Source organism: Pseudomonas sp. P106(2024) (assembly GCF_057480815.1).
The window spans coordinates 1-113,888 of record NZ_JBLIYU010000008.1; the positions used below are offsets into that span (position 1 = coordinate 1).

Here is a 113,888-nt window from a genome sequence, read left to right on the forward strand (position 1 = left end):
GGCGTTCAGCGCGGTCCTCCCGGGAGCAAGAACGTAGCGAGGGAACCCCGGAGCGAAGCGCAGGGGCCGGATGAACGGAGCGGAACGGTTTTGCCTACTTTTCCCACGAGAAAAGTAGGCCGCCGTAAAGGCGGAAAGGTGACTAAATGTCGCTATCTCCTACAAATGCGCATGCAAAAACCAAAACAATCACCAAGGAGCCAGAGCCAGAGCCAGAGCCAGAGCCAGAACCAGAACCAGAACCAGAACCCTACCCCAAAGCCCCCTCCACAGCCCCCACCACCAAACTCTCCATCAACCCAACCCCCTCAACCTCACCCAGCCCCTTCCCCCGCAACATCCCAGGCAACTGATTCAACAGCGTAGCCAGCACATGCCCGCTAGCCGCCAGTGCCTGCGCCCCCAACCGCGCCTGCGGCGCGATCAACCGTAAAAGCCCGGTTTCATAGCGCTCCCGCAAGTCCGCCAGGCGCACCTGCTGCTCCCCGGTGAGGCAGCAGAAATCCCGCTCGGCCAGGCGAAACTGCAACGGCCGCTCCCCATGCAAATGCCAGTGCGCGGCAATCAGGCAGGCCAGCACCGGCCGCCCTTGGGCCCGCGCCCGACGGCCCAGGTCCAGGGTGGCCTGCAACTCCTCGTACAGTTCTTCGATCAGGTCGTACAAGAGGTCCTGCTTGCTGGGAAAATGGTGATAAAGCGAGCCCGCGGTCAAGCCCACGTGCGCCGCCAGCTCACGCATGCTGACCTGGCCGAAGCCTTTCTCGGCGAACAGGGCCATGGCCCGGTCACGCCGCTCCTCGAAATTGGCGCAGCGCAGCGCCGCGTTGGCCGGGGGCATGGCGCGACTCCGTCAGTAGGTGAAGAAGCCACGACCGCTCTTGCGCCCCAGGTAGCCGGCGGCAACCATCTCCTTGAGCAGCGGGGCGGGGCGGTACTTGCTGTCGTTGAAGCCCTCGTGGAAGGCCTCCATGATCGCCAGCAAGGTGTCCAGGCCCACCAGGTCGGCCAGGGCCAGCGGACCGATCGGCTGGTTGCAGCCCAGGCGCATGCCGGTGTCGATGTCCTCGGCGCTGGCCAGGCCTTCCTGGAATACGAAGATCGCCTCGTTGATCATCGGCACCAGGATCCGGTTGACCACGAAGCCTGGGCGGTTGCCGGCGGTGATCGGCGTCTTGCCGAGCTTCTCGGTGACCAGCAGCGCCTGGGCGTAGGTCGCATCGCTGGTCTGCAGGCCGCGGATGATCTCGACCAGCGCCATCATCGGCACCGGGTTGAAGAAGTGCACGCCGATGAAACGCTGCGGCTGTTCGATACTGGCCGCCAGCTGGGTGACCGACAGCGACGAGGTGTTGGTGGCGATCAGGCACTCGGCGCCGACGTTGGCGGCCACCTGCTGCAGGATGCGCTGCTTGAGGGCGAGGTTCTCGGTGGCCGCCTCGATCACCAGCTGTGCGTCTGCCAGCTGGGCATAATCGGTGCTGGTGCGGATCCGGGCCTTGGCGGCGCTGGCCTTGTCGGCGTCGATGGTGCCCTTGCCGACCTGGCGCTCGAGGTTCTTGCCCAGGGTCGCCACGCCACGCTCCAGCGCGGCGTCGGAGACGTCCACCAGCAGGACCTGGTAGCCGGCCAGCGCGCACACCTGGGCGATGCCGTTGCCCATGGTGCCGGCGCCGATCACGGCGATGTGTTCGATGTTCATGTTGCTGACTCCTTTCAGACGCGTTCGAAGACGACGGCGATGCCTTGGCCGCCGCCGATGCACATGGTGGCCAGGGCGTAGCGGCCCTGGACGCGATGCAGTTCATGGATGGCCTTGGTGGCGATGATCGCGCCGGTGGCGCCGACCGGGTGGCCGAGGGAGATGCCCGAGCCGTTGGGGTTGACCTTCTCCGGGTCGAAGCCCAGGGCGCGGGCCACGGCGCAGGCCTGGGAGGCGAAGGCTTCGTTGGACTCGATCACGTCCAGGTCGGCGACCTTCAGGCCGGCTTTTTCCAGCACCTTCTGCGTGGCCGGGATCGGGCCCAGGCCCATCAGTGCCGGTTCCACACCGGCGTGGGCGTAGGCGACGATGCGCGCCAGCGGCTTGAGGCCCTGGCGGCGCACGGCGTCACCGGTGGCCAGGACCAGGCCGGCGGCGCCATCGTTGATACTGCTGGCGTTGCCGGCGGTGACGGTGCCGTCCTTCTTGAACACCGCCTTCATGGCCGCCAGCTGTTCGGCGCTGGCGTCGCCGCGCACGTTCTCGTCCACGGCGAATTGCACGGGGCCTTTGCGGGTCTTGATCTCGATCGGCACGATCTGGCCGTCGAAGCGGCCTTCGGCGATGGCCCGGGCGGCGCGGCGCTGGCTGGTCAGGGCGACCTCGTCCTGCATCTGGCGGCTGATGCCGTGGGCCGCCGCGACGTTCTCGGCGGTGATGCCCATGTGGAAGTGCTCGAACGGGTCCTGGAGGATGCCGACCATGTAGTCGATACCCTGCAGGTCACCCATGCGCGCGCCCCAGCGGGCCTGCGGCAGCAGGTAGGGGCCGCGGCTCATGGACTCGGCGCCGGCGGCCAGGGCGATGTCGCTGTCGCCCAGCAGCAGGCCTTGGGCGGCCGAGACGATGGCCTGCAGGCCCGAGCCGCACAGGCGGTTGACGCTGAAGGCCGGGGTTTCCTTGGGAATGCCGGCGTTCATCGCCGCGACCCGGCCCAGGTAGGCGTCGCGTGGTTCGGTGGGGATCACGTTGCCCATCACCACATGGCCGATCTGCTCGGCGGCGACGCCCGAGCGCTCGATGGCGGCGCGGGTCACCTGGGTGGCGAGGTCGGCCAGGGGCAGGTCCTTGAGCGAACCGCCGAAGCTGCCGATGGCCGAACGTACCGCGCTGACGACGAAGATTTCTGTGCTGCTCATGGGGGGCTCCGTTTGCGAAGGCGTGGCGGGGTGGGAGTGGCTCTGCGAGAATGGCGGCCGCACCCTCCCGGGGTGGATCGAGTCTAGGCAAAGGCACTCAGGCGGCCTATGCCGGATCTGTTCAGTCAACCTGGCATTTTTTGCCACTCAGCATAGACAGCGGACTTCTGCCATGCGCGATAGCGATACGGTCGCGGTGTACTTCCTCAATGCCATGCTTCACGCCTTGCGTGAGCGGCCACAGGCGCGCGATGCCCACCTGCGGGCGGTGGGCATCGACCCGCAGGTGCTGTCCCAGCCGCTGGCGCGGGTACCGGCCAAGGCGTTCGCCCAACTGTGGCTGGCGCTGATCGACGAACTGCACGATGAGTTCTTCCGCCTCGACAGCCATGGCATGCCCCTGGGCAGCTTCGCCCTGATCTGCCGCGGGCTGATCCAGGAGCCGACCCTGGGCAAGGCGCTGCGCCAGTGCCTGGGCAGTTTCGCCCTGTTTTTGCGCGACCTGAACGGCAGTGTCACGGTGCGCGGTGCGCGCACCGTGATCAGCGTGCAATCGAACATCGCCGACCCGCTGACCCGGGTCTATGCCGAGGAAACCTACCTGGTCCTGGTGATCGGCCTGCTGTGCTGGCTGGCCGGTCGGCGCATCGCCATCGACCGCACCGAGCTGGCCCTGGGGCGCCCGGCGCAGGAGGATGACGCGCTGCTCTGGGGGCCGGACCTGCGCCTGGGCAGCGGACGCACCGAGGTGGAGTTCGACAGCGCCTGGCTGCGCTTGCCGGTGGTGCAGGACCTGACGGCGCTGAAGGGTTTTCTGCGCAGCGCGCCGCAAGGGCTGGTGATCCGCTTTCGCAACCAGAACGGCCTGGTGGCCGAGGTCTATCGCCACCTGCGCGCCCGCCACTACGGGCAGTGGCCGACGCTCAACGCCATGGCTGAACGGCAGCGGCTCAGCGCCAGCAGCTTTCGCCGCCAGCTGGAGCGAGAGGGGCGCTCGTACCAGCAGATCAAGGACGAAGTGCGCCGGGCGATGGCCTTCGAACTCTTGCGCGAAGGCCACCTGAGCATCGCCGAGATCGCCGAGCACACCGGGTTCCAGGAACCCAGCGCGTTTCACCGGGCGTTCAAGAAGTGGACCGGGCAGAGTCCGGGCAGCTATCGGGCCAAGCGCGCCTCTTCGGCATGACGGGGCGTGCTTGGTCCGCTATCGCTAAAGCGGTTCGGGCCTGAACAACGGCTTCTTCATCACGCCCTTGATCCAGACCAGCGCGATCAGCGATACCACCGCCAGCACGATCCCTGCCGTACCGAAGACCTTCAGGTTCATCTCCGGGCTGGGCGAGGCATGCCAGATCGCATACAGCATCCCGCCGATGCCGAACAGCTGCGGCAGCGGATAGAGCGGGGTGCGGAATGGCCTCGGCAGATGCGGGTAGCGCAACCGCAGGGCGATCACGTCAAGGTGCACGATGACGTACGCCAGCAGCCAGGCCAGGGCGGCGGCCAGCAGCAGCAGGTTGATCGCGGCGGCGTCCTGGCCCATCAGCAGGATCGGCAGGCCGGTGATAGCCGCCACGAACAGCACGGCCACCCAGGGCGTGCGCGCCCGCGGACTGAGCTGCTTGAACTGGGGAAACGCCTGGCCATTGCAGGCCATGCCATAGAGCATGCGCGGAATGGCCGCGAGCGAGGTGTTGAGGGTGCTGCAGGTGGCGGTCACCGCGGCGATCACCAGGAACACCTCGCCGGTCTTGCCGAACACCGTGGTGGCGAACAGGTAATGGGGCAGGGCATCGCTGCTCAGGGCTTCGCGGGGCACCAGGAACAATGCACCCAGGCCGTACAGGCCAATGGTGGCGAAGATCACGGTCAGGCCGATGATCATCGAACGCGGAATGTTGCGTTCGGGCTTGCGGGTTTCCTCCACCAGCGAGCAGACGAACTCGGCGCCGACGAAGCCCCACACGGCCATGGCGGTCAGGGCCAGCACCCCGGCGCCCATCGGGTTCCACTCGCCCTGCAGCAGCGTGGTGGTGACCCCTTCGGCATGACCTTCGCTGATCGCGGCGACGCCGAGGATCAGCAGCACGATCACCATGACCACGGCCATGGCGCTCTGCAGCTTGGCGAAGATGTCGATGCCCATCAGGTTCAGGCCGGTGAACAGCGCGAGCACGCCGAAGGCCACCGAGTATTGCGGGAACACCCCGGGGTAGACCTTGGCGACGATCAGGTCGAGCAACAGCAGTTCGGCCGACAGGGCGAACATGGCCACCACCACGTAGCCGGAGAAGGTCGCCAGGATCGCCGGGAAGTGCCCCAGCGCCACCTCGGTGTAACTCGACAGGCTGCCGGCACGGGGCACCAGCAGGGCCAGTTCGGAGAAGGAAAAGGCGTAGCTCAGGGCCAGCAGGTAGGCCAGCCCCAACGGCACGATGAAGCCCAGGCCGGCGGCACCGACCCCCTGCAGCATCATCACCATCACCCCTTGCGACACCACCAGGCCCACGGCCACCGCCAGCAGCGACCCCAGCCCCAGGACCCGGCGAAAACCGGCTTGATCGTGCTGCACGCTGGCAGGCACGGACGCACTTGCACTCATGACAGTTCCCCGCTCTTTGTTGTTGTAGTTGCGCCAGATACTGGGACAGGGTGCGGGGCGGGGAAATTAGTAAATATGTGGTTGCTAGGCAGGAAAAAGCTAGGCGCTCCTCCAGAGCCCGCCAGGCCTTATTTCAGAACGTCGCCTTGACCTGCAAGCCGAATATCAGCGCATTGTCGATGTCCTTCCCGGAAAACGCTCCCGGCTCGACGATGTACTGCACATCCGGGCGCAGGTTCAGCCAAGCGGTGGCCTGGTAGCCATAGCTCAGCTCGACCAGTTGCTCGGCGCTGTCGAGGTTCGGGAAGGGTTGCCCGGCATCGACGGCCGCCTCTTCCAGCACATCGCGGCTACGTGGGTTCGGTACCGCGCGGCCATACCCCAGGGCAACGGTATCCCGTGGCCGGCTTGCGAACGGCTGGTACAGCACCACGCCAGCGCCGTACCACCGGGTGAATGGCGAGGCGGCCTTGCTCGAGGCCGAGTACTGGCCGAAGGCATGCAGGCTGCGCCCGGGCGATGCCGGGTCGTTCCACACGGCCTGGTCGACCAGCAGATAATGTCCGCCACGACCGGCGACTTCCTCGCTGCTGCCGATGCGCTTCACGTTCGAGCTGTCGTAGTAGTAACCGAGCTTGTATTCGCCCGGCAGTTCACCGCGCAGCTTGTACACCAGTTCCACCGGGACCACGGTGCCGGTGGTGTGCTTGGGTCCCAGGTGCCAGGCGCGGCTGGCATTGCCGTTGCTCTCGGGGTCGACATTGAACGCCGCCAGCCGCAGTTGCCAGTCGGGCGCGAGGTCATATTTCACCCGTATGCCGAGGTGGGCGTTGGGGTAGTTGGTCCAGCCGCTGCCGCCGGACATGTTCAGCGGGTGGCCACAGAATCCGGCGTTCATGAAGTTGCACAGGATGCCGCTGTCCAGCCCGCCGAGGTCGTTGCCCATGGCCATGTAGCCGAGCTTGAGGTTGAGCGCGGGCGACAGGTTGCGCTCGTAGCTCAGTTCGGTCAGGCGGGTGTAGAGACCGCCGTAGTTTTCCTGGATCGGCAGGCGGTTGCCTACCAGGTCGTCTGAAGCGCTGTTGCCACGGCGGTCGTTGATAGTCAGCTGGACCTTGCCGCCGTTGTCCAGGCCGTACAGCTTCGACAGGTCGAACTGCACGCCCAGCTTGAGGTTCTGCGAGTAGCGGGCCGAACGGTGCAGGCCACCATGGGCGTTGTAGGCGGTCTCGCCGCTGTAGTCGCCGGTGAAGGTGATGCCGTCTGCCGCGAGCTGGTGGCGCAGGCCGCCCCAGTCGCCGGTCAGGGTATTGTCGGCGGCGAATGCAGCAGTGCTGGCGAGGGCAAGAAGCAGGGTGGGCGTGAGGCGTGAAACGGATGACATTGCGGAGTCTCGGGTTGTCTGAAAGGGCCTCATCGCCGGCAAGCCGGCTTCCACACTGAGTGCATGGACCCTGTGGGAGCCGGCTTGCCGGCGATGCAGGCGACGCGATTACGGCAGGGCGTACGCCATCACGTAGTCGCCACGGTCGGTCGACTGGCGCGCGCCGCCGGCGGTGACCACCACATACTGCTTGCCGGTTTTCGGCGACACATAGGTCATCGGGCCGCCCTGGCTGCCGACCGGCAGGCGGGCCTTCCAGATCTCGTTGCCGTTGCCGCTGTCGTAGGCGCGCAGGTAGAAGTCCTGGGTGCCGGCGATGAACACCAGGCCGCCCTGGGTGGACAGGGTGCCGCCCAGGGTCGGCAGGCCGATCTTGATCGGCAGGTGCATGCGGATGCCCAGAGGGCCGGTGTCCTCGACGGTGCCGACCGGCACCTGCCAGGCGATCTGCCGGGTCTTCATGTCGATGGCGGTGAGGGTGCCGAACGGCGGCGCCTGGCACGGAATACCGGCCACCGACAGGAAGCGGTTCTTGTTCACCGCGTACGGCGTGCCCTTGAGCGGCACCGCGCCCATGCCGGTGTTCAGCGCCTCGCCGCCGCCTGCCGCCGCGCCCTGGTTCTGCGACGGGATCATCTGGATCCACAGGCCCAGGCGCATGTCGTTGACGAAGATGAAGCCATGCACCGGGTCGGTAGAAATGCTGCCCCAGTTCATGCCGCCCAGCGAGCCGGGGAAGCTCAGCGACAGGTCGGTGCCCGGCGCGGTGTACAGGCCGTCGTAGCGCATCTTCTTGAAGTCGATGCGGCACAGCAGTTGGTCGTACGGGGTGGCGCCCCACATGTCCGATTCGGTCAGGGTCTGCGCGCCGATCTGCGGCATGCCCACCGACTTTGGCTGGGTCGGCGAGTACGGCTCGTTAGGGATGTTGCCCGGCTTGACCGGGACTTCGTCGACCTGGGTCAGCGGCTTGCCTGTGGCGCGGTCGAGCACGTAGATCTGCCCGGCCTTGGTGCCGATCACCACGGCGGGCACGGTGCTGCCGTCGTCTTTGGTGAAGTCGATCAGGCTCGGCTGCATTGGCAGGTCGAAGTCCCAGAGATCGTTATGCACGGTCTGGTACACCCACTTTTGGTTGCCCGTGGTGGCGTCCAGGGCCAGCACCGAGGCGCCGTAGGTGTGGTCAAGCTTGTTGCGCTCGACACCGTAGATATCGGTGGACGAGGAACCCATCGGCAGGAACAGGGTGTTCATCGCCGGGTCGTACGACATCGGCGCCCAGCTGTTGGGGGTGCTGCGCACGTAGGTCCGGTCGCCTTGCGGGGCTTCGCGGTCCTGCGGGTTGCCCGGGTCGAAGGCCCAGCGCTGGGCACCGGTGATCACATCGAAGCCACGGATCACGCCGCCGGGCATGTCGGTCTGTACGTTGTCGGCGACGCGGCCGCCGACCACCACGGTAGTGCCGGCCATCAGCGGTGCCGAGGACAGCTGGTAGTACGAGTCCGGTACGTTGCCCAGGCCGGCCTTGAGGTCGACCTGGCCGTTGTCGCCGAAGCCTTCGCAGAATGCGCCGGTGTCGGCATCGACCGCGATCAGGCGGGCATCGATGGTGTTGGTCAGCAGGCGGCGCTGGCAGTTGGCGCCGGCCGGCACGCTGCTCACGCTGACCGGCGTGCTGTCAGGCTGGGTCGGCTGGGCGATCGGCGCGCTGGCGTCGAAGTAGGCCAGGCCGCGGCAGCGCTGCCAGACCTTGGACTGGGCGTTGATGGCGTTCTTCCACAGTTCCTTGCCGGTGTCGGCGTCGAGGGCGATCAGGTTGTTGTGCGGGGTGCAGATGAACACCTTGTCGCCTACCTGCAGTGGGGTGAGCTGGTCTTCGGCGCCGTTGCCGTCGCTGAGGGCGACGTCACCGGTGTGGTAGGTCCAGGCCACCTTGAGCTGGTCGACGTTGCCTCGGTTGATCTGGTCCAGCGCGGCGAAGCGGCTGCCGCCCTCGGTGTTGCCGTAGTGGGCCCAGTCCTTCTGCTGCTGGCCAGGTTCCACCGGCGTCTGGCCTGGGCCCTTGCCGGTGGGGGCGACGCTGGGATGGGCGACGAACATGTTGCCGGCGGCGATCACCAGCGCCACGCCCAGCAGGCCGGCGACGCCATAGGCGCCACGCGCCGGGCGTCGGACCAGTTGCGGATACACCAGCGCCACCACCAGGCCGATGGCGGCAAACATGAACAGCCGCGAGAACAACGGCCAGAACGCCAGCTCGGTGTCGGCCACGGCCCAGATCGCGGTGCCGGCGAGGAACAGCGCGTACAGCCAGGCGCCAGCGGGCTTGCGACGGGCGATGAGGATCCCGGCAATGGCCATGGCCAGGCCGCCGACCAGGAAGTACCAGGAACCGCCCAGGCCGGCCAGCTTGACGCCGCCGGCGGCCAGGAGCAGGCCGAGCAGGGCGATGACGACGCCCAGTCCGACCAGGATGAAGGTTGAGGCGCCGGAGGCGCGGGGTGAGTCTTTCATGCCAGGGATCTCGCAGGTGGAATGCGAGAAGTTTAAGCCCTTAGCAAGCTAATTAACAAGTTAGTACATTTTGATTTGTGGCCGATTGTCGCAATTAGAGCAGGCGATTAACCGTCCACGTGGGAGCGGGCTTGCCCCGCGATGAGGCCAGTCGCTACAACCAGGTTGGCTGGGGGACGCCATCGCGGGCCAAGCCCGCTCCCACGCAGCGCGCGCCAAAACCAGAATGAACTCAGGCCTGCAACCCTTCCATCAAACAGCGCAGCGCCCCCTTCACCCGCTCCGCCGCCGCTTGCGGATCGTCTTGGGCAATCACCCACATGCCGCTGTCGCCCATCGCGCCATTGATCAGGTGGGCCATGGCCACGGCGTCGAAGACGCGCAGCCTGCCGGCCTGCTGCAACTCCACCAGCCCTTGGGCCATGGGCCCGATGTAGCTGGCTTCCTCCAGTTCGCGCAGCCGAGGGCCGAGCACCCCGGGGGCGTCTTGCAGCAGGATGCGGCGCAGGGCCGGCTCGTGCAGCAGGTCGTAGTAGTACAGGCAGGTGTCGATATAGCCCTCCCACGGGTCGTCATGCGTGGCGTAGCGGGCATCGATCGCCTGGTTGATCTCCTCGAGCAGGTGCTGCACCACAGCGGTGAACAGCCCAGCCTTGCCGCCAAAATGGTGGTGCAGGGCCCCGCGGGTGAGGTCGGCCTCGGCGCACAGTTCATCCATCACCACGGCGGCAAAGCCCTTTTCGGCGAACTGGTGGCGGGCGACGGCGATCAGCCGTTCGGTGGTGTCCGCGCTCATGGCGGCGCGGCTGCGGCGAGGGGTGGGCATGGAGGGCTCCGGGTAAAAAACGATGGCTGCAAATTAGCATACGTTGCGTATGTCAATAAATAGCATTAGCATACGCGGCGTATGTCAATTGGAGATGGCTACCGTGACTGCCCTCGCTTCACCCAAGAATGTTGCCTGGCTGGGCGAGCTGCCTGGCCTGTTGCGCCTGGCGCTGCCGCTGGTGCTGGGCCTGTCGGCGGCCGAACTGATCAGCCTGACCGATACCGTGCTGCTGGCCTCGCTGGGCACCGTGGTACTGGCCTGTGTCGCGCTGACCAGCAGCGCCGGGCTGATCTTCCATGCCGGGCTGTACGGCATGCTCGCCACCCTCAGCGTGCGCGTCGGCCATGCCCATGGCGCCGACGACCCCGGCGCCGTGGCACGCACGCTGCGTGCCGGGCTGGGTTATGGCCTGCTGGTGGGTATCCTCGGCTGCCTGGCGATGCTGGCCTGCCTGCCCTTGGTGCAATGGTTGGGCGTACCGCTGCCCGACGTGGCGCTGCTGACGCCGTACTGGCAGGCCATGGCGGTATTCCTGATCCCGTACTGCCTGGCGGTGGTGTTCAAGGACGTGCTGGAAGCCATCGGCCGGCCCTGGGTGGGCGTGCTGCTGGTGATGAGCGCGGTGTTGTTCAACATTCCGCTGAGCTATGGGCTGATCCACGGCCATTTCGGCTTGCCGGCGCTGGGCCTGCTGGGGGCGGGTATCGCCAGTGTGATCGCCGAATCGCTGGCGGTGCTGGTGGCCCTGGCTTACTGGCGCCTGGCGCCCTCGCTGGCGAGTTACCGTCAGGCTGCCCAAGGGGCACGATTGACCTGGCGCACGCTGTTGGGCGAGGGTTGGCCGCTGGGCCTGGGGTATCTTGCCGAGGCCGGCGCGGTGGTGATCGCTGCCTGGATGCTCGGCTGGCTGGGCAATGCGGCCCTGGCGGCCAACCAGGTGGTGCAGTCGATCGGCGCGCTGCTGTACATGCTGCCGCTGGGCATGGCGGCGGCGGTCAGCATCCGCATCAGCCAGGCCCAGGGCCGCGGCGAGACGGCACGCATCCGCGCCATCGGCAGCGCCACCTTTGCCAGCGTCACTGCCTGGATGCTGGTGGCCACCGTGCTGCTGGCGCTGTTCGGGCGCTCCATCGCCGAGGCCATGAGCGACGACCCGCAGGTAATCGCCATCGCCGTGCCGATGTTCGTGGTGGTCGCGGCCATGCAGGTGGCCGATGGTCTGCAGTCCACCGCGCTGGGCGCCTTGCGCGGCCTGCAGGACTATCGCTGGCCGGTGGGCGTGACCCTGGTCAGCTACTGGCTGCTGGCGCTGCCACTGAGCTACTGGCTGGCCTTGCACTCCTCGCTGGGCGCGGTGGGCGTCTGGGTCGGCTTCGCCTGCGGCCTGACCGTGGCGGCGGTGCTGCTGCCGTGGCGGTTCTATCGCCTGCAGGCAACGCCCGCCACGGCGGTACTGGCTCAGCCCTGATAGAACACCGCCAGCCATACCGTCGCCACGCCGGGCTCGGTCCATTCCACCCGGTGGCGGCAACCGGGCGGGATGTCCAGATGGTCGCCGGGGCGCAGCACGCGGGTATGTGGCTCGTGCTCCAGGCGCAGCCCGGCGCTGCCGCTGAGCACGACCACCCATTCGCCCTCGGCCTGGTCGTACCAGAACCCCGGCGGGCTGGACTGGCCGCTGGAGACGATACGCTCGATGCGCAGGCCCGGGCGCCGGAGCAGGTCGGTGAACTGCTCGTCGGCGTCGGGCGCGAGCGGCGGCAGGGCGCTGAACAGGTTGTCGGGCATGGGCGTCTCGCGTGGTTGATTCCAGTCGGTGATTGTAGGAAGGTTTTGGCCTTTGCCCCCTGGAAGATTGACGATGGACAAGCTGCTGGCTCTGAAGGTGTTCATGGCCACCGCCGAGGCCGGCGGCTTTTCCGCCGCCGCGCGCAGGCTCGGGGTGGCGACCTCCTCGGTGACCCGCCAGGTCGACGCCCTGGAACTCGAGCTGGGGGCCAGCCTGCTCAACCGCTCGACCCGCCAGGTCAGCCTGACCGAAGCCGGCGCCAGCTACTACCAGCGGGCCCGCGAGATTCTCGAGGCCCTGGCCGAGGCCGACGCCAGTGTCGCCGACCGCGGCGAAGAGCCGGTCGGCGTGTTGCGCCTGTGCCTGCCGGTGGAGTTCGGTCGCCGGGTCATCGCTCCGCACCTGGGCGCGTTCCTCGCCCGTTACCCGGCACTGGAGCTGGACATCGACCTGAGTGACCGCTTTGACGACCTGCTCGATGGCCGCTACGACCTGAGCATCCGCCTTGGCGAGCCGGCGCCCAGTGATGAACTGGTGTGTCGCCCGCTGGGGCGCTTCGAGCGCTGGTTGGTGGCCAGCCCGGCATACCTGCGCCAGCAGCCGGTGCTCAGCGAGCCGCAGCAACTGGCCGTGTGCGCCTGCCTGCGTTTTCGCTACGGCCAATCGGCGCGGCCGTGGCGGCTAAGCCTGGGCGAGCAGCGCCTGGAACTGGACGTCAGCGGCCCGTTGCGCAGCGCCAACGCCGACCTCTTGCGTGAGGCGGCCATTGCCGGCAGCGGCGTGGCGCTGCTGGCCGACTGGCTGGTGCGCGAGGATGTCGAGGCCGGGCGCCTGCAGCGGCTGTTCGCCGACTGGACGGTGAGCCCGGGGGCGGCCAGCGCCAGCATCAACGCCCTGTACCTGCCCAACCACCGTGGCTCGCGCCGGGTGATGGCGTTCGTCGCCTTCTGCGAGGGGCTTCTGGCCGGCTGAGGCGTTGCGCGCCGCGCAAAGGCCCGTTGCGCGGGCGATGGATTCTCGCCGGGGCGGATGTCCGTCACCCTTCGCGCACATCCTTTCGCAAGCCGAGGTACCCTCGAATGAATCCCTCCCTCGCCGTCGCCCAGGCAACGGCCCCGGGCCTGAGCCGGGCCCTGGTGACGCTGCTGGCGTTCTGCTGCGGCGCCATCGTCGCCAACATCTACTACGCCCAGCCCATCGTCGGCCTGATCGCGCCGGACCTGGGGCTGTCCACCGAGCGGGCCAGCCTGATCGTGTCCCTGACCCAGATCGGCTATGCCCTGGGCTTGTTGTTCCTGGTGCCGCTGGCCGACCTGCTGGAGAACCGCCGGCTGATGATCGCCACGGCGGTGCTGGCCACCGGCAGCCTGTTGCTGGCCGGCACCAGTGGTCACGGGCAGGGCGAGGTGTTCCTGCTGTACGCGCTGCTGATCGGCTTCAGCTCGGTGGCGGTGCAGATGCTGATACCACTGGCGGCGCACCTGGCGCCGGAGCGCGAGCGTGGCCGGGTGGTCGGCAACATCATGGGTGGGTTGCTGCTGGGCATCCTGCTGGCGCGGCCGCTGGCGAGCCTGGTGGCCGATCACTTCGGCTGGCGCGCGGTGTTTGTCGGCGCCGCCGGGGTGATGGTGGCGATCATCCTGCTGCTGGCGTTGACCTTGCCGCGCCGGCTGCCGGAGCACAAGGCCAGTTATGCTGGGCTGATGGCTTCGTTGCTGGTGCTGTTGCGCCGCCATCCGGTGTTGCGCCAGCGGGCGCTGTACCAGGCGCTGATGTTCGCCGCCTTCAGCCTGTACTGGACGGCGGTGCCGCTGGCGCTGGCTGGCGAGCACGGCCTGTCGCAGAGCCAGATCGCGCTGTTCGCCCTGGTGGGCGCGGTGGGCGCGGTGGCGGCGCCGCTGGCCGGGCGCCTGGCCGATGCCGGGCATGCGCGACGCGCTTCGCTGCTGGCGATGGCCCTGGCGCCACTGGCGTTACTGCTGGGCCTGAGCGCACCGGGCGCCAGCGTGATAGGCCTGGGGTTGACCGGGGTGCTGCTGGATTTCGCCGTGCAGATGAACATGGTCATCGGCCAGCGTGAGGTGTACGCGCTGAATCCGGCCAGCCGTGGCCGGCTCAATGCCCTCTACATGACCAGCATCTTCCTCGGTGGGGCGCTGGGCTCGGCGCTGGCCAGCGGGGTGTACGCGCAGTACGGCTGGAGCGGCGTGGCGTTGCTGGGGGCGGGATTGCCGGCGGTTGCGCTGGGGGTGTTCCTGGTTGTTTCCCGGCGATGATCCCCGGGGCTTCTATCGTCCCAGCGGCAGGGCCACGCCGATCAGTGCGAACAGGCTCCCGCAACAGCGATTGAACCACCGGCCACCCTTGGCCAGCCACGGGCGGATGCGAAACGCCAGACGTGCCAGCAGGTACTCCACCAGGCATTCGACACTGGCGAAGGTCGCCGCCATCACCACGAACTGCACCAGCAGGCCACGCTGCGGGTCGATGAACTGGGGCAGGAACGCGCCATAGAACAGCAGCACCTTGGGGTTGGCCACAGCCGAAAGGCAGCCCTGGCGGAACAACCCGGCATTGCTCAGCGCCACACCGCCGCGCGGTTGTTCCAAGTGCAGCGCCGGTGTGCGCCACAGCTGGATCCCAAGCCAGACCAGGTAGGCCCCGCCGATCCACTTGAGCACCGTCAGCACCGAGGCCGAGGCCTGCAGCAGGGCGCTCAGGCCGAACATGGTCAGGGCGATCAGGAGACTGAAGCCCAGCACGCCGCCAAGGATGGTGAACAGCGTGCGGCGGGCGCCGTACAGCGCGCCATGGGTCAGGGCCAGCAGGCTGTTCGGACCTGGGGTCAGCGACAGTCCGATGCTGGCGAGCAGGTAGATGAGCCAGGTGTCGAGTGCCATGGGGGAGCCTTGTGGAAGTGCAGGGCGCCAGTGTAGGGCAGGGCAGTGGAAATACAGGGTAGTATCTGGTCATAGAATGGTTATATCTGGACATTCCTGAATGACACCCGACCTGCGCCTGCTGATCCTGCCTTTACCGGAGTTCGCCTTGCTGCCGTTCGGCGCGTTCCTCGACAAGCTGCGCTTCTCCGCCGACGACGAGGACTACAGCCGTCAGCGCTATTGCCGTTGGACCGTGCTCGGGCTGGACCGGGAGCCGGTGGTTTCCAGCAGCGCAGCGATTGTCCAGGTCGAGGCAACCCCTGCGCAGATCCGCTGGGGCGACTACGACCACCTGGTGCTGTTCGGCGGGCGCAATGCCAGTGCCACGGCGGCCTTGGCACCGCGCTACAAGGCCCTTTTGAAGCAGGCGAGCAAGGCCGGGGTGAAGCTGGTGTGTGTCGACAACGCGGCCTTCCTGTTGGCGGCCTGCGGCCTGCTGGACGGTCATCAGGTGGTGGTGCACTGGCGCCATGAAGCGGAGTTTCGCCTGGCCTTTCCCCGCGTGCGCCTGTTGACCGGGCAGCTGTTCTGCTTCGACGGTGAGCGCATCACCTGTGCCGGCGGCACGGCGGCCATCGACCTGGCGGTGGAGCTGATCGCCCGCGCCAGTGGCCGTGCCCGGGCGCTGAAGGGCCTGGCCGACATGCTGGTGGACGAAAGCCGGGACAGCCAGCACGCCTTGCGTTCGCTGGAGGCCGGCGCCGGGCAGGCACGCCAGGTGCAGCGGGCCACGGCGCTGATGCGCCATCACCTGGCGACGCAGCTGCCGGTGGAGGTATTGGCGGCAGAACTGGGCATCAGCCGGCGCCAGCTCGACCGCCAGTTCCAGGCTTGTCATGGCATGAGCGCCAAGGCCTGGTGGCAGGAGCTACGCCTGCAGCAGGCGCGCTGGCGCTTGCTCAACTCCAGCCACAGCCTGGCGCAGATCGCCGATGAAGTGGGGATGGGGGATGCCAGCTACCTGGGCAAGTGGGTGCGACGGCGGTTTGGTTGCACGGCGCTGGCGTTACGCAGGTCCGAGCTGGACTCATCGCGGGGCAAGCCCGCTCCCACGCCTTGACCCGCAGCGTGGGAGCGGGCTAGCCCCGCGATGCAGGTTTACTGCGGCGTACCGAACAACCCCGTCCAGTAGATCCCGGCATCGCTCTTCGGATCCACCGCATACGCCGCTCCCAGTTCACGGAAGTCCGGGTTCATCAGCGTGGCGCAGTGCCCTGGGCTGGCCAGCCAGCCATCGACCACCTTGCGCGCGGTGTCGCGCCCGGCGGCGATGTTTTCGCCGATCTGCCGGTACAGGTAGCCGGCCAGCTCAGCCCGGTCGCCCGGAGTACGACCATCGCGGTCGAGATGATCGAAGAAATTCTGGTTGGCCATGGCCCGGGTGTGGTTGGCGGCCACACCCGCCAGGGTGGCGTTCCAGGCCAGCGCGGGGGCGGCGGCGAACGGCTGGCCGCCGCACTGGCGGGGCAGCTGGCGTGCGGCGTTGATCTCCTGCAGCAGCTTCTGGCCTTCGGCCTGCCAGTCGCCCAGGCGGGCACTGAGCAGCGGCCGGGCCAGGACGATGCGCCAGTCTCGGCCCTCCTGGCTGACGCCGATGTCGACGAACTGCGGGTCGAGCACCACTTGGCAGAAGCTCTCCTCGATGGCCTTCATCGCCGCCTGGGCGTCCCGCGGGCCGGACAGGCTGATGGCCTGGACATTGACCATCGGGTAGGCGGCGCGGGTCATGGCCTGCTGCAGGTCGCGGGTGCCTTCGGGCGACAGCGCCAGGCGGGTGTCGCTGTTGAGCGGCGGCAGCTCCAGCGAGGCTTCGCCACCACAGCGCTGGGCTTGGCTGCGGTAGACGTTGATCGTATCGATCAGTTGCGCCTCTTCACCGGTGAAGGCCTGGGCGCTGGTCGCGGCGAGCAGGCCCAGCGTCAGGCCGATGAGGCAGGCAACGGATGGGACGCGCATGTGGATCTCCCTGTAACTGGCAGCGTCTGGATCTGCGCTGCCCATCCTACACAACGGCAAGGCTTTTGGCCTGGCCATGTGCAGCGTGAAAAAGCGGGCCTTGGCAATTGAATGCGGTTGGCAAAAGAGGGAGTAGACCGCCGGTCGGCAAAAAAGTGCGATCGTTGTTGGCGCGCTATTGCTTGAAGGTACGGAAGAAGGTTGTGACCCTGCGGTCAACAGGGAGAACCGGCCGTATCACCGGCACCCTGTTGACCAGCAGGGGGGGCGGCGTGCCTACCAGAGTGCCACCGCGGCAGCTCCAACAACCCGGCCGAACACCGCCAGCGCCGTGTCCACGTCCGCCTCGCTGGTGTAGCGCCCGAGGCTCAGGCGCACGCTGTTGCGCGCCTGGCGCTCGTCGAGGCCGAGGGCCAGCAGCACGTGGGACGCCGCGTTGCTTGCCGAGTTGCAGGCCGAGGTGGTGGACAGCGCCAACTCGCCGGCCAGGGCCAGGCTGTTGAAGCCCTTGGCGTCGATGCACAGGTTGAGGGTGTGGGGAATGCGCTGCACCGCGCAGCCGTTGAGCGTGACCCCAGGCAGGGCCAGCAGACCGTCGCGCAGGCGTCGGGCGAGCTGCTCCAGGCGCTGGTATTCGGCCTCGCCGGGTTGGCCGGCCAACTCGAACGCGCTGCCCATGCCGACGATCTGGTGGGTGGCCAGGGTGCCGGAGCGCAGGCCGCGCTCATGGCCGCCACCGTGCATCTGCGCACGCATGGCCGTGCGGGCGCGGGCGCCGACGTAGAGGGCGCCGATGCCCTTGGGGCCATAGACCTTGTGCGCCGAGAACGACATCAGGTCGACGGCCTGGTGCGCCAGGTCGATGCGGACCTTGCCCACCGCCTGCGCCGCGTCCACATGCAACAGGGCGCCATGGTCGCGGACCAGCTCGCCGATGCGGGCGAAGTCGGTCACGGTGCCCAGTTCGTTGTTCACCGCCATCAGCGACACCAAGCGCGTATCCGGGTGCAGCGCGGCCTGCACGGCTTCGGCCTGGATCAGGCCATGGGCGTCCGGCGCCAGGCGGGTCACCGTCCAGCCCTGGCGCTCCAGTTCGGCGGCGGTGTCGAGGATGGCCTTGTGTTCGAGCTGGCTGGTCAGCAGGTGGCCCGGCTGCGCGAAGGCCTGGGCGATACCCTTGAGTGCCAGGTTGTTGGATTCGGTGGCGCCGGAGGTCCAGACCAGATCATCGGGCTGGGCGCCTACGCGCTCGGCCACCTGGCGGCGGGCCTGCTCGACGGCCTCGCGGGCGGCCTGGCCATGGAAGTGACTGCTGGAGGCGGGGTTGCCGAAGTTGGCTTCGCGGCCCAGGCAGGTGAGCATGGCAGCGATGACCTGGTCATCGACCGGAGTGGTGGCGGCGTAATCGAAGTAGAGCGGGGTGCTGGGCATGATCGCGGGCGGGTCCGTGCGTGGACGCCGCCTGTCGGCATCCATGGACATCATCCTAGGCAATTGCCGATATGAATGTTTTTCCTTTTTCCCGTGCCAGGGCGATACTCGAAAAAAATTCTATGCTTTTTCGCTATGTACTTAGAATATTTTTCTTGCGAGGGTCAGAGCCATTGCCACGGTGCCTGCTTGGTGATCATCACCAGCACGATCAGGAACATGCCGGCAAACCCCGCCACCCCCATCCACAGCCAGGGGCGGTACAGCCGCTGATAGTCTTCACCCAGCGCGGTGTCATGCTTGACGGCCTGGGCAGCAAGGCGCTGCATGCGCGTCTGCAACAGCAGCACCGGCAGCCACAGGGCGCCCACCGTGAAGAAGATCAGCAGCGCGCCCTGCAGCCAGTCGGCGGACCATGGCATGCCGGTCATGCTGACCATGGCGTAGCCGGTCAGCAACTGCAGGACCCCGGCGGGCGTGGTGATCCAAGCATCGAAGCGCACCACCATCCTCGCCACGGCGGCGATCACCCGTGGATCGCGGCTGCGGTTCGCGGCGATCAGGTACAGGTACGAGCCCATGCCAAAACCGAACAGAAACACCGCGGCGATCACATGCAGGTACTTGAGCAGCAGGTAGCTCATCTCAGCCTCGTCCGTGCTGGAAGCTGACGCAGTAGCGCACCTTGTCCGGTTCGCCGATGGCCGCCAGGTACTGCTCGACACTGATCTCGCCGACACAGGGGCGGGCGCCTGGGGCCGGGGCGTAGCCCTCGATCACCCTGGCCATCAGCGCCACCGCCGCGCAGCTGGGGATTTCCGGGCCCTTGTCGTCACTGGCGCTGACCTGTGCCTGCAGGCGCAGTGGTTGGCCCTGCATGTCCAGGCCGCGGACATCCAGGTACATCGCACTCATGCCATCGCCAAAACGCTCGAAATGGCCGCCCAGGCGATGCAGGCGCCGCGCCCAGGGCAGCGGGTCGCGCACCAGGCCGTGCTTGACCAGCAACGCCAGCGCGGCATTGGCCAGGCCGCCGGCCATGAGCCCGGCGCCGGCCTTGAATGCCAGGTCACGGGCGCCGTAGCGCTCGGCGAAGATGTCCATGTCCGGCACATCGACGTTGTTCAACAGGCGCCAGCCCAGGCCGGGCAGGTGACGCAGCTGCAGGCCGAGCCAGCCGTCCACGGCGTGCGGGCGCCCGTCGCGCCACTGGCGGATCGGCCGGCCAGCGTAGGCCAGCACGCCTTCGATGGTGGACAGGCCGGGCATCTTCGCCGAGGAGGAAATACCGTGCTCGATGCGCTCGATGCGGCTGAAGTGATGGCGCTGCTCGTCGAGGATCGCCGACGACAGGCTGGGCACCGAGCTGCAGCCGCTGAGCAGCGCGACATTGGCCGCTCGGGCGCGGGCGTCCAGGCGCTCGATGCCGTTGACGAACACCCGGCAGTCGGAGAGGTCGCAATAGTTGGCGCCCGCCTCGATGCAGGCTTCGGCCACGCTGTAGGACTGGCCCTGGAAGGGGCCGCCGGTGTGGATCACCCAGTCGATGCGCAGCGCGCGCAGGGCGTCGGCAAAGCCGGGAGCCATGGCGTCGCCGCACCAGCGTTCGCTGCCACTAAGCTGTGTGGCCAGTTGGGCAAGGCTGTTGGCGTTACGGCCGGCGATCACCAGTTGCACGGCGGGCATCTGCTGCAGGTGGCGGCAGATGATCCGGCCGAAGTTGCCGTAGGCGCCGATCACCAGGATTCTGCGGGACATGCGGGGGTCCTTGTGCATGTGTCGGGAGGTTCACGCGTTCCCTGTGTAGGAGCGGCCTCGTGTCGCGAAAGGGCCGCGCAGCGGCCCCAGCGATATTTGCATCAACACTGAGATCCTGGGGCTGCCATGCAGCCCTTTCGCGACACGAGGCCGCTCCTACAGGGGTAGTGCAGAGCTGGCGTCAGCCCTCGTAGCCCAGGTTCGGCGCCAGCCAGCGCTCGCTGACGCTGATGTCCTGGCCCTTGCGGGCGCTGTACTGCTCGATCTGGTCCTTGTCCACCTTGCCCACGGCGAAGTACTGCGCCTGCGGGTGGGCGAAGTACCAGCCGCTGACCGCCGCCGCCGGGAACATGGCGAAGTGCTCGGTGAGGAACACGCCGCTCGGACCAGTCTCGCCGATGGCGGTGCCGTCGAGCAGGCGGAACAGGGTTTCCTTCTCGGTGTGGTCCGGGCAGGCCGGGTAGCCAGGTGCCGGGCGGATGCCGCTGTACTGCTCCTTGATCAGCGCCTCGTTGTCCAGGTGCTCGTCCTTGGCATAACCCCAGTGCTCCTTGCGCACCTGCTCGTGCAGCCACTCGGCGCAGGCCTCGGCCAGGCGGTCGGCCAGGGCCTTGACCATGATCGAGCTGTAGTCGTCGCCCTTGTCCTGGTAGGCCTTGGCCACTTCCTCGGCGCCGATGCCGGCGGTGGTGATGAAACCGCCGACATAGTCGGTCACGCCGCTGTCCTTCGGCGCGACGAAGTCGGCCAGGGACCAGTTCGGCTTGCCGTCGGGCTTGATGGTCTGCTGGCGCAGGTGGTGCAGGGTGGCCAGAGTGTCACCGTTGTCGCCGTACACTTCGATGTCGTCGTGTTCGACCTGGTTGGCCGGCCAGAAGCCGAACACCGCGCGGGCGCTGATCAGCTTTTCGTCGATCAGCTTGTCGAGCATCTCGCGGGCGTCCTTGTACAGCGCCGTGGCGGCCTCGCCGACCACTTCGTCGGTGAGGATGCGTGGGAACTTGCCGGCCAGGTCCCAGGAGATGAAGAACGGCGTCCAGTCGATGTACTCGGCCAGGGTGCGCAGGTCGATGTCCTCCAGCACCTTGACGCCGGTGAAGGAGGGCACCGCGGCCTGGTAGGCGGCCCAGTCGTACTGTGGCTTGGCGGCGATGGCCTGGGCGTAGCTCAGGCGCTCTGTGCGGGCACTGCGGTTGGCGGTGCGCTCGCGCACCTCGACGTATTCCTGGCGGGTCTTCTCGACGAAGCCGCTCTTGAGTTCCTTGGACAGCAACTGGGTGGCCACGCCCACCGCGCGCGAGGCGTCGGTGACATAGACCACAGCGTCGTTGGCGTACTTGGGCTCGATCTTCACCGCCGTGTGCGCCTTGGAGGTGGTGGCACCACCGATCATCAGCGGCAGGTGGAAGTCCTGGCGCTGCATCTCGCGGGCGACGTGGACCATCTCGTCCAGCGACGGGGTGATCAGGCCGGACAGACCGATGATGTCGCATTTCTGCTCGCGGGCGGTTTGCAGGATCTTCTCGGCCGGGACCATCACGCCCATGTCGACGATGTCATAGCCGTTGCAACCGAGCACCACGCCGACGATGTTCTTGCCGATGTCATGCACGTCGCCCTTGACCGTGGCCATGAGGATCTTGCCCTTGGCCTCGGGCTTGTCGCCTTTCTCGGCCTCGATGAACGGGATCAGGTGGGCCACGGCCTGCTTCATCACCCGGGCGGATTTCACCACCTGGGGCAGGAACATCTTGCCGGCGCCGAACAGGTCGCCGACCACGTTCATGCCGCTCATCAGCGGGCCTTCGATGACTTCGATCGGGCGCGCCGACTGTTGGCGGCACTCTTCGGTGTCTTCGACGATGTAGGCGGTGATGCCCTTGACCAGCGCATGCTCGAGGCGCTTGTCCACCGGCATCGAGCGCCATTCTTCGTTCTCGACTTCCTTGGTGGCGCCGCCGCCCTTGTAGTCGTCGGCAATCGCCAGCAGGGCGTCGGTGCCGTGCGGGGTGCGGTTGAGCACCACGTCCTCGACCTTCTCGCGCAGGGCGGCGGGGATTTCGTCGTAGATCTCCAGCTGGCCGGCGTTGACGATACCCATGGTCAGGCCGTTCTGGATCGCGTGGTAGAGGAACACCGAGTGGATCGCCTCGCGCACCGGGTTGTTGCCGCGGAACGAGAACGACACGTTGGACACGCCGCCCGAACTCAGGGCATACGGCAGGTGGTCGCGGATGTAGGCGCAGGCCTCGATGAAGTCGACGGCGTAGTTGTTGTGCTCGTCGATGCCGGTGGCGACGGCGAAGATGTTCGGGTCGAAGATGATGTCTTCCGGAGGGAAGCCCACCTCGTTGACCAGGATGTCGTAGCTGCGCTGGCAGATCTCTTTCTTGCGCGCGGCGGTGTCGGCCTGGCCGACCTCATCGAAGGCCATCACCACCACGGCGGCGCCGTAGCGCTTGCACAGGCGGGCGTGGTGCTTGAACTGCTCGACGCCTTCCTTCATCGAGATCGAGTTGACGATGCCCTTGCCCTGAATGCACTTCAGGCCCGCCTCGATCACCTCCCACTTGGAGGAGTCGATCATGATCGGCACCCGGGAGATGTCCGGCTCGCCGGCGATCAGGTTGAGGAAGCGGACCATGGCGGCCTGGGAGTCGAGCATCCCTTCGTCCATGTTGATGTCGATCACCTGGGCCCCGGCCTCGACCTGCTGCAGGGCGACTTCCAGGGCCTCGGTGTAGTTCTCCTCGCGAATCAGCCGGGCGAACTTGGCGGAGCCGGTGATGTTGGTGCGCTCGCCGACGTTGACGAACAGCGACTGGCGATCGATGGTGAACGGCTCCAGGCCCGACAGGCGGCATGCCTTGGGGATGTCCGGAATCGCGCGCGGCTTGTACTTGGCGACCGCCTCGGCGATGGCCTGGATGTGCGGCGGGGTGGTGCCGCAGCAGCCGCCGATGATATTGAGGAAGCCGCTGGCGGCGAACTCCTCGACCACCGCGGCCATTTCCGCCGGGGTCTCGTCGTATTCGCCGAAGGCGTTGGGCAGGCCGGCGTTGGGGTGGGCGGACACATGGGTGTCGGCCTTGGTCGCCAGCTCTTCCAGGTAAGGGCGCAGGTCCTTGGCGCCGAGGGCGCAGTTCAGGCCGACGGAGATCGGCTTGGCGTGGCGTACCGAGTTCCAGAAGGCTTCGGTGGTCTGGCCCGACAGGGTGCGGCCGGAGGCGTCGGTGATGGTGCCGGAAATCATGATCGGCAGTTCGACGTCGTCCTCTTCGAACACCTGCTGCACGGCGAAGATCGCCGCCTTGGCGTTGAGGGTGTCGAAGATGGTCTCGATCAGGATCAGGTCGGCGCCGCCCTCGATCAGGCCACGGGTGGCCTCGATGTAGTTCGCTACCAGTTCGTCGAAGGTGACGTTGCGATAGCCCGGGTCGTTGACGTCGGGGGAGATCGAGCAGGTGCGGCTGGTCGGGCCGAGCACGCCGGCGACGAAGCGTGGCTTGTCCGGGGTCTCGAGGGTCTTGGCGTCGGCCACCTGGCGGGCGACGCGCGCGCCCTCGACGTTGAGCTCATAGACCAGCGCCTCCATGCCGTAGTCGGCCTGGGATATCTGCGTGGCGTTGAAGGTGTTGGTCTCGAGGATATCGGCGCCGGCGTCCAGGTAGGCCTTCTCGATTGCGGCGATGACATCCGGGCGGCTGAGCAGCAGCAAGTCGTTGTTGCCCTTAACATCGCTTGGCCAATCGGCGAAGCGCGTGCCACGATAGTCGTGTTCCTCGAGGCGGTAACTCTGGATCATAGTACCCATGCCGCCGTCGAGGATCAGGATGCGCTCTTTGAGTGCTTTCTGGAGTGCTTGGTAACGAGCGCTGCGGTCGGACATAGGAACTACCTGGTCGGGCGAATATCAGAAGGTGCCGAATAATAACAAAGCTGCACGGATTTTAGGCGTATCGCCCATTTGCATGAATTTCCCTCATGTTGGCGCGGCGCCCCCAACACCTCAGGACCCGCCAGGCACATCGTGATGGCTTTCAAGAACCAGGACATTCGGCACATGTTGCATCGCATACTTGCCAGCGCCTTCGCCCTGCTCCTCAGTGGCGCGGCGTTCGGGCAGGCCCCCCAATCGAGCCCGACGATTTCATACACCCGGGATATCCAACCGATCTTCACCGAGAAGTGCGTGGCCTGCCACGCCTGCAACGATGCAGCCTGCCAACTCAACCTGGGCAGCGCCGAGGGCGCCGAACGCGGCGCTTCCAAGGTGCCGGTCTACCAAGGCGAACGCAGCCAGGCGGTGCCCACCACGCGGCTGTTCTACGATGCCCGCGACGAAGCCGGCTGGCGCAAGCAGGGTTTCTACTCGGTGCTGGACAAGCAGGGCAGCCAGGCGGCGTTGATGGCGCGCATGCTCGAACTGGGCCACAAGACCCCGCTCACGCCCAATGCCAAGCTGCCCGAAGAGATCGTCCTGGGGCTCAACCGCAACAACATGTGCCCGCTGCCCCACGAGTTCGACGCCTACGCCGGCGCCCACCCGAAAGAGGGCATGCCGCTGGCGGTCACCGGCCTGACCGACCAGGAGTATCAGACCCTGCAGCGTTGGTTGGCAGCCGGGGCTCCGGTCGAAAAGACGCCAATCCAGCCCAGCGCGGTCGAGGCGAAGCAGATCGCCGACTGGGAAGAGCTGCTCAACCGCCCGGGCTCTACCGAGGCGCTGGTCGGCCGCTGGCTGTACGAGCACCTGTTCCTCGCGCACATCCACTTCGTCGGCGGTGAGCCCGGACACTTCTTCCAATGGGTGCGCTCGCGCACGCCGAGCGGCCAGCCGGTGGACCTGATCGCCACCCGCCGGCCCAACGACCCGCCGGGCACCGATTTCTACTACCGGCTGATTCCGGTGCAGGGCGTGATCGTCCACAAGACCCACATCACTTACCCGATGGGGCCGCAGAAGCTCAAGCGGGTCAAGCAGCTGTTCTACAGCGGCGACTGGCATGCCTCGTCGCTGCCCGGCTATGGCCCGCGCCACCGCGCCAACCCGTTCGAGACCTTCGAGGCGATCCCGGCGGTGGCCCGCTACCAGTTCATGCTGGACAACGCCGAGTACTTCGTCCGCACCTTCATTCGCGGCCCGGTGTGCCGCGGGCAGATCGCCACCGACGTGATCCGCGACAACTTCTGGGCGCTGTTCCAGGAGCCGGCCCACGACCTGTACATCACCGACGCCAAGTACCGGGGCGAGGCCACGCCGTTGCTTGCGATGCCCGGGCAGATCGATGACGTTGGCAGCGTGCTGAGCCTGTGGCACGCCTACCGCGACAAGCGCAACGAGTACGAGGCGCTGCGTCGTGAAGCCTATGCCGAGCAGCCGGCGCCAAGCTGGTCGACCCTGTGGGCCGGCAACGACAACGCACTGCTGAGCATTTTCCGCCACTTCGACAGCGCCTCGGTGACCAAGGGCCTGATCGGTGACGTGCCGCTGACCATGTGGCTGTTCGACTACCCGCTGTTCGAGCGCACCTACTATCAGCTGGCGGTGAACTTCGATGTGTTCGGCAATGTCTCGCACCAGTTGCAGACACGGCTGTACTTCGACCTGATCCGCAACGGCGCCGAGATCAACTTCCTGCGCCTGATGCCTGCGGGCAAGCGTGGCGAGATCCTCGGCGACTGGTACCAGAACAGCGGCAAGGTGAAGATGTGGATGGACTACGAGGACATCGACACCAGCACTCCGAGCGCGCTGAAATTGGACAAGCACGATCCCAAACGCGACTTCGGCCTCAAGCTGCTGCAACGCACCGGCAGCCTGAACGCCGCGCCGGATCCGATCAACCGCTGCCAGGGCGCCTATTGCTCGCGGTCCGGCCTGCCCACGGAGTTCCGTGACGCCGAGCAGTCGCTGAGCCGCCTGGTGTCGCGCCCGGCGGCAGGGCTCAAGGTGATCGGGCAACTGCCCGAGGCGACCATGCTGCGCATCGAAGGGCAGGGCGGCCAGCGCCAGGTCTACAGCCTGCTGCGCAATCGCGCGCACAGCAACGTGGCGTTCCTGCTTGGCGAGGCCTACCGTTACCAGCCGGGGCTGGACACGTTGACCCTGTACCCGGGCGTGCTCAGCAGCTATCCCAACTTCATCTTCAACATCCCGGTGGCCGATGTGCCGGAGTTCGTCGAGGACATGGAGGCGGCGCGGGACGACACGGCGAAGTTCGAGCGCATCGTCATGCGCTGGGGCGTTCGCCGCAGCCACCCCGAGTTCTGGCGCTACTTCCATGACCTGAACAGCTACATCAAGGAAACCGAGCCGGTAGAGGCCGGCGTGCTGGACATGAACCGCTACGAGAACCTCTGATCGGTTGGCCTGATCTTTTCGGCACCCATGCGGTCGGAATCGATGGGTAGGCCCTGGCGCTGCTTTGCAGCCCATCGCCGGCAAGCCGGCTCCCACAGACGTGCGCTATCCCAGTGGGAGCCGACTTGCCGGCGAAACGAGCGCGAAGCGCTCGCCGGGCCTCAATGCATCGACGATCGCAGGGTTTTTCATGCTGTACTCGCTTCAGGCTCTCCGGGCATTCGCCGCCTGGGTGGTGGTCTGCCACCACTTCATGCAGATCTTCTTCGACTTCAACGCTACCGGCCCTGTCGGCCAACTGCTCGCCGATCGCGGCGCGGTAGGGGTGGACATTTTCTTCGTCATCAGCGGCCTGGTGATCTACCTTTCGACCCGCGACAAGGACATCGCGCCCGCGCAGTTCCTGCTCAATCGCGTCCTGCGCATCGTGCCTGCCTACTGGTTCTACACCCTGCTGATGGCCGCGCTGATGCTGGTCGCCAGCCGCTGGATGCCGCACCAGGTGTTCGAATGGCAGCACCTGCTGCTGTCGCTGCTGTTCATCCCGGCGGAGAATCCGGGCGGCTACGGCCTGTACCCGACCCTCAACGTCGGCTGGACGCTGAACTTCGAGATGTTCTTCTACCTGCTGTTCGGCCTGGCGTTCCTGGTGCGCCAGCGCCATCACCTGCTGCTGGTGACGGGGGCGCTGCTGCTGGTCAGCGAGGTGCTGGCCCGCCTCGGCGTGCTCAGCCGCTTCTACAGCAACGACATCGTCTACGAGTTCCTGCTGGGCATCGGCCTGGGCGTGCTGTACCGCCGCGGGCTGATTCGCCAGGGCCTGTGGCTGCCATTGGGGCTGCTGGGTGTGGCGGGGTATGCGCTGTATCACCTGGACGCCTCGCAACGCCTGTTGCACTGGGGCCTGCCCAGCGCCCTGGTGGTACTGGCGTTCATCGCCCTGGAGCGCTACTTCAAGGGCAACCGAGTGCTCAAGGCGCTGGGCGATTGCTCCTATTCGGTGTACCTGGTGCATGTGCTGGTGCTGTACGGCGGGCTATTCGCCAGCGAACACCTGTACTTGAACCCGTACCTGGTATTCGCCTTGTGCGTACCGTCAATCGGACTAATGTCGTGGCTTAGTTACCACTGGCTGGAGCGTGGCCTGTACGGGCGGCTCAAGGCCGGATTCGCGGGGCGTGGCGCCGTGGAGCCTGCGCTGGTGCTATCCCGAGTCAAATACTAGGACTTTGTTCGAGGGCCGGGTTGGCGTACACTGCCGGCAAGTCTGTGAGGAACTTCCATGAGCGCTATAACCATTACCGACGCCGCCCATGATTACCTGGCCGATCTGCTCTCCAAGCAGAACACGCCTGGCATCGGCATCCGTATCTTCATCACCCAGCCGGGCACCACCTACGCCGAGACCTGCATCGCCTACTGCAAGCCAGGCGAGGAGAAGCCCGACGACCAGCCGGTGGGCCTGAAGAGCTTCACCGCCTACCTCGACGCGGTCAGCGTGCCGTTCCTCGAGGACGCGCTGGTCGATTACGCCACCGACCGCATGGGCGGCCAGCTGACCATCAAGGCGCCGAACGCCAAGGTGCCGATGGTCAACGAAGACAGCCCGATCAACGAGCGTATCAACTACTACCTGCAGACCGAGATCAACCCCGGCCTGGCCAGCCACGGCGGCGCCGTGAGCCTGGTGGACGTGGTCGACGACGGCATCGCCGTGCTGCAGTTCGGCGGTGGCTGCCAGGGCTGCGGCCAGGCCGACGTGACGTTGAAGGAAGGCATCGAGCGCACCCTGCTCGAGCGCATTCCGGAGCTCAAGGGCGTACGTGACGTGACCGACCACAGCCAGAAGGAAAACGCCTACTACTAAGGCGTCTTTCCAATCGCGGGGCAAGCCCGCTCCCACGCCTAGGGCATACCTGGGGCACAGCGTGGGAGCGGGCTTGCCCCGCGATGCTTTTCAGGTGTGTGCATTGACCCCTAGCAACAAAGTGTTACGGATTCAACCCCTGCGACAACCGGTCGCGCCCCGTAAACAAAGGGCTGCAGCCCGATTGGTCGGATGTCGGGTGGATGGTGCGGGGGGAGCGTGACAGAATGCCCCGGTTTTCTGGCCGGCCCATCCCAGGGGTCGGCACCTTCCCTGTAAAGGATGGTTCCATGAATGATCTGTTGACCCGGCGCGCGGTTGTCGCCGGGATGGGCGTACTGGGGCTTGGCCTGCTGGCGGGTTGCAACCCGGCCCGGGGTCTGGATTTCAAGTACGGCAAGAACATGAGCAACGAGATCCTAGGGCGCAAATTCAAGCTCAAGGACACTCAAGGCAACGAGCGCACCCTGTCGAGCTTCTACGGCTCGATGCCGATGATCTTCTTCGGCTTCACCCAGTGCCCGGCGGTCTGCCCGACCGCGCTGGCGCGGATCGTCCAGATCAGGAAGATCCTCAGGGGCCGTGACCGCGAGCTGTTCCAGCCGGTATTCATCACCCTGGACCCGGAGCGCGACACCCCCGAGGTGCTCGACGCCTACGCCAAGGCCTTCGACCCGTCGATCGTCGCCCTGACCGGCACCCCCGAGGAAATCGCCGAGGTGGCCCGCGAGTTCAAGGTGTTCTACGAAAAGGTCCCGGCCGGCGACACCTATACCATCTCTCACTCATCCACCAGCTACGTCTACGATACGCGTGGCACCCTGCGCCTGAGCCTGGGCCATTCCCTGAATGCCAAGGAATGCGCCGAAGATCTGGTCACCCTGATGGAGATCTGCTGAATGTCGATGCAACCGATCAAACGCGGCCTGGCCGCCCTGGCCCTGCTGGGCATGGCCCTGCCGGCTTTCGCCCAGACCACCGTGAGCGACGCCTGGGTCCGCGCCAGCGTGCCGCACCAGCAGTCGACCGGCGCCTTCATGACCCTGACCGCCAGCAGCGACAGCAAGCTGGTGAGCGTCGCCTCGCCCGTGGCCAAGACCGTGCAGGTGCACGAGATGACCATGAACGGCGATGTGATGGGCATGCGTGAAGTGAAGGCGGTCGATCTGCCGGCGGGCAAGGCGGTGAAGTTGGACCCGAACGGCTACCACGTGATGCTGATGGGCCTGAACCAGCAGGTGAAGGAAGGCGAGCAGGTGCCGCTGACCCTGACCATCGAGGATGCCAAGGGCGCCAAGGAAACCCTGCAGGTGCAGGCGCCGGTGCGTGCGCTCAACGCCGAGGCTGGCGGCGGGCATGACCATATGCACATGAACCACTGATACAGCCACCATCTCGGGTCAAGCCCGCTTCCACGCGATCGGTGGGAGCGGGCTTGACCCGCGATGGTTTTCGGCGGTCAGCTACGAAAACGTGGCAGCGGCCGCTCGATGTTCAGCGAAGTCAGGGTCTTGCGCACTTGCGCATCCTCGGCCTCCAGCGCCTTCAGGCTGGCGCGGATCTTCCCGGCGGCAGGCACATCGCCCTGGCGGTCGATCCAGTCGGCGATCTCCTTGCAGGCACTGCTCAGGCAGGCCTGGCGCTGGCTCATCAGCGACAGGAGCGTGGTGATTTCTCGTTCGGACATGACGCGATCCTCCATTCAGCCCCTTGAGTGTAGCAGCGCCCGGCCAGGCTGCTCGTAGCCGATGGCCAGTGCCCAGGCCGCCATCGCACAGACAAACAGCGTCCCCCCCATAGCCTGGCAAGCACCCGCCAGCAGCAGTCCCGCTCCGATCTGCAGGTAGTAGAACAAGCCGAACAACGCACCCGCCGTGCCACGGCAGTCGGCGTAGTCGACCAGCGCCGAGCCCAGCACCAGCGGAATCGCCATGGCGAAGGCGAACATCACCAAGGCCATGGCCAGCACCGTCCACAGGCTGTCGCCCAGCCCCAACAGTGCCAGCGCCGCCAGCAGGTCGAGCAGGCACGCCAGGCGCATCAGGCACGCCATGGCCACCCCGCGTTGCAGCAACCATGCATTGAGGCGCGCGCCCAGCAGCGAGCCGAGCGCCAGCGCCGCGCCGGAGTAGCCCATCCACGGGCTGGCACCGAGGCGCTCGAAAACAAACGGCGCCAAGCTGTACCAACTGAACACACTGATGTTGAACACCGCCACCAGGGCGCTGGCCAACAGCACACGACGGTCACGCAGCAGGCGCCGCAGCACCTGACCGAACGCGGGCGTTGCCTGCGTGGCGGGGCGTGTCTCGGGCAGGCCACGCCAGCTCCAGGCGAGCAGCAGCGCGGCCATCAGCAACTGGCTGGCGAGTACGCCGTGATAGCCGAACAGCCGGTCCAGCCAGGCACCGCTGACCAGCCCCAGCGCCGGGCTGAGCGCCAGGCATACGCCGATCAGCGAGAACACCCGGGCCAGATCAGGGCCGGCATGGCGATCGCGCAGGACGGTCTGGGTCACCACGGAGCCCACCGCTGCGGCGAACGCCGCCACGATCCGCGCCAGCAGCAGTTGGCTGAAGTCGGTCGCCAGCAGCGCTGCCAGTGCTGCACCAGCGTAGAGCAGTAGCCCGGCAAGCATGGTCGGGCGCCGCCCCCACAGGTCGCAGGCACGCCCCCAGGCCAGCACCCCGGCGGCAAAGGCGACAAAATACAGCGACAGGGTCAGCGAAGCTTGGGCAGGGCTGACGGCGAATGCTTCGGCCAAGGAGACCAGGGCAGGGCTGTAGAGGGTTTCGGCAACCTGAGGAAACATCAGCAGGGCGGTGGCCAGGGCCAACCAGGAACGGGAAAGCATGGGAGTGAACGCCTTGCAGCACAAACGAATGGTCATGGTAGGGACGTTGTGCCGTGGGCTATTATCGCGACTCTGCTGATCTATCGTTGAAATCGGACAATTACTGCCATGGCCTGGTTAGCCCCCGACGCCCACTTCGATCCCGATGCATTCGATGCGTCGGTAGTGGGCATCTGCTCGGCCCTGGGCGACCACGACTCCGGGCGCCACCGGCATGGCCGCGGACAGCTGCTGTTCACCCGTCAGGGCTGCGTGCGTATCCAGACGCCCGGGCGCCTGTGCCTGTTGCCGCCGACCCAGGCAGCGTGGATTCCGGCAGGGCTGGAGCACCGCGCGCGCATGCGCGAAACGGTGGACTATCGCTCGCTCTACTTCAGCACCGCGCTCAGCGTGGGGCTGCCCGACGAGGTGACGATCATCAGCGTCAACCCGATGCTGCGCGAACTGCTCGAACGCATCGCCCAGGCGCCGTTCGACACGGCCTGGGACCAAGGCGACCAAACGCATTTGCTGGCGCTGTGTCTGGGTGAGTTGCGCCTTGCACCTCACCAACCGATGTTCCTGCCATTGCCTGGCGATAGGCGCCTGGCCGGGTTGGTCGAGCGACTCGAGCGCCTGCCGCCGGCGTTGGGTGAACTGGCGCAACAAGTCGGTGCCAGCGAGAAGACCATCAGCCGCCTGCTGCGCCGGGACACTGGCATGTCCTATCAGCAATGGCGCCAGCAGTGGCGGCTGTTGCGTGCGCTGGAGCAGCTGGCATTGCAGCGGCCACTGGGCGCTATCGCCGACGACCTGGGGTTCGCCAGCGACAGTGCGTTCATTGCCTTCTTCCGCGGCATGACCGGCACCACGCCAGGGGCCTGGAACCGTGGCGCGGCTACAGGCCCAGACAGGCCTGGCGATAGGCCCCCGGCGTAACGCCATAGGCCTGCTTGAACTGGCGGCTGAGGTGGCTCTGGTCGGCGAAGCCCAGGGTCACGGCGACCTCCAGTGCCGGCAGGCCGCTGCGCAGCAGCTCGCGGGCGCGGGCCAGGCGGCGCTGCTTGAGCCAGGCGTGGGGCGGCAGGCCGGTGGCCTGGCGGAACACCCGGGCGAAGTGGAACGGCGACAGGTTCACCGCCGCCGCCAGGGCTTCCAGCGAGGGCGGCTCGGCCAGTTGGCTCTCCAGCAGCTCGCGGGCACGAGCCACGGCCAGTGGCTCGTTGCCGGGGGCGGCGGGTTCGGCGCAGTGGCCATGGCGTTGCACCAGCGCCAGTACCGCCTGGCGCCAGGCGGTCTGCTGCTCCAGGGCGCTGGCGCAGGACTCGGACAGCTTGTGCAGCTGGCTGAAGGCGGCGGCCAGGGCCGGGTCCTGGATCACGCTGTCCTTGAACCGGGGCAGGCCGTGGCGGCCAAGCTCCAGTTCGTCGAGCACGCCGCTGACCCGCTCGTGCTCAGGGTAGAAGCCACGGTAGCGCCAGCCGGCCTCGTGGGCGGTGGCGCCGGTGTGCAGTTCGTCGGGATTGATCAGCACCATGCTGCCCACCGGCGCCAAATGCTCGCTGCCGCGGTGCCAGAAACGCTGAGCGCCGGACTCGATCACGGTGAACACGTAGCCTTCGTGCACATGTGGGGCGAAGCGCTGCTGGATGTAGCGGGCGTGCAGCATCTCGACGTCGCCGAGGGCGGGCGCCTGCCACAGGTGGGCCTGTTCGCGCAGGGGCGTGCTCATGCCAGCCAGCTGCGCAGAAGGAAGAAGATCAGCATGCTCGCCAGCATGCTCAGCAATACGCTGCGGGTCAACAGCACCAGGGCGATCGCCACCACCGAGCCGAGCAGGTAAGGGTTGAGCGGGCTCAACTCAAGCTGGTGGCCGGGCAGGAAGATGATCGGCCCGCAGATTGCGGTGAGCATGCCGGGCACGGCGAAGCCGAGGAACTGCCGCGCGTTGGAGCTCAGGCGCAGCGGCAGGCGTGGTTCGAGGAAGGCGTAGCGGTTGAGAAACACCACCGCGCCCATGGCGACGATCAGCAGCCAGATCATGAGCGGCCTCCGGAGAATTTCTGGCAGACGAACCCGGCGGCCATGCCCAGCAGGCCGGCTGCCACCAGGGCAGTTTCCCAGTGCCAGTAGCTGAACAGCACCGAGCAGAACAGCGACACCGCCACGCACACCACGGTCGGCAGGTTGCGCACCAGCGGCGCGATCAGCGCAACGAAGGTGGCGACGATGGAGAAGTCCAGGCCCAGCTGGTCCAGATGTGGAATGTTCTGGCCGAGGATGATGCCGGCGAGGGTGAACAGGTTCCAGGCCACGTAGAAGGTCAGGCCGACCCCAAGGGCGTACCAGCGGTTGAACTGCTGCTGGTCGTGGTGGCTGGTCAGGGCGAAGAACTCGTCGGTGAGCAGAAAGCCCAGGCCCAGGCGCCAGCGGGTCGGCAAGCCGGACATCACCGGGCGCATGGACAGCCCGTAGAGCAGGTGCTGCGAGGTCAGCAGCAGGGTGGTGAGCAGGATCGACAGCAGGTTGGCGCCGCCCTTGAGCATGCCGATGGCCACCAGTTGCGCGGCACCGGCGAAGACAATGGCCGACAGGCCCTGGCCTTGCCAGGCGCTGAGGTTGGCTTCGATGGCCATGGAGCCGGCCAGCAGGCCCCAGGGCGCGACGGCCAGGGACAGCGGCAGGATGGCGATGGCGCCATGGAGAAAGGCGTGGCGGGCGAGCGGAGGGCTGGACATGGGAACGACAACGAATCGACAGGGCAGGCCAGCATGACAGACAGCTCCGAGGGTGGCTTGAACGATCTTGCTTTGTTGTCGCCGCTCCCCAAGCTTTGCGCAATCCCTGTATGAGACCGCGGTTGTGGCTTCAGCGCAGCTCGACCTGCGCGCACAGCCCGCCTTCGGCGCGGTTGCGCAAGGTCAGGCTGCCGCCCATGGCCTGGGTCAGTTGCTGGGCGATCGCCAGCCCCAGTCCGGTGCCGCCAGTGCTGCGGTTGCGCGAGCCTTCGACCCGGTAGAACGGTTTTAGCACGTCGTCGAGCTCCGCCTCGGGAATCCCCGGGCCATCATCGAGCACACGGATCAATGTCACGCCGTTCTCGCAGCCCACCTCGAGCTGCGCGGCGCCGGCGAACTTGAGGGCATTGTCCACCAGGTTAACCAGTACCCGGCGCAGGGCATGGGGGCGGGTTTGCAGGGTAGCCTGGGCGCTGCCGTGGCGGTCCACCCGGGCGCCGCTGTCCTGGTAGTCGAACACCAGGCTGTCGAGGAAGGCGTCGAGGTTGACCCGGCATGGCGCCTCGGTGCCGCTGTCCATGCTGCGGGCATAGGCCACGCCTTCGCGCACCAGGTGCTCCATGGCGTCCAGGTCGTGCGCCAGCTTGTCCTTCTCGTGGCCGTCGTCCATCTGCTCGACGCGCAGCTTCATGCGCGTGATCGGCGTCTGCAGGTCATGGGAGATGGCAGCGAGCAGCTGCATGCGTTCCTTGAGGTAGGCGCCGATGCGCGCCTGCAGCGCGTTGAAGGCCACGGCGGCGTAGCGCACCTCGCGCGGGCCGCTTTCGTCCAACTGCGGGCCGGGGCTGTTCGGATCGAGGTTGTCCACCGCCTGGACCAGGCGGGTCAGCGGGCCGATGGCCAGGCGCACCGCCAGCCAGGTACAGGCCAGCAGCACCGCCAGCTGGATCAGCAGCACCACCGGCAGCCAGGTGGCCACCGGTACCGGGGCGGGGGTGACGTCGATGGTCAGCGGCGCGCCGTCGGCCAGGCGCAGGTGGGCCTGGAAGTGCGCGTTGGGGCCGGGAATCTCCTGGAAGGTCAGGGCGTAGCGGTCGCCGATGGCCTTGACGATGGATTCGGCGGCCATGGGTGGGTCGGCGCTGGGCATGGCTTCGCCGGGCAGGCCGCCGTCCAGGCGGTAGCGGTAGGTGCGCCGCTCCAGGCGCGACAGCCAGGCCGGCCGTTCGGCGGCGGGCAGGCGGTCGAGGATGGCCACCGAGGTCGAGACGTCCAGCTCCAGGTTGCTGAGCATCATCGAGCGGCTGCTGATAAAACGTTCGTAGGCTTGCAGGCTGAACGACAGGCCGTAGGCCAGCACCAGCCCGGTGAAGAAGATCAGGGCCAGGCGCGAGGCCAGGGTGCGCGGCCATTTCATGCCGGCGACTCCAGCAGCTGTACCTGCAGCGAGAACACGTAGCCCTCGCTGCGCACGGTCTTGATGCAGGTGGGTTCGCGGGCGTCGTCACCCAGGCGCTGGCGCAGGCGGCTGACCAGCAGGTCGATGGAGCGGTCGAAAATGTCCGCCTCGCGGCCCTGGGTGAGGTTGAGCAGCTGTTCGCGGCTGAGCACCCGCTGCGGATGGTCGAGGAATACCCGCAGCAGGCGGTACTCGGCGCCCGACAGCGCCACCAGGGTGCCTTCGTTGTCGAGCAGGTGGCGGGCGGTGGTGTCCAGGCGCCATTGGCCGAAGGCGATCAGCCGGCTGCTTTCGCTGATGGTGAGGTTCGGCGGCAGCATGCGCGTGCGGCGCAGCACGGCGTTGATCCGCGCCAGCAGCTCGCGGGCGGAGAACGGCTTGGTCAGGTAGTCGTCGGCGCCCATCTCCAGGCCGATGATGCGGTCGGTCTCGTCGTTGCGCGCGGTGAGCATCAGCACCGGCGTGTTGCGGTGCTTGCCGGCGCGCAGTTCGCGGCACAGCAGCAGGCCGTCGTCGCCGGGCATCATGATGTCGAGGACGATCAGGTCGACGGCGTTGTTTTCCAGGAAGGCGCGCATCTGCCGGCCATCGGCAACGATGCTGGTGCGCAGGCCGTTCTTCTTCAGGTAGTTGCCGACCAGTTCGCGGATCTCGCGGTCGTCGTCGACGACCAGGATGTGATCGGCGTGTTCCATCGGGATGTCCTTGTACGTGGGGAATGGGCGCAGTGTACCGAGCGGATCCGGACTTGCCTGCCCAGGTTTGTATTGCAGTGTATCTGTTGGCGGCACAGATACAGGAAGAAGCACGAAGGGCACTGGGCGGACACAAGCGGGATACCTGGCAGGCGTGAAATGGCTCTCGACCGGGGAGTGAAGCCTCCCCACACAAGACCTCGTATCAGGAGACACGCCATGACTATCAAGACCCTCGCCAGCGCCGCCCTGTTCGCCGTGCTCGGCCTTGGCTCCCTGGCTGCCCAGGCCAGCAGCAGCTCGCTCAATGACGCCAGCGTGATGCAATACCGCTACGGCGACCGGCTGGACGTCAAGAAGGTGCTGTCGGTCAAGGACGAGCGCAGCAATGCCTGCGGACCGGTGCAGACCCGCATGGACTACCTCGATTCCCAAGGCAAGCCGCAGAGTGTCGAGTATCGCTCCTACGCCACCAGTGGTTGCCATGACAACTAAGGCGCGCGACAAGCGCCGCCTGCTCAAGGCCGGCGGCGTGGCCCTGGCCCTGCTCGGACTGGGCCTAGCTGGCCACCTGCTGGCCCGCGTCAGCTACGGTCCCATGCCGTCGCTGGCGGGGGCCGAGCAATGGCTCAACTCGCCGCCGCTGGATGGCCCGGCGCTCAAGGGCAAAGTGGTGCTGGTGGACTTCTGGACCTACGACTGCATCAACTGCCGGCGCAGCCTGCCCCATGTCAACGACTGGGCGCGGCGCTACGGCGAGCAGGGCCTGGTGGTGGTCGGGGTGCACACGCCGGAGTACGACTATGAGCGCGATGTGGGCAATGTACGGGCACAGGTGCAGCAGTTGGGGATCGGGTACCCGGTGGCGGTGGACAATGGCTATCGGATCTGGAACGCCTGGGGCAACCAGTTCTGGCCGGCGCATTACTTTGTCGATCGCAAGGGGCAGGTGCGTCATGTGCACTTTGGCGAGGGGGATTACGCGGGGCAGGAGCGGGTGATTCAGGCGTTGCTGGATGAGCAGGGGTGATCCGTTGCCTGCTCCGGCCCTGTCGCGGGGCCGGATCACTCGCCCAGCCGCTGCTCCCGCGACGGCGGATAACCAAAATACGCCGCATAGCACTTGCTGAAGTGCGACACCGAGACGAACCCGCAGGCCACCGCCACCTCCATCACCGACAGGTCCGAATACTGCAGCAGCCGCCGGCTCTTGGTGATGCGCAGTTCCATGTAGTAACGCCGGGGCGAGGTGCCCAGCTGGGCCTGGAACAGCCGGTCGATCTGCCGCCGCGAGCGCCCGGAGTAGACGGCCAGCTGATCGAGGCTCAGGGTTTCCTCGAGGTTGTTCTCCATCAGCTCGACGATGGTGCGCAGGTGCAGGCTCATGGACTTCTTCGCCCCGGGCCCGACCTGGCGATAGCGCGCTCCGGAGAACGACAGGATCTCCTCGACGCCTTCGGCCAGGGCATCGCCGTACAGCCGCCGCACCAGGCCGAGCATCAGCTCCATGGCGCCGTTGGGGCTGGCGGCGCTCAGGCGGTCGCGGTCGAGGGTGAAGCTGGCCGGGGTGATGCGCGTCTGCGGGCTGATCTCGGCCAGGCTGGCGCGCTGCTCGGGGTGCACGCTGCAGCCGTAGTCGTCGAGCACCCCGGCACGCCCGAGGAACCAGGCGCCGTTCCATAGCCCGGCGAGGGTCATGCCGTGGCTGGCGCAGTCGGCCAGCAGGCGGTCGAGGTCGGGGTATTTCAGCGGTGTGCGCAGGCCGCCGCAGATCACCAGCAGGTCGAGGTCCTGCAGGCTGCGCGGTTCGAGCGGGCTGGCCACCAGCTCCAGGCCCAGGTCGCTGAGCACGCGATCGCCCGCCAGCGACAGCGGGGTGGAGGTGAAACTGTCGGCGCGCAGCAGGTTGGCGGTGACCAGCACGTCCATCGCCACGGTGAAGCTGGCCATGGAGAAGTGCTCGAGCAGGACGAAGTCCACGCGATAGGGACGCTGGCTGCCGGCGTCACCGGACTTGAGCCGCAGCATGTTGCTGGTGCTGGTCTTCTTGCTGAACTGGCGTGGCGTGGGCACTGCGGACTCCGCTTCCTGGCTGGCGGGGACGAGTGTGCGGTGAGGCGCGGGGAAAGACAACAGGGGCGCTGGCTGGCGCTGAAAGTACAGCGCCCCCTCGAGAGGGGGCGCCGGTTGTTGCCAGGCGGGGCTTAGAAGTCGCCGCGCAGGGTCACTACATAGCTACGAGGCTCACCGTAGGCGTAGCCCCGCGATGGGTTACCGGTGGCTTCGAAGTACTTGCGGTCCAGCAGGTTCTCGACGTCAAGCGCCAAGGTCCAGTTCTGGTCGAGCTTGTACGACGCACGTGCATCGAAGATGGCCCGGCCACTGTTGGAGGCGAGGTTGGCCTTGTCGTTGTAGCCAGTCTGAGCCGATACGCCACCGCCGACGGTCAGGCGGTTCCAGTCGCCTTGCAGGTTGTAGCTGCTGGACAGGCGCAGCATATGCTTGGGTGTCTGCGAGGAGACAGATGAGCCGTCATCGCTGCGAGTCGTGTTGTAGGTATAGCCAGCGGCAACCTGCATGCCGGTGAACAGTTCGCCACTGGCTTCGGCCTCGAAGCCTTTGCTGCGCAGCAGCGAGCTGTTGGTGTAGCAACGGTTGCGGAAACCGACGCACTTGCCATCGTTGTCGTAGTCTTCCACCGCCACATCTTCCTGCTTGATGTAGAACACGGCGAAGGACACGTTCAGCTGCTTGTCGAACAGTTCGCCCTTGATCCCGGTTTCGTAGTTGCTGCCGATGGCCGGATCGAGCACCGAACCGCTGACATTGCGGTAGTTACTCTGTGGCAGGAAGATATCGGCATAGCTGGCATACCACGACCAGTAATCGTTCAGGTCGTAGATAACACCGGCAAAGGGGGTGAATTCGCGGGTCTGCTTCGTGCTGGTTGTGGTGCCCTCAAGCTTGTCATCGACACGCAGGTCATACCAGCTCAGTCGTCCTCCGAGCACCAGGCTCAGGTCTTCGGTCATATGCAGGCGGGTGTTGAGGTAGGTGCCTACACGCTTGTCGGTGGTGTCCAGCACATAGTCCCAGGCCGTACGGGCCGGTTTGGGCACCTGATGACGATTGGGATTGAACACGTCGAAGGGTTCGCCCAGGGCAATATCGTCTTCCTTGTCGGTGTACTTCTGCTCGGACCAGTTGGCACCGACGGTCACCTGGTGAGTCAGGCCGAAGGCTTCGAATTTGCCATCCACATGGCCATCGATGCCACTGGCAGTGAAGTCGAGCTTGCGAAAAATCGCGGTGTCGAGTTGAGGGCCGGTATTGGTGGCCGGGTCGATGCTACCTGAAACGTAGGCCAGTTGCTGGTCGTAATTGCTCTTGGAGTGCGATACCGAAACCTTGGCACTCCAATCGTCGTTGAAGCGGTGCTCCAGGTCGGCGAACACCTCGGTTGTGTTGGTCTTGTGGTTGTTCCAGTCCTGCGCCAACGAGGTGGTGCGCTTGAGGTGCGGGTTGGTGCCGTCGGAATAGCTGGGCAGACCGTATACGGTGTAGCCGCTAATATCGCCTTTCTGTTGACGCAGACCGAGGCTCACGGTCGTGTCATCGGTGATGTCAGCGTCGACAACGCCGTACAGCAGCGGCGTTCTGGAGCTGGTGCCGTCGGTGAAGTAGCCACGGTCTTCGTAACCGGCCACCAGGCGACCGCGAATCGTGCCTGATTCATTCAGCTTGCTGCTGCCGTCCAGGTCCATGCGGTAGTTATCCCAGGAACCGGCGCGAGTGATGATGGAGAAGCGCGGATCGCTGGTCGGACGCTTGCGCACCAGGTTAACCGCACCACCAGGGTTGCCCGCTCCTACCAGCAGGCCTGCGGCGCCGCGTAGCACTTCGACACGATCGAAGATTGCCATGTCTGGCTTGAATTCACCGATCAGGCTGTACGCTTGACCTGGAACACCATCGATCATGTAGCTCTCGTCATGCAGGTCGAAACCTCGGGAGCTGAAGCGATGGTTGCCGAAGTTGCGGTTGGCGCGGGTCATGCCCGTGGTCTGCGCGAGTACCTTGTCAAGAGTGGTGAGGTTCTTGTCGTCCATCAGCTTGCGGGTGACCACGGTCACCGACTGTGGGGTTTCACGCAGTGATTGTGGGGTCTTGCCAATGGTCACCGCGCCCGTTGTGTAGGAATTGGTGCCTTCGGTGGTGGTGCCCAGTACCTGGCCATTGATGGTGGTGGCATCCAGAGTCATGGCTGCCCCGGATTTTGCCGCACCGCTGATGATCAGGGTGTTGTCCTGCACGCTGTAGCGAATCCCGCTGTTCCGGAGCAGCTCCCCAGCTGCCTGGGTTGGCGAGAAGCGGCCCTTGACCGGGCTGCTGCGCAGACCCTGGACGGTCTCGGGGCTGAACAGCACCTGCAGGTTGCCCTGGCGACCCAGCTCTTGCAGGGCACTGGCCAGCGACTGGGCCGGGATGTCGAAGTCCTGCTCCTGGGCCTGCACCTGGGCGGCCAGCGGCAGGGACAGGGCGAGGCCGAGGGTGGCCATGGCCGGGGAAGAGCGCAGCATCCGGCGCAGCATCAACGCTTTGCTCAAAGGGGTCAGGGTGTTGGCTGGTATTGGCATTTTTATGCTCTGGCTCAAGGTACGCAAAGTAAATGAAAATTATTCCGTTGCGAGTAGGACGCATGCGAATGCCAAAACCGGAAAAATAATTATTACGGTTGGTAGAGGCGTGACCTGCGACTTCCCTGTGGGCAGGGTTGATTCGGCGTGCGGCAATAGGGGAACGAGCGGTGCGACGGAGAATTTAAGCGGCGGGCGGCGCCAGGGCGCCGCCCGTGAGAGGGCGTCAGGCGGGCAGGGCGGGTTCCTGGTTGCGCTCGACCAGGATCTTGCCGCTGTGCATGCGCACCAGCTGGTCGGCCACCGGGAAGTAGCGGTCGTCATGGGAGATGACGATGATGGTCTTGCCCTGCTGCTTCAGCTCCGGCAGCAGCTCGGTGTAGAACACCCGGCGGAAGGCCGGGTCCTGGTCGGCGGCCCATTCGTCGAACACCAGCACCGGGCGCTGGTCGAGCCAGGCGTTGATCAGCGCCAGGCGCTTGCGCTGGCCGGTGGACAGGTCGGTGGTGGTGAAGCTGCCGTCGCGGATCCCGACCTTGTGCGCGATGTCCAGGCGCTCGAGGTACTTGGCGGCCTCCGGCGGCAGCTCGGCGAGCCCCGGCAAGGGTTCGTCAAACAGGTAGTAGTCGGCGAAGATGGTGGTGAACAGCTGGCGGTAGTCGTCCAGGTGCTGCGGCGTGACCGCCTCGCCGTTGAGGCGGACCTCGCCCTGCTGTGGGGTGTACAGGCCCAGCAGCAGCTTGATCAGGGTGGTCTTGCCGCAACCGTTCTCGCCGACGATGAAGACGATGTCGCCCTGGCGGATGGTCAGGTCCACCGGGCCGAGATGGAACGGCTGGCTGCCCTCGACCTGGGGATAGTCGTAGCGCAGCTGGCGCAGTTCGATGGAGGCGACCTCGGTCACTTGCGGGACGCGGTCGCTGACCAGCAGGTGCGGCTCGGGCGATGAGAAACGCTGGGACAACTCGGCGATGCGGCGCAGGGCGATCTGTGCGCGGCTGATGCTCGGCAGGTTGTTGATCAGCTGTTCCAGCGGCCCCTTCATGTACAGCATCACCAGCACAAAGCCGCCCAGCACGGTGCGGTCGGTGCTCGGCCACAGGGCCTGGAAGGCGATGGCGATGCCGATCACGGCGAAGAACAGCATCGAGCCGAAGGTCTCGGCGCTGACAAAGATGTTCGCCGCGCGGATGTTGGCCTTGCTGATGCGCTCGGTGGCACCGTGGATCAGCTGGTCGTGCATGTGCTGGCGGCGTTTGCGCTGGATGCGCAGTTCCTTGGCGCCGCCAGAGAGGGCCTGGTAGTGCTTCTGCAGCTCGTCCTCGTTGTTGCGCGCGGTAAGGATGTTCTTCATGCCGTAACGGTGGGCGAGGAACTGCGCGCCGGAGCCGATCACCACGGTCAGCACGGTGACCAGCAGGATTTGCCAGGACAACAGCGCCAGGTAGGACAGGCAACCGAGGGTGACGGTGAAGGCGATGACCATCGGCGCCACCGACAGGGCGAAGGCACTGATGGTGCTGACGTCGTTGAGCAGCACCGGGATCAGGCGGTGGGCGCGGTAGCGCTCCAGTTGCGCGATAGGCGCCACCAGCACCTTGGCGGCCAGCTCGCGGCGCAGGCGCGCCACCACCTTCTGACCGACGTAGTTGGTCAGAAGGTTCGAGCCGGTGGAGCAGGCCAGGGTCAGCAGGCACAGGCCGCCGAACAGCAGGGCGGTGCGGGTGTCCGGCCCGCCTGCGGCGTTCATCGCGCTGTTGATGGTGGCCAGCAGAGCGGTGACGCTCAGGCCGCTGACCACGCCGAGGGCCGCCGAAAGCGCGACCAGCATCCAGAACGGCTTGAGTATCCGCAGGGTTTCCTGGGCGAGGCTGGGGGTCGTGGACGTCATGGAGTCATCTCGTGAGTATTCGTTGGCGCAGGGCGGCGGACCAGACCCTGATCTTGGTAGACGAGAGGGTTTTGCGCGGATTTAGTGGCGAGGCGGATCCGGCGCCGGGGCGCCGGAGGCAGGGCGGGCGTTACAGCTCGCGGGCGACCCGGAAACCGATCCAGTCGCCGCGCAGGGTGGAGCTGCGCTCGTTGCGATTGCCCGAACGGGAGAAGATCGGCGCCTCGGTGTAGTCGTTGCCGCGGATCACCCGGCGGTCCTCGCATTCGCTGCTGTTGGTCTGCGGGCTGCCGTCGGTGGGGGCGGTGGCGTAGCTGTCGACGTAGCAGTCGCGGGTCCACTCGTAGACATTGCCGTGGCCGTCGTAGACGCCGTAGGCGTTGGGCGGGAAGCTGCCGACAGGCGAGGTGAAGGAGAAGCCGTCCGTGGGACCGTAGGTGTTGGCGTGCTTGGAGATCTGGTACTTCTGCTCGTCGTTGTCATCAAGCGGGAAGGGGAATGGCCCGGTGCTGCCGCCGCGCACGGCGTATTCGCGCTGGGATTCGCTGAGCACCTTGTAGACCTTGCCGGTCTTCTTCGACAGCCAGGTGGCGTAGGCCTCGGCCTCGTGGAAGTTCAGGCACACGGCGGGCTGGCGGTCACCCTGCTGGTAGCGAGGCACGCCCGCGATGCATTCGCGGCCCGGGCGGGTGTCGCCGTTGGGGACCTTGTAGCCGCTGGCCTTGAGGTAGGCCTTCCATTCCCCGTTGGTGATCTGGTAGCGGCTGACGGCAAAGGCGTTCTTGAACGTCACTTCGTGCAGTGGGCCCTCGTCGTCCTGGCGACCTTTTTCGTCATCCGGGGTGCCCATCATGAAACTGCCGGCGGGCAGCACCACCATTTCCGGGCAGGTCTTGGCGCAGTCACGGAACACCGTGCCGGGTTTGTGCGCGGGCGCCGCGGCCAGGGCCGGCAGGCTGCAGGCGACCAGCAGGGCGGCCAGGGTGAGGCGGTTCAGGGGTGCGGTCATGGGGAAGCCTTGTTCAGGGTTGCTGGGCAGACAGCGGGAGTTCGTGCTGATGGACGAAATGAACGAGGCGATGTTTAAGGGGGATTTGTGTAAGTGTTTGACGAGAGAGGTGTGGCGCCTATGAGATCGAGCGCCGCGCGGGCGGCGCTCGATCTCGAGAGCGCTGCAAGGCTATCGTCCAGCGCCTGTTGTCGGCTCAACCCAACTCAAGCCAGATCGGCGCATGGTCCGAAGGCTTCTCCATCCCCCGCAGTTCATAGTCGACCCCGGCGGCCTTGAGCCGTGGCAGCAAGCCCTGGGAGGCCATGATCAGGTCGATGCGCAGGCCGCGCTTGGGCTCGTCCTCGAAGCCGCGGCTGCGGTAGTCGAACCAACTGAAGCGGTCGGCCACTTCCGGGTGCAGGTGGCGGAAGCTGTCGACCAGACCCCAGCCCTTGAGCCGCTCCATCCACTCGCGCTCCTCGGGCAGGAAGCTGCACTTGCCGGTCTTCAGCCAGCGCTTGGCATTGTCCGCGCCGATGCCGATGTCGCAGTCCTGGGGCGAGATATTCAGATCGCCCATCACCACGACGGGCTGGTCATTCTTGAACTGCCCTTCGAGCAGGGCCTGCAGGTCGCTGTAGAAGCGCTGCTTGGCCGGGAACTTGGTGGGGTGGTCGCGGCTTTCGCCTTGGGGGAAGTAGCCGTTCATGATGGTGATCGGCGTGCCGTCGGCATCGGCGAAGGTGCCCCAGATGAAGCGGCGCTGGGCGTCCTCTTCATCGCCGGCGAAGCCCTTGGACAACGACAGCGGCGCCTGTCGCGAGAGCAGGGCGACGCCATAGTGGCCTTTCTGGCCGTGGTAATGCACGTGGTAGCCGAGCGCCTCGACGTCGGCCAACGGGAACTGATCGTCGCTGACCTTGGTTTCCTGCAGGCCGATCACGTCCGGCTGGTGTTTGTCGATCAGCGCCGCCAGCTGGTGCGGACGGGCGCGCAGGCCATTGATGTTGAACGAGACGATCTTCATGGAAAGATGATCCTGGTAAAAAGCCACGGATGCTAGCCGACATCGCCGGCCACGGCCAGCATGGCGCCGCGCGGCGGGCGCTGCTAACGTGCTGGAGGAGGTGAACCCAGCGCCGGAATCTGGCTCCAAGGCACTGTACGCCCATTCCAGGAGGACTGCCCGCAATGCCCGACGTCATCGCCGCCCCGGCCCGGACCTGCCTGCTCGACGCCGGCTACGCCCGTGAGGCGCGTTCGCTGCTCTACCATGCCTATCGTCACGAGCCGACCTTTGCCTGGCTGTTCGAGGGCCAGCGTCCCGGCTACGAGCGCCGCCTGCGGGTGATGGTGCGCGAGTGGGTGCGCCAGCACTTCTATCTGCAACTGCCGGCGATCGGCCTGCTGCTGGAGGACCGCCTGATCGGCCTGGCGCTGATCGTGCCGCCGCAGCGGCGCTTGGGCGTGGCCGACAGCTGGGCTTGGCGCCTGCGCATGATCCTCGGTACCGGCCTGCGCTGTACTCGGCGCTACCTGGACTACCAGGCCGCGCTGGCCGGCTGCCTGCCGGGCGACAATGTCCACGTCCTGCCGTTGCTGGGCGTGCACCCGCAGTTCCAGGGCCAGCATTATGGGGAGCAACTGCTGCAGGCCGTGCACGACTGGTGCGCGGAGGACGCCAGCACCGAGGGTGTGGTGCTGGACACCGGCAATGCGCACTACCTGGCGTTCTACCAGCGCCAGGGCTATGAGGAGATCGGCGAGATCGCCGTAGGGCCGATCCGTGAACGGGTGTTCTTCCATCCCAATCCGCGCTCGTCGAGGGTGACGAACCTGTGACAGGCGTTTGCCGACAGCCCTCTTGACCCCTTTGCTCTGGTAGCATGCCGCGCATGACGTATTCAGGAAGACTTGGCTGGGGCCTGCTGTTGCTGGTCGCCAGCTCCATGGCATGGGCGCAGAGCGAATTGCTGGTGCGGGTCAAACCCGCCAACAAGGCGCTCAAGTCCAATATCGAAGGGTATATCGGCAGCCTGGGCGACCGCGACGAAGAAGCGCTGCTGCGTTTCAGCCGGGGCGCCGAGGAGCAGACGCGCAAGGCGGCCCAGGCCCTTGGCTACTACCAGGCGCGGGTCGAGACCGAGGTCAAGCCCGCAGGCGACAAGGACAAACCCGCGCAATTGATCATCCGGGTCGAGCCCGGCGAGCCTGTGCGCCTGCGCAACGTGACCGTGCGCATCGACGGGCCGGCCAGCGAGCTCAAGGTCTTTCGCATCCCCGACAGCAAGGCGCTGCGCCCGGGCGAGCAGCTCAACCACGGCACTTACGAGGATGCCAAGCGGCTGATCCAGAACCAGGCGTCGCGCTACGGCTTCTTCGCCGGGCGCTTCGAGCGCCAGCGCCTGGCGGTGGACCCGCAGGCCGGCGTGGCCGACATCGAGCTGGTCTACCAGAGCGGCCCGCGCTACCGTCTCGGCGCGGTGACCTTCGGCGGCGACGCGCCGCTGGACAACGACCTGCTGCAGCGCATGGTGTCGTTCAAGCCCGGTACCCCCTATGACTCAGAGCTGATCGCCGAACTCAACAACGACCTGCAATCGAGCGGCTACTTCGACAGCGTGCGGGTGGATGCCGCGCCCACCGCCGCGGTGGGCGAGGACATTCCGGTGGACGTGCGCCTCGATACCCGCAAGCCGCGTACCCTGGGCCTGGGCCTGGGCTTTTCCACCGACGTCGGGCCGCGTGGCAAGGCCAACTGGACCCGTCACTGGGTGAACCCGCAGGGCCACAGCTACGGCTGGGAAACCGAACTGTCGGCGCCCCGGCAGAACGTCGGGCTGTGGTACGACATCCCACTGGATCCGCCGCTCACCGACAAGCTGCGCTTCGCTGGCGGCTACCAGAACGAGGAGATTTCCGGTACCGACACCTTGAGCAAGCTGCTCACCGTTGGCCCCGAGTGGCACAGCAAGCTGCCCAGTGGCTGGCAGCGCGTGATCTCGCTCAAGTACCAGCGTGAGGAGTACCGCCTGGGCGACGACTCGGGGCTGAGCAACCTGTTGATGCCAGGTGTCAGCTTTTCGTACCTGCGCAGCGACAACCGCATCGATCCGCACAACGGCTACCGCCTGCAGTTCGACCTGCAGGCGGCCAAGGAAGGCCTGGGTTCGGATACCAACCTGATCCATGGCAACGTGCTGCTCAAGGGCCTGACCACCCTGGGCAAGCGCCATCGTTTACTGGGTCGCGTGCAGTTCGGCGGCAGCGCCACCAACGGCTACCAGCAGAACATCCCGCCGTCGCTGCGCTTCTTCGCCGGTGGCGACCAGAGCGTGCGCGGCTACGACTACCAGTCGCTGTCGCCGAAGAACAACCAGGGCGACCGCATCGGCGGCCGCTACCTGGTGGCCGGCAGTGCCGAGTATCAGTACTCGATCGCGGAAAAGTGGCGCCTGGCGACCTTCGTCGACCAAGGCAACTCGTTCAACTCGCTGGAGTTTCCCAGCCTCAAGACCGGCGTCGGCATCGGCGTGCGCTGGGTGTCGCCGGTGGGGCCACTGCGCCTGGACCTGGCCCGCGCACTGGATGACGACGGTGGTTTTCGCTTGCACTTCTCCATGGGGCCCGAGCTTTGATGCGTGTGTTCAAACCGATCCTGCTGGTACTGGCGGGCCTGCTGGTGCTGATCGTCCTGGCGCTGGGGCTGGTGCTCGGCACCCAGGCGGGCAGCCGCTGGGCGCTGGCGCGGGTGCCGGGGCTCGAGGTCAGCGATTTTACCGGGCGCCTTGGCGGCAGCTGGCAGGCCAGCCTGTTGCGCTGGTCTGCTGGCGACGATCGGGTCGAGCTGCTGGCGCCGCAGTTGGCCTGGTCGCCGGCCTGCCTGCTGCGTGCGACCCTGTGCGTCGAACGCTTGCAGGCCGAGCGCATCGACATGGCCTTTGCGCCGGGCGAAGACCAGCCCGACAGCGGTCCGCTGCAATTGCCAGCATTGAACCTGCCGCTGGCCATCGAGCTGGGCGAGGTCAAGGTGGGCCAGTTGCGCCTGGATGGCAGCGACCTGCTGGGCGACCTGAGCCTGGCGGCCCACTGGACCGCCAGCGGGCTGCGGGTGGACAGCCTGCAACTGCGCCGAGACGATCTGCACCTGGACGTTCAAGGTGACCTGACGCCACGGGGTGACTGGCCACTGCAGCTGCAGGGCACGCTGCAACTGCCGACGGTGGATGGCAAGCCGTGGCAACTGGCCTTGAACGCCAAGGGCGAGCTGCAGAAGACCCTCGTCATCGAGGCCACCAGCAGCGGCTACCTGGACGCCCGGCTGAACGGCGAATTGCAGGCCCTGGCCGAGCATTTGCCGGCCCGCCTGAGCATCCTTTCGCAGGCCTTCAAGCCGGCCGGCGAGTTGCCCGACACCCTGCAACTGAACCAGCTCAAGCTTGACGCCCAGGGCGACCTGCTCAAGGGTTATCAACTCTCAGGCTCCGCCACCTTGCCCGCCGAGCAAGGCCCGGTGGGCCTGGTGCTGGCCGGCAAGGTGGACGCCAAGGGCGCCCGAATCGATGCCCTTGACCTCAATGCCAGCGACACGCAGCGCCTCAAGCTGCAGGCCAGCGCCGACTGGCAGCAGGACCTGAGCGCCGACGCCAGCCTCGACTGGCTGGACTTCCCCTGGTTGCGCCTGTATCCGCTGGAGCAGGCGCCCCAGGTCACCCTCAAGCGTTTCAACGCCCAGGTGCAGTACCGCGGCGGTAACTACAAGGGCGCGTTCAACGGCGATCTGGACGGCCCGGCGGGGGCCTTCACCCTGGCCAGCCCGTTCGAGGGCGACCTGGGCCAGGTACGCCTGCCGCAGCTGCTGCTCAGCGCGGGGCAGGGCAAGGCCGCGGGCAGTGTCGCCTTGCGCTTTGCCGACACCCTGGCCTGGGATGTCGACCTGCAATTGTCGGCGCTGGATCCGGCCTATTGGCTGGCGGAGCTGCCGGGCACCCTGGCCGGTCCGCTGCGCAGCCAGGGCGAGCTCAAGCACGAGCAGTTGGCGCTCAAGGCGCAACTGGACCTCAAGGGCCGCTTGCGTGGCCAGCCGGCGCTGGTCAAGGTAGACGCCGAGGGCGCCGGCGAGCGCTGGACCCTGGGTAGCCTGGCGGTACAGCTGGGAGACAACCGCATCACCGGCAGCGCCAGTCTGCAGCAACGCCTGTCCGGGCGCATCGACCTCGACCTGCCGCGCCTGGGTCAGCTCTGGCCGCAGCTGCAAGGGCAGGCCAAGGGCCGCCTGGACTTGGCCGGAACCCTGGCTGCGCCCCAGGGCACCCTGGCCCTGCAGGGGCAGCAACTGGGCCAGGCCGACAACCGTGTGCAGCGCCTGGACCTGGACGCACGGCTGGACAACGCCCAGCGCGGCCAACTGGTGCTCAAGGCCGGCGGGATCCGTTTGGGGGACACCGCCCTGGGCAGCCTCGACGTGCAAGGCAAGGGCGATATCCGCCAGCAGGCTGCGACGCTGGCGCTCGACGGCCCGCAACTCAAGCTCGACCTGGCGCTGGACGGCGCCTTGAGCAAGGGCGACTGGCGGGGTCGCCTGGCCAGCGGTCGCATCCAGGCCGGCGGCCAGGATTGGCAGCTGCAGGCGCCGGCGCGTCTGCAGCGCCTGGCCAGCGGCCAGCTCGACTTTGGCGCCCACTGCTGGCGCTCCGGCCAGGCCAGCCTGTGCGGCGAGGACCAGCGCCTGGCGCCGGAGCCGCGCCTGCGTTACCACCTCAAGCAGTTCCCGCTGGATAGCCTGGCGCAGTGGCTGCCCAAGGACTTCGCCTGGCAGGGCCTGCTCAACGCCGACATCAACCTCGATATCCCGGCCAGTGGGCCCAAGGGCAGCATCCGCATCGATGCCGGCGGCGGTACCCTGCGGGTGCGCGACAAGGACCGCTGGATCGATTTCCCCTACCAGGTGTTGCGCCTGGACAGCACCTTGGCGCCGCGCCGGGTCGACACCCGCGTGGATTTCCGTGGCGAGCGCCTGGGCGAGGTGAACCTGAGTGCCCGCATCGACCCGCTGGGCCGCAACAAGCCGTTGTCCGGCGACTTCCGCCTGGCCGGGCTCGATCTGTCGGTCATCCGCCCGTTCCTGCCCATGGTCGAGCGTCTGGCCGGCCAGCTCAACGGCAGCGGGCGCCTGTCGGGCAGCCTGCTCGCACCCCAGGTCAATGGCAACCTGGCCTTGAGCGGCGGCGAAGTCAGCGGCGCGGAACTGCCGATCAGTCTCGAGGACCTGTCGCTGCAGGCACTGATCGCCGGCGAGCAGGTGCAGTTGAACGGCAACTGGCGCAGCGGCGCCGCCGGCCGTGGGCAATTGGCCGGTCACCTCACCTGGGGACAGGCGCTGGGCATGGACCTGCGCCTGCAGGGCCAGCAGCTGCCGGTCAGCGTCGAGCCGTACGCAGCGCTGGAAGTGGCGCCCGACCTGACCATCCGTCTGCTGGACGAGCGCCTGGCGGTGACCGGCAAGGTGCTGGTGCCCAAAGGCAAGATCACCGTGCGCGAACTGCCGCCGTCGACGGTCAAGGTCTCGGATGACACGGTGATCGTCGGTCACCAGACCGAACAGGGCACGCCGCCGATGGCGGTGGCCATGGACATCGATGTCGAGGTCGGCAGCGAAAAACTGTCGTTCAAGGGCTTCGGCCTCACCGCCAACCTGCTGGGGCATGTGCATATCGGCGATAACCTCGACACGCGCGGTGAACTGAGCCTGGCTGACGGGCGCTACCGGCAATACGGGCAGAACCTGACCATCCGCCGCGCTCGCTTATTGTTCGCCGGGCCCATCGACCAGCCGTACCTGGACATCGAGGCCATCCGCCAGGTCGATGACGTGATTGCCGGCATCCGCCTGAGCGGCAGTGCCGAGCAGCCGACCACCAAGGTGTTCTCGGAGCCGGCGATGAGCCAGGAGCAGGCATTGTCCTACCTGGTGCTGGGCCGTCCGTTGAACAGCTCCGGCGAGGACAACAACATGCTCGCCGAGGCGGCGCTGGGCCTGGGCCTGATGGGCAGTGCCGGCCTCACCGGCGGCCTGGCTTCCAATCTGGGCATCGACGACTTCCAACTCGACACCCAGGGCACGGGCAACAAGACCAGCGTGGTGGCCAGCGGCAACCTCACCGAGCGGCTCAGCCTGCGCTATGGCGTCGGCGTGTTCGAGCCCGCCAACACCATCGCCTTGCGCTACAAACTCAGCAAGAAGGTCTACCTCGAGGCCGCCAGCGGCCTGGCCAGCTCGCTGGATATCTTCTACAAGCGCGACTTCTAAACCAGGTGGAGTGCCTGCTCAGCGGGCATGGCACTCCTGGCGACGAATATTGCCGATCTGCCGCAGGCTCAGACCATATTTGTTGGCCAGCAGGCTGCGCGACAGCCCGCTGGCGCTTTCCTTCTGGATCTGCTGGTTGCGCAACTGGCGTTGGAAGTGATCCGGCTTGGGGATTTCCAGTGCCAGGCCGGCGTAGCGCTCGATCAGCGCATCGAGTGCTTCGGCTGGCAGCACGTCGGCCAGCTTGCTGCGGTCACGATGCTTGGGAATGTACTTGGGGCGGCCGCCGAATACGCAGGTCAGGCGGTAGGCGCTGTCCAGGCCTACGCACTCGATCAGCGCCTGCAGCGATTGAGGCAGTTGGGTGATGTCGATATTGCTCAGGTCTGGCTGTTCCACGAAATGGTTCCTTCCGTCATGTAGGTTTGGCAGGCGCCGAGGCCCGAATGGCTGCGGCGTGGTGGGCCACGGGTGGCGGTACGAGTGGCGTGGTCCGATTTTCGAACAGCAGCGGAAAGGGTCGCTAGGTGCGAAGCGGACCGGAGCTTGTAGTCGCAGCTGCCTGTTGTTTGCAGGTAACCTGATAGCGTGAAGTAGGAAACGCCTCCGCCCTTTGGCTGCAGGCCCCAAACCGTCTAGTGAAGGGGTTCCATGATGGCGGTTTGGGTGGATGACCCAAGCGTAGGCGCAAAGGCATATCCCGGGGCGATGCGGTTGGGCCTGGAGGAGGGGCGTGCCGGGAATGGCGGCGGGCAGGAACTTCAGCGGGGGTAAAGCGGGCGAGGTATCATGGCGTCGGCTCCGCTGGAGCCTCATGTCCCCGATGTCGCAAGGAATTACCGATGACCCACGTGCAGCGCCTCAAATACTCGATCCTGATCATCCTGGTGGTCCTGGGGATCATGCTCGGCCTAAGCTACCTGCAGAAGCAGGGCACTATCAGCGAGCAGACATTCCAGTACATCGCTATCGCCATCGCGGTGGTCGTGGTGGTGATCAACGGTATCCTGCGGCGCAAGGTCAAGCCCTGAAACGGGCGGGCCGGCATATCCTTGCCGGCCAGGCGCTCAACGCGAAGCGGGTTGCTCGAGCACGGCCCAGGCCTGGGGGTTCAGGCTGTAGCACTTGTCGCTGCCCAGGCTGATGACGCCTTCGCTGCACAGGCGCTTGAGCACCTCGCGCACACTCAGGAACGACAGTGGAATATCCAGTTGCTCAAGTTGCGCATGCACCCCGCGCACGCCGATGCTGCGGCCATTGCGCCCGGCGGTGTGCAGCGCGTCGATGACCTTCAGGCGGATCAGGCTGGTGCGCAGGCCGTAGGCGCGCAGCAGCTCGCGGATCTGTTCGTTGCCCACGCGTTCCTCCTGGTGGGCGGCGGCCTGGTCAGGGGCGGGCGGCGCCGATAGCGACTGTTGCGGGTTGTACATGTGAATGCTCCTTTTCGTGGACTGTCCCGAAATCATGGTTGCCTCACATCTAAAGACGAATGAGATCGACAAAACTGCAACCCTCGGTGAAAAAATCTGACACGTTCTGTTGAGAACGTTGCAACCTTGCTTCGACCGTAAAATTTTCTTCTGGCCATTCGTCTGTTCGGGATGACCCCGATAGCACGAGGAGTGCCTGTGATCCCTCTTCCCCTGTTTCGCCTGGGCCTTGCCGCCGCCCTGGTTGCCTCCAGCCTGGCCGTCCAGGCACGGGAGGTCGCCAATGAGGCCTCTGCGCAGATCCGCCGCACCAGCTTTGGCGTGCCGCATATCCTGGCCAAGGACGAACGCGGCTTGGGCTACGGCATCGGCTACGCGTACGCCCAGGACAACCTGTGCCTGCTGGCCAGCGAGGTGCTGACGGTCAATGGCGAGCGCTCGCGTTATTTCGGTGGCGACGGTAAAACCGTCGAGCAGCGCGACAACCTGTCCAGCGATCTGTTCTTCACCTGGCTCAACGAGCCAGCGGCAGTGGACGACTTCCTGCAGGCGCAGCCGGTGGCGGTACGCGACCTGCTCGACGGCTATGCCAGCGGCTACAACCGTGCCCTGGGCGAGCGGCGCGCCGAAGGCCTGCCGGCCGAGTGCGGGGCAGGAGACTGGGTGCGGCCTATCAGCAGCCGTGACTTGATCAAGCTGACCCGGCGCCTGCTGGCCGAAGGCGGTGTCGGTCAGTTTGTCGAGGCGGTGGTGGCCGCGACCCCGCCGAAGCTGGCGGCGCAACGCCCGGTGGTCGACTACAGCGTGGCCCTGGCGCGCCAGGCTAAGTTCGCCGCCGAGCGTGGCAGCAACGCCGTGGCGGTGGGCAGCGAGCGTTCGGCCAATGGTCGCGGACTGCTGCTGGCCAACCCGCATTTCCCCTGGGTCGGCGGGATGCGCTTCTACCAGATGCAACTGACCATCCCCGGGCAGCTGGATGTGATGGGCGCGGCCCTGCCGGGGCTGCCGGTGGTCAATATCGGTTTCAACCGACACCTGGCCTGGACCCACACTGTCGACACCTCGAAGCATTTCACTCTCTACCGCCTGCAGCTGGACCCCAAGGACGCGACCCGTTACCTGGTTGACGGTCAGTCGCTGCCGCTCGAACGTAAACAGCTCAAGGTCATGGTAAAGGGCAAGGACGGCACGCTGAGCGAGGTGGAGCGCACGATCCACCTGTCGAAGTTCGGCCCGGTGGTGCAGTGGCCAGGGCGGCTGGACTGGGACAACCAGGCGGCCTACAGCCTGCGTGACGCCAACCTGGACAATACCCGGGTCCTGCAGCAGTGGTACCGGATCAACCGCGCCGATAGCCTGGAAACGCTCAAGGCCTCGGTGGGGCGGTTGCAGGGTATCCCCTGGGTCAACACCCTGGCGGTGGATGCCGCTGGCCAGGCCCTGTACCTGAATCAGTCGGTGGTGCCCTATGTCGACCAGGCGCTGCTGGCGCAGTGCAGCAATCCGGCTGCTTCCGGCCCGCTGGTGGTGCTCGATGGCTCACGCAGCGCCTGCCAGTGGAAGGTCGATGCGCAGGCCGCCCAACCGGGGATCTTCCCGGCGAGCCTGCTGCCGAGCCTGGAGCGGCGTGACTATGTGCAGCACGCCAACGATTCGGCATGGATGGCCAACCCAGCCCAACCGTTGACCGGCTTCTCGCCGCTGGTGAGTCGTGCTGACCAGCCCCTGGGCATGCGCAGCCGTTTTGCCCTGCAGCGCCTGCAGGGCCGGGGCAAGCTGGGTGTCGCCGAGCTGCGGCGCATGGTGTTCGATGACGAGGTGTACCAGGCCAGCCTGCTGCTGCCGGACCTGCTGCAGTGGTGCAAGGGCGTGGAGGCGGATCTGGAATCAGTGTGCGCCAGCCTGCGCGACTGGAACGGCAAGGCCGATCTGGACAGCGGAGTCGGTTTGCTCCATTTCATGAACATTGCCGACGCGTTGGCCGAGCACCCGCAAAGCTGGCGCGTGCCGTTCGACCCGGCCGACCCGCAGCACACGCCGCGTGGCCTGGCGGTGGAGCAGGCCGCGGTAGGCAAGCTGCTGCGCGAGGCGGCGTTGGCGTCCCTGGCGCAGGTGGGCGAGGCGGGCATCACCGCTGATCAGCGTTGGGGGCAGATCCAGCAGGCTGCCGATGGCACGCCGGTGCCTGGTGGTCCGCAGGGCCTGGGCGTCTACAACGCGATGGTCAGTGTGCCGGTGGGGCCGGGCAAGCGCCTGGTGGTCAGTGGTTCGAGCTATCTGCAGGTGGTCAGCTTCACCGAGCAGGGGCCAAAGGCTCAGGGATTGCTGGCGTTCTCCCAGTCGAGCGAGCAGGCGTCGGCGCATGCCGCCGATCAGACGCGGGCCTTCGCGGCCAAGCAACTGGCGCCGATCCCGTTCACCGAGGCACAGATCAAGGCTGATCCGCAGTATCGACGGTATGTGATCAGTGAGCGGGATAAGGGGCGGGTGGTCAGCGCCCAGTAACTGCGGGCTCTTTGTAGGAGCGGCCTTGCCGAGGCGTCGGACCGGTCGGAAAGGGCCGCAAAGCGGCCCCAGATTTCAGCATTTACGCAAAAACCGCTGGGGCTGCTTCGCAGCCCTTTCCGACCGGTCCGACGCCTCGGCAAGGCCGCTCCTACAGGGAGCGCGCATGGGCGGTCGCTCAGGAAAACTCGAACGGCGCCAGCTGGAAGCCCTGTTCGTCCACCTGCAACGCCCAGCCCCGGCGGTCCCAGTCCCCCAGCACGATACGCCGCGCCGGCTGGCCATCGACCACCAGCTTGTGCAGCGCAGGCCGGTGGGTGTGGCCGTGGACCAGGGTGCGCACGCCGTGGGCGGCCATCACCTTGGGCACTTCCTCGGGAGTGACGTCGACGATCTCGGTGCTCTTCATGCGCACCTGGGTACTGCTTTCGCTGCGCAGCTTGCGCGCCAGCTTGTGCCGCGTGCCCAGCGGCAGGTGCCGAAGGATCCACAGGGTCAGCGGGTTGCGCAGGTAACGGCGCAGCTTCATGTAGGCCACGTCGCGGGTGCACAGGGTATCGCCGTGCATCAGCAGCACCGCCTCGCCACCCAGCTCGACCACGCTGGGGTCGGCCAGCAGGGTGCAGCCGGCTGCGTCGCAGAACGCCTGGCCGATGAGGAAGTCGCGGTTGCCGTGCATCAGGTAGATCGCCGTGCCGCTGTCGCTCAGCCGGCGCAGGGCCTGGCAGATCGACTGCTGGAACGGTGTCATCGCATCGTCGCCGATCCAGGCCTCGAAGAAGTCGCCGAGGATGTACAGCGCCTTGGCGTGACGGGCGCGGCCGTCGAGCAGATCAAGAAACGCCCGGGTGATGTCCGGGCGTTCTTCTTGCAGGTGCAGATCGGAGATCAGCAGGATCACTCAATGATCTCGGCTTTCTCGATGATCACGTCGTCTTTCGGCACGTCCTGGTGGCCGGCCTTGGAACCGGTGGCGACTTTCTCGATGGCGTCGACGATTTCCTTGCCTTCGATCACTTCACCGAACACGGCGTAGCCCCAGCCCTGAACGTTCTTGCCGCTGTGGTTGAGGAAGTCGTTGTCGGAGGCGTTGATGAAGAACTGCGCGGAGGCCGAGTGCGGCTCCATGGTACGGGCCATGGCGATGCTGTACTTGGCGTTCTTCAGGCCATTGTCGGCTTCGTTCTGGATGCTGGCGCGGGTCTTCTTCTGGCTCATGCCTGGCTCGAAGCCGCCACCCTGGATCATGAAGCCCTTGATCACGCGGTGGAACACGGTGCCATTGTAGTGGCCATCCTTGACGTATTGAACGAAGTTCTCAGTGGTCAGCGGGGCTTTTTCGGCATTCAATTGCAGGATGATATCGCCGTGGTTGGTGCTCAGTTTGACTTTGGACATGCTGAAACTCGCTCTTTCAAGGCATTCGGGAAATAGGGTGCGCGGTGCGCTCGGATAACCTGACGCAGGATCAGGCAGCCGCGGCACACGCCACTGGGTCGACATTCTGCCGGATTGTAGACCGCTGCGGCGACAAAACGCGCCACTTTGTCGGTGCTCCGGCTGTCAGCAGCTTGACTGCTTCGGCTATGATAGGCCCTTTGATTCAATCGGCCTACCCGGGCCGGCTACCTGCATTCAAGGACACTATGAGCAAGCCCACTGCCGACAACGCGCCAAACGCCGCTGCCAAAGGCGCACCCGCCGTCCCTGTGAACTTCCTGCGGCCGATCGTCCAGGCCGACCTGGACTCGGGCAAGCACCAGAGCATCGTCACCCGTTTCCCGCCGGAGCCCAACGGTTACCTGCACATCGGCCACGCCAAGTCGATCTGCGTCAACTTCGGCCTGGCCAAGGAGTTCGACGGCGTCTGCCACCTGCGTTTCGACGACACCAACCCGGCCAAGGAAGACCAGGAGTACATCGACTCCATCCAGCGTGACGTCAAGTGGCTGGGCTTCGAGTGGGCGGGCCCGGTGCGCTATGCCTCGGACTACTTCGATCAGCTGCATGCCTGGGCGGTGGAGCTGATCAAGTCCGGCAACGCCTATGTCTGCGACCTGACCCCCGAGCAGGCCAAGGAATACCGTGGCAGCCTGACCGAGGCAGGCAAGAACAGCCCGTTCCGCGAGCGCAGCGTCGAGGAGAACCTGGACCTGTTCGCGCGCATGAAGGCCGGCGAGTTCAAGGACGGCGAGCGCGTGTTGCGCGCCAAGATCGACATGGCTTCGCCGAACATGAACCTGCGCGACCCGATCCTGTACCGCATTCGCCATGCCCACCATCACCAGACCGGTGACAAGTGGTGCATCTACCCCAACTACGACTTCACCCACGGTCAGTCGGACGCCATCGAAGGCATCACCCACTCGATCTGCACCCTGGAGTTCGAAAGCCACCGTCCGCTGTACGACTGGTTCCTGGACAAGCTGCCGGTGCCGGCGCACCCGCGCCAGTACGAGTTCAGCCGCCTGAACCTGAACTACACTATCACCTCCAAGCGCAAGCTCAAGCAGCTGGTGGACGAAGGTCATGTCGAGGCCTGGGACGATCCGCGCATGTCGACCCTGTCGGGCTACCGCCGCCGTGGCTACACCCCGGCCTCGATCCGCAACTTCTGCGAGATGATCGGCACCAACCGTTCCGACGGCGTGGTCGACATGGCGATGCTCGAATTCAGCATCCGCGACGACCTCGACCGTACCGCGCCACGCGCCATGTGCGTGCTGCGCCCGCTGAAGGTGGTGATCACCAACTATCCCGAGGACCAGGTCGAGCAACTCGAACTGCCGCGCCATCCGAAGGAAGACATGGGTGTGCGCGTGCTGCCGTTCGCCCGCGAGCTGTACATCGACCGCGACGACTTCATGGAAGCGCCGCCCAAGGGCTACAAGCGCCTGGAGCCGGCCGGTGAAGTGCGCCTGCGTGGCAGCTACGTGATCCGCGCCGACGAGGCGATCAAGGATGCCGACGGCAACATCGTCGAGCTGCGCTGCTCGTACGATCCGGACACCCTGGGCAAGAACCCCGAGGGCCGCAAGGTCAAGGGCGTGATCCACTGGGTGCCGGCGCAAGGCAGCGTCGAGTGCGAAGTGCGTCTGTACGACCGCCTGTTCCGCTCCGCCAACCCGGAGAAGACCGAAGACGGCGGCAGCTTCCTCGACAACATCAACCCCGATTCGCTGCAGGTACTCAGCGGTTGTCGCGCGGAACCTTCCCTGGGCCAGGCCCAGCCAGAAGACCGCTTCCAGTTCGAGCGCGAAGGCTACTTCTGCGCCGACCTGAAAGACTCCCAGCCGGGTCGCCCGGTATTCAACCGGACCGTGACCCTGCGCGATTCGTGGGGCAGCTGAGGAACCTTCGTGCTTACCATCTACAACACGCTGAGCAAGACCAAGGAAGTTTTCAAGCCGCTGGACGGCAACAAGGTGCGCATGTACGTGTGCGGCATGACCGTGTACGACTACTGCCACCTGGGCCACGGCCGCAGCATGGTGGCCTTCGACCTGGTCACCCGCTGGCTGCGCAAGAGCGGCTATGAGCTGACCTATGTGCGCAACATCACCGACATCGACGACAAGATCATCAACCGGGCCAACGAAAACGGCGAGTCGTTCGACGCGCTGACTGCCCGCATGATCGACGCGATGCACGAGGACGAGCGCCGCCTGAGCATCCTGCCGCCGGACCTGGAACCCCGTGCCACCGACCATATCCCCGGCATGCACGCGATGATCCAGACCCTGATCGACAAGGGCTATGCCTACGCGCCGGGCAACGGCGACGTGTACTACCGCGTCGGTAAGTTCGTCGGCTACGGCAAGCTGTCGCGCAAGAAGATCGAAGACCTGCGCATCGGTGCCCGCATCGAGGTCGACGAGGCCAAGCAGGATCCGCTGGACTTCGTCCTGTGGAAGGGCGTCAAGCCCGGCGAGCCGAGCTGGGAGTCGCCGTGGGGCCCGGGCCGTCCGGGCTGGCACATTGAGTGCTCGGTGATGTCTACTTGCTGCCTGGGCGAGAGCTTCGACATCCACGGCGGCGGCAGCGACCTGGAGTTCCCGCACCACGAGAACGAGATCGCCCAGAGCGAGGCGGCTACCGGCAAGCAGTATGCCAACGCCTGGATGCACTGCGGCATGATCCGCATCAATGGCGAGAAGATGTCCAAGTCGTTGAACAACTTCTTCACCATCCGCGACGTGCTCGACAAGTACCACCCGGAAGTGGTGCGCTACCTGCTGGTGGCCAGCCACTACCGCAGCGCGATCAACTACTCCGAGGACAGCCTGCGCGATGCCAAGGGCGCGCTCGAGCGCTTCTACCACGCGCTGCGCGGCCTGCCGCGGGTCGAGGCCAAGGGCGGCGAGGCGTTCGTCGAGCGCTTCACCGTGGCGATGAACGACGACTTCGGCACGCCGGAAGCCTGCGCCGTGCTGTTCGACCTGGTGCGCGAGATCAACCGACTGCGCGACAGCGACCCTGAGGCCGCCGCTGGCCTGGCGGGTCGTCTGCGCGAGCTGGGGGATGTGCTGGGCGTGCTGCAGCTGGAGGCCGATGACTTCCTGCGTGCCGGTGCCGAGGGCAAGGTCGATGCTGCCGAAGTGGAGGCGCTGATCCAGGCGCGTCTGCAGGCGCGCACCGACAAGAACTGGGCCGAGTCCGACCGCATCCGCGACCAGCTGACCGCCATGGGCGTGGTACTGGAAGACAGCAAGGGCACCACCACCTGGCGCCTGGCTGACTGATCGGCTCAAGCCCTGTCGCGGGGCAAGTCGCATCGGCGCAGCGCCGATACGACTTGCCCCGCGATGCTTTTCAGGCCGCGCTGGTGCAGTGCAGAACCAATCTCGCCCCACCCAGCTCACTGGCCCCCACCTCCAGGCCGAACCCATGCAGGTCGACGATCGCCGCGACGATCGACAGCCCAAGCCCGAACCCCGGGTGGCGATGGCCTTCCTCGCTGCGGTAGAAACGCTTCAACACCGCCTCACGCTCATCCGCCGGAATCCCCGGCCCGCTGTCCTCGACTGCAATGTGCACGCCTTGATCGTCCTCGCTGGCGACCATGCGCACCTGGCCGCCTTGCGGGGTGAACTTGATCGCATTGCCCACCAGGTTGGCCAGGGCCTCGAACAGCAATTCTCGATCGCCATGCAGGGCCGCCAGTTGCGCGGGCTGGCTCAGTTGCAGATGGATGCCGCCATCCTCGGCCAGTGGCAGGTAGAAATCGTGCAGTTCAACCAGCAAGCCTTGTGGGTCGAGTTGCACGAAGCCGGCTCGGCGTTGGCGGTCTTCCAGTTCGCTGATACGCAGCAGGCCTCGGAAGCGAGCCATCAGCGTGTCGGTCTCGCCGATCGCCTGGTCCAGCGCCGCGCCTTCGGCAGAATCGGCGCCGCTCTGCTGGCGAATGCGATAGAGCTGCGCGCGCAGGCGGGTCAGGGGCGTGCGCAGGTCGTGGGCGATGTTGTCACAGACCCCCTTGACCTCATGCATCAGCCTTTCGATGCGGTCGAGCATCGCGTTGACGATGGCGGCCAGCATGTCCAGTTCATCGCGGCGCACCGACACCGGCAGGCGGTGGGTCAGGTCGCCGGCGACGATAAGTTCGGCTTGGGCCTGGATCGCCCGGATGCGTTTGAGCGGTCGGCGGCGCAGCAGGTACCAGCCGGCAAAGCCTGGAATCAGGGTCAGGGAAATGCCCCAAAGCAGCGCGTCGAGAATGATCCGGGTGACCACGAACAGCGAGCCGTTGTCGCGCACCAGCACCAGCCAGCGGCCGTCCTGGACCTTGATCGCCACGGCATCGCAGCTATCGCGGGGCAGGTGCGGATCGTCGGCGTCCAGGCAGCGCTTGAGCTCATGCACCGTGCCGTCCAGGCCCAGCTCCGGCGGGATGGTGCGGATGCGTCCGCCAATCGGGTTCAGCTGGGGGTCGAAGAGGCCGTAGGCGTCGAAGCTGCGCTCCTCGAAGGCCTGGCTTGCGATCAGCGCGTCGTCCAGCTGCTTGCCGCTCATGTGGGCGAACAGGTGCTGGCGCTGCAGCATGGAGTGGCGGGTGAGCTTGTTCAGGTAGCTGGTGACCTCGAAGTACAGCACCCCCATGAGGATGCTGCTCCAGGCCACGAACAGGAAGCTGTACAGCGCCAGCAGGCGGCTGGTGGAGGAGCTCCAGCCCTTAGACGGGTTCGGCAATGGCATAGCCGGAGCCCCGCACGGTACGGATCAGCGGGCTCTGGCCGGGCGAGTCGATCTTCTTGCGCAAGCGGCCGATGTGCACGTCGATCAGGTTGGTGCCGGGGTCGAAGTGGTAACCCCAGACCTCCTCGAAGATCATCATCCGGGTGATCACCTGGCCGGAGTGGCGCATCAGGTACTCGAGCAGCTTGTATTCGGTGGGCAGCAGGTTCAGCGCCTGTTCGCCGCGGCGCGCCTCGTGGCTGATCAGGTCCAGCTCGAGGTCGGCGACCTGCAGGCGGGTCTGGGTCATCGGCACGCTGTTACGGCGCAGCAGCACCTCGACCCGGGCGGCCATCTCGTCGGAGGCGAACGGCTTGGTCAGGTAGTCGTCGCCGCCGGCGCGCAGACCGCGCACGCGTTCGTCGACGTCCGACAGGGCGCTGATCATCAGGATCGGCGTGGCGATCTTCAGGTTGCGCAGGGTGGTGACGATGGTCAGGCCATCGACCTCGGGCAGCATGCGGTCGAGGGTGATCAGGTCGTAGCCGCCGGCGATGGCCTTGGCCAGACCTTCGCGGCCATTGTCGGCCCAGTCGACTTCCAGGCCGTGGCTGGACAGTTCGGCGACGATTTCCTGGGCGGTGACGGCGTCGTCTTCGATGGTCAGTACGCGAGGCATGCTGGTTCCTGGGCGGCGAGTGGAGACCTGATTGTGCCAAAGAATAGACAACCGGCGATTTAAGAAAAATTCATCTGGCTGCCCAGGGCCGTGAAAGCCAAGAAAAACGGGGCATGCCATTGCTGGCATGCCCCGTTTTCACTGCAGGCTGAAGCCTCAGGCGACCTTGACGATCCAGCCCGCCGGGGCTTCGACGTCACCGCTCTGGATGCCGGTCAGCTCGGCGTAGAGCTTCTGGGTGACCGGGCCGACTTCGGTTTCACTGTGGAACACGTGCAGCTTGCCGTTGTACTGGATGCCGCCGATCGGCGTGATCACCGCGGCAGTGCCACAGGCGCCGGCTTCGACGAAGCGGTCGAGCTTGTCGATTTCCACGTCGCCTTCGATCACTTTCAGGCCCAGGCGCGATTCGGCCAGTTCCATCAGCGACAGGCGGGTGATGCCCGGCAATACCGAGATCGATTTCGGCGTGACGAATTCGTTGTTGGCGGTGATACCGAAGAAGTTGGCCGAGCCAACTTCCTCGATCTTCTTGTGGGTCAACGGATCGAGGTAGATGCAGTCGGCGAAGCCGGCTTTCTTGGCCTCGTAGCCTGGTTGCAGGCTGGCCGCGTAGTTGCCGCCGACCTTGGCTGCGCCGGTGCCTTGCGGGGCTGCACGGTCGTAGTCGGAGATCAGGAACTTGTGCGGGGTCATGCCGCCTTTGAAGTAGGAGCCAACCGGGATGGCGAAGACCGAGAAGATGAACTCGGGGGCGGTGCGCACGCCGATGTTGTCACCGGTGCCGATCACGAACGGACGCAGGTACAGCGCACCCTTGCCGTGCGGCGGAACGAATTTTTCGTTGGCCTTGACCACTTGCTTGCAGGCTTCGATGAACTGTTCGGTCGAGACCCGTGGCATCAGCAGGCGGTCGCAGCTGCGCTGCATGCGCGCGGCGTTCTGGTCGGGGCGGAACAGGTTGATCGAACCGTCCTTGCAGCGGTAGGCCTTCAGGCCTTCGAAGCACTGCTGGCCATAGTGCAGGGCGGTGGAGCCTTCACTGATGTGCAGTACGTTGTCTTCGGTCAGGGTGCCCTTGTCCCACTCGCCGTTACGCCATACGGACAGGTAACGCTTGTCGGTCTTGATGTAGTCGAAACCCAGCTTGTCCCAGTTAATGCTTTCGTTACTCATGACACCCTCATTGCTCTGGCCCGAACACGGCGGGCTGCTTTTATATGCGCACCCCGCCACCATAATACATCCGGCGCGGATCGGGAACGGCCAGTCACACAATCCGCCGGGCGAGCATCAGGGCGTGGTGGGCGACAAACTATCTGGACTTAAATGCAGGCAGCCTTCCAGTACCAGGGACTGAAGAAACACTTGGTCATGCGAGACCACCAGCAACGCCCCCTTGAACTGGTGCAACAAGTGCTCCAGCGCCTCGAGTGACGGCAGGTCGAGGTGGTTGTTCGGCTCGTCGAGCAGCAGCAGGTCCAATGGCCGTTCCCGGTACAGCACGGCAGCCAACGCGACCTTGAGCCGTTCGCCACCACTGAGCAGGGCGCCGGGCAGGGTGATGCGTGCCGCGTCGATGCCCAGCTGCGCCAGCCGACGACGCAGTTCGTCGCTCGGCAGGCGTGGATTGGCGGCGCGCAGATGTTCCAGGGCGCTCTGCCGTGGCCCCAGGCAACTGCCATGCTGGTCGAGCAGGGCGACTTCGCCGCTCAACCGCAGGCTGCCCGCGCGCGGCGCCAGTTCACCGGCCAGCACCCGCAACAGGGTGGACTTGCCGCTGCCGTTGTCGCCCACCACCCCCAGCCGCTGGCCCAGGCACAGGCGCAGGTCCAGCGCCGTGGTCGTGCCCCGTGGCAGGTACAACCTTTCCAGCGCCAGCACCTCGCGTCCGGCATGTCGTTGCGGCGTGGGGGCGTGCAGCACGATCGGCACCTCGCGTTCGACCTGACGCGCCGCCTGGCGTACTTGTTCGTCCAGGGCCGCCTTGGCATCCCGCAGTTCGCGGCGCTGGCGCCCGGCGGTGGCCTGGCTGCGCTGCTGCTGTCGGTCGAGCAGAATCTGCGCCTGGTTCGCTTGCTTGGCCCGGCGCCCGGCGCAGGCCTGGTGCCGCTCGAAGTTCTCACGCTGACGTTGCAATGCCTGAACCTGGCGTTGGCGCTGCTGCTTGAGGCGCAGCAGTGCCTGCGCGGCCCGTTCGGCCTGTGCGGTGCTTTGCTGACGGTAGAAGCCGAAATCGCCGCCATAGGCGCGCAAGCCAAGGGGCGACAGTTCGACGATACGTGCCATGTGCCCGAGCAGCGCCCGGTCGTGGCTGATCACCAGCAGGCCCTTGTCCCAGCCCTGGAGCATGTCCAGCAGCAGGGTCCTGGCGCTGCTGTCCAGGTGGTTGCTCGGCTCGTCAAGAATCAGGTAGTCGGCCTCGCTCAGCCAGGCACCGAGCAGCGCGACGCGCATGGCCTGGCCGCCGCTCAGGTGCTCTACCGGGTAGTGTGGGTCGAGATGGCCCAGGCCATGGTGTTGCAGTTGCGCCTGTAATCGCGCCCGAATGTCCCAGCGCTCGCCGACCGCGTCGAAGTCCTCCGGGTCGAGGCTGCCACGTTCGATCCGCTCGAGGGCGCGCAGCGTACTACCCACCTGGGCCAGGTCAGCGACGGTGGTGCTATTGGCGATCACCTCCTGGTCGAGATGATGGACTCGGCCAAGGCGCAGGCAGTATCCCTCACTGGGCTCGCGCAGGCCGGCCAGCAGTTGCCCGAGCAGGCTCTTGCCCACGCCGTTGCGCCCGACCAGCCCGGTGTGGCGCAGGTCGAAGGATTCGTTGAGGTCGGTGAAAAGCGGTCTGCCATCGGGCAGGACCAGGGTGACGCTGTCCAGCGTCAGGATCGACGAGCTCGTCATGCACAACTCCACTCATGCCGCGACATCTCCGGTACGGGCCGGAGGCTGAAGACTGGCCGTCAGGTAGACGGCGGCATCAATGGCGCATTGGACGAACACCTCGCAGGGGGAGTTGGGTGTAAAGGCTAGCCCAGCAGAAAGCGCTGGGCAACACCTGCGCAAGCGTGCAGGGAATTCTTCGTCGGCAACAGGTCGATACGCCGCAGATGCGGCCAAGGAAATTGAGTTGCGTATCAAGTTGCTGCCGGTTCGCGGCTCGTCGGTGTAAAGAGTTGATAAAACGTGGGGCGGACACCGCCGGCCCGCTCACACGCGACATCGGTATTTCAGTAAGGTTGGGCCGCCAGGCGATTGCTGACGCTGCGTCCCAGCACCAGCACCGTGACAAAGCCGCAGCCCACCAGCGCCGTGGCCAGGCTGAACAGCACCGCGCTGCCCATCTGGTCGACGATCCGCCCACCGAAGAACGAGCCCAGGGCGATGATCACCTGGAACATGGCGACGAACAGCGGCATGCCGCGTTCCACATCCTTGGGTGCCACGACGAACATCCAGATGCTGGCGCAGGCCGGGAAGGCGCCGAAGGCGAAGCCCCAGAGCGCGATCAGCATCGCCGCGCCGGTGAGGCTGGTGGCGAAGTAGGGGAACAGCGCGGTGCCGACGCCGATCAGCAAGGCAACCAGCATCAGGGTGTAGCGCACGCTCTGGTTGGCGGCGAAACCGGCGAAGACATTGCCCAGCACCCCGGCCACGCCGTAGAGCAGCAACAGCGAGCCGATCATCGGCCCGTCGAAGCCGGCGTTGTGCTTGAAGAACGGCGCGACGTAGGTGTAGGCGGCAAAGTGCGCCAGGCCGATCAGCAACACCGCGATCAGGCCGACCCGCGCCTGCGGATTGATAAACAGCGCCGGCAGGTCGCTGATGCGGATGGCCTTCTCCGGGTTGAGTCGCGGCAGCAGCAGGACCTGCGCCAGCAGCACCGGCACGCCCACCAGTGCGGTGACCAGGAAGGTCATGCGCCAGCCCATTAGCCCGCTCAACCAGGTGCCCACGGGCACGCCGAGCACGGTGGCCAACGTCACGCCGACCATGATGATCGAGGTGGCCTGGGCCACGCCCACGCCCTTGGGCGCCAGACGGCCGCTCAGGGCGATCGCGGTCGCCCAGAAACCACCGATGCTGATGCCTAGCAGCACCCGGCCGAACAGCAGCAGGCCGAAGTCGGTGGCGTAGGCCACCACCGCGTTGGCGACGATCATGATCAGGGTCAGGGCGATCAGCAGGTAGCGTCGGTCGAGGGCGCCGATGCCCACCGACAGCAAGGGCGCGGCCAGGGCCGCCATGATGCCGGGCAGGGTCACCATCAGGCCGGCCTGGCCGGCGCTGATGCCAAGATCAGAGGCGACATCGTTGAGCACGCCCACCGGCAGGAACTCGCTGGTCACCAGGGCGAAGGCGCCCACGGCGACCGAGAGAATCGCCAGCCACTGCTGACGGACGCTCTGCTGGCTGTGTTCGGGTGGGCTGTGGGGGGACGCATTGGGGCTTGGCATGGTGCGGGATTCCATAGGGGACTGTCGCCTGGGACAGGCGCTGCAGCGAGGGGAAAACGGGGAGGCGATTATAGGGGGTGGATTTTGCAGCTCGACAGGCGGGCGGCTTGATAGTAATCATCAGTGGGATCGATGGGTGGCCTGGGATAGAGCGTTTGGCCATCCCTCTCAAAGTTTTTCACCTGCACAGAAGGGCATATGACAGAGGCATACCAAGGAAGCTGCCTGTGCGCAGCGGTCAGCTACGAGCTGCTCACGCCACCCAAGGCCGTGAGTCATTGTCACTGCAGCCAGTGCCGCAAAGGGCACGGGGCTGCATTCGCGTCATATGGCAGCGTGCCGCGCAGCGCACTTCGCCTACTTCGTGGGGCCGACAGCATCAAGGCCTACGCCTCTTCGCAGACAGTGTTACGCGAGTTCTGCGGGGCGTGTGGCTCGACGTTGTTCTGGTCACGAACCGAAGGTGAGTTCGCCGGCTGGATCTCGATCGCGCTGGGTACACTTGATACACCGTTCCAGCCACGCAAGCAAAAGCACGTTTACATCGATTCTGCGGTGCCCTGGTATACGCCATCCAGTAATTGTCCCGAGGCCGACTGACGGCTGGCATCGCCGGAATGGGGTATGTTCTTGCCTCTGCGCTTGCTTACTGGCCTGTCATGACTGCTTGAGTATTCGATGCTGATTTCCACGTTATCCAACGGTCGATTCATTACGCCATCGCTCCAGGCCGAACCCTGTGTGCCATGGTGGAGTTTCACCAAGACGGTGTTGGCCGCGACCGCCCTGACTCTGGTGCGCGACCGACGACTCGCCCTGGATGCCGCGCTTCCTGAAACCACGTGCACCTTGCGTCAGCTACTGCGTCACGAAGCGGGCCTCGCGGATTATGGCGAGCTTCCCGAGTACCACGCGGCGGTTGCCAATCATGAAGCCGCGTGGTCCGTGGACGAGATGATGCAGCGCCTGGATGGCGCTCGGCTTCGCTATGACCCTGGAGCGGGGTGGCATTACTCGAATGTGGGCTACATGTTGGTCGCCAGGCTTATCGAACGTGCCACAGGCCTACCGCTTGAAGATGCGATCAGCCAGCAAGTCCTGGCTCCACTCGGTATCTCGGCGGTTCGCTTGGCAACCCAACGCGCAGATCTGAACGGGGATTACCTCGGCCATTCGTTGAACTACGACCCTGGCTGGGTCTATCACGGATTGCTGATCGGCCCTGTTTCGCAGGCTGCCCTTTTCCTGGAAAGCCTGCTCGCCGGGACACTGCTTCCGGCCGATCTGCTCCAGGAAATGCAGGCAACAAAGGTGTTGGGCGGGCCAATGACTGGCCGACCGTGGATTGCGCCTGGGTATGCCCTGGGCCTGATGCGCGGGACGATCGAGGGCGGCTTGACGCTGGCCGGGCATACCGGGTGTGGCCCCGGCAGTGTGGTGGCGGTCTATCGATGCGCGGTTGGGGAGGCCGTCGCGTGTTGCGCGGTATTTTCGACGGCCTCAAATGAGGGACGTATTGAAGCGCTGGTCGCTCAGGAGGTACGCAAGGCGCTTGAGGCTGTGCGTTGATGCTGCCTGTTAATTGTTCCGCCTTGGATTCTCACAAGATCGGCGGTGCATAGACAACTTGGTCGCGCCCTCCCTGTTTGGCTGCATAAAGTGCGCTGTCGGCGCGCCGTAGTGCATCATCGATCTGCTCGCTATCGGCGACCAAAGTACATCCCACACTGAGACTCACCCTCAGCGGACCGCTGGAGAGTTGCATCGGTCTGCTGCCAACGATCAGGCGCACGCGCTCCGCGATCCGCACCAGCTCGTCACGGTCCTTTACCCGCAGCAATGCGACGAACTCCTCACCGCCCTGGCGTACCAGCAAATCCTCCGGGCGAAGGGCAGCTCGCAGACGACGCGCACACTCGCAAAGCACCTGGTCACCGTCAGCATGACCGTACTTGTCGTTTACAGACTTGAAGTGGTCAAGGTCCGCATACAGAGTACCCAAATGCAGATCTTTCTCTTTTGCCAAACGGCGTTCACGATCCTGGAAGGCGGCCAACGCGCCGCGGTTCCATAGCTGTGTTAGCGGATCAAGCAAAGCCTTGCGTTGCTCACGGTCCATTTCAACGCGTAAGTCGTGGTTGGCCTGTATCATGCTGCGCAGTTGCAGATAACCCTCCGCGAGCGTGGCCAAGTCTCTGAAGTTGGCCTGCTGGGCCTCACTTAGCAGGCGTGGGCGAGGGTCGAACATGCATAGCGTTCCGATCGCTTTGCCGTTTCCGGCACGCAAGGGGTGACCGGCGTAGAAGCGGATGTAGGGTGCGCCAAGTACCAGCGGATTGTCGGCGAATCGAGAATCGCACTCGGCGTCGGCCACCAGCAGGGTGTCCTCACCCAGAATGGCGTAGCCGCAGAAGGACACATTGCGCGGAGTCTCGTTTACGTCTAGCCCGATCCTGGCCTTGAACCATTGCCGATCGTGATCAATCAGGCTGATCAGCACAGTATCCACGTGCGCCACTTCTTGAGTGAGCCGCACCAGCGTATCGAGGTAATGCTCAGCCGGTGTATCCAGCACATTCATTTCATCGAGGGTGCGCTGGCGCAACGTTTCGTCAGTCGGTATGGGACAAGCCGGCATGTCGTTTCTCCAGTCCATGGGGTAGCGTCTCCCAAAAGGTAAGGTTTGACGCCGAGACTGAATCTACTCTAGACAGTTGAACGGATAAGGTCGAAACCATCAGTCGCCAAGGGTTATCCCGTTTGGTACTTGTCCCAGAGCTTGTTCCGGAATCGCCCCTCTGGATCGACTTGCGCTTTGAGTGCTAACAGACGGCGCGCGTTTGGGTAGGCCCTTGAAAACTGTTCCTGCGTTGCATGCAGTTGGTAGGGAAGATAGTAGGTACCGCCAAGCAACAGCGCAGCGTTGATGAGTTCGCGTGTCCACACGCCAACTGCCTCGCGATCATCCACCCCGACGCGCTGCCAATAATAGAGCACGAATGAAAAGACTTCTTCGCGTGCCCAGGACAGAAACGAGTCGGGGTCGGCCGGAGCGTGTCGGATGGAGATATTGACGGCGTCAACGCTGTGCGTCTGAAGGATGGCGGCCATTTGCTTCACGAACGCATTGAACTGTGTCACTGGCACAAAATATTCTTGCAACGCATAGGTACTGTTTCGGGTTGCAATGGGGCCAAGCGAAGCGACATCCGCACTGGCCTCGTAGTTGCGCCGTACGACCGGTTGATTGAGATAGCGCAGTGGATCGACCACATCCTTGCGAATCATTGGACCACCGGGAAGCTTGGTCACACTCCACATGACGGTCTGGTTGATTTTGTACGACTGCCCCGGTGCCACCAGTCGTTCTTCGACGGTCAGCGCTTTGTCCGAGGCACGCCAAGTGACGGAAGTAGCCATGTCGAAATAAGGGGGGGCCAAATCGGCATTATGCAGGATAGCCTGTTCGTTCTCGCGGACTTGGTCATTGAAAAAACGCGGGTAATCAGCAACTGGCATGCGGCGGGTCTGACGTTCAATTGTGATGTTGGACGCGAGGTCCAGCTCGACCTCAGTGATCACCCCCATTGCACCATAGCCACCGATAGCAGCGTAGAACAGGTCGGAATTTGCGCTGCGGGAAGCTTCTACTACCGAACCGTCCGCAAGCACCAGTTGCAGCGAACGCACCGAGTTGATGACCGGACCTGCGCCGACATAGCGTCCATGAGCATTGACTGACAGCGAACCGCCGACGGTGAAGTTGGCATAACTCTGCATGATTTTTATCGAGAGATCGTCCGGGTCTATGACCGACTGCAGGTCACGCCAACGCATCCCTGTTTGCACGCGTATGACTCTGCTCTCAGGCGAATATCGGATCACCTGATTAAACTGACGCATATCGAGGTGCAGGCTGTTTTCGGTAGCGATCTGCCCCCCCATGCTATAGCGGCCACCACCGATGCTGACTGGGCCTGACGACATCGCGAGCGCCCGCTGTATTTCGCGCGTGGTGCGAGGTGCGAGCAAACGATTGACCCAAATCGGATTGAGCATCGTCACATCGTTCACCAGGACGCCCGATGGTGCCGCCCATGATGACCACGGTGAAAGCACACTAACGGCAATCCCGGTCATCCCAGCCTGGAGTAGATGGCGCCGAGTGAGATTAGGCGACGATTCTGAAACGGCATGCTGTTGTGTACTGTCGATCAATTGCGCTCCCTCGCGGTGAATCAAAATTAACCTGCGCCTTCGGACTTCAAAGCAGACTGGTGTCCTGTCTCGGAAATACGTTCTCTTTTGGCGAGTGGCTTGGGTGCCCGGCCAAGGCGCCGCCAGCAGTGAACAGCTTAATTCCGAGACAGGACACTCGGAGCAGGCCTGGCCCACTGCGCCAGAAACTCGGCAATTCTGCGCTCAATACCACTCTCCACCGTCCGCAGCCGCAGAATGGGAAGGCCACTGGCCGCTAGAATCTCATTCTTCCTGGCGTCCCTAGCGGCCTGCACGGGGTGGTCGTGATACCCGCCATCGACCTCGATCACCCCAACCGGGGTCTTGCCTACTTTGAAATAGATGACGAAATCGCAACTGGCGCGCCTCATGAACGCCCGCTGGGTTTGCGTCCACTCGGGCTTGCTCGGCGATGCGAGCTTATCCAGGTGGATTTGCGTGTGGAACGTCAACGCATGGCACGCCGGGGCCAAGAGCGCTTCGCGCAGCAACTGCGCCACGATCTGCTCGGACTTGTAGCGTGAATCCTCGGGCCGCAGTCGGGCCTTCAGGCGTTCCAGGGACTGATCGTACTCGTGGTACAACAAGTCGAATGCCGACACCACTGGTGCACGCACGATCTGCTCGTCCTGTGCGTAATAGCTGATGTAGCGGATCAGCGCGGCAATGTGGCCATTGTTCTCGGTGAACACCTCGTCACCGGTCACCAGGGTGAAACGATGTTTGGCCCGCGACACTGCCACGTTGATCATGCGCGGGTCGTCGACGAAATCCAGGCGTCCTTGCGTCTGGTTGTAGCGCTTCTTGTCTAGCACGGTGGAAAAGACGATCTCGTCGCACTCGCGCCCTTGGAACTTGTGCACTGTGTCTTTGACGAAGTCCGCCGGCAGGTGCTTGTCGCAAAGGTTGACCTGTGCCCGGAACGGGGCGATGTAGCCGCGGCCTTCACCGTCCACTACAACAGATTGCCTCTCGTCTTCGAGCACCTTGAGCAAGGAATCCAGCTCCCGAAGGTTGGTGTTCTTGCGTGCGTGGTTTCCCTTGGCGGTCACCACCAGGCGCAGGGGCTCCTCGCCGTTGTCCACGGTCATCGGCACCAGTGCGTTGTCATAGAACTGCTGGTTGCAGAATTGGATGATCCTGGGGTGGCAGCGGTAATGCTCCTTCAGCAACGTCCTTGGCAGTGCGTTCTGGAACACGGCAATGCACGAATCCAGCAGGCTGTAGTGCTCGCAATCGTAGGCCTCGACCGGCGCCTGCAGCCCCAGTTTCACGGGGATGTGCGGCAACTGGCGGTTGTCGCCGACGACGATCAGATTCTTGGCGCAACCCAGCGGCAGGATGCCCGGCACGATGTCCTGCAAGGAAGCTTCGTCGATGATCACGTAGTCGAGGATCGCCCCCGGCGCGATCGAGTTGACGATCGAGTGCGTGCCGCTGCCCAGGATAGGGAAACGCTGCACGAAGGCATCAAAGTCCCTGCGGTAGGTCTTGACATCGAAGCTGTCTCGCGGGGGAACCTTACCTTGTAGATGCTGCTTCAGATGGTGCATTGATGCGGTTGTCAGCTCTTTGAGCAACGCCGTGAAATTTGCGCGCGCCAAGGATTCACGGCACGCCCGCAGCTCGGTTTCCTTATCCTGCAGCGACTTGTCGTAGTAATGCATCTGCAGGGCATGGAATGCGGCCATGCGCGTCTCGCCCTCGGCGAACGGCTTGGTGCGAAAGACTCTGAATTGGAGCAGCAGCTCGATGCGGTCCTTGAGCTTCACGCGCTGCTCGCCCAAATGCGCCAGGTAGGCCATGAGGTCGGCAGTCTTGCGAGGGGTCAGCCCGTACTTGTCCAACGAGCCTGTGGCCTGCACACCGTTTTCTAGCTGCCACTGCTGCAGGTAGCGCCGCTCGATGACCAGTTCGTCCAGTTCGATCTGCAGTTGTGCCGCCCGGTTGTGGTCGTGCAGGTGCTGCTTCAGGCGGGTAAGCAAGCCCTGGATTTCTTCCAGGGACGGTGCCGGCCCGGGTGCGCTGGAGGGCCATGCAGGCATGTCGTCGAAGAAGGCTTCGCGGTTTTCCTTGTTGCCAAGCTTTGCGACCAGGTAGCCCAGGCCGCATTTCTCAAGCTTTTCGTAGACGTTTGCCACGGCCGCATTGTTGTTGGACAGCACCGCAACCGTCTGCCCGCGCAACAGGATATTGGCGAGGATGTTGAGGATGGTCTGGGTCTTGCCGGTTCCCGGTGGGCCTTCGATCACGCTGATTTGCGCGCTGAATGCCCGCTCGACGGCCTGGTACTGGCTTTCGTTCAACCCGAACGGATAAATGAGTCCCTGACCCGGGGCGAGCGTGCCGTTGCGCCCGGTGCAATAGGCTTGCAAGGCAGTGCTGGCGATGGCGGGCAGTTTTCCAAGCTGAGTTACGACATTGCTGGCTATGTCACGATCAGCCTTCGACTGTGCTTGAGCGTGTCGGGCACTCGCGACCGCAGTGAAATAACCGAAGACCGGCGTGTCCTTGATCGAGGTCGGGGCGGTGAAGACGATGCCGTCCATCTTGTGGACATAGGGCCTGGTGCCGCCCGGATAGTGCACCACGGCATATCGCTCGCCGTAGATCACCGCTTTGTCGATGGGTTTGACGATCGTGCTGCCAGGTTTGGTCAGCAGTACATTGCTCAACTCGCGGGAAGGTGATACTCGGCAGTTAGTGAGCGGGCGGGTGTATTTTTTACTGGAGGGGAAATGACAGGTCAGTTCCAGTGCTTCGTACTTTTCGCTCCAGTGAATCGCCCAGTCGCTGATCTTTGCGGTCTTGTCCTCACCATCCACCTGAATCGAAGCCATATTCCCTTATTCCTGTGCGCAGGACATTCGGTTACGTCGTGTACCGGATACTGCTTTCCCTGATTGGTGTCATAGTGCCATTATTGGGTGCAGGTTCGATAGCTGGTGTGTGCGTTTTCCTGCGGGCATTGAGGTCGATGACGCCTTGGAGATGGCGGAGCAGACTGAGGTCTGAAGCGGTGCGTCGCCGGTTGAAGCATGACCGTCGTTATCCAATCCATGGCGGTCCCTCAACATAAGTGCCTATCGGTCAGAAGCGCTCGGTTGCTTTCATAGATGCATGAGTCTATTACGGCGGTTCACCTCTGGCTGTTTGCTGCTCTCAGCGCAGGACCGCTATGGGTCGATAGCAGCCGTTCCCGGATGACCGCTTTCGACCCATAGCGGACATTCAGCGGAAATGGATTGGGTGTCCGCGCAAATCTGAAATAGGATGGGCCATCCTCATCCACCATTGCGCACTAGCAGCAAGCTTATCCATGGAACGAAAAGCAAGCCCGTCCTGCGCTGATTGGGTCATACGCAGTGCCACGCCTGGCAGCGTGGAGCGTATTGAGGCGTGGTTTGGCGGCCATGGCTACGACCCCCATCGGCACGATACCTACTCGATAGGCCGTACCCTTGCCGGCGTGCAGAGCTTTCACTACAAAGGGGCGCTGTGCCACGGCGTGCCGGGCAACACTCTGGTGCTGCACCCGGACGAACTCCATGACGGCATGGCCGGCACGGATATCGGCTTTCGCTACCGGATGGCCTATATCGATCCTTCGCTGATCCAGAGCGTGCTCGGCGGCGAACCGTTGCCGTTCATTGCCGGCGGAATGTCCCGCGACCCGCGCCTCTATCGCGCCAGCGAGGCCTTCGTGCAGGCACTGGATCATCCGCTGGAAACACTGGAGGAGCAGGACGCCGTCTATGACCTGGCCATGGCACTGCTTGCAGTCGGCGGCAAGCCCCGCGGCCGCAAACGCCTGGACTACCGCTCGGCCGAGCGCGCCAGGGCGTTCATCATGGAGCACCTTGACCACGGCATCACGCTGGAAATGCTCGAGCAGGCCAGCGGGCGTGAGCAATGGAGCTTGTCACGGGACTTCCGAGCCCTTTACGGCACCAGCCCATACCGTTTTGTCACGCTACGACGCCTGGACTGTTTTCGCAGGCTGATCCTGGAGGGCTTCACCCTGGTCGATGCCGCCCTCGCTGCAGGCTTTCACGACCAGAGCCACATGACCCGACATTTCACTCGCACCTACGGCGTGCCGCCCCTGCGCTGGTTGGAACGCTTGCGGCCTGCCCGCTGACTTGCAGGATCGTACAAGAGCCGCCTGCTTTCTATTCGGTAGCCTGATCACTCTAACTACAGAGGATCTGTCATGACCGACTCACACCCGCAACGCGCATCGCAACCTGTGAACCTGGCTCAGAAGGCTGCACTGATCGAGCAGCAGTGGAGCCCAAGGGTGGTCGCGGAAATGAACGACTACCAATTCAAGGTCGTGCGCATTGAAGGGGAATTCATCTGGCACTCGCACCCGGAGACGGATGAAGCGTTCCTGGTGCTTGCAGGCACCTTGCGTATCGATCTGCCAGAGGGCAGCGTGTATGTGCGGCCGGGTGAGCTGTATGTCGTGCCGCGTGGTGTAGCGCACAGAACAGCGGCCCAGGCGGAAACGAAACTGATGATGATCGAGCCGCGAGGCGTTCTGAATACCGGTCATGAAGGAGGGGCGCGAACTGCGGTGAATGACGTCTGGATCTGAGTTGACGATGCAGGCGATGAGGCCGGTACTCACTAAATGGCCTTGGATCGATGTGCGCCTTGAGTCGGAAGCGGGAGCTCACGAGCGGTCGTTTTCGAGCCATAGCTGCCATTCACCAACGGCAGGATTTCTAGCTTTGGCCGCTGGATGCCGCGCACTGAAACGGCCCCAGAGCAGCCTGAGCAGTTGACTCTCCCGTTATGGTCAGGCTTTACACTGCACGCTTCATGTTCAGGATGAAGTGATGATGAGCAAACGAGTACTGGTGGTGCTGGGGCACCCGTCAAGCGAGAGTTTCTGCGCAGCGCTGGCCGAGAGCTATGTCGAGGCGGCCAGAAGTGCCGGCCATGATGTCAGGGTGTTACGGCTTGATGCCTTGAGCTTTGACCCGGTACTACGTAGCGGCTACCGGCAAGCGCAGCCACTGGAACCCGATCTGCTCAGGGCCCAGGCCGACATCACCTGGGCCGAGCACCTAGTCTTTATCTACCCCATTTGGTGGGGCGGTATCCCTGCACTGATGAAAGGCTTTTTCGACCGCGTGTTCCTGCCCGGTTTCGCGTTTCAGTATAGGGCAGGCAAGGCTTTCCCCGAGCAACTGCTCAAGGGTCGTACAGCGCATCTGCTGGTGACGATGGATACACCGCCGTGGTACTACCGCTGGGTGTATCGCATGCCTGGCCTTCACCAAGTGCGCAAGACCACGTTGCAGTTCTGCGGTATCAGAACGCTGCGTACCCTGATGTTCGGGCCACTGCTCGGCTCCAGCGCGCTGCGGCGTGGAGCTTGGCTCGAACAGGCACGAGGCATCGCCAGCTGACCTGCGGCTACGTGGTTCCCGAACCGCTGGCGCCATGCAATGATGCCCCGCTCCCTGATGAAAAGGACATTCATGTATATCGGCAAAGCCGCCCAACTGTCGGGCACCACGGTCAAGACCATCCGCCACTATGAAGCGATTGGCCTGCTGCCACCGCCCAAGCGCCAAGGGCAGTACCGCGTTTACAATCAGCAGAGTGTCGAGCTGCTGACGTTCATCAAATGCGCGCAGCAGTTGGGTTTCAAACTGAAAGAACTGCAGGCTATTCTGCTGAGGCATCAGGGTGCTGATTTGCCGTGGGACTTGGCGGGCAAGGCCATTGCCGACAAGAAACGCGAAGTGCTGGGGTGAATCGCCCCTGGTTTCCTAGACACTCTCCAAGCTCAGGAAATAGCGTTTCTCATACTCTACTGGAGACAGCTGCATAGCACTGCTGTGTCGACGCTTGGGGTTATAGAACATCTCGATGTAATCGAAAATATCACTTCGGGCTTCGTCACGCGTTGCGTAGATCTTTCGTCGGATTCGCTCCCGCTTCAAAAGCTGGAAAAAGCTCTCGGCTACGGCATTGTCGTGGCAGTTTCCCCGTCGGCTCATGCTGCTGATCACATTGTTGGCCTTCAGGAAGCTTTGCCAATCTGAGCTACTGAACTGACTGCCTTGGTCTGAGTGAATCATCACTTGCTGCTGTGGCTTGCGTCGCCACACGGCCATCAGCATGGCGTCGATGGCCAGGTCGCTGCTCATCCTGGGCTTCATTGACCAACCAATGACTTGGCGAGAGAACAGATCCAACACTACCGCCAGGTACAGCCACCCTTCATAGGTGCGGATGTAGGTGATATCGGTCACCCAGACCTTATTCGGCTCACTGACCTTGAACTGCCGGGCCAGATGGTTGGGCGATGCCACTGTTGGTTTTCCGCCATAAAACCCAGGACGACGGCGATAGCCCGTTTGCGAACGCAGCCCCTCTGCCTGCATCAAGCGACCGACTCGATTTCGCCCACAGATCTCTCCCAGCTCTCGAAGGTCATCGTGAATCTTGCGATAGCCATACACGCCTCCGCTTTCTAACCAGGCATGCTTGATCAAGCCAAGCAGGCGTTGATCTTCTTTGGCTCGGGCAGATTGAGGCTCGGCCAGCCAAGCGTAGTAGCCGCTGGGATGCACCTTGAGGGTTTGACAAAGACGCCGCACCGGGTAATCGATCGAGTGCTTCTTGATGAAGGCGTACTTCAGCCGCACTCCTTGGCAAAGTACGCGGCGGCCTTCTTTAAGATGTCTCGCTCTTCCGTCACCCGCTTGAGTTCAGCGCGCAGCTTGCGCAGTTCGGCCTGCTGATCATCGTCGTGCTGACGCTGCTCTTGGGGCTTGCTGTAGACCTTGATCCAAGCGTAAAGGCTGTGCACGGACATGCCCAGGCGCTGGGCGACCTCGGCGACAGGTTTGCCTTTTTCGGTCACTTGCTTGACCGCTTCGATCTTGAATTCTTCAGGGTAACGCTGACGACTCATGGCACCTCCTATTTGGGCCTCATTATGAGGCTTGGAGGTGTCTACGAAACCAGGGGCGATTCACTTCCCGCTCCAGCCATTGGCAAACTGCTGTTCGATCGAGGTGAAAAAGCTGGTTTGTTCATGGTCGTTGTAGGACCAGGTCTGTGCCGAATTGAGCGAGCGTTTGAGGTTGCTGCGAGAGCCGTCGGTGAAACGGGTCGGCAGTCCGGAGCGCATGGGCGAGTCGACGTCTGTGCGTTGATAACTGAAGCCCATGGTCAACAGGGTGTCCTCGGTCAGGTCGAACTCGGTAATGCCGTAGATCAGTTGCGAGTCCTGCTTGTAGCGGTCGATCCAGGACTGCTCGGTCTTGAAGTCGGCGACCAGGCGACCGCGTACGTTGCCGGTTTCGGTCAGCGGGCCAGACACATCAACGCCGGTACCGTAGCGGTCCCAGCTGCCGGCTTCAGCGCTGACGCTGGCCTGAGCCTCGGCGGTCGGACGCTTGCGGATCAGGTTGATCGTCGCTGAAGGGCTGCCCAGGCCGCTGATCAGGCCGGTAGCACCGCGTACCACCTCCACACGGTCGTACATCGCCATGCTCTGGGTGTAATTGTCCATGCGCTTGACGGTGGGCACGCCATCGATTTCAAAGTTCTGGATCTCGAAGCCCCGGGAGAAGTAACCGTCGGATTCGGCACCCTGTCCGTCGCGCAGCACGATGATGCCCGGTGTGGCATCGAGGGTATCGCTGAGATTGGTCAGGCGCTGGTCATCCAGGCGCTGGCGGGTCATGACGGTCAGCGACTGCGGGGTTTCCTTGGGGGTCAGGTTCAAGCGGGTCGAGCTGCTGGATGAATAGGTGGTATAGAGCCCAGTGCCTTCTGTAGTCGACCCGGGAGCCTTGCCCGAAATGGAAATGCTCTGAAGCTCCAGGACGGCAGAGGCCGGTGCACGCTGGAGGGTGTATCGCCCATCCGGCTGGCGAACCGCAAGGAGTTGGCTGCCCTCAAGTAGCGCCTGTAAGGCACCGTCGACCGTGTAATCGCCACTCAAGCCAGGGCTGTTTTGCCCGGCAATCAACTCATTGGGGAACGACAACAACAAATGGGCTTGCTGGCCCAGCTGATTGAGCGCAGCGCCCAGTGGCGCCGGGGCAATTTCGTAGTGCTGCACGCGGCTATCGGTGGCTGCCCAGGCTGGCGATGAGGTGGCGAGCAGAACCGCTGCGGTGCAACCCAGGGTAGTGGCGAGCGAGGTAACGGAGTACGAGGAAAAACTGCGGTGGTGCATGTGAAGTTTCCCGATGATTTTTGATGTATGGCCTATGAGTCTCGCCAGAAATCAAAACGGCTCATCGAGGACGAAAAAATTTCAAACGTTAGCGGGCAGGGGACGCAAGTTGACCCACAGGCGAGTGAAACGCTGTACATCCAGTTTCAGTGTGTGGGCGACGGCATCGATGATTCGATCGCTGTCTGCCAGCGGGTAGGTGCCCCATACGCGCAGGTTGGCCAGGGCGGCGTCGCACCCAAGATGCCCATGGCGATACCGGCCAAGTTCGTCGAGAAACGCCTTGAGCGGTTGGCCGTTGGCGACGATCATGCCTTCGGCCCAGGCGGGAGAGGATGCTTGCATTGCCCCCTGATCGAGTATCCCGAACGGCCCGAAACGCGCCAGCTGCCCGGCTTGCAGAGTGGTCCAGAGGTTGGCTTGGGTCGGGCTTATTTCAAGCGAGCCATGATAGATCGCCAGCTGGGTTGAGCCATTGTCAAACTGCCGCATTGTGAAACGCGCCGAGGACGCCTGCGCCCGAACCTGTGCGGTTTCGATAAACAGCGCCGGGTTCAAGGCGGTGTTGATCAGGACCTCGCCGCTGAGTAATCGAAGGTGCCAGCGCTGGTCAGCCGTGCGAGCATTTATTGCGCTACGGGTATTGAGTTCAAGCGACAGATCCGAGGCAAGCGCAACACGTCGTCGCTCGCCCACGCCCGTGGTGTAGTCGGCACTCATGCGCGACATCAACTCGCTGTCTCGACCCAGCCAGGCACCGGTACCTGCAGCCAACATCAAGGCCAGGCCCTTTATTGCCCGACGCCTGCTCAGCCCTTCCTGGGAGGGAAGCAACAGGGCCTGTCGGGCGAGGTCTGGATCGCCTTGGGTGCGCAATGAATCGAGCTGCGCCCCCAACGCCAAGGCTTTTTCCCAGGCCAGTTCATGCAAGGGGTGTTCACTACGCCACGCCATGAATGCGGCCTGTGCGGGTGAATCGAAATTGGCCTCCTGCATATCGAGCCACCACTCCATCGCCTCCTCACACATTTTCGGCGATAGCGAGGGTTCTCGGCCAAAGGCGTTGGCGGTGATAGTCATTACAGTGCTTCCGTCACCAGCATGCATCGCGCACCTGCCTTGATGATGTGGCGTTTGACGGTAGCGATTGAAATACCCAGTCGCTCGGCAATATCTGCGTGGCTGAGCCCATCGAGTTGCGACCAGAGAAAAGCCTTTTTGACGGCGACATCCAGTTCGCACAGCGCTTCGTCGAGTCGAACCAGCGTCTCGAAAATAATCAGTTGGGTCGCCAGGTCCGGCAGCACGCTTTTGTCTTCGGTCTGGAGCGCATCCAGATAGGCTTTTTCCAGGCGTGCGCGGCGGTAGTGGTTGGACAGGACACTGCGTGCCACCTTGGCCAGGAAAGGCCGAGGCTGGCGGATCTCAAGCGCCTCGTTGCTGGCCAACAGGCGCATGAAGGTGTCCTGCATCAAATCAGCGGCGCGGTGTGAGCAGCTCAATTGCCGATACAGCCAACTACGCAACCAGCGGTGTTGCTGTTGGTAAAGAGCAGTGAGCTGAGCGGTATCGATAGATGCCATGAGCTGTCACGAAATTGGTGCAAATGAGACTTAGTATCATATGAGATTAATTGGGTAGCGACAAGAATGCAGGAGGGCGCGGGGCATGATTGGCCTGATGGATGAGGGGCATTTGCTTGCTTTCAACGCCGTGCGGAAAGTTGTTGCGGCGCCAGGAATGCATCGTGGAAGTAATGGTGGAACGCGTGCATCGCCGGGCTGAATTCACGCTCGCGATGCCAGGCCAGGCCGACGCTCATGGGGGTGACCTTGTCGGTGATGGTCACCGTTTCGATGCGTTTACCTTCCAGCGACCAGGGGCGATGTACCAGGTCGGAGAGGATCGCCACGCCGCTGCCGTTGGCCACCATGCTGCGCACTGCCTCCACAGAGCTGGTGCGGATTCGCACGTTGGGCTGCTGCTGGGCATGTTCCCAGTAGCGCATGGCGCTTTGTTCGGCTTCGTCGACGGTAAGCAGGATGAACGGCTCCTGTGTGACGTCGGCAAGGCTCACGGCCGAGCGCTCGCACAGCGGGTGATGGCTGGGCAGCCACAGCCGGCGCTCGGAATTGAACAGGGTTTTCGAGACGATGTCCGGGTGGGTCAGGTTCGAGGTCAGCACCACCGCCATGTCGAATTCGCCTTCGAGCAGGCCTTGCTCGATGGCCTGGCGCTCCCGTTCGTGCACTTCGATGGCCACGTCCGGGTGCCAGTGTTCCAGGCGTTGCAGGTGATGGGGCAGGAAGTAGCCGATCACCGTGTAACTGGCCGCTACCCGCAACAGGCCGGTGGCGCGAACGTCCGGCAGTGGGCTGTTGAGGGCGTCCTCTACGCTGCGCAAGATCACGTAGGCCCGGTTGAGAAAGTGCCGTCCGGCATCGGTCAGGCTCATGCCCTGGGCCGAGCGCTGGAACAGTAGCGTGCCGAGCATGCCCTCCAGTTCCTTGATCGCAGTGGTCACCGCTGACTGGGAAATATTCAGATGAATCGCAGCTTGGGAGATTTGCCCGATCTCGGCCGTGGCGACGAAGTAGCGAACCTGGCGCAGGGTCAGTGACATGAACACTCCGCTTGACGAGGTATCTGATTTTCAGAAGATGCCCCCTCGGATAATAGATCTTCCCAAGGGGGTGGCTGGAACTTAACGTGCTCTGCATGAAGTCACAAGCGTCAGGAGCACGTGTCATGCAGGCAGTAGATTTCAATTCGGACATGGGCGAAGGCTTCGGTCCGTGGACGATCGGCGACGGGGTCGACAACGAATTGATGGGCTTCATCAGCTCGGCCAACATCGCCACCGGTTTTCATGCCGGCGACCCCGGCACCATGCGCCGCACGGTCGAGCAGGCCAAGCGCCTGGGCGTGGCCGTCGGTGCCCATCCGGGCTTTCGCGACCTGGTCGGGTTCGGCCGCCGCCACATCCATGCATCGGCCCAGGAGCTGGTGGACGACATGCTGTACCAGCTGGGGGCCCTGCGTGAGCTCGCCCGAGCGCAAGGCGTGGCCCTGCAGCACATCAAACCGCACGGTGCGCTGTACATGCACCTGGCCCGGGACGAAGAAGCGGCGCGCTTGCTGGTGGAAAACCTGCAGCGCCTGGAGCCTGAACTGCTGCTGTATTGCATGCCCGACTCGACGATCTGGCGTATCGCCACTGAGCTCGGCCAGCCCGTGATCCGCGAGTTCTATGCCGACCGCGAATACGACATCAGCGGCTCCATCGTCTTCACCCGCAATGTGCGTGCCTACGACCCCGCGCAGGTCGCTGCGCGGGTCCTGCGTGCCTGTCAGGAGGGCGTGGTGCGCACGGTGGAAGGTGAAGACCTGGCGATCGAGTTCGACTCCATCTGCTTGCACAGCGATACACCCGGTGCCTTGGCACTGGTCGAGGCCACCCGTAAAGCACTTGATGGCGCGGGGATCGAGGTGCGCGCACCGCGCTAAAGCCACCGACGACACCTGGCACGCAGACGCCAGGGTTTGCTCGATACACAGATTTTTTGCCTGCCTTTCTACAACTATTCCAAGAGGAACAGACATGGCGCAGCACACCGTCATCACCCCATTGCCGGGAACTTTCTACCGCAAAGCCACCCCGGAATCGCCGAACTACGTCGAGGCCGGTGCCAACGTCAGTGCCGACACGGTGATTGGCCTGATCGAGGTCATGAAGCAGTTTTCCGAACTGACCGCGGGTACGGCAGGGCGTCTGGACGCATTTCTGGTCGAAGACGGTGATCCGGTGGAGCCGGGTCAGGTCATCGCGACACTCGAAGATGCGTGAGGGCACAACCATGACTCAAGGCATTGGTAAACTGCTGATCGCCAACCGTGGCGAGATCGCCGTGCGGATCATCCGTGCCGCGAAAGCGCTCGGGATTCCAACCGTGGCAGCGTGCAGCGAAGCAGACGTCGATTCCCAGGCCGCGCGCATGGCCGACGAAGTACACATCCTTGGCCCGGCCCGCGCTGACAAGAGCTACCTCAATGTCGAGGCCTTGCTCGGTGCCCTGAAGGCCACCGGGGCCACTGCGGTGCACCCCGGTTATGGCTTTCTTTCGGAAAACGCCGAATTCGCCGAAGCGGTACTCGCCGCTGGCGCGATTTTCGTCGGCCCAAGCCCCGAGACCATCCGCCGCATGGGTGACAAGGCCGAAGCCCGGCGCACCGCGCAAGCGGCGGGCGTGCCGGTGGTGCCCGGTTCTGCCGATGAACTGTTCGATGTGGAGTCGGCGCTCGAGGCCGCCAGATCCGTCGGTTTCCCGCTGCTGATCAAGGCCTCGGCCGGAGGCGGTGGACGCGGCATTCGTCTGGCGGAAAACCCGCAACAGTTGCGCGAAGAATTCCCCCGTTCCCAGCGCGAAGCCCAGTCCGCCTTTGGCAATGGCGCGGTGTATCTGGAGCGCTTCATCGGCAAGGCCCGGCATATCGAAGTGCAGGTGCTGGGCGACGGCAAGCAGGCGGTGCACCTGTTCGAGCGCGAATGTTCGCTGCAACGCCGCCGCCAGAAGATCTTCGAAGAAGCGCCGTCACCGATCCTCGGTGCCCAGCAGCGCGAGTCTCTGTGCGCGAGCGCCGTGCGCCTGACCGAGGCGCTGGGATACAAGGGCGCCGGCACCCTTGAGTATCTGTACGATGACGCCACCGGCGAGTTTTTCTTCATCGAGATGAACACACGGATCCAGGTAGAACACCCGGTCAGCGAGCTGATCACCGGTATCGATCTGGTCCAGGCCATGCTGCGCATTGCCGGTGGCGAGCCACTGGGACTCAAGCAGAGCGATATCGCAATCAACGGCGCGGCCCTGCAGATGCGCCTGAACGCCGAAGACCCCGCACGGGATTTCTTCCCAAGCCCAGGGCTTGTGCAAGCGCTGAACTGGCCACAAGGCGAGGGCGTGCGGGTCGACAGTCATCTGTATGAAGGCTACCGGGTGCCGCCCTACTATGACTCGCTGCTGGCCAAGCTGATTGTTCATGGCCGTGACCGCGCCGAAGCCCTGGCCCGCGCGCGACTGGCGGTCGAGCAGACCACGCTTACCGGCATGGCCAGCACCTTGTCGTTGCATGGCGAACTGCTGGAGCAACCCTGGTTGCACACCGCCGATTTCCACACCGGCACGTTGGAAACCTGGCTGGCCGAGCGCCGCAGTGGAGGTGCAGCATGAGCAGTCCGATTCGCTACAGCTTTGGCGCCGACGAACATCTGTTTGCCGAAGTCAGCGACAGCATGTCCCTTGAGGCCTTCTTCAAGGGCATGGCGGTCACCCGCGCGGTGGAGCGTCTGGCCCTCGATGGCGTGCTCGACGTGTGCTTGGCCAACGCCTCGTTCCAGATCCGCTTTGACCCGGATCGCATCGCGCCGGCAGATCTGCTTGAAGCAGTGAAGGGGGCCGAGGCCCAGGCCGTGGCCGAGCGCACCCTGCACACCCGGATCATCGAGATCCCGGTGCTCTACAACGATCCCTGGACCCACGAAACCCTGATGCGCTTTCGCGACCGCCACCAGGACCCGAATGCCACGGACCTGGAGTACGCCGCGCGCATCAATGGCTTGGCCGACGTCGAGGCGTTCATCGCCGCCCACAGTGGCGCGCCGTGGTTCGTTTCGATGGTGGGCTTCGTGGCGGGCCTGCCGTTCATGTTCCAGATGGTCGAGCGCGAACGGCAATTGCAGGTGCCCAAGTACCTGCGACCCCGCACCGACACACCGAAACTGACCCTGGGCCATGGCGGCTGCTTCGGTTGCATTTACTCGGTACGTGGCGCCGGTGGCTACCAGATGTTTGGCGTCACTCCGGCACCGATCTACGACCCGCAGCAGAACCTGGCGTACCTGAAGGAACACATGGTGTTCTTCCGCCCCGGCGACATCGTGCAGTTCAAGCCAATGGACCGCGATGCCTATGATCACGCCGTGGCCGAGGTCGAAGCCGGGCGTTTTGATCTGCGCATCCGTCCAGTGGAGTTCTCGCTCGATGCGTTCCTCGCCGACCCGATCGGTTATCCCAAGTCGTTGCAGGAGGTGCTGGCATGATCAAGGTGCTCAAACCCGGTCTGGCCACCTCGGTGCAGGACCTCGGCCGCGAAGGCTACTACCACCTGGGTATCCCGCCTTCCGGGGCGCTGGACCAGTACGCCCTGAGCGCGGCCAACCAGTTGGTGGGCAACCCGGCCAATTCGGCGGCGCTGGAATGCACCTTGCTGGGGCCGGAGCTGGAATTTCAGCAGGACGCCCTGGTAGCGGTATGTGGTGCGCAGATGACGCCGAAGGTCGATGGCGTGGACATGCACTTGGACACCGCCTTCGAAGTGAAGGCCGGACAAGTGCTGCGTTTCGACTTCCCCAAGGCTGGCGCGCGGGCTTATCTGGCGGTGGCCGGGGGTATCGATGTGCCGGTGGTGCTCGGCAGTCGTTCCACCTACGCACTGGGGGCGCTGGGTGGCTTTCAGGGGCGCAGGCTGGTGATGGGTGATGAACTGCCGATCGGCACCGCCAGCGGCAAGGGGCGTGCCGGGGCGAGTCTGCCCATGGCGTTGCGTCAGTCTCTGGGAGGGGAGATCACCCTGCGGGTGGTGCCGGGGCTGTACTACGACCGCCTGACCCTGGCGGCGGCGGACAGCTTTTTTGCCGAAGCCTGGACCGTCGGTTCGGAGGCAGATCGCATCGGCTACCGCTTCAAGGGTGGCAGCCCGCTGAGCTTCCAGCCTCGCGAGCAGCCGTTCGGCGCTGGCTCCGACCCTTCGAACATCGTCGACAGCTGCTACCCGATCGGCTCGATCCAGGTGCCGGCAGGGCTCGAGCCGATCATCCTGCACCGCGATGCGGTGTCCGGTGGCGGCTACGCGATGATCGGCACGGTGATCAGCGCCGACCTCGACCTGGTCGGCCAGATGCAACCCAACCAGAAGGCCCGCTTCGTTGCGGTGACGCTGGAAGAGGCGCTGCAAGCCCGACGTTCCTATAAGAAAAAGTTCAACTGTCTGAGCAAGCTGTTCCCTTCCTGAAAAGCCAAAAAGGCAAGCCAACGCCGCACTTCGGTGCGGGGGCGGCTGCCCGCGCTTCAACCTCTGACGTAAAGCACTAGCGACTGGCAGTCGATCTTTCTAACCAGTCAGCACGAGTCATCTCCCATATTTCGACCTCCATCCGTCCAGATACGAAATCTCCTGCCCGCACGTCTATCAAGCGCATACCCTCATGTGTCGAGACCTTGCGAGATGCGTCATTGGCAACAGCTTTGGGAACCTGCATGACCGGACGCGACAGTGTCTCGAACCAATAGGCATTGATAATCCGGCATGCCTCGCGCATGTAGCCCTTTCCCCACCACTGTGGTGCGAGCCAGAAGCCCCTGTTGTTTCCAGGCTGATCATACAAACTGATGCTACCCAGGGTGCAGCTAGCATCGTCGCGCATGCGGATCATCCAGTGCCATTCACGACCTGCTGCCATTGCAGGCAGGGCGATATCTCGGACATAGATCAGCGCCCCGTCTTCTGGATACGGCCATGGGACACGACGATCCAGATAGCGAACCACCTCCCAGCAGGGGAACAGCTCCTGAATAATGGGTGAATCCTCCAACTGAAGGGGGGTGAGAACCAGCCGGTCAGTGATAAGCGTCGAAAGACAGTCCATGACATTCGTTCCCGGGCATCCCTGTGAGACGTTGATTATCTGTACCTGGCTGGTTTGTGTCGACCGCTGCTGGCTGTTATCTGTGCTCCGTCAAGGGCAGATATGGGGCGAGAGCAGTTATCCGTGTCTGGCTGCTTTCGACCCAGAGCAGACGGTGGGAACAGGCAGAAGTCGGCCAGAAGCGGTCGCTTGAAAAAGGTAATAAGATAATTCTTTTCGGCCTGAACGCTTGCCTCTAAGGTGTGAGACGTTGCGACACCGCGGCTCAACGCGCTGACGATGCCTTGGGTCTGCATGGCCGCATAGTCAAACACTCCTGCAACACCATGGAATGACTATATGCACCCATCGCTAAAACAAGCGCTCGACATCATTAAAATCGAGCGCAACGTAGCCGAATACACCCAGGCGTTTGACGCGGTGCATGATGTGGTAAGCGTATTTGGCGAGCTTGACCTAGCCAATCGCCTCTTCGCAGAAATACCCCGAACAGTGCCCGAAGAGCTGGTGGCCGAACTTTTCAATTTGTTGGCTTGGCAAACAAACGATAACGGTTCGGCAATGACGCGTGAGGTCGAGACGTGGCTCAGAGAACAGCAAGATCCGCGCAAGCTTAGGATTGCCATGAGCCTGGATGTATATCCATTTCCAGATGCTCAGGAAATGCATCAAGTATTGTCCACGCTGGCTGCGGCCATCCCAGAAGTGGCGACTATGTGCCAAACGCTTATGACCTCACGAAAGGCTAGAACACATAGTCAAGTATGACGAAAGGCAGTGGGGCCGCTTTGGGTCGACTGTGGTCACTTGCGAGTGGCAGCTATCGACCCATAGCGGACACTGATCCAAAGCGCCGTTGGCTTACCCGGTTTCTCTCCGTTGAAGCGAATCCTGTAGGGGTGGATAACCCTACACCCACACGTCCCGGTTAATATGCGCAGTTGAGAATTATTCGCAGAAAATGATACCTTGCTACCAATTCCCCGCCGCTGTGCAGGATGCTTAGCGAATGCCGCAAGATCGCGACCCTCTGACATCGACATTCCTGGACAACCGTGAAGCGCTGAAGGCTTATCTGGTGCGGCACTTCGGCAGTGCCACGATTGCTGACGATCTCACCCAGGAAACCTGGCTGCGCGTGGCCAGCCGTAAGGTAGGCGAACGTATCGGCAACCCACGTGCCTATATCTTCCGCATTGCCCGCAACCTCGGCATGGACATCCGCCGTCGCGAGGCCTTGGGCATCGAGGTGCAGGCCGACCCGGTGCTGGTTGAAGGTGTACCCGATGCGAAACTGGACCCGGCCCGCAAGACCGAGTTGAGCCGCGAGTTGCAACAGGTCATGCAGGTGATCGCCGAGCTGCCGCCGCGCTGCCGCGAAGTGTTCATCCTGTGCCGTATCGATGGCCTGGACCACCAGCAGGTTGCCGAGCGCCTGGGCATTTCCAAAAGCACCGTGGTTTCGCAGATGGTCAAGGCGATGCAGCGCATCGAGAAGGCAATGTCATGAAAGGCTGGTTACACTGCGCGCGTTTTAACTGCCACCTGCCTGCACTTGCATGATGAACGAAAACGACTCGCATACCCCCCTGGACCAGGCGCTGGAGTGGTGCGTGCGCCTCCAGGACGCGGGCGTGACAGCGGCCGAGCGCGAAGCATTCGCACGCTGGCTTGCCGCCGACCCCAGCCACCCGGCTGCCTGGCAGCGTGCCTGGCAGGTATGGGGGGTAGCCGGCATGGCGGGCCATGCCCATGTTGCCGCCAGCCGTACCCCGCTTCGGCGTTTGCCCCGGCGTAGGTTTGTAGGCCTGGCAACCGCAGCGGCGTTACTGCTGGCCTTTACGGTATTTGCCTTTTCTCCCGCACGTTGGGCGGATTACCGCACCGAGGTGGCTCAGGTGCGCAGCTGGACCTTGGACGACGGTTCGATCGTGCAACTGGCGCCGCACACTGCGTTGGACGTGAGCTTCAGTGCCGATGAGCGGCGGTTGCGTCTGTACCAGGGCGAGGCCTGGTTCAAGGTGACGCCCAACCCGGCGAGGCCCTTTATCGTCGAGGCCGCAGGCGGTGATGTGCGCGCCTTGGGTACCGCGTTCGACGTGCAGGTGCTGGAGGACGGCGCGAACGTAACGGTGACCGAGCACAGTGTGCGGGTCAGCCGTGCGGGGCAGCAGGCCGAAGCCGAGGAGGGCCAGGCGCTGCACTACGACGCGCAGGGCATTGGCGCATTACGGCATGTCGACCCCGGCCAACAGTTGGCCTGGCGCGAGCAACGCCTGGTGTTTCGCGATGAGCCGCTGACGCAGGTGTTACAGCGTCTGCAACCCTATTCCCGCGCGCACCTGCTGCTGACGGACAGCAGCCTCGCCCAGTTGCGGGTTACAGCAGCGGTACAAGCGCGTGAAGCCGACGCTGCGTTGCAGAGCTTGCAGTTCATTCTGCCGATTCGTGTCACCATGGTGGGCCCGTGGCTGACCTTGGTACGCCCCATACAACACTGATTGAAAAAAAACTGAAAAACCGCGTCGTTGTGTTTGGCCGGTGGTCCGTCTTTAGTCTTGATCGCAAACGAGAATGAATTGCGAGTATTGCCTTCAGGACGGACTGGAAATTCGAATGCCCACCCCTAGCCCCCCCATCAAACCCCTGCTGTTGGTCAGCGCCCTGAGCTGCGTTTTCACGCTCGCCACCCTGCCGCAAGCACACGCGGCCAGCACCACCCAGGCGCAAACCCGCACCTACAGCATTGCCGCCCAGCCGCTGGAAGGCGCGATTGCGCAGTGGTCGGCCAGCAGCGGTATCCAGCTTTTTGCCGACGGCGCGCTGACCCGCGGCAAGACCAGCAGCGCCGTGAGCGGCCAGTACACGGCCAGCGCTGCACTGCAGCAGCTGCTGGCCGGTACCGGTCTGGGCTTTGTCATGGCCGATGGCAACCGCGCCTACCTGCAGCAACGCAATGACAATGAAACGGCGGTGCAGTTGGGTGCAACCACCATCCAGGGGCAGGGCCTGGGCATGACCAGCGAGCACACCGGGTCGTACACCACCGGGGCTATGCAGACGGCGACCAAGTTGCCGATCTCGCTGCGCGAAACTCCGCAATCGGTGACAGTGTTGACCCGCCAGCGCATGGACGATCAGAACTTGCAGAAGCTTGAGGACATTGCCACCTACACGCCAGGCCTGACCCTGCGCAAGACAGGTGGCGAGCGCCCCGAGTTCTATTCGCGTGGGTCCGCCATCGACAACATCATGATCGATGGCCTGCCCGTGGCCTATGACAGTGATACCCTCGGTACCTCGACGCTAGCCATGTACGACCATGTGGAAGTGGTACGGGGTGCCTCGGGCTTGATGGTGGGGGCTGGCAACCCCTCTGGCACCCTCAACCTGATACGCAAGCGCCCGACACTGACGCCGCAGTTGTCCCTTACCGGCAGCGCGGGGCGGTGGGACGACTATCGGGGGGAGGTCGATATCAGCAATAAGTTGAACGACAGCGGCACCCTGCGTGGCCGTTTCGTCGGCGCCTATCAGGACCGCAACAGTTTCGTCGACGCCTATGGCAATACGCGGCAGCTGTTCTATGGCATCACCGAATATGATCTGGACCCGGCCACTACCCTCACCCTTGGCGCCTGGTACAATCGCGAAGACAACCCCGGCGCTGATTGGAACGGGCTGCCTACCCACCCCGACGGCAGCTTTTTCGACTTTTCACGGTCGACGCGCACGGCGCCAAACTGGACGTACTGGAACAAGAAGAACAGCAGTGCATTCGCCGAGGTCGAGCACCGCTTCGACAATGACTGGAAGCTGCGCCTGAACGCCACCTGGCTGCGCGGCGACATGGACATGCTCGGCGGCAGCCTTTACACCGACGAGAACAATGCCTATCACCTGAACATCGGTCGCTACACCTACCAGCACACCCAGAAGAGCCTGGACACCTACGCTTCTGGTCCTTTCAGCTTGTTTGGCGCTACCCATGAACTGGTCGTCGGTGCCAGTTGGCGGCGCGACGAAACCAATGATGGCCCTGGCGGCCCGGGCATTGGCTCGGATGTGATCGTCGACCCGCAGCACTTTGAACCGGGTGCCTATCCCAAGCCTGATATAGACAACAACTGGTCGCGTACCGGGCATGAAGAACAATCGAGTACCTATGCCATGGTGCGTTTCAATCTGCGTGACGACCTGCGGCTGATTCTCGGCTCGCGTCTGGATTGGTACGAATACGAGCAGCTTACCCATTCAGGGGGATACAGCTTCGGTGACGATTACAAGGCTACCCGGGAACTCACACCCTACGCCGGCGTAATCTACGACTTGAATGACACTTACTCGGTGTACGCGAGCTGGACGCGGATCTTCAAGCCACAGGCTGCACAAAGCGCCAGCGGCAGCTTGCTGGATCCGATCACCGGCACTAACTATGAAGCCGGCCTCAAGGGTGAGTACTTCGGTGGCGCGCTGAACGCCAGCGCGGCGGTATTCCAGCTTGTGCAGGAAAACCTCGCCAAATCCTTGCCGTCCGCTCAATGTGCCCCTGGCGTCAGCGCCTGCTATGAGGCCAGTGGCGAAGTGCGAACCCGCGGTGTGGACATGGAGGTGGGCGGAGAGCTGGCGCCTGGTTGGCAGCTGTCTGCTGGCTACACCTACGCTGCAGCGGAGTACACCAAGTCCACAGGCTCGGCAGAGAAGGGTGAGCGTTTCGACAGCGAGACACCCTACAACCTGTTCAAGGTCTTCACCACCTACCGACTACCCGGTGAGCTCGAGGGTTGGACGGTGGGTGGTGGCTGGCGTACGCAGAGCAGCGCGTACACCGGCTTTGGGGTGAAACAGGGGGGCTATAGCGTAAGCGACTTCATGATCGCGTACCGGCCATCGCCCGCATGGCAATTGCAGGCCAACCTGAACAATGCCTTCGACAAACACTATTACCAAAACATCAGCAACAGCTGGGGGGCCAACAGCTTCGGCGATCCGCGCAACCTGATGCTGACCGTGCGTTACACGCCTGTTTTTTGATGTAGGCGTGCCAACCGGCAAGACATCGCAAATGAGCGCACTCAACCCGAAGCTGTCGATGAGCCCAACAGCAATTGCTATATGGAGCGCAGGCCTCACTGGCAGCTACGGGTCGGAAGCGGCCGGTCACGAAATGCCGCTAACGACCCATAGTTGGCCTCTGCCGCACTGTCAGAAACGGGCAACAGCGGAAATTCGGTGCAGCGGCCTTGCATCTGTTTCAGCCAATCACTGGCGCATGCTCGGCCATCAATTCGATTATCCAGTCGATAAATACCCGAACCTTGGCGCTGACATGGCGATTCGGCGGGAAAGCCAGGTACATCGGCATTGGCGACATATGCCAGTCTTCAAACAGCGGCAGTAGCTCCCCACTGTTAAGGTGCGGTTTGGCCATGTACTGCGGCAGCCAGAGCATCCCCAAGCCAGCCAGACCGGCGGCAAGGTACGCATTGCCGTCATCGACCGTCAGTTGCGGACGGGGCTGGACCTCTATGCGCTCCTCAGCTCGCTGCATCACGTAGGGCAAGGTTTTGCCTGTTCGAAACCAGAGAAAGCCGATGGTTTTGTGCTGGCCTTCCTCTAACTCACGCGGGTGTGCCGGTGTCCCGAAGCGCTGCAAGTACCCGGGCGTGGTATAGATACCGAGTTTCAAATCGCCCACATGCCTTGCCACCAGGGACTGATCGGTGATCTCGCCGCCACGTACCACGCAGTCGATGTTTTCACCAATGATGTCGACGATGCGATCGCTCACGCCCACGGTCAGCTGGATTTCCGGATAACGTGCAAAGAATTCCGGCAAGGCGGGTATGAGCAGCATTCGCGCCAGCGGGCTGGGGACATCCACCCGCAGCCGTCCGCGTGGTGTCGTGGACGCGCTGGACAAGCTGGTCTCGGCGTCGTCCATGTCGATCAGTAGCCGAACCACGCGTTCGTAGTAGGCCGCGCCATCGGCGGTGACATTGACCTTGCGTGTGGTGCGGTTGAGCAGGCGCACGCGCAGCCTCGCTTCCAGCTGCTGAATGAGCTGCGTCACGGTGGTCTTGCTCATGTGCAGGGTGGCGGCCGCCTTGGTGAAACTGCCGGTTTCCACCACTCGGGCAAACGCCTGCATTGCATCGAATCGGTCCATTCCACGCCTCGTTCGCACCTGGATTGTTTGGAGTATACAAACAGTCCTGGCCAGAACTGCCCGTTTATCCAGGTAGGTGGCCTTTTTATAGTGGTCTCACCGTAAACACCGGGCCGCGATGACCCAGAACGAGGTAGGCAATGTCCAGTAAACGTGATGTCGTTTTTCCACCCGATCGCCATGCTTTGTACGAGCTGCACCGCTACTCGCCGGCGATTCGCTCCAACGGGTTTCTGTTCGTATCCGGTCAGGTCGGCAGCCGTAAGGACGGCTCGGCCGAGCCTGACCTCGCTGAGCAGGTTCGCCTGGCCTTCGCCAACCTCAACGCGATCCTGGCCGAGGCCGGCAGTAGTTTCGAGGATGTGGTTGATACGACCATCTTCATGGTCGATCCCGACTCGAAGTTTGAAACCATCTGGGAAGTGGCGGCCGAGTATTGGGGCGAAGCGCCTTATCCTACGGTGACCGCTCTTGGCGTGACCTGGTTGTCCGGCTTCGATTTCGAGATCAAGGTGATCGCGAAACTACCGCAATAGAGGCGGTCAAGCTCCTGCTTCCGGTTCAAATCGAAGGGAGCGTTCGTGCTATTTCGCTGCACTCGGTATGCCCCCGCTTACCCGTCGGCCAGACGGTAATGGCGGTTCGCCTTGCGGGGGCTATCGTTGCTTGTCTGGGCGACGACTACCGACCGAGGGCGGTGCGATGAACACGAGTGATCTACTGGAACAGTTGCTCCGGGCCGGGCAGGGTTCGCAAGCACAACAAGGGCGCGGCGGCATGTCAGCGCAGGATGGCCTGGGCGGCTTGCTGGGAGGGCTGCTTGGCGGCGGCAGTACCGCAGGTGGCAGTGGTGGCCTTGGTGGTTTACTGGGCGGCCTTTTGGGTGGCGGTGGTGGCAACGCCGGCGCTTCCGCTCAGGGACGCTCTGCTGGCGGCGTCAATTACGCGGCTCTGGCGTCATTGGGCATGATGGCGTTCCAGGCCTATCAAAGTTGGCAGCGCAGCCAGGCGGCCGCGCCGCAACAGGCCGTGCGTACCGTGGATCAACTGTCCGGCCCCGAGGCCGAAGATCACAGCCATGCGATCTTGCGTGCGCTGATTGCGGCAGCCAAGGCTGATGGTCGCATCGACCCGCAGGAAGAACAGTTGATCTATGCCGAAATCAAACGTCACACCAGCGACCCGCAATTGCAGCAATGGCTGGATGAGGAAGTCAGCAAACCCCTCGATGCTGCCGAAGTGGCGCAGTCGGCCCAGGACCCGGGCATGGCTGCGGAAATGTACCTGGCCAGTGTGATGCTGGTGGATGACCAGCAGGATGCGGAGCGGGCCTACCTTGATGAATTGGCCAGTGCGTTGGGGATCGATCCGACGTTGCAGGTACATCTGGAACAGCAGGCGAAGGGGGCTGCCTGATCGATCCGAAGTGGACATTGACCCAAGGCGCTGTTCTCAATGCAATCTGGTTGTTGGGCTGCGTGGGAGCGGGCTGGCCCCGCGATCACCGGCAATGCCGGTGCCATACGCCGCATCGCGGGGCAAGCCCGCTTCCACGTTGGTAATGCTTGTAACGTTGTTTCCTGCACGACTGCGTAGCCCATAGGGCACGGCGATCTCCTGCAAGAGCTTGACCTGGGCTTCAGCCCACCTCCGTGAACCGACGCCGCGTCACGAACAGCCCCACGCCCAACGGCACGGCTGGGTAGAGGGGCAGGGGAGAGACCCCGCGTCGCGTCCTACAGGGATTAATCAGATTTTCCCTATTTCGAGTAGTCCGTTTCCGAAGCATGCTTTAGCCGCTTTTACGCCTTCCAACAGAGGTCTAGTCTCGCTGGGTCGCTGCAAAAAGTAGCGGCCGGGTCTGCAAGCCTGAGCGGGACAACTAGATCAGCGCCACCCATTGCCATTGGTCTCAAGCCACTGGCAGTGCGTTATGGTGGCTGCGTACGGGTGGCCTTCGGGTCAGCCGGGCTTACTCTAGTTGCCCCGGTCTTGCAGGCCCGTACGTAGCCGCCACCCTATCGCCTGCAAGCGATGGGCTGCGGTCCGATCAGCGCAACTAGAGAATTTCATCATGCTCAAGATCGTCCCGGACCCACCCCCGTCCGCTCAATCCCCTCATCTCCTTGAAGATACCCTCGTCCAGGCCACCGAGTACGTCATGTGCGCGCTGGCCGTCGCCCATCAGTCGTTCAGCCACCTGCCCAAATCACCGGCCACCCTGTTGATGCTGACGATGATGCACGAGCTTGATGCCACCCGCATGTTGCTGGAGTCGGCCCTGGCCCAGCTCCAGATGAGTGCGCGACCGCCGTCATACACATTGCACTGATAGAGCTGCCACAGGCCCCAGGTTCCGCGCCGCAATCAAAATTGCCGGGGCCGCTGCGCAGCCCTTGCGCGACACAAGGCCGCTCAGGGGTTAGCTAAATCAATGAGTCACGGTTTGTTCTACGAGAGAGGATTTCGCAAATGGACAACGAAACCCCAGCAGACCACGGCCAGCTCGGCTGGACCGTCGGCAGCTGCACCTGCCTGGAAGGCGCCACCAAAGGTATGCGTCTGTTCCGCGTCGAGCCCGGCAACTGCGCAAGCCACGCCATGGAGCAGGCTTCCGTGCTGCTCGACAGCGCCCGCCGGGCTTCCTTCATTGGTGTGATGGACAACGAACCGGTGCTGGTCTGGGCATCGCACTACCTGAGCGATATGGCCAAGGCCTTGATGGATGATGCGCATATGGGGATATTGAAGAAGGTGTGAAACAGAGGCCGGTGGTCTGGGTGGGCAGCCGCGCCGACCCAGACCATGCTCGAGTGCCCTCAACGCCTTCTATCGTGGCGACAAGTCCGTATAGTGCCTAGCTCTCATCAGTCAAAGGAGTGGCCATGAATCAAGCAGCACATCGTCTGGAGAGGGGAGTCCGATGCGTATCGCAATGATCCTCGCGGCAGTCGGGACCACCTTGTCGTTGATGTCGGTGTCGCTATCGGCGTCACCCGGCCAGCCATCGTCTCCATTACCCACTGATCAGCAGCGTATCTCGGTCCAGGTCGAAGGCGAGGGCAGGGATGTGATCCTGATTCCGGGACTGGCATCGTCTCGTGAGGTATGGGCTGACCTGGCGACTCGGTTACGCCAGGACCACCGCCTTCACCTCGTGCAGCTCGCAGGCTTTGCCGGTTCGCCTGCGGTGACCGATAGCGAAGGGAAAGTGCTCGCTCCAGTGGCCGAGGCAATTGCTGATTACATCCGCACCCAGCATATCGAGGCCCCCGTGATCATCGGGCATTCGCTGGGGGGAGAGGTTGCATTGATGCTGGGGGCTCGTCATCCCGATCAGGTTGGGCGCTTGATGATCGTCGATGCGTTGCCGTTCTATACGTTGCTGATTGACCCTTTGGCCACCAGCGAAACTGCTACCGTACAGGCTGCAGCAATGCGCAGTTCGCTGTTGGCGGCATCGCCGGAGCAGAGTGAAGCGATGCAGAAGGCATCCATCGCCCGACTCGCCAAGACCGAGGCGGTCAGACCAGGGCTGGTTTCTGCGGGGATCAGCTCCGATCGCAAGACTGTGGCGGACGCCGTATATGAATTGATGATCACCGATCTGCGTCCCGAACTCGGTCGCATCAGCGCGCCGGTCGAAGTCGTGTATGCCTACGACGCTTTTTACGGTGTGCCTGCATCCAGCGTCGATGCAACGTTCCGTCGGGCCTATGCCTCGACACCTGATATCCATTTCACCCGCATCGATGACAGTTTTCATTTCGTCATGCTCGATCAACCGGAGCGATTTGCCAGCGCTGTTGCGGCTTTCCTCGAACCGGGGGCGGAGCGCGGACAATGAGTGTTCGGCGTGCAGCCCTCTCAAGGTCTTTGGCTGCGGGGGCTATTGACCGAGTGAAGGCCTCCAGGTGTTCGCTGCAAGGCTTGCGGCGAACACCCTGAAAGACCCGACGCTTACAACGCCGATCCTGCCCCCATCAGAAACTCCCCTTGAGCGTCACCATGAAGTTGCGCGGCTCACCATAGTAGTTACCCCAGCCAGTAGCCCCCACGGTCGAGTAATAACGCTTGTCCAGCAGGTTGTTGCCGTTCAGCGCCAGGCTCCAGTGCTCGTCGAGGCGGTACTGCACGCGGCCGCTCCACAGGGTGTAACCCGCCTGCTCGATGCTCAGGTTGCCCTGGCGGCGGAAGTTGTCGCTCTGGCTGGAAACCCCGGCGCCGACGGTCCAGCGTTCGAGCGCGCCGTCCAGCTGGTAGTCACCCCAGACCTTGAGCATGTGCCGCGGGATGAAGCTGGAGGTGAAGGTCAGCTCGGTCGGGTCGGTCTGGTTGATGGTGTTCAGGTATTTGGTCTGGGTGTAGGTGTAGCCCGCCAGCAACTGCAGGCGTTCGATGGGCGAGCCGCTGACCTCGGCCTCGAAGCCCTGGGCGCGGACCTTGCCGCTGTCGGTGTAGCAGTACTGGTCGCCCGAGCCCAGACAGGTGTCGGCGAAGTCGGTTTCGGCGCGGTGCTCCTCGACCGTGCGGAACAGGTTGAAGGCGGTGTTCAGTGCACCGCCGAACAGCTCCCCTTTGATACCCAGCTCGTAGTTGGCGCCGGTCTTGGGCTGCAGGGCCTGGCCCTGAGCATTCACCAGATTGCTCTGCGGCTGGAAGATGTCGGCGTAGCTGGCGTAGGCGGTCCACTCATCGTTGAGGTCGTAGAGCACGGCGGCGAAGGGCGTGACCTGGCCGTTTTCCTGGCTGCGGTTGTGTACCCAGTAGTCCCAGGCCTGGGTGTAGGAATCGCTCTTGTTGCGGTACCAGCTCACCCGCGTACCGAGCACCAGGGTCAGTGGCTCGGCCAGCTTCAGGCGCAGGGTGGCGTAGGTGCCGTACTGGGTGGTTGTGGAGTCGGTGGGGACGCTACCGCCGCGGCTGGGAGCGCTCAGGAACGCGTCCTTGGACGGATGGGGGAAGGCCGGGGACGGATCGAACGGGTTCTGGGTACCGCTCAGGCCCATCAGCGCGAAGTAATCGTGGGTCTGCTGGCGGCTGGCGTTGGCGCCGACGATCAGCTCGTGCTCGAGGCCGAACGCCTCGAACTTGCCGTCGAGGTAGCTATCGAAGCCGTAGTCATCCTGGTCGTAGTCGAACCGCCCGGCATAGCGGCGGATCCCGGCGCTGCCGGTGCCCACCGGCACCGCGCCCTCGGCGTAGCCGTACTCGATGTTCTGGTTGTTGTGGGTGTAGACCGAGGCAAAGTTCAGCGTCCAGTCGTCGTTGAAACGATGCTTGAGGTCGGCGAAGCCGGTGGTGCGCTGGCTTTGCTGGTCGTTCCAGCTGGCGCCCAGGCAGGTGGAGCGCGACAGCTTCAGGTCGCTGCCGTCGGCGTAGCGGGGCAGGCCGTGGTAGCAGGGCGAGGCGTCGACGTCTTCATAGGCAAGGCCCACGCCCAGGGTGGTGTCGGGCGTCACGTCCCAGTCCAGGGCGCCGTACAGCACCTGGTCCTGGCGCTTGGCGTTGTCGTAGAAGTACTGGCGATCCTGCAGGGTGGCCACGGCGCGGCCGCGCACGGTGCCCGATTCGTTGAGCGGGCCGCCCACGTCCACCTGGCCACGGTAGTTGTCCCAGGTGCCGGCGGACAAGGTTAGCGTGGTGTGGGCCTTGTCCTGGCCGCGCTTGCGCACGAAGTTGACGCCGCCGGCGGAGGAGCCGGAGCCTTTCATCATGCCTGCGGCGCCCTTGAGGATCTCGACACGGTCGTAGAAGGCCATGTCGCTGGAGAAGCTGTTGGCCTGCACATAGTTGCCGCCCACATCCAGCGGCACGCCGTCGTACTGGTACTGGCCGTCGAGGTTGAAGCCACGGGAGTAGAAGTACTTGCCGCCCATGGGCGAGTCGTAGACGGTGATGCCAGGGGTCTTGTCCAGCACCTGCTCGAGGGTGTTGAGGTTCTGGTCGTCGAGCATCTTGCGGGTCATGACGGTTACCGACTGCGGCGTCTCCTTGAGGCTGTGCACGCCTTTGCCGATGGTCACCGCGCGCGCGGCGTAGGACTGGGTGCCCTCGCTGGTGGCATCGAGGCGGTTGGCGTCGATGGTCAACGGCCCCAGCTCCATCGCCGCGCCGTTGTCGGCCGGGACCAGCACATAGCCACCGTTGCCCTGGCGCTGGGCTTGCAGCCCGCTGCTGGCGAGCAGGCGCAGCAGGCCTTCCTCGACGCTGTAGCTGCCGTCGAGCCCGGCGGTGCTGAGGTGGCGGGTCTGCTCGGTGTCGAACGAGATGGTTACCCCCGCCTGCACGCCGAACTGGGTGATCGCATTGCCCAGCGGGCCGGCGGCGATATGGTAGGTGTTCTGGCTGCTGGCCATGGCATGGGCCGGCGCGAGCAGCGCGCAGGGCACGCTGGCGAGGGACAGGCCAAAGGCGAACCGGCGGACGGCCAGGCGCAGGCGGGCGGTGGGGTGGGGAGCGGGCATTGGGTGATCCTTGCGTGTCATGGCGGAAAGTCGCTGTCGTCGCGGCTTGTGTCATGGACGGACGAGAATCGAAATCAGCAAGATTGCGGAAAACTTTTTTTCGTGCAGGGCTCAGGCAGGCTCCACGCTGACCCAGTAGCGGCTCAGGTAGCGCACCTTCACCGGCAGGGATTTGGGCAGGTTCGCCAGGGCGATATCGGTGTCGTCGATGGCGAATGAGCCGGAGATACGCATGCCTTGGATGGACGGCGCGCAACGCAGTAGGCCAGGGCGGTAGCGGCCCAGTTCGGTGATGAAATCCCCCAGGCGCCAGTCGTTGACGCTGAGCATACCCTGGACCCAGGCCGCGGAATCAGCGGGCAGGGTCTGGGTACGGCCGATCACGTCGCGATCAAATCCGGCCTGCTGGCCGGCGTCCAGGCGCAACACTTGGTCGGGGTGGCGTTGCGGGCGTATCTCGACGGCGGACTGCAACACTCCGACCTGTGTCTGCTGCGCTGTTTGGCGCACATTGAACTGCGTGCCTAGCGCCCGCACGCTGCCGTTGTCGGTGTGCACGATGAACGGGCGGCGGGCGGCGTCACGGGCGGTACTGATAAGGATCTCGCCGCGATACAACTGGATCGCCCGCACCTGGGCGTCGAGGTGCACGTCAAGTGCGGTGTCGACGTTCAGCTCCAGTTGCGAACCGTCGTCCAGGCGCAGTGAGCGCCGCTCTCCGCTGCCGGTGCGCTGCTGAGCGAGCAGGGCGCGATACTGCACCTGTTCGCTGGCCAACCAGGTACCGCCACCGACCGCCAGCAGCAGTCCCAGTACCTTGAGCACTTCGCGGCGTTGCGCCTGAGCCGCGCCCAGGCCTGCCAGCGCAGCCTGGCGCGGCACCGTTGACCACTGGCGTTGGAGTTTCTCCATCCGCGACCAGGCTTCGGCATGCGCAGGGCTTGCCGCCAGCCAATCGCGCCAGGCCTGGATCCGTGCTGTGTCGCCAGCACCGTCATTGAGTTGCACGTACCAGGTCGCGGCGGCCTCGAGGGTCTTCAGGTCCACTGTTCGGCGCTCAATTGTCGACCACCAGCAGGCAGCGGGTCATGGCCCGGATCAGATGGTTCTTCACCGTGGTCACCGAGACGTCGAAGCGTTCGGCGACCGTCGCATAGGTCAGCCCTTCCAGTTGCACCGCGAGGAAGATGTCGCGGGTCCTGGGACCGAGTTCGTCGAGCAGTGCATCGACCGCTACCAGCATCTCGATAATCGACAGGCGAATCTCCGGCGACACTTCGACCAGTTCCGGGCGCAGGGCGAGGGCCTGCAGGTAGGCCTGCTCGATGGCGCGGCGACGAACCTTGTCGATCAGCAGCGCGCGGGCGATGGCGCTGAGGTAGCTGCGCGGCTCGCGGATGGGCGTCTGGTTGCGGGCGGTCATGACCCGCAGGAAGGTGTCGTGGGCCAGGTCGGACGCATCGGCGGCATTGCCCAGGCGCGCGCGCAACCAGCTTTTCAGCCAGCCGTTGTTTTCGCTGTATAGCTGGTGAAGCGCCGAGCGGTCGAGCGTCGACATAGGGCGAGGTCCATGATGTAAATGGTAATTGCTCGCATTGTCTCGGTGTGGTGAAGGTATTGCAATAGCTGGGGCTGCAACGCAGCTCCAGTGGCTGCTGTGAAGCACAAGCTGGTTCCTGGCCCTTGATCAGCTGATGAAGATGATCTTCGAAACCAACTCCGCGCTGTTCTTGGCCTGCAACTTCTTCATCAACCGTGCCCGATGCACTTCCACCGTCCGATGCGATATCCCCAGCTGCCGCGCCACTTCCTTGCAGGTCAGCCCGTTGACAATATGCAGCGAGATCTCACGCTCCCGTGGTGTCAGTTGCACTGTCGGCGCCGGCTGTCGGTCGAGCCGTTCGAAATGCCAGATCATCAGCTTGAACGGATCGTCCACCGTCAGCGTGAAGCCCTGGGCCCTGGCCCAGAACACCTCGCCGTTGCGGTGCTGCATGAAGCGTTCGTCGGAATAGAAAGCGCCCAGCCCGTTGCGCAGCCAGTGCTCGCTGCGTTCGCCGATGCTCTGGTAGTCGGCGTGGGAGGGATAGAGCAGCAAGGTCAGGTGCCCGCGCAGTTCTTCGCGGGTATAGCCGAACAGCCGGGCGAAGGCCTCGTTGCAGTCGAGCATGCGTCGGTGGCCGGTGATCAGCTGTGGCGCGGGTGAAACCTGGAACGCCAGGCGTTCCAGGTCCGGGGAGGCGTGGGTGGGTAAGGTCATCAGGCTTCCTGCCTCGGTGCTTGGGGGCATGTCCCGTACGGCTCACTACTTACTCGCGTACGTAGTTGCCCCAACTAGCGTGGGAATCGGGTACTGCCACATTGTATGCAATACCCGCTTCAAGGACAGAAGAAAACCACCATGCTCCACGATTCCATCTCCATCGTTGCCGCCGCGCACAGTCCCTTCGGCCGCCTCGATGGCCTGAACCTCGAGGACCTGATCGTCCAGGTCACCCGCGATGCCCTGCAGGATGCGGCCATCGACGCCGCCGAGATCGACGCGCTGTTCCTCGGCCACTTCAACTCGGGCCTGGTGGCCGACGGCTTCCCGGCCTCGCTGATGCTGCAGGCCGATCCGCAACTGCGCTTCAAGCCCGCCACCCGCTGCGAGAACGCCTGCGCTTCAGGTTCGGCGGCGATCCAGGCCGGGATCAACGCAATCCTCAGCGGCACCGCCGACCTGGTGCTGGTGGTCGGCGCGGAGAAGATGACCGGCAACAGCACGGTCGAGGTCACCCGGGCCCTGGCCGGTGCCGGCTACCAGAACGCCCTGGCGGAAGCCGGGCTGAGCTTCGCCCAGCTGTTCGGCCAGGTGGCGCAGCAGTACACCGAGCGCTACCACAGCCCGCTGGCGTCGATGGCCGCCATCGCCGTGAAGAACCACGCCAATGCCATGGGCAACCCGTTGGCGCAGATGCACCGGGTGATGGACTTCGAGCACTGCAACCAGGTGTCACCCAGCAATCCGCTGATCGCCGCGCCCCTGCGCCTGACCGATTGCTCGCTGATCAGCGACGGCGCGGCGGCGATCATCCTGGCCTCGCCCGAGCGTGCCCGGTCGATGCGGCGCCAGGTGGCGATCCGCTCGATGGTCCAGGTCAACGACTTCCTGCCACTGTCGCGCCGCGACATGCTGGCCTTCGAGGGGCCGCAACGGGCGATCCACGGGGCGCTGCGCGAGGCAGGGGTGACCCTGAACGACCTTAGCTTCGCCGAGGTGCACGACTGCTTCACCATCGCCGAACTGCTGATCTACGAAGCCATGGGCCTGGCGCCAAGGGGCGAAGGGCACCGAGCGCTGGACGACGGCATCGTGCGCCAGGGTGGACGGCTGCCGGTGAACCTGTCCGGCGGGCTCAAGGCCAAGGGCCATCCGGTGGGCGCCACCGGAGTGTCGATGCATGCCCTGGGCTTCGCCCAGTTGACCGGCAAGCCCATCGGCCTGGGCGTGCCCAACGCCGAGTTCGGCTTGCTGTTCAACATGGGCGGCATGGCGGTGGCCAACTATGCCAGCGTGCTGCAAGCCGTCAGGGTCTGAGGATGAACATCGCTCATTGGCTGCAGGATGCGGCCCAGCGCTGGCCCGAGCGCCCGGCGCTGTTCGAGGGGGCGCGCCAGGTCGCCGACTACCGGACGTTCGCCGCCCGGGTTCGGGCGCGGGCGCTGGAGCTGCGTCACGCCCATGGCATCGAACCGGGCGACCGGGTGGCGCTGCTGTTGAAGAACAGCTGCGCCTACCTGGAACTGCTCTACGCCATCTGGTGGAGCGGGGCGGTGGCGGTGCCGATCAACAGCAAGCTGCATGCCCTGGAAGCGGCCTGGATCGTCGGTAACGCCGGAGCGCGCCTGATCCATACCGACGAGGGCGAGGTCTTCGCCGGCGCGCCCCTGCCGGACGGTTGCCGTGAGCTCGCCGTGCCAGCCCTGGCTGTGCCCGGCACGCTCGACAACGATGAACTGGCGCAGCCGCATCCGCGCCTGGACAACGACCTGGCCTGGCTGTTCTATACCTCCGGCACCACGGGGCGGTCGAAGGGCGTGATGCTGTCCCATGGCAACCTGATCGCCATGTCGCTGTGCTACCCGCTGGATGTCGACCCGGTGAGCGCCGGCGATGCCGTGGTCTACGCTGCGCCAATGTCCCATGGCGCCGGGTTGTACAACTTCATCCACGTGCGTTGCGGCGCCCGGCACGTGGTGCCGTTGTCCCGGGGGTTCCAGGCCGCCGAGCTGTTCGGCTTGGCGCAGACGCTGGGGCAGGTCAGCCTGTTCGCCGCGCCGACCATGGTCAAGCGCATGGTCGAGCAGGCCCGCCAGGAGGGCTATGACGGCGGGGGTATCAAGACCATCGTCTATGGCGGGGGCCCGATGTACCTGGCTGACCTCACCGAGGCCCTGGACACTTTCGGCCCGCGGCTGGTGCAGATCTACGGCCAGGGCGAATGCCCGATGACCATCAGCGCGCTGTCGCGTGAGATTATCGCCGACCGCGCGCAAGCAGGCTGGCCCGCCATCGCCGCTTCGGTGGGGCGGGCGCAGTCATGTGTCGAGGTGCGTGTGGTGGATGGCGCCGGCCAGCCGCAGGCGGCCGGCGAACCCGGCGAGATCAGCGTGCGTGGGCCGGTGGTGATGCAGGGGTACTGGGACAATCCGCAGGCCACCCAGGCGACCCTGGTGGACGGCTGGCTGCGTACCGGCGACATCGGTTACCTCGACGAGCGCGGTTACCTGACCCTGACCGACCGCAGCAAGGACGTGATCATCTCCGGTGGCAGCAACATCTACCCGCGCGAAGTCGAGGAAGTGCTGGTCCAGCACCCCGAGGTGTTCGAGGCCTGCGTGGTGGGCGAGGCTGACGCCGAATGGGGCGAGTCGGTGGTAGCCTTCGTCGTGCCGCGCACGCCAGGCAGCCTTGATGCCCAGGCGCTCAACCAGTGGTTCCTGGCGCGCATGGCCTCGTTCAAGAAGCCGAAGAAGTACCTGTTCTGCGCCGAGCTGCCGAAGAACAGCTACGGCAAGATTCTCAAGACCCAGGTGCGCCAGTGGCTGCAGGAGCCCGACGGGGCGTTCGCCCGCCACTGACCCGCCACTTTTCATGGAAAGCACCACGACAGGAGTTCCCGACATGGGCATGTCACCCGGCAACACCCAGCGCCAGCGGCGCCGCGCCTTTATCGGCGCCACCACCGGCCACTTGATCGAGTGGTACGACTACGGCGTCTACGGCTTCCTGGCCTTGTATATCGGCAAGGCCTTCTTCGTCTCCGACGACCCCACCAGCAGCCTGCTGGCGAGCTTCGCGGCCTTCGCCCTGAGCTTCTTCATCCGCCCGCTGGGCGGGTTGTTCTTCGGTCCGCTGGCGGACAAGATCGGCCGCCGCCGCACGCTGATCACGGTGCTGGTGATGATGGCCGGCTCTACCTTCCTGCTCGGTCTGCTGCCGACTTACGCCAGCATCGGCATCGCCGCACCGGTGATCCTGGTGCTGATCCGCTGCGTGCAGGGTTTTTCCGCCGGGGGGGAGACCGGCACCATCACCAGCTTCATCTCCGAGTACGCCGGCCCTGGTCGCCGCGGCTTCGCCACCTGCTGGCTGATGGTCACCGCGGTGCTTGGCCTGCTGCTGGGCGGCGCCGTGGCCAATGGCATGACCTGGGCGCTGGGCGCCGAACTGATGCAGGACTGGGGTTGGCGGATTCCGTTCCTGATTGCCGGCCCCCTGGGTTTCATTTCGCTGTACATTCGCCTCAAGCTCGAGGACAGCCCGGAGTTCCTCGCCCTGGTGGAAGCCGGGCAGACTTCCAAGGCGCCGCTGCGCGAGGTGTGGCAGTGGAAGCGCTCGATCGCCCTGGTGTTCTTCATCATCACCCTGCACAGCTCGATCTTCTACCTGGTGCTGACCTTCGCCTCGACCTACATGTCCAACACCTTGAAGTTCGACAGCGGCACCACCTTGCTCTACGTGTTCGTCGCCAGCCTGTCGGCGGCGCTGGTGATGCCATTCGGCGGCGCCTTTACCGACCGCTACGGGCGCAAGCCATTCCTGATGGTGATCGGTACACTGGCGACCCTGGCCATGTACTGGTTCTTCAAGACCGCGCCCGGCGCCACCCCGGCCACCTTGTTCTGGCCGTTGATGGCGGTGGCGATCTTGTTCGGGCTGTACGCTTCGTCGACCTACGCGCTGATGAGCGAGCTGCTGCCGACGCGCATCCGTTCCACCGGCATCGCCATGGCCTACAACATTCCGGTGGCGGTATTCGGCGGCAGCGCGCCGCTGATCTCCACCTGGCTGATCAAGGTGACCGGAGATATCACCGCGCCGTGGTATTTCTACGTGGGCACCGGCGTGGCGTCGCTGGTGGCGCTGGTGGTGTTGCGTCAGGAGGATTTCGTGGCCTGTAGCATTGATGCGCAACAGCGGGGCGGGGACGCCACGGGCCGATCCCCAGCCTTGAGCTGACACACGAAACACCTGTCCTTCGCCTTTCCGCTGGGCGCAGCATCCTGTTACAGTCGCCGCCTCACGCTATCGGTCCGAGGATGTACAAGGATGTCGCTTCACGATTGGTTCGGTTTTGTCGTTGTCTCGATGCTGGTGACCCTGTCGCCAGGTCCCGGGGTCATCATGGCCCTGTCCAATTCGTTGTCCCACGGGCCGAGGCGGGCGATGCTCGGTTCACTTGGCAACGCCTTCGGCCTGCTGGTGGTCTCAACCGCCACCAGTGCCGGCCTTGGGGTGCTTCTGCAGTCATCGGCCACGGCCTTCCTGCTGCTCAAGGTGCTGGGCGCGAGCTACCTGATCTACCTGGGCATCAAGCAGTGGAAGAGCCGCAGCAGCGCCTTCGACCAGCTGGAGCAGCCGGCCAAGGCTATCGCCAGCAATCGCCGGCTGCTGCTCAATGGCGTGACGGTGGCGCTGACCAATCCGAAAGCGATCCTGTTCTTCGCCGCTTTCCTGCCGCAGTTCATGCGCACCGGCCACGGCGCCGAGGGCCAGCTCGCCCTGTTGGTAGTCACCTTCGCCCTGTGCTCGATGCTGTCCCACGCTTTCTACGTCACCCTGGCCCAGGCCTTGAAAAACCAGCTGGCCGCACCAAGCCGCGCGCGCTTGATGAATCGCCTGTTCGGCGTCTCGTTCATGACGCTGGGTGCCAGCCTGTTCACCGTTCAGGCCAAGACGGCCTGAATTCAACCTTTCCAATAGGTAGATCTCCATGGCACAAGCCACCGACCAGGCTTTCTACGACCGCGCCGACGCGCATATCGAACTGGCCAACCAGCAGATCGAAAAGCTTGAGGATCTTGGCAAGGTCAGCGCTTCGCTGACCTTCGCCGCCAGTCGCTTCAATGCCTGGATGACCGCGCGCAGCTTCAAGTCCGCACAGGAAATGGCCGCTGCGCGGGAGGAACTGCTGAAGTACTTCTGCGAGCAGTACCGGATGATGCTCGAGGACAACCTCGATGAGCATATCCAGCACTTCGACCGCTACGTGCTGGGCCAGGACAGCTGAGTCATCCGTCGCCAGGCCGTGCAGCGCTTCGCCGGCGCCGCGAGGGCTGAAGTCGGTTACTGCAGCGCGCCCTGTTCCTGCGCCGGTACACCAAACGAGACGTAGTAGGCCAGGCCGACAAAGATCGCGCCACCCACGGCGTTGCCCAGGAATACCGCCGCCAGGTTTTCCAGCAACTGTCCCCAGCTCAGGTAACCGGCAAAGATTGCCGCCGGGATCAGGAACATGTTGGCCACCACGTGCTGGAAACCGATGGCGACGAAGGCCATGATCGGGAACCAGATGCCGAGGATCTTGCCGCTCATTTCACGGCTGGCGTACGAAAGCCACACCGCCAGGCACACCAGCCAGTTGCAGCCGATGCCGGAGACGAAGGCATGAAGGAAGTCGGCGCTGACCTTGCTGGTCGCGCCCGCCAGGGTCTTGCCCAGGTACGCTCCCTCGGTCAGCCCGAGCAGATGACCGAAGCAATAGGCGACGAACAGCGCGCCCAGCAAGTTCGCCAGGGTCACCAGGGCCCAGTTGCGCGCGACCGCCCACAGGCGGATACGCCCGGCAAACATCGCCAGGGGCAGGCTCATCATGTTGCCGGTGAGCAGTTCACCTCCGGCCAGGATCACCAGGATCAGGCCGATGGGGAACACCGCGGCGCCCAGCAGGGTGCCGAACGAGGCCCATGGCGTGGGGATCATGGTGCTGACGTGGATTGCCAGCAGGAAGCCCAGGGAAATGAATGCCCCGGCCAGGAATCCGAGGATCAGGGTGGTGCGGGTGGGCAGATGGGCTTTGCGGGTGCCGGCTTCTATGACCAGCTCGGTGATCCGGGAGGGGGTATTCACAGACATTATCAACAACTCGAACGCAAGGACGGTCGCTCAGGCCGCGGGTCGGGGTTTGGCAGCAGGGGGGTAGCTGCGAAGCGGGCGGCACGTTAGCTGAGGCAATTTGACGCGGTCAAATCGATAGGCTGGATGAGGTGATAGATCTCATCTATGAGGGCTGGGTATCCAAGCGGATTGCTATCGACGCGCTTGAAAAGGCACTGTGGAGCAGGCAGTATTCACCGAAATTACATGGTACATTCCATGGTATGTAACGGTGGAGTGAGCAATGGCGCGTATAGGCATCGACAAGGCAGCTGTTTACCAAGCACGGCAAGCGCTGATGGCCCGGGGTGAACACCCTAGTATCGATGCGGTACGTATCGAACTGGGTAATACCGGGTCCAAGACCACCATTCACCGCTACCTGAAAGAGCTTGATCGCCAGCCGGCGCAAATGCTAGGCAGCACGGCGGCGCTAAGTGAGCCCCTGGGGCGATTGGTCGAGCGACTGGCGGCGCAATTGCAGGAAGAAGGACAGGCGCGCATCGACGCCGCTGAGGCCGCCGCAGAGGCCCGTTGCGCGGCGATGCAGGCTGAGTTGCAACTGGCTCAGCGTGACCTGGCCAACGCGTTGCGCCAGGTGGAGCGCTTGAGTGGTGCGCTGCACGCCGAGTCAGAACGCCTGTCCTGCTGCCAGGCCAGCCTGCAAACCGAACAACTGCGCAGTGCTGGTCTGAGCCAGTCCCAGGGCGAATTGCAAGCGCGCTTGGCAGACAAGGACGAGCAACTGCGCGCCAGCCTCGAACAGCGTCAGCAGGAGCAACGCCGGAACGAGACCCAGGTGCGACAGTTGCAGGGACAATTGCAGACCTTGCAACAGGGGGCCATCGCTCGTCAGGACGAGGTGACCCGCCTGCACCGCGACAATGAGCGCCTGCTCGCCGAGCAGCGCCAGGCAACGGCCCAGAGCCGGTTGCTGGACGAACAACTGCAGCAGCGTGACGCCCAGGTGCAGGGCTTGCGAGCGATACTGGCGCAGGCCCAGGGCGCCAATGACGAGATGCGCCGTCAGTTGGCGACGCGAAAAGGCGAATGATCGCAGGCTGCCTGCTGGCCTGAGGCAGCGGATGCGCCGTTCGTTCAAGCGCCTGATTCAGTTGCCGGGCAACACTGGGGCTCCATCCATGTTCGGAGCCTTCCATGCGCATCCTCTATGCCCCATGCTTTTTCCTCGGGTTCATCGCCACCGCCGTATGGCTGATCAACCTCGGTGCCGACATCCTCTGGCTGTTGCCCCTGCTCGGCGTTGCCATCTTGCTGTCATTCACCTGCGAAGCGCTGTACCCCTACAAGCCCGCCTGGAGCGAGGCCGGCGGGGAGGGCGGACGCGATGGCCTGCACGCGCTGGTCAACGAAACGCTCAATGTCGCCAGTATCGCCGTCATTCCTCTGTTTGCCGGCTGGCTGCCGGCCAGCAGCCTGTGGCCCAGCCACTGGCCGGTAATGTGGCAATTGCTCCTGGCGCTGCCACTGGCCGACCTGGGCATCACCCTTGTGCACTACGCCAGCCACCGCAGCGCGTTACTCTGGCGCCTGCACGCGGTGCATCACAGCGTGACCCGGCTGTACGGTTTCAATGGCCTGATGAAGCATCCGCTGCACCAGTTGGCCGAGGCCCTGGGCGGTGTGGTGCCATTGTTGCTGCTGGGTTTGCCACAGGATGTCGCGGCGCTGCTGGCTTTCAGTATCTCGGTGCAGTTGCTGCTGCAGCACAGCAATGTCGACATGCGCATCGGTGGCCTGCGCCATCTGTTCGCCTGGGCGCCCGTGCACCGGCTGCACCACCTGAAGTACGGCAGGCTGGGCGACGTCAATTTCGCCCTGTTCTTCCCGCTGTGGGATCGCCTGCTGGGGACCGCGCTGCACCTGCCGGACTATGGGCTGGCCGATGACGACATGGGTATCGGCGATCGCCCGGACTACCCGCAAACCTACCTGGCACAGCTGTGTGAGCCGTTTCGACCGGCGGCCACGGCGCAGCCGCCAGCGCCGCTGCCACGCGGCCTGCGCCAGGCCCTAGATCAGCGCGTCTGAACGCAGGTGGCGCAGGGCGTCGCTGGCGCGAATACCGAACTGCTGACGCAGGCTGCGGGAGAGGTGCGCCGAGTCGGAAAAGCCCGCGGCCATGGCCGCCTCGGTCAGGGAGGCACCGGCCAGCGCCTGGCGCAGGGCTTGGCGCAGACGCTGCCACAGCACCAGGCGTCGTACCGACAGGCCGAGGCTGCCGCTGAACAGGCGCTCCAGTTGGCTGATCGACAGTGCGGCTTCCTGAGCCAGTGCCGTGGCTGGCAGACGCTGCTCGTCCAACGCCCGGATCCGCGCAAGGGATCGTGCCAGACGCGGGTCCAATGGGCGGCGCGGCGCCTGACGCAACGCCTGGGCGAGACCGGGGATATCACGCGGCGCCTGTTGGCAGACGTCGAGCAAGGTTTCCAGGGTAAACGCCAGGGGCTCGGCAAACAGAGTGATGCAGGGCGCCTGACGCTCGGGGATGGCGTGGGGCTGCAGCGACTCGATGGCCAGCGAACGGCCGCAGCGCTTTTCGCCGGCGATTTCTACGCACAGCTCGCCCTCGAGGGACAGCAGCACCTGATGGGCATAATGGGCGTGGACGCTGGTTCGGCCCGGCGTGCCGAGCAACAGGCAGTGGTCATCGGCCAGCCAGAGTCGACCTCGCCAAGCGCTGTCCTGTCGTTCGTTCATCCCAGGCTTCCTATCCGTATTGGTCCATAAGCACTCATGCGAGTGGATATCGTTCAAAGGCCGATTATGCTTGAAGTGACTTGCCGCGATTCGGGGCCGATGCCTCGTCGTGTTTCGCGCAGCCTGTAATGCCCTTGGGCCTGGGTGCGTGCTTTGGGATCTGATGGAGCACTCCGGTCTACCCCAACCAGACGGAGGCGACCCATGGCGGTCCTTGACAGCGCATCCACGGGCAGTAGCGCGCCCCAACGTGGCATCACCCGGGAGGAGCGCAAAGTCATCTTTGCCTCTTCCCTTGGTACCGTGTTCGAATGGTACGACTTCTACCTCTACGGATCACTGGCGGCGATCATCGCCAAGCACTTCTTCGCCGGGGTCAACGAAACCACCTCGTTCATCTTCGCCTTGCTCGCCTTCGCCGCCGGCTTTGCCGTGCGGCCGTTCGGCGCCATCGTGTTCGGCCGCCTGGGCGACATGATCGGGCGCAAGTACACCTTCCTCATCACCATCGTGATCATGGGCCTGTCCACCGCCGTGGTGGGGCTGTTGCCCAGCTACGCGACCATCGGCGTGGCCGCGCCGGTGATCCTCATCACCCTGCGCCTGTTGCAGGGGTTGGCGCTGGGCGGCGAGTACGGCGGCGCCGCCACCTATGTGGCGGAGCATGCACCCAAGGGCAAGCGCGGCTTCTTCACCGCGTGGATCCAGACCACCGCGACCCTCGGGCTGTTCCTGTCGCTGCTGGTGATCCTGGCCTGCCGCACTGCCCTGGGCACCGAGGCGTTCGAGGCCTGGGGCTGGCGCATCCCGTTCCTGCTGTCGATCCTGCTGCTGGCGATCTCGGTGTACATCCGCCTGCAGCTCAACGAGTCGCCGGTGTTCATGAAGATGAAGGCCGAAGGCAAGGCGTCGAAGGCGCCGCTGACCGAGTCGTTCGCCCGCTGGGACAACCTGAAGGTGGTGATCATGGCGTTGCTCGGCGGTACCGCCGGGCAGGCGGTGGTGTGGTACACCGGGCAGTTCTACGCGCTGTTCTTCCTGCTGCAGACCCTGAAGATCGACCCGCAGACCGCCAACCTGCTGATTGCCGGCTCGCTGCTGATCGGCACGCCGTTCTTCATTGTCTTCGGCAGTCTGTCCGACCGCATCGGGCGCAAGAAGATCATCATGGCCGGCTGCATCATCGCCGCGCTGACCTACTTCCCGATCTTCAAGGCGTTGACCGAGTACGGCAACCCGGACGTGTTCGTCGCCCAGGAGCAGAACCCGGTGGTGGTGGTGGCCGACCCCGGGCAGTGCGCGTTCCAGTTCGATCCGGTGGGCAAGGCCCGGTTCACCAGCTCCTGCGATATCGCCAAGAGCCTGCTGGCCAAGCGGGCGATCCCGTACGAGAACGAGAAGGCCGAGCCCGGCAGCGTTGCGCAGATCCGCATCGGTGAGCGGGTGATTCCGAGTTTCGAGGGCAGCAGCCTGGCCGCGGCGGACCTGAAAACCCAAAGCGATGCCTTCACCGCCACCCTGACGGCGGCCCTGAAGGAGGCCGGCTACCCCGAGAAGGCCGACCCGGCGAAGATCCACTACCCGATGGTGTTGCTGCTGCTGAGCATCCTGGTGATCTACGTGACCATGGTCTATGGCCCGATCGCCGCCTGGCTGGTGGAGCTGTTCCCGGCGCGGATCCGCTACACCTCCATGTCGCTGCCGTACCACATCGGTAACGGCTGGTTCGGCGGTTTCCTGCCAACGGTGGCTTTCGCCATGGTCGCGGCGACCGGGGATATCTACTACGGGCTGTGGTACCCGATCGTGATCGCGGTGATGACGGCGGTGCTGGGGATCTTCTTCCTGCCGGAGACCAAGGATCGCGACATCAACCACACCTGACTGCCTGCTGGCCCGCTCCCCGCATACGCGGAGCGGGCTTGTCGGTCAGTCGAAGTATCCACGCAAGGTATACCGGTACCCGACATCCACCGCCGAGGTCTGCGGTTTGGCATACGCCTTCTTGAGCACGAACTCGAACGCCGGTTCATACAATCCATCGCGCACCACGGCACCCGCCAGTACTTCCACCGTGTACCAGCCGTTGTCCAGCTCGATGATCGGTCGCCCCGGCTCCTGGTAGCGTGCCAGCAGGTCGCCCAAGGCCTTGTTGGTGAAGTGCTGCAGGATGCGCCAGGTGAACAGCATCAGCGCACGGTTCTCGATCCGCAGCACATACCCTGCGCGCCGATGTTTGAGGCGACTGCCGGGCTCCAGCAGTGCCGGCGTGGGCTCGTCGAGGGTGAACAGGATGCGGTAGGGCAGGTTGTCGATTCCGGCCAGGGGCAGGATTACCCCCTGCGCCACCGCCAGGTCGCCACTGTCGCCGCGGGTGAAGGCGCGGGCGAGGTCGTCGGGCAGGTCGTGGTCTTCCTTGAACTGTTCGAGCAACTGGATATCGCCGAGCAGGAAATAGTCGATCAGGTCGTTGAGTACTTCGCTGAATTCGAAGCGCATGGGTTGTCCTTGTTCTGGCTGCGCCGGGTTAGTTCAGCAATGTAGCAGTCCACGTGGAAAACCACGCGAGTATAAGGTGCGGGCCTGCCGGCTAATGCCGCTGGGCGATCTGGATCAGGTTGCCGCAGGTGTCGTCGAACACGGCCACGGTGACCGGGCCCATGGCCGTGGGCGGCTGGGTGAACTGCACGCCGGCCTTGCACAGCCGCTCATACTCGGCCTGGATATCGCGCACGCCGAAGGAGGTGGCGGGAATGCCGTCCTGCTTGAGCGCGGCCTTGTAGATTTTTGCCGCGGGATGGGCGTCGGGTTCGAGCAGCAGCTCGACGCCGTTGGGGTCGTTGGGGGAGGTGAGTGTGAGCCAGCGGTGCTTGCCCATGGGGATATCGTGCTTGGGTTCGAAACCCAGGACATGGTGGTAGAAGGCATGGGCCCTGGCCTGATCGTCGACGAGGATGCTGGTGACCACGATCTTCATGTGTATCCCTCTGAAGGGGCAGCATCGCGCTGCGGGTACCTGGGGATTATAGAAGGGCCGCCTGCACCGGGTGGATTGGTTCGCAGACTTTCAGCCGGAGATCGCTGAGCCTTGTGGTGTGTCGGCACGTCACCAGATCGAACAGCAAGCGCATTGCCCGTGTCGCCATGCGCCGCATCACCGGCGCCTGCAGGCGTTGTGCCGCTATGGCGCCAGGCCTTCGAAACCGACCTGCTGGGCACGGTCGGTATGGTGACGGCGGCGCTGCCCTGGCTCAAGGCCGCGCTGAATCACTATGGCAAGACACTTCGCTTGGACGCATGGCTCCGCCGGAGGAGGTCGCCCGGGCTCGACTGGTAGGCGTTGAGGCATCGGGCAGACAGACGGTACAAATGCATAATCCAAAAGTGATATCAGATCGCTTGCATGGTGCTTGGGCCGATCTATGCTCAGGACATCCCGTGGATACAGGAGCCCCGGCCCATGTTCGAATACCATCGCAAGTCCGATCTGGTCGAAATCCAGCGCGCCCGGCAAGCCCTGGCGGGCATGGAGGCGAAGCTGGCGGCGATCAGCCGTTCCATGGCGATGATCGAGTTCGCGCCGGATGGCACGATCCTCGAAGCGAACGAGCACTTCTGCAAGACCATGGGCTACAGTGCCGATGAGATCCGTGGCAAGCACCACCGGATCTTCTGTGACCCGACCTACGCCAAGAGTGCCGAGTATCAGCAACTCTGGCGTGAGCTGGGTCAGGGCAAGGCCATCAGCGGTACCTTCGAGCGCCTGGACAAGGCGGGCCGCGAAGTATGGCTGGAGGCGAGCTACATGCCGGTGATCGACGAGC

Annotated in this window: 99 protein-coding genes and 3 pseudogenes (1 of these 102 running past the window's edge); 49 read left to right on the forward strand and 53 right to left on the reverse strand. The window is 64.4% G+C overall.

Annotated elements, in window-relative coordinates; translation table 11 throughout:
* Positions 1-250: 250 nt before the first annotated feature.
* Genes AC25M7_RS14805 through AC25M7_RS14815 form a run of 3 tightly spaced genes read right to left on the reverse strand, consistent with a single transcriptional unit; the run spans position 251 to position 2,898 of the window.
* Complete coding sequence (locus AC25M7_RS14805; RefSeq protein ID WP_486971186.1) at positions 251-838, reverse strand: TetR/AcrR family transcriptional regulator; 588 nt, start codon at positions 836-838, stop codon at positions 251-253.
* 12 nt (positions 839-850) lie between these two features.
* Entirely contained in the window at positions 851-1,699 is an 849-nt protein-coding gene (locus tag AC25M7_RS14810; protein ID WP_028690700.1) for a 3-hydroxybutyryl-CoA dehydrogenase, read from the reverse strand.
* Positions 1,700-1,713: 14 nt separating this feature from the next.
* The gene (locus tag AC25M7_RS14815; protein ID WP_028690701.1) at positions 1,714-2,898 is read right to left on the reverse strand and encodes an acetyl-CoA C-acyltransferase family protein; all 1,185 of its coding nucleotides are present in this window, start codon (positions 2,896-2,898) and stop codon (positions 1,714-1,716) included.
* Between the two features lie 172 nt (positions 2,899-3,070).
* Here AC25M7_RS14815 and AC25M7_RS14820 point away from each other — a divergent pair, with 172 nt between their 5' ends.
* Positions 3,071-4,084, forward strand: coding sequence for an AraC family transcriptional regulator (locus AC25M7_RS14820; protein WP_028690702.1), 1,014 nt, complete (start codon positions 3,071-3,073; stop codon positions 4,082-4,084).
* 24 nt (positions 4,085-4,108) lie between these two features.
* On the opposite strand, the gene AC25M7_RS14825 is transcribed toward AC25M7_RS14820, so the two are convergent.
* The 4 genes from AC25M7_RS14825 to AC25M7_RS14840 all read right to left on the reverse strand — a co-directional run bounded on the left by AC25M7_RS14825 (position 4,109) and on the right by AC25M7_RS14840 (position 10,224).
* Positions 4,109-5,500 (reverse strand): APC family permease, encoded by a 1,392-nt coding sequence (locus AC25M7_RS14825; protein ID WP_486971187.1) that lies wholly within the window; start codon positions 5,498-5,500, stop codon positions 4,109-4,111.
* A 133-nt stretch (positions 5,501-5,633) separates the two neighbouring features.
* The gene (locus AC25M7_RS14830) at positions 5,634-6,884 is read right to left on the reverse strand and encodes a carbohydrate porin (protein ID WP_028690704.1); all 1,251 of its coding nucleotides are present in this window, start codon (positions 6,882-6,884) and stop codon (positions 5,634-5,636) included.
* 108 nt (positions 6,885-6,992) lie between these two features.
* Positions 6,993-9,398, reverse strand: a complete 2,406-nt coding sequence (locus AC25M7_RS14835) for a glucose/quinate/shikimate family membrane-bound PQQ-dependent dehydrogenase (RefSeq protein WP_486971188.1) — start codon at positions 9,396-9,398, stop codon at positions 6,993-6,995.
* 232 nt (positions 9,399-9,630) lie between these two features.
* Positions 9,631-10,224 (reverse strand): TetR/AcrR family transcriptional regulator, encoded by a 594-nt coding sequence (locus AC25M7_RS14840; RefSeq protein ID WP_486971189.1) that lies wholly within the window; start codon positions 10,222-10,224, stop codon positions 9,631-9,633.
* 103 nt (positions 10,225-10,327) lie between these two features.
* Between AC25M7_RS14840 and AC25M7_RS14845 the strand changes: the two genes are divergently transcribed.
* Positions 10,328-11,695 (forward strand): MATE family efflux transporter, encoded by a 1,368-nt coding sequence (locus tag AC25M7_RS14845; RefSeq protein WP_213884085.1) that lies wholly within the window; start codon positions 10,328-10,330, stop codon positions 11,693-11,695.
* On the opposite strand, the gene AC25M7_RS14850 is transcribed toward AC25M7_RS14845, so the two are convergent.
* A complete protein-coding gene (locus AC25M7_RS14850) occupies positions 11,686-12,015 on the reverse strand; it encodes a cupin domain-containing protein (protein WP_028690708.1) in 330 nt (109 codons plus the stop codon). The two genes, AC25M7_RS14845 and AC25M7_RS14850, sit on opposite strands and share 10 nt — an antisense overlap.
* Positions 12,016-12,088: 73 nt before the next feature.
* Here AC25M7_RS14850 and AC25M7_RS14855 point away from each other — a divergent pair, with 73 nt between their 5' ends.
* Together AC25M7_RS14855 and AC25M7_RS14860 are read left to right on the forward strand one after the other, a co-directional pair.
* Positions 12,089-12,988, forward strand: coding sequence for a LysR family transcriptional regulator (locus tag AC25M7_RS14855; RefSeq protein ID WP_486971190.1), 900 nt, complete (start codon positions 12,089-12,091; stop codon positions 12,986-12,988).
* A 107-nt stretch (positions 12,989-13,095) separates the two neighbouring features.
* The gene (locus tag AC25M7_RS14860; RefSeq protein WP_486971191.1) at positions 13,096-14,292 is read left to right on the forward strand and encodes an MFS transporter; all 1,197 of its coding nucleotides are present in this window, start codon (positions 13,096-13,098) and stop codon (positions 14,290-14,292) included.
* Positions 14,293-14,304: 12 nt separating this feature from the next.
* Here AC25M7_RS14860 and AC25M7_RS14865 read toward each other — a convergent pair whose 3' ends face one another.
* A complete protein-coding gene (locus AC25M7_RS14865) occupies positions 14,305-14,916 on the reverse strand; it encodes a LysE family translocator (RefSeq protein ID WP_247283179.1) in 612 nt (203 codons plus the stop codon).
* A gap of 100 nt (positions 14,917-15,016) precedes the next feature.
* Between AC25M7_RS14865 and AC25M7_RS14870 the strand changes: the two genes are divergently transcribed.
* Positions 15,017-16,018, forward strand: a complete 1,002-nt coding sequence (locus AC25M7_RS14870; protein ID WP_051555677.1) for a GlxA family transcriptional regulator — start codon at positions 15,017-15,019, stop codon at positions 16,016-16,018.
* Positions 16,019-16,056: 38 nt separating this feature from the next.
* Here AC25M7_RS14870 and AC25M7_RS14875 read toward each other — a convergent pair whose 3' ends face one another.
* The 5 genes from AC25M7_RS14875 to metH all read right to left on the reverse strand — a co-directional run bounded on the left by AC25M7_RS14875 (position 16,057) and on the right by metH (position 23,992).
* Positions 16,057-16,914: a CAP domain-containing protein gene (locus AC25M7_RS14875; protein WP_088851617.1), complete on the reverse strand. Its 858-nt coding sequence runs from the start codon at positions 16,912-16,914 to the stop codon at positions 16,057-16,059.
* Positions 16,915-17,190: 276 nt separating this feature from the next.
* On the reverse strand, positions 17,191-18,345 hold the full coding sequence (locus tag AC25M7_RS14880; protein ID WP_486971192.1) for a cysteine desulfurase family protein: 1,155 nt from the start codon (positions 18,343-18,345) through the stop codon (positions 17,191-17,193).
* 164 nt (positions 18,346-18,509) lie between these two features.
* The gene (locus AC25M7_RS14885; RefSeq protein ID WP_028690714.1) at positions 18,510-18,989 is read right to left on the reverse strand and encodes a DUF2269 family protein; all 480 of its coding nucleotides are present in this window, start codon (positions 18,987-18,989) and stop codon (positions 18,510-18,512) included.
* Position 18,990: 1 nt separating this feature from the next.
* A complete protein-coding gene (locus AC25M7_RS14890) occupies positions 18,991-20,103 on the reverse strand; it encodes a saccharopine dehydrogenase family protein (protein WP_062363287.1) in 1,113 nt (370 codons plus the stop codon).
* A gap of 181 nt (positions 20,104-20,284) precedes the next feature.
* Positions 20,285-23,992 (reverse strand): methionine synthase, encoded by a 3,708-nt coding sequence (gene metH, locus AC25M7_RS14895; RefSeq protein ID WP_062363285.1) that lies wholly within the window; start codon positions 23,990-23,992, stop codon positions 20,285-20,287.
* A gap of 174 nt (positions 23,993-24,166) precedes the next feature.
* On the opposite strand from metH, the gene AC25M7_RS14900 reads away from it, so the two are divergent.
* From AC25M7_RS14900 to AC25M7_RS14920, 5 genes are all read left to right on the forward strand, one after another.
* Positions 24,167-26,467 (forward strand): fatty acid cis/trans isomerase, encoded by a 2,301-nt coding sequence (locus tag AC25M7_RS14900; RefSeq protein ID WP_028690717.1) that lies wholly within the window; start codon positions 24,167-24,169, stop codon positions 26,465-26,467.
* A 190-nt stretch (positions 26,468-26,657) separates the two neighbouring features.
* A complete protein-coding gene (locus AC25M7_RS14905) occupies positions 26,658-27,692 on the forward strand; it encodes an acyltransferase family protein (protein ID WP_486971193.1) in 1,035 nt (344 codons plus the stop codon).
* Positions 27,693-27,749: 57 nt separating this feature from the next.
* Positions 27,750-28,334 (forward strand): Fe-S biogenesis protein NfuA, encoded by a 585-nt coding sequence (gene nfuA / locus AC25M7_RS14910; RefSeq protein ID WP_023630602.1) that lies wholly within the window; start codon positions 27,750-27,752, stop codon positions 28,332-28,334.
* 290 nt (positions 28,335-28,624) lie between these two features.
* The gene (locus AC25M7_RS14915; protein ID WP_028690719.1) at positions 28,625-29,233 is read left to right on the forward strand and encodes an SCO family protein; all 609 of its coding nucleotides are present in this window, start codon (positions 28,625-28,627) and stop codon (positions 29,231-29,233) included.
* Positions 29,234-29,716 carry a copper chaperone PCu(A)C gene (locus AC25M7_RS14920; protein WP_028690720.1) on the forward strand — a complete coding sequence of 161 codons (483 nt, stop codon included), beginning with the start codon at positions 29,234-29,236 and terminating at the stop codon, positions 29,714-29,716.
* Between the two features lie 77 nt (positions 29,717-29,793).
* On the opposite strand, the gene AC25M7_RS14925 is transcribed toward AC25M7_RS14920, so the two are convergent.
* Positions 29,794-30,021, reverse strand: a complete 228-nt coding sequence (locus AC25M7_RS14925) for a hypothetical protein (RefSeq protein WP_023630605.1) — start codon at positions 30,019-30,021, stop codon at positions 29,794-29,796.
* A 15-nt stretch (positions 30,022-30,036) separates the two neighbouring features.
* On the reverse strand, positions 30,037-31,188 hold the full coding sequence (locus tag AC25M7_RS14930; RefSeq protein ID WP_486971194.1) for an MFS transporter: 1,152 nt from the start codon (positions 31,186-31,188) through the stop codon (positions 30,037-30,039).
* 108 nt (positions 31,189-31,296) lie between these two features.
* Here AC25M7_RS14930 and AC25M7_RS14935 point away from each other — a divergent pair, with 108 nt between their 5' ends.
* Entirely contained in the window at positions 31,297-32,106 is an 810-nt protein-coding gene (locus AC25M7_RS14935) for an AraC family transcriptional regulator (protein ID WP_051555678.1), read from the forward strand.
* On the opposite strand, the gene AC25M7_RS14940 is transcribed toward AC25M7_RS14935, so the two are convergent.
* From AC25M7_RS14940 to AC25M7_RS14960, 5 genes are all read right to left on the reverse strand, one after another.
* Positions 32,066-32,899 carry an AraC family transcriptional regulator gene (locus tag AC25M7_RS14940; protein ID WP_028690722.1) on the reverse strand — a complete coding sequence of 278 codons (834 nt, stop codon included), beginning with the start codon at positions 32,897-32,899 and terminating at the stop codon, positions 32,066-32,068. The two genes, AC25M7_RS14935 and AC25M7_RS14940, sit on opposite strands and share 41 nt — an antisense overlap.
* Positions 32,896-33,210, reverse strand: a complete 315-nt coding sequence (locus AC25M7_RS14945) for an AzlD domain-containing protein (RefSeq protein WP_062363273.1) — start codon at positions 33,208-33,210, stop codon at positions 32,896-32,898. Before AC25M7_RS14945 ends, AC25M7_RS14940 begins: the two co-directional genes overlap by 4 nt.
* Positions 33,207-33,905 (reverse strand): AzlC family ABC transporter permease, encoded by a 699-nt coding sequence (locus AC25M7_RS14950; RefSeq protein ID WP_028690724.1) that lies wholly within the window; start codon positions 33,903-33,905, stop codon positions 33,207-33,209. Before AC25M7_RS14950 ends, AC25M7_RS14945 begins: the two co-directional genes overlap by 4 nt.
* Positions 33,906-34,035: 130 nt before the next feature.
* Positions 34,036-35,322 carry a sensor histidine kinase gene (locus tag AC25M7_RS14955; RefSeq protein ID WP_028690725.1) on the reverse strand — a complete coding sequence of 429 codons (1,287 nt, stop codon included), beginning with the start codon at positions 35,320-35,322 and terminating at the stop codon, positions 34,036-34,038.
* Positions 35,319-36,059, reverse strand: a complete 741-nt coding sequence (locus tag AC25M7_RS14960) for a response regulator (RefSeq protein ID WP_069017621.1) — start codon at positions 36,057-36,059, stop codon at positions 35,319-35,321. The genes AC25M7_RS14955 and AC25M7_RS14960 overlap by 4 nt, the downstream gene beginning before the upstream one ends.
* Positions 36,060-36,278: 219 nt before the next feature.
* On the opposite strand from AC25M7_RS14960, the gene AC25M7_RS14965 reads away from it, so the two are divergent.
* Complete coding sequence (locus AC25M7_RS14965; protein WP_028690727.1) at positions 36,279-36,554, forward strand: DUF2790 domain-containing protein; 276 nt, start codon at positions 36,279-36,281, stop codon at positions 36,552-36,554.
* Positions 36,555-36,573: 19 nt separating this feature from the next.
* A complete protein-coding gene (locus AC25M7_RS14970) occupies positions 36,574-37,089 on the forward strand; it encodes a thioredoxin family protein (RefSeq protein ID WP_486971243.1) in 516 nt (171 codons plus the stop codon).
* A 35-nt stretch (positions 37,090-37,124) separates the two neighbouring features.
* Here the strand turns inward: AC25M7_RS14970 and AC25M7_RS14975 are convergent, their stop codons facing one another.
* From AC25M7_RS14975 to xthA, 5 genes are all read right to left on the reverse strand, one after another.
* On the reverse strand, positions 37,125-38,132 hold the full coding sequence (locus AC25M7_RS14975) for a GlxA family transcriptional regulator (RefSeq protein WP_028690729.1): 1,008 nt from the start codon (positions 38,130-38,132) through the stop codon (positions 37,125-37,127).
* Between the two features lie 131 nt (positions 38,133-38,263).
* Entirely contained in the window at positions 38,264-40,696 is a 2,433-nt protein-coding gene (locus AC25M7_RS14980) for a TonB-dependent siderophore receptor (protein WP_069017620.1), read from the reverse strand.
* Positions 40,697-40,922: 226 nt separating this feature from the next.
* On the reverse strand, positions 40,923-42,587 hold the full coding sequence (locus tag AC25M7_RS14985; RefSeq protein WP_486971195.1) for a cyclic peptide export ABC transporter: 1,665 nt from the start codon (positions 42,585-42,587) through the stop codon (positions 40,923-40,925).
* A 130-nt stretch (positions 42,588-42,717) separates the two neighbouring features.
* The gene (locus AC25M7_RS14990) at positions 42,718-43,596 is read right to left on the reverse strand and encodes a formylglycine-generating enzyme family protein (protein WP_280060360.1); all 879 of its coding nucleotides are present in this window, start codon (positions 43,594-43,596) and stop codon (positions 42,718-42,720) included.
* A 196-nt stretch (positions 43,597-43,792) separates the two neighbouring features.
* A complete protein-coding gene (xthA, locus tag AC25M7_RS14995; protein WP_028690733.1) occupies positions 43,793-44,605 on the reverse strand; it encodes an exodeoxyribonuclease III in 813 nt (270 codons plus the stop codon).
* Between the two features lie 164 nt (positions 44,606-44,769).
* On the opposite strand from xthA, the gene AC25M7_RS15000 reads away from it, so the two are divergent.
* From AC25M7_RS15000 to AC25M7_RS15010, 3 genes are read left to right on the forward strand one after another with little or no spacing between them, the layout of a single operon-like run.
* Positions 44,770-45,420: a GNAT family N-acetyltransferase gene (locus AC25M7_RS15000; protein WP_028690734.1), complete on the forward strand. Its 651-nt coding sequence runs from the start codon at positions 44,770-44,772 to the stop codon at positions 45,418-45,420.
* Positions 45,421-45,473: 53 nt separating this feature from the next.
* Entirely contained in the window at positions 45,474-47,216 is a 1,743-nt protein-coding gene (locus AC25M7_RS15005; RefSeq protein WP_241411655.1) for an autotransporter assembly complex protein TamA, read from the forward strand.
* Positions 47,213-50,887 carry a translocation/assembly module TamB domain-containing protein gene (locus AC25M7_RS15010; protein ID WP_486971196.1) on the forward strand — a complete coding sequence of 1,225 codons (3,675 nt, stop codon included), beginning with the start codon at positions 47,213-47,215 and terminating at the stop codon, positions 50,885-50,887. Before AC25M7_RS15005 ends, AC25M7_RS15010 begins: the two co-directional genes overlap by 4 nt.
* An 18-nt stretch (positions 50,888-50,905) precedes the next feature.
* Here the strand turns inward: AC25M7_RS15010 and AC25M7_RS15015 are convergent, their stop codons facing one another.
* Positions 50,906-51,286: a Mor transcription activator family protein gene (locus AC25M7_RS15015; protein ID WP_028690737.1), complete on the reverse strand. Its 381-nt coding sequence runs from the start codon at positions 51,284-51,286 to the stop codon at positions 50,906-50,908.
* A gap of 443 nt (positions 51,287-51,729) precedes the next feature.
* Here AC25M7_RS15015 and AC25M7_RS15020 point away from each other — a divergent pair, with 443 nt between their 5' ends.
* On the forward strand, positions 51,730-51,918 hold the full coding sequence (locus AC25M7_RS15020; RefSeq protein ID WP_011533313.1) for a hypothetical protein: 189 nt from the start codon (positions 51,730-51,732) through the stop codon (positions 51,916-51,918).
* Between the two features lie 36 nt (positions 51,919-51,954).
* On the opposite strand, the gene AC25M7_RS15025 is transcribed toward AC25M7_RS15020, so the two are convergent.
* The gene (locus AC25M7_RS15025; protein WP_028690738.1) at positions 51,955-52,317 is read right to left on the reverse strand and encodes a fe2+ zn2+ uptake regulation protein; all 363 of its coding nucleotides are present in this window, start codon (positions 52,315-52,317) and stop codon (positions 51,955-51,957) included.
* A 198-nt stretch (positions 52,318-52,515) separates the two neighbouring features.
* Here AC25M7_RS15025 and pvdQ point away from each other — a divergent pair, with 198 nt between their 5' ends.
* Positions 52,516-54,822 (forward strand): bifunctional acylase PvdQ, encoded by a 2,307-nt coding sequence (pvdQ, locus tag AC25M7_RS15030; RefSeq protein WP_486971197.1) that lies wholly within the window; start codon positions 52,516-52,518, stop codon positions 54,820-54,822.
* Positions 54,823-55,000: 178 nt separating this feature from the next.
* Here pvdQ and AC25M7_RS15035 read toward each other — a convergent pair whose 3' ends face one another.
* The gene (locus AC25M7_RS15035) at positions 55,001-55,723 is read right to left on the reverse strand and encodes a UDP-2,3-diacylglucosamine diphosphatase (RefSeq protein WP_062360385.1); all 723 of its coding nucleotides are present in this window, start codon (positions 55,721-55,723) and stop codon (positions 55,001-55,003) included.
* A complete protein-coding gene (locus AC25M7_RS15040) occupies positions 55,720-56,220 on the reverse strand; it encodes a peptidylprolyl isomerase (RefSeq protein ID WP_028690741.1) in 501 nt (166 codons plus the stop codon). Before AC25M7_RS15040 ends, AC25M7_RS15035 begins: the two co-directional genes overlap by 4 nt.
* 248 nt (positions 56,221-56,468) lie before the next feature.
* Between AC25M7_RS15040 and AC25M7_RS15045 the strand changes: the two genes are divergently transcribed.
* Together AC25M7_RS15045 and cysS are read left to right on the forward strand one after the other, a co-directional pair.
* Positions 56,469-58,172 carry a glutamine--tRNA ligase/YqeY domain fusion protein gene (locus tag AC25M7_RS15045; RefSeq protein WP_486971198.1) on the forward strand — a complete coding sequence of 568 codons (1,704 nt, stop codon included), beginning with the start codon at positions 56,469-56,471 and terminating at the stop codon, positions 58,170-58,172.
* 9 nt (positions 58,173-58,181) lie between these two features.
* Positions 58,182-59,564: a cysteine--tRNA ligase gene (gene cysS, locus AC25M7_RS15050; RefSeq protein WP_028690743.1), complete on the forward strand. Its 1,383-nt coding sequence runs from the start codon at positions 58,182-58,184 to the stop codon at positions 59,562-59,564.
* 70 nt (positions 59,565-59,634) lie between these two features.
* On the opposite strand, the gene AC25M7_RS15055 is transcribed toward cysS, so the two are convergent.
* From AC25M7_RS15055 to AC25M7_RS15075, 5 genes are all read right to left on the reverse strand, one after another.
* The gene (locus tag AC25M7_RS15055) at positions 59,635-61,017 is read right to left on the reverse strand and encodes a sensor histidine kinase (RefSeq protein WP_028690744.1); all 1,383 of its coding nucleotides are present in this window, start codon (positions 61,015-61,017) and stop codon (positions 59,635-59,637) included.
* Positions 60,995-61,675 (reverse strand): response regulator transcription factor, encoded by a 681-nt coding sequence (locus AC25M7_RS15060; RefSeq protein WP_028690745.1) that lies wholly within the window; start codon positions 61,673-61,675, stop codon positions 60,995-60,997. The genes AC25M7_RS15055 and AC25M7_RS15060 overlap by 23 nt, the downstream gene beginning before the upstream one ends.
* Before the next feature lie 156 nt (positions 61,676-61,831).
* Positions 61,832-62,851: a branched-chain amino acid aminotransferase gene (locus tag AC25M7_RS15065; protein WP_028690746.1), complete on the reverse strand. Its 1,020-nt coding sequence runs from the start codon at positions 62,849-62,851 to the stop codon at positions 61,832-61,834.
* Between the two features lie 117 nt (positions 62,852-62,968).
* Positions 62,969-64,576, reverse strand: a complete 1,608-nt coding sequence (locus tag AC25M7_RS15070; protein WP_486971199.1) for an ATP-binding cassette domain-containing protein — start codon at positions 64,574-64,576, stop codon at positions 62,969-62,971.
* Between the two features lie 326 nt (positions 64,577-64,902).
* On the reverse strand, positions 64,903-66,129 hold the full coding sequence (locus AC25M7_RS15075) for an MFS transporter (RefSeq protein WP_486971200.1): 1,227 nt from the start codon (positions 66,127-66,129) through the stop codon (positions 64,903-64,905).
* Positions 66,130-66,327: 198 nt separating this feature from the next.
* On the opposite strand from AC25M7_RS15075, the gene AC25M7_RS15080 reads away from it, so the two are divergent.
* Together AC25M7_RS15080 and AC25M7_RS15085 are read left to right on the forward strand one after the other, a co-directional pair.
* On the forward strand, positions 66,328-66,729 hold the full coding sequence (locus AC25M7_RS15080) for a GFA family protein (RefSeq protein ID WP_081791567.1): 402 nt from the start codon (positions 66,328-66,330) through the stop codon (positions 66,727-66,729).
* 78 nt (positions 66,730-66,807) lie between these two features.
* Complete coding sequence (locus tag AC25M7_RS15085; RefSeq protein WP_486971201.1) at positions 66,808-67,698, forward strand: serine hydrolase domain-containing protein; 891 nt, start codon at positions 66,808-66,810, stop codon at positions 67,696-67,698.
* Between the two features lie 31 nt (positions 67,699-67,729).
* Here AC25M7_RS15085 and AC25M7_RS15090 read toward each other — a convergent pair whose 3' ends face one another.
* The 3 genes from AC25M7_RS15090 to AC25M7_RS15100 form a co-directional block, all read right to left on the reverse strand.
* Complete coding sequence (locus tag AC25M7_RS15090) at positions 67,730-68,767, reverse strand: GGDEF domain-containing protein (RefSeq protein WP_486971244.1); 1,038 nt, start codon at positions 68,765-68,767, stop codon at positions 67,730-67,732.
* Between the two features lie 113 nt (positions 68,768-68,880).
* Entirely contained in the window at positions 68,881-70,188 is a 1,308-nt protein-coding gene (locus AC25M7_RS15095; RefSeq protein WP_232108794.1) for an FAD-binding oxidoreductase, read from the reverse strand.
* Positions 70,189-70,484: 296 nt separating this feature from the next.
* A complete protein-coding gene (locus tag AC25M7_RS15100) occupies positions 70,485-73,208 on the reverse strand; it encodes an AAA domain-containing protein (RefSeq protein WP_486971202.1) in 2,724 nt (907 codons plus the stop codon).
* A 479-nt stretch (positions 73,209-73,687) separates the two neighbouring features.
* Here AC25M7_RS15100 and AC25M7_RS15105 point away from each other — a divergent pair, with 479 nt between their 5' ends.
* The 4 genes and pseudogenes from AC25M7_RS15105 to AC25M7_RS15120 form a co-directional block, all read left to right on the forward strand.
* Positions 73,688-74,509 (forward strand): AraC family transcriptional regulator, encoded by an 822-nt coding sequence (locus AC25M7_RS15105; RefSeq protein WP_486971203.1) that lies wholly within the window; start codon positions 73,688-73,690, stop codon positions 74,507-74,509.
* A 72-nt stretch (positions 74,510-74,581) separates the two neighbouring features.
* Positions 74,582-74,968, forward strand: coding sequence for a cupin domain-containing protein (locus AC25M7_RS15110; protein WP_241411646.1), 387 nt, complete (start codon positions 74,582-74,584; stop codon positions 74,966-74,968).
* A gap of 244 nt (positions 74,969-75,212) precedes the next feature.
* Positions 75,213-75,788 (forward strand): NAD(P)H-dependent oxidoreductase, encoded by a 576-nt coding sequence (locus AC25M7_RS15115; RefSeq protein WP_062360377.1) that lies wholly within the window; start codon positions 75,213-75,215, stop codon positions 75,786-75,788.
* Between the two features lie 72 nt (positions 75,789-75,860).
* Positions 75,861-76,136 (forward strand): annotated as a pseudogene (locus AC25M7_RS15120) (MerR family transcriptional regulator); the annotation flags it as partial.
* 18 nt (positions 76,137-76,154) lie between these two features.
* On the opposite strand, the gene AC25M7_RS15125 reads toward AC25M7_RS15120, so the two are convergent.
* From AC25M7_RS15125 to AC25M7_RS15145, 5 genes and pseudogenes are all read right to left on the reverse strand, one after another.
* Positions 76,155-77,305, reverse strand: a protein-coding gene (locus tag AC25M7_RS15125) for an IS3 family transposase (protein WP_486971204.1) whose coding sequence is annotated in 2 segments (ribosomal slippage) — positions 76,155-77,071 and positions 77,071-77,305 — 1,152 coding nt in all. Because the reading frame shifts where the segments join, the coding sequence is not laid out codon by codon here.
* 63 nt (positions 77,306-77,368) lie between these two features.
* Positions 77,369-78,580, reverse strand: a pseudogene (locus AC25M7_RS15130) (TonB-dependent siderophore receptor); the annotation flags it as partial.
* 81 nt (positions 78,581-78,661) lie between these two features.
* Entirely contained in the window at positions 78,662-79,660 is a 999-nt protein-coding gene (locus AC25M7_RS15135; RefSeq protein WP_186595767.1) for a FecR domain-containing protein, read from the reverse strand.
* Positions 79,660-80,163, reverse strand: coding sequence for a sigma-70 family RNA polymerase sigma factor (locus tag AC25M7_RS15140; RefSeq protein ID WP_062360365.1), 504 nt, complete (start codon positions 80,161-80,163; stop codon positions 79,660-79,662). The genes AC25M7_RS15135 and AC25M7_RS15140 overlap by 1 nt, the downstream gene beginning before the upstream one ends.
* A 122-nt stretch (positions 80,164-80,285) precedes the next feature.
* Positions 80,286-81,203: a LysR family transcriptional regulator gene (locus AC25M7_RS15145; RefSeq protein ID WP_028690762.1), complete on the reverse strand. Its 918-nt coding sequence runs from the start codon at positions 81,201-81,203 to the stop codon at positions 80,286-80,288.
* Between the two features lie 125 nt (positions 81,204-81,328).
* On the opposite strand from AC25M7_RS15145, the gene AC25M7_RS15150 reads away from it, so the two are divergent.
* From AC25M7_RS15150 to AC25M7_RS15170, 5 genes are all read left to right on the forward strand, one after another.
* Positions 81,329-82,087 (forward strand): 5-oxoprolinase subunit PxpA, encoded by a 759-nt coding sequence (locus AC25M7_RS15150; RefSeq protein ID WP_028690763.1) that lies wholly within the window; start codon positions 81,329-81,331, stop codon positions 82,085-82,087.
* Positions 82,088-82,181: 94 nt separating this feature from the next.
* Complete coding sequence (locus AC25M7_RS15155; RefSeq protein ID WP_023629552.1) at positions 82,182-82,427, forward strand: acetyl-CoA carboxylase; 246 nt, start codon at positions 82,182-82,184, stop codon at positions 82,425-82,427.
* Positions 82,428-82,437: 10 nt separating this feature from the next.
* On the forward strand, positions 82,438-83,811 hold the full coding sequence (locus tag AC25M7_RS15160; protein WP_486971205.1) for an acetyl-CoA carboxylase biotin carboxylase subunit: 1,374 nt from the start codon (positions 82,438-82,440) through the stop codon (positions 83,809-83,811).
* The gene (locus AC25M7_RS15165; protein ID WP_028690765.1) at positions 83,808-84,680 is read left to right on the forward strand and encodes a 5-oxoprolinase subunit B family protein; all 873 of its coding nucleotides are present in this window, start codon (positions 83,808-83,810) and stop codon (positions 84,678-84,680) included. Before AC25M7_RS15160 ends, AC25M7_RS15165 begins: the two co-directional genes overlap by 4 nt.
* Positions 84,677-85,651 (forward strand): 5-oxoprolinase subunit C family protein, encoded by a 975-nt coding sequence (locus tag AC25M7_RS15170; protein ID WP_280092447.1) that lies wholly within the window; start codon positions 84,677-84,679, stop codon positions 85,649-85,651. The genes AC25M7_RS15165 and AC25M7_RS15170 overlap by 4 nt, the downstream gene beginning before the upstream one ends.
* A 76-nt stretch (positions 85,652-85,727) precedes the next feature.
* On the opposite strand, the gene AC25M7_RS15175 is transcribed toward AC25M7_RS15170, so the two are convergent.
* Positions 85,728-86,285 (reverse strand): GNAT family N-acetyltransferase, encoded by a 558-nt coding sequence (locus AC25M7_RS15175; RefSeq protein ID WP_028690767.1) that lies wholly within the window; start codon positions 86,283-86,285, stop codon positions 85,728-85,730.
* A 339-nt stretch (positions 86,286-86,624) separates the two neighbouring features.
* On the opposite strand from AC25M7_RS15175, the gene AC25M7_RS15180 reads away from it, so the two are divergent.
* The 4 genes from AC25M7_RS15180 to AC25M7_RS15195 all read left to right on the forward strand — a co-directional run bounded on the left by AC25M7_RS15180 (position 86,625) and on the right by AC25M7_RS15195 (position 91,319).
* Positions 86,625-87,053: a hypothetical protein gene (locus tag AC25M7_RS15180; RefSeq protein ID WP_028690768.1), complete on the forward strand. Its 429-nt coding sequence runs from the start codon at positions 86,625-86,627 to the stop codon at positions 87,051-87,053.
* A 241-nt stretch (positions 87,054-87,294) separates the two neighbouring features.
* Positions 87,295-87,795 (forward strand): RNA polymerase sigma factor, encoded by a 501-nt coding sequence (locus AC25M7_RS15185; protein WP_105945271.1) that lies wholly within the window; start codon positions 87,295-87,297, stop codon positions 87,793-87,795.
* A gap of 49 nt (positions 87,796-87,844) precedes the next feature.
* On the forward strand, positions 87,845-88,786 hold the full coding sequence (locus tag AC25M7_RS15190) for a FecR family protein (RefSeq protein WP_486971206.1): 942 nt from the start codon (positions 87,845-87,847) through the stop codon (positions 88,784-88,786).
* 115 nt (positions 88,787-88,901) lie between these two features.
* Positions 88,902-91,319, forward strand: a complete 2,418-nt coding sequence (locus tag AC25M7_RS15195; protein ID WP_279153131.1) for a TonB-dependent siderophore receptor — start codon at positions 88,902-88,904, stop codon at positions 91,317-91,319.
* Positions 91,320-91,539: 220 nt separating this feature from the next.
* On the opposite strand, the gene AC25M7_RS15200 is transcribed toward AC25M7_RS15195, so the two are convergent.
* A complete protein-coding gene (locus AC25M7_RS15200) occupies positions 91,540-92,454 on the reverse strand; it encodes a LysR family transcriptional regulator (protein ID WP_069016590.1) in 915 nt (304 codons plus the stop codon).
* Between the two features lie 140 nt (positions 92,455-92,594).
* On the opposite strand from AC25M7_RS15200, the gene AC25M7_RS15205 reads away from it, so the two are divergent.
* The 5 genes from AC25M7_RS15205 (at position 92,595) to AC25M7_RS15225 (ending at position 96,301) form a co-directional block, all read left to right on the forward strand.
* A complete protein-coding gene (locus AC25M7_RS15205) occupies positions 92,595-92,990 on the forward strand; it encodes a RidA family protein (protein WP_062360352.1) in 396 nt (131 codons plus the stop codon).
* A 166-nt stretch (positions 92,991-93,156) separates the two neighbouring features.
* The gene (locus AC25M7_RS15210; RefSeq protein ID WP_486971207.1) at positions 93,157-93,870 is read left to right on the forward strand and encodes a tellurite resistance TerB family protein; all 714 of its coding nucleotides are present in this window, start codon (positions 93,157-93,159) and stop codon (positions 93,868-93,870) included.
* Between the two features lie 658 nt (positions 93,871-94,528).
* A complete protein-coding gene (locus tag AC25M7_RS15215) occupies positions 94,529-94,786 on the forward strand; it encodes a hypothetical protein (protein ID WP_486971208.1) in 258 nt (85 codons plus the stop codon).
* A 140-nt stretch (positions 94,787-94,926) separates the two neighbouring features.
* Positions 94,927-95,214: a DUF3077 domain-containing protein gene (locus AC25M7_RS15220; RefSeq protein WP_088853057.1), complete on the forward strand. Its 288-nt coding sequence runs from the start codon at positions 94,927-94,929 to the stop codon at positions 95,212-95,214.
* Positions 95,215-95,377: 163 nt separating this feature from the next.
* Positions 95,378-96,301, forward strand: coding sequence for an alpha/beta fold hydrolase (locus tag AC25M7_RS15225; RefSeq protein WP_062360342.1), 924 nt, complete (start codon positions 95,378-95,380; stop codon positions 96,299-96,301).
* Positions 96,302-96,437: 136 nt separating this feature from the next.
* On the opposite strand, the gene AC25M7_RS15230 is transcribed toward AC25M7_RS15225, so the two are convergent.
* The 4 genes from AC25M7_RS15230 to AC25M7_RS15245 all read right to left on the reverse strand — a co-directional run bounded on the left by AC25M7_RS15230 (position 96,438) and on the right by AC25M7_RS15245 (position 101,181).
* Positions 96,438-98,921, reverse strand: a complete 2,484-nt coding sequence (locus AC25M7_RS15230; RefSeq protein WP_463402396.1) for a TonB-dependent siderophore receptor — start codon at positions 98,919-98,921, stop codon at positions 96,438-96,440.
* 111 nt (positions 98,922-99,032) lie between these two features.
* Positions 99,033-99,968 (reverse strand): FecR domain-containing protein, encoded by a 936-nt coding sequence (locus AC25M7_RS15235; RefSeq protein WP_486971209.1) that lies wholly within the window; start codon positions 99,966-99,968, stop codon positions 99,033-99,035.
* Between the two features lie 10 nt (positions 99,969-99,978).
* Positions 99,979-100,479, reverse strand: a complete 501-nt coding sequence (locus AC25M7_RS15240; protein ID WP_463402397.1) for a sigma-70 family RNA polymerase sigma factor — start codon at positions 100,477-100,479, stop codon at positions 99,979-99,981.
* Positions 100,480-100,608: 129 nt separating this feature from the next.
* Positions 100,609-101,181: a LuxR C-terminal-related transcriptional regulator gene (locus tag AC25M7_RS15245; RefSeq protein WP_236247990.1), complete on the reverse strand. Its 573-nt coding sequence runs from the start codon at positions 101,179-101,181 to the stop codon at positions 100,609-100,611.
* Positions 101,182-101,322: 141 nt separating this feature from the next.
* Between AC25M7_RS15245 and AC25M7_RS15250 the strand changes: the two genes are divergently transcribed.
* From AC25M7_RS15250 to AC25M7_RS15270, 5 genes are all read left to right on the forward strand, one after another.
* Positions 101,323-102,501, forward strand: a complete 1,179-nt coding sequence (locus AC25M7_RS15250; RefSeq protein ID WP_486971210.1) for an acetyl-CoA acetyltransferase — start codon at positions 101,323-101,325, stop codon at positions 102,499-102,501.
* Positions 102,502-102,503: 2 nt separating this feature from the next.
* A complete protein-coding gene (locus AC25M7_RS15255) occupies positions 102,504-104,045 on the forward strand; it encodes a class I adenylate-forming enzyme family protein (RefSeq protein ID WP_486971211.1) in 1,542 nt (513 codons plus the stop codon).
* A gap of 43 nt (positions 104,046-104,088) precedes the next feature.
* On the forward strand, positions 104,089-105,426 hold the full coding sequence (locus tag AC25M7_RS15260) for an MFS transporter (RefSeq protein WP_486971212.1): 1,338 nt from the start codon (positions 104,089-104,091) through the stop codon (positions 105,424-105,426).
* A gap of 90 nt (positions 105,427-105,516) precedes the next feature.
* Positions 105,517-106,152 carry a LysE family translocator gene (locus AC25M7_RS15265; protein ID WP_028690782.1) on the forward strand — a complete coding sequence of 212 codons (636 nt, stop codon included), beginning with the start codon at positions 105,517-105,519 and terminating at the stop codon, positions 106,150-106,152.
* Positions 106,153-106,180: 28 nt separating this feature from the next.
* On the forward strand, positions 106,181-106,477 hold the full coding sequence (locus AC25M7_RS15270) for a DUF3144 domain-containing protein (RefSeq protein WP_028690783.1): 297 nt from the start codon (positions 106,181-106,183) through the stop codon (positions 106,475-106,477).
* 56 nt (positions 106,478-106,533) lie between these two features.
* Here AC25M7_RS15270 and AC25M7_RS15275 read toward each other — a convergent pair whose 3' ends face one another.
* Positions 106,534-107,322 carry a formate/nitrite transporter family protein gene (locus AC25M7_RS15275; RefSeq protein WP_088853052.1) on the reverse strand — a complete coding sequence of 263 codons (789 nt, stop codon included), beginning with the start codon at positions 107,320-107,322 and terminating at the stop codon, positions 106,534-106,536.
* A 265-nt stretch (positions 107,323-107,587) separates the two neighbouring features.
* Here AC25M7_RS15275 and AC25M7_RS15280 point away from each other — a divergent pair, with 265 nt between their 5' ends.
* Together AC25M7_RS15280 and AC25M7_RS15285 are read left to right on the forward strand one after the other, a co-directional pair.
* Positions 107,588-108,397 carry a DNA-binding protein gene (locus tag AC25M7_RS15280; RefSeq protein WP_088853051.1) on the forward strand — a complete coding sequence of 270 codons (810 nt, stop codon included), beginning with the start codon at positions 107,588-107,590 and terminating at the stop codon, positions 108,395-108,397.
* 104 nt (positions 108,398-108,501) lie between these two features.
* The gene (locus AC25M7_RS15285) at positions 108,502-109,395 is read left to right on the forward strand and encodes a sterol desaturase family protein (protein WP_028690785.1); all 894 of its coding nucleotides are present in this window, start codon (positions 108,502-108,504) and stop codon (positions 109,393-109,395) included.
* Here AC25M7_RS15285 and AC25M7_RS15290 read toward each other — a convergent pair.
* Positions 109,378-110,064, reverse strand: coding sequence for a helix-turn-helix domain-containing protein (locus tag AC25M7_RS15290; RefSeq protein WP_069016600.1), 687 nt, complete (start codon positions 110,062-110,064; stop codon positions 109,378-109,380). The genes AC25M7_RS15285 and AC25M7_RS15290 overlap by 18 nt on opposite strands.
* Positions 110,065-110,268: 204 nt before the next feature.
* Between AC25M7_RS15290 and AC25M7_RS15295 the strand changes: the two genes are divergently transcribed.
* Positions 110,269-111,948, forward strand: a complete 1,680-nt coding sequence (locus AC25M7_RS15295; RefSeq protein WP_088853050.1) for an MFS transporter — start codon at positions 110,269-110,271, stop codon at positions 111,946-111,948.
* A gap of 45 nt (positions 111,949-111,993) precedes the next feature.
* Here AC25M7_RS15295 and AC25M7_RS15300 read toward each other — a convergent pair whose 3' ends face one another.
* Both AC25M7_RS15300 and AC25M7_RS15305 read right to left on the reverse strand, forming a co-directional pair.
* The gene (locus AC25M7_RS15300; RefSeq protein WP_028690788.1) at positions 111,994-112,563 is read right to left on the reverse strand and encodes a hypothetical protein; all 570 of its coding nucleotides are present in this window, start codon (positions 112,561-112,563) and stop codon (positions 111,994-111,996) included.
* 91 nt (positions 112,564-112,654) lie between these two features.
* Positions 112,655-113,041, reverse strand: a complete 387-nt coding sequence (locus tag AC25M7_RS15305; RefSeq protein WP_062360327.1) for a VOC family protein — start codon at positions 113,039-113,041, stop codon at positions 112,655-112,657.
* Between the two features lie 549 nt (positions 113,042-113,590).
* Between AC25M7_RS15305 and AC25M7_RS15310 the strand changes: the two are divergent.
* A pseudogene (locus tag AC25M7_RS15310) lies at positions 113,591-113,888 on the forward strand (PAS domain-containing protein); its annotated part runs 419 nt beyond the window's last position; the annotation flags it as partial.

Coding starts and splice junctions, on each gene's coding strand:
- AC25M7_RS14805 (WP_486971186.1), bottom strand. CDS start 838: ATGCCCCCGGCCAACGCGGCGCTGCGCTGCGCCAATTTCGAGGAGCGG.
- AC25M7_RS14810 (WP_028690700.1), bottom strand. CDS start 1,699: ATGAACATCGAACACATCGCCGTGATCGGCGCCGGCACCATGGGCAAC.
- AC25M7_RS14815 (WP_028690701.1), bottom strand. CDS start 2,898: ATGAGCAGCACAGAAATCTTCGTCGTCAGCGCGGTACGTTCGGCCATC.
- AC25M7_RS14820 (WP_028690702.1), top strand. CDS start 3,071: ATGCGCGATAGCGATACGGTCGCGGTGTACTTCCTCAATGCCATGCTT.
- AC25M7_RS14825 (WP_486971187.1), bottom strand. CDS start 5,500: ATGAGTGCAAGTGCGTCCGTGCCTGCCAGCGTGCAGCACGATCAAGCC.
- AC25M7_RS14830 (WP_028690704.1), bottom strand. CDS start 6,884: ATGTCATCCGTTTCACGCCTCACGCCCACCCTGCTTCTTGCCCTCGCC.
- AC25M7_RS14835 (WP_486971188.1), bottom strand. CDS start 9,398: ATGAAAGACTCACCCCGCGCCTCCGGCGCCTCAACCTTCATCCTGGTC.
- AC25M7_RS14840 (WP_486971189.1), bottom strand. CDS start 10,224: ATGCCCACCCCTCGCCGCAGCCGCGCCGCCATGAGCGCGGACACCACC.
- AC25M7_RS14850 (WP_028690708.1), bottom strand. CDS start 12,015: ATGCCCGACAACCTGTTCAGCGCCCTGCCGCCGCTCGCGCCCGACGCC.
- AC25M7_RS14855 (WP_486971190.1), top strand. CDS start 12,089: ATGGACAAGCTGCTGGCTCTGAAGGTGTTCATGGCCACCGCCGAGGCC.
- AC25M7_RS14860 (WP_486971191.1), top strand. CDS start 13,096: ATGAATCCCTCCCTCGCCGTCGCCCAGGCAACGGCCCCGGGCCTGAGC.
- AC25M7_RS14865 (WP_247283179.1), bottom strand. CDS start 14,916: ATGGCACTCGACACCTGGCTCATCTACCTGCTCGCCAGCATCGGACTG.
- AC25M7_RS14870 (WP_051555677.1), top strand. CDS start 15,017: ATGACACCCGACCTGCGCCTGCTGATCCTGCCTTTACCGGAGTTCGCC.
- AC25M7_RS14875 (WP_088851617.1), bottom strand. CDS start 16,914: ATGCGCGTCCCATCCGTTGCCTGCCTCATCGGCCTGACGCTGGGCCTG.
- AC25M7_RS14880 (WP_486971192.1), bottom strand. CDS start 18,345: ATGCCCAGCACCCCGCTCTACTTCGATTACGCCGCCACCACTCCGGTC.
- AC25M7_RS14885 (WP_028690714.1), bottom strand. CDS start 18,989: ATGAGCTACCTGCTGCTCAAGTACCTGCATGTGATCGCCGCGGTGTTT.
- AC25M7_RS14890 (WP_062363287.1), bottom strand. CDS start 20,103: ATGTCCCGCAGAATCCTGGTGATCGGCGCCTACGGCAACTTCGGCCGG.
- metH (WP_062363285.1), bottom strand. CDS start 23,992: ATGTCCGACCGCAGCGCTCGTTACCAAGCACTCCAGAAAGCACTCAAA.
- AC25M7_RS14900 (WP_028690717.1), top strand. CDS start 24,167: ATGTTGCATCGCATACTTGCCAGCGCCTTCGCCCTGCTCCTCAGTGGC.
- AC25M7_RS14905 (WP_486971193.1), top strand. CDS start 26,658: ATGCTGTACTCGCTTCAGGCTCTCCGGGCATTCGCCGCCTGGGTGGTG.
- nfuA (WP_023630602.1), top strand. CDS start 27,750: ATGAGCGCTATAACCATTACCGACGCCGCCCATGATTACCTGGCCGAT.
- AC25M7_RS14915 (WP_028690719.1), top strand. CDS start 28,625: ATGAATGATCTGTTGACCCGGCGCGCGGTTGTCGCCGGGATGGGCGTA.
- AC25M7_RS14920 (WP_028690720.1), top strand. CDS start 29,234: ATGTCGATGCAACCGATCAAACGCGGCCTGGCCGCCCTGGCCCTGCTG.
- AC25M7_RS14925 (WP_023630605.1), bottom strand. CDS start 30,021: ATGTCCGAACGAGAAATCACCACGCTCCTGTCGCTGATGAGCCAGCGC.
- AC25M7_RS14930 (WP_486971194.1), bottom strand. CDS start 31,188: ATGCTTTCCCGTTCCTGGTTGGCCCTGGCCACCGCCCTGCTGATGTTT.
- AC25M7_RS14935 (WP_051555678.1), top strand. CDS start 31,297: ATGGCCTGGTTAGCCCCCGACGCCCACTTCGATCCCGATGCATTCGAT.
- AC25M7_RS14940 (WP_028690722.1), bottom strand. CDS start 32,899: ATGAGCACGCCCCTGCGCGAACAGGCCCACCTGTGGCAGGCGCCCGCC.
- AC25M7_RS14945 (WP_062363273.1), bottom strand. CDS start 33,210: ATGATCTGGCTGCTGATCGTCGCCATGGGCGCGGTGGTGTTTCTCAAC.
- AC25M7_RS14950 (WP_028690724.1), bottom strand. CDS start 33,905: ATGTCCAGCCCTCCGCTCGCCCGCCACGCCTTTCTCCATGGCGCCATC.
- AC25M7_RS14955 (WP_028690725.1), bottom strand. CDS start 35,322: ATGAAATGGCCGCGCACCCTGGCCTCGCGCCTGGCCCTGATCTTCTTC.
- AC25M7_RS14960 (WP_069017621.1), bottom strand. CDS start 36,059: ATGGAACACGCCGATCACATCCTGGTCGTCGACGACGACCGCGAGATC.
- AC25M7_RS14965 (WP_028690727.1), top strand. CDS start 36,279: ATGACTATCAAGACCCTCGCCAGCGCCGCCCTGTTCGCCGTGCTCGGC.
- AC25M7_RS14980 (WP_069017620.1), bottom strand. CDS start 40,696: ATGCCAATACCAGCCAACACCCTGACCCCTTTGAGCAAAGCGTTGATG.
- AC25M7_RS14985 (WP_486971195.1), bottom strand. CDS start 42,587: ATGACGTCCACGACCCCCAGCCTCGCCCAGGAAACCCTGCGGATACTC.
- AC25M7_RS14990 (WP_280060360.1), bottom strand. CDS start 43,596: ATGACCGCACCCCTGAACCGCCTCACCCTGGCCGCCCTGCTGGTCGCC.
- xthA (WP_028690733.1), bottom strand. CDS start 44,605: ATGAAGATCGTCTCGTTCAACATCAATGGCCTGCGCGCCCGTCCGCAC.
- AC25M7_RS15000 (WP_028690734.1), top strand. CDS start 44,770: ATGCCCGACGTCATCGCCGCCCCGGCCCGGACCTGCCTGCTCGACGCC.
- AC25M7_RS15005 (WP_241411655.1), top strand. CDS start 45,474: ATGACGTATTCAGGAAGACTTGGCTGGGGCCTGCTGTTGCTGGTCGCC.
- AC25M7_RS15020 (WP_011533313.1), top strand. CDS start 51,730: ATGACCCACGTGCAGCGCCTCAAATACTCGATCCTGATCATCCTGGTG.
- AC25M7_RS15025 (WP_028690738.1), bottom strand. CDS start 52,317: ATGTACAACCCGCAACAGTCGCTATCGGCGCCGCCCGCCCCTGACCAG.
- AC25M7_RS15040 (WP_028690741.1), bottom strand. CDS start 56,220: ATGTCCAAAGTCAAACTGAGCACCAACCACGGCGATATCATCCTGCAA.
- AC25M7_RS15045 (WP_486971198.1), top strand. CDS start 56,469: ATGAGCAAGCCCACTGCCGACAACGCGCCAAACGCCGCTGCCAAAGGC.
- AC25M7_RS15055 (WP_028690744.1), bottom strand. CDS start 61,017: ATGCCATTGCCGAACCCGTCTAAGGGCTGGAGCTCCTCCACCAGCCGC.
- AC25M7_RS15060 (WP_028690745.1), bottom strand. CDS start 61,675: ATGCCTCGCGTACTGACCATCGAAGACGACGCCGTCACCGCCCAGGAA.
- AC25M7_RS15065 (WP_028690746.1), bottom strand. CDS start 62,851: ATGAGTAACGAAAGCATTAACTGGGACAAGCTGGGTTTCGACTACATC.
- AC25M7_RS15070 (WP_486971199.1), bottom strand. CDS start 64,576: ATGACGAGCTCGTCGATCCTGACGCTGGACAGCGTCACCCTGGTCCTG.
- AC25M7_RS15075 (WP_486971200.1), bottom strand. CDS start 66,129: ATGCCAAGCCCCAATGCGTCCCCCCACAGCCCACCCGAACACAGCCAG.
- AC25M7_RS15080 (WP_081791567.1), top strand. CDS start 66,328: ATGACAGAGGCATACCAAGGAAGCTGCCTGTGCGCAGCGGTCAGCTAC.
- AC25M7_RS15085 (WP_486971201.1), top strand. CDS start 66,808: ATGCTGATTTCCACGTTATCCAACGGTCGATTCATTACGCCATCGCTC.
- AC25M7_RS15090 (WP_486971244.1), bottom strand. CDS start 68,767: ATGCCGGCTTGTCCCATACCGACTGACGAAACGTTGCGCCAGCGCACC.
- AC25M7_RS15095 (WP_232108794.1), bottom strand. CDS start 70,188: ATGCTCAATCCGATTTGGGTCAATCGTTTGCTCGCACCTCGCACCACG.
- AC25M7_RS15100 (WP_486971202.1), bottom strand. CDS start 73,208: ATGGCTTCGATTCAGGTGGATGGTGAGGACAAGACCGCAAAGATCAGC.
- AC25M7_RS15105 (WP_486971203.1), top strand. CDS start 73,688: ATGGAACGAAAAGCAAGCCCGTCCTGCGCTGATTGGGTCATACGCAGT.
- AC25M7_RS15110 (WP_241411646.1), top strand. CDS start 74,582: ATGACCGACTCACACCCGCAACGCGCATCGCAACCTGTGAACCTGGCT.
- AC25M7_RS15115 (WP_062360377.1), top strand. CDS start 75,213: ATGATGAGCAAACGAGTACTGGTGGTGCTGGGGCACCCGTCAAGCGAG.
- AC25M7_RS15135 (WP_186595767.1), bottom strand. CDS start 79,660: ATGACTATCACCGCCAACGCCTTTGGCCGAGAACCCTCGCTATCGCCG.
- AC25M7_RS15140 (WP_062360365.1), bottom strand. CDS start 80,163: ATGGCATCTATCGATACCGCTCAGCTCACTGCTCTTTACCAACAGCAA.
- AC25M7_RS15145 (WP_028690762.1), bottom strand. CDS start 81,203: ATGTCACTGACCCTGCGCCAGGTTCGCTACTTCGTCGCCACGGCCGAG.
- AC25M7_RS15150 (WP_028690763.1), top strand. CDS start 81,329: ATGCAGGCAGTAGATTTCAATTCGGACATGGGCGAAGGCTTCGGTCCG.
- AC25M7_RS15155 (WP_023629552.1), top strand. CDS start 82,182: ATGGCGCAGCACACCGTCATCACCCCATTGCCGGGAACTTTCTACCGC.
- AC25M7_RS15160 (WP_486971205.1), top strand. CDS start 82,438: ATGACTCAAGGCATTGGTAAACTGCTGATCGCCAACCGTGGCGAGATC.
- AC25M7_RS15165 (WP_028690765.1), top strand. CDS start 83,808: ATGAGCAGTCCGATTCGCTACAGCTTTGGCGCCGACGAACATCTGTTT.
- AC25M7_RS15170 (WP_280092447.1), top strand. CDS start 84,677: ATGATCAAGGTGCTCAAACCCGGTCTGGCCACCTCGGTGCAGGACCTC.
- AC25M7_RS15175 (WP_028690767.1), bottom strand. CDS start 86,285: ATGGACTGTCTTTCGACGCTTATCACTGACCGGCTGGTTCTCACCCCC.
- AC25M7_RS15180 (WP_028690768.1), top strand. CDS start 86,625: ATGCACCCATCGCTAAAACAAGCGCTCGACATCATTAAAATCGAGCGC.
- AC25M7_RS15185 (WP_105945271.1), top strand. CDS start 87,295: ATGCCGCAAGATCGCGACCCTCTGACATCGACATTCCTGGACAACCGT.
- AC25M7_RS15190 (WP_486971206.1), top strand. CDS start 87,845: ATGATGAACGAAAACGACTCGCATACCCCCCTGGACCAGGCGCTGGAG.
- AC25M7_RS15195 (WP_279153131.1), top strand. CDS start 88,902: ATGCCCACCCCTAGCCCCCCCATCAAACCCCTGCTGTTGGTCAGCGCC.
- AC25M7_RS15200 (WP_069016590.1), bottom strand. CDS start 92,454: ATGGACCGATTCGATGCAATGCAGGCGTTTGCCCGAGTGGTGGAAACC.
- AC25M7_RS15205 (WP_062360352.1), top strand. CDS start 92,595: ATGTCCAGTAAACGTGATGTCGTTTTTCCACCCGATCGCCATGCTTTG.
- AC25M7_RS15210 (WP_486971207.1), top strand. CDS start 93,157: ATGAACACGAGTGATCTACTGGAACAGTTGCTCCGGGCCGGGCAGGGT.
- AC25M7_RS15215 (WP_486971208.1), top strand. CDS start 94,529: ATGCTCAAGATCGTCCCGGACCCACCCCCGTCCGCTCAATCCCCTCAT.
- AC25M7_RS15220 (WP_088853057.1), top strand. CDS start 94,927: ATGGACAACGAAACCCCAGCAGACCACGGCCAGCTCGGCTGGACCGTC.
- AC25M7_RS15225 (WP_062360342.1), top strand. CDS start 95,378: ATGCGTATCGCAATGATCCTCGCGGCAGTCGGGACCACCTTGTCGTTG.
- AC25M7_RS15230 (WP_463402396.1), bottom strand. CDS start 98,921: ATGCCCGCTCCCCACCCCACCGCCCGCCTGCGCCTGGCCGTCCGCCGG.
- AC25M7_RS15240 (WP_463402397.1), bottom strand. CDS start 100,479: ATGTCGACGCTCGACCGCTCGGCGCTTCACCAGCTATACAGCGAAAAC.
- AC25M7_RS15245 (WP_236247990.1), bottom strand. CDS start 101,181: ATGACCTTACCCACCCACGCCTCCCCGGACCTGGAACGCCTGGCGTTC.
- AC25M7_RS15250 (WP_486971210.1), top strand. CDS start 101,323: ATGCTCCACGATTCCATCTCCATCGTTGCCGCCGCGCACAGTCCCTTC.
- AC25M7_RS15255 (WP_486971211.1), top strand. CDS start 102,504: ATGAACATCGCTCATTGGCTGCAGGATGCGGCCCAGCGCTGGCCCGAG.
- AC25M7_RS15260 (WP_486971212.1), top strand. CDS start 104,089: ATGGGCATGTCACCCGGCAACACCCAGCGCCAGCGGCGCCGCGCCTTT.
- AC25M7_RS15265 (WP_028690782.1), top strand. CDS start 105,517: ATGTCGCTTCACGATTGGTTCGGTTTTGTCGTTGTCTCGATGCTGGTG.
- AC25M7_RS15270 (WP_028690783.1), top strand. CDS start 106,181: ATGGCACAAGCCACCGACCAGGCTTTCTACGACCGCGCCGACGCGCAT.
- AC25M7_RS15275 (WP_088853052.1), bottom strand. CDS start 107,322: ATGTCTGTGAATACCCCCTCCCGGATCACCGAGCTGGTCATAGAAGCC.
- AC25M7_RS15280 (WP_088853051.1), top strand. CDS start 107,588: ATGGCGCGTATAGGCATCGACAAGGCAGCTGTTTACCAAGCACGGCAA.
- AC25M7_RS15285 (WP_028690785.1), top strand. CDS start 108,502: ATGCGCATCCTCTATGCCCCATGCTTTTTCCTCGGGTTCATCGCCACC.
- AC25M7_RS15290 (WP_069016600.1), bottom strand. CDS start 110,064: ATGAACGAACGACAGGACAGCGCTTGGCGAGGTCGACTCTGGCTGGCC.
- AC25M7_RS15295 (WP_088853050.1), top strand. CDS start 110,269: ATGGCGGTCCTTGACAGCGCATCCACGGGCAGTAGCGCGCCCCAACGT.
- AC25M7_RS15300 (WP_028690788.1), bottom strand. CDS start 112,563: ATGCGCTTCGAATTCAGCGAAGTACTCAACGACCTGATCGACTATTTC.
- AC25M7_RS15305 (WP_062360327.1), bottom strand. CDS start 113,041: ATGAAGATCGTGGTCACCAGCATCCTCGTCGACGATCAGGCCAGGGCC.